This window comes from Corynebacterium sp. LK10, from assembly GCF_008042455.1.
In the GTDB taxonomy this organism is placed as follows: Bacteria; Actinomycetota; Actinomycetes; order Mycobacteriales; family Mycobacteriaceae; genus Corynebacterium; species Corynebacterium jeikeium_D.
Window position 1 is genome coordinate 1 of record NZ_NOVT01000002.1, and the last position, 115,343, is coordinate 115,343.

Here is a 115,343-nt window from a genome sequence, read left to right on the forward strand (position 1 = left end):
CACATCACCGTTTTTCACCGTTTTTTTTGGGGGGGGTAAGTCGTTGGGTAGCCGTTGGGTCTGACGAACTCGCGCACTGCACAACCGGGCATTAAAGGGGCGGTCATCAGAAATGCAGTGTGAGGCGCTGCTCGATTAGTCGGCATGAAGGTACTTAGCTTGAGGGGGTCCTGGGTTGATTCCGGTCGATTCACCTCAACTCATGTACGCGCTGCTGGCTTTCAGTTTCACATATCGATGAGTTATTCACTTATGGCCATGCTGGAGCGCATCGATAGGTGAATCATGCATCGATAAGTGAGCGCAGCGCTAGAAAATAGCTGGCAGACGGGCCTGGTCAGTCCACTGTGGGGTCGCAACAGTAGAGGGCGGGAGAAAACTTTTCCTGTCCCCGCCCTCTATAAAGAACTCTACGAAGCCCTGGCTTTCGATTTCTTCAGCATGATCATCGGCAGAATCAACAGGACTAGCCCACCGATAAGCGCTACTCCACCGAATAGCCACACCAGTCCGGCGTGTTGAACAGTGGGGCAAAAATTATCACGCCGAGTAGCGCGAAGAATCCCCACTGCGCCAGGTACATGCCTACGGAATAGGACCACATCGTTCGCGCGCGCTGGCGCACCTTGGCATCGAAATCCATTGTGAATGGCAGGGCACCGAAGACTGCCGCGATGAGAATGGTCGCGTAGTCGCCGAAATGCTCGCTGAACTGGATTATTCCCAAAGCGTTGGGGCCTAGCAGCAAGCCGAGCAAGCCCGCAGTAATCGGTGCGGGGATGAGAAGCTTTTGGAACCAGGGGATGAACCGTCGCATCAAAAAACCACCTACCCAGTTCATTCTGGGAGGTGGTTTTGGTTGAGGTCAGACGGTTTTACTGTCGGCCATTCTTAATGCGCGACCAAGCCGCTGCGATAACCACGCCAGCGCATGCGATGGCGAGGTAGGCCCACACGTGATCACCGCTGGTCTGAATGGTCTTTGGCGGAGCAGGAGTGTTCTCCGCAGTCAGCACACTTTCTGTGTCACGGCCGGAGGTGATGTCATCGATCCAGTCAGCAGTGCCAGCGAGGGTAGTGATAGCTGCGCTGGGGGAGGGCAGGTCAGGGTCGCCATTGGAGGTTCCGGCGGTAGCGAGACCAGCGAGCTTTCCGTCGACGAAGAATGGGCCACCGGAGTCGCCTCCCTGCATACCCGCGCCGGAAACGGAATGTGCGTCCAGGATGGCGCTTTGAATCATTGGCATCATGGCAGCGTCGGCTGGGATACTTTCTATCCCTGCCGGGATCGACTCGGTTTTGGAGTCATCTGGCATGGCAGCTCCTGGTTGCATCTCCATTGATTCCATAGCGTCACCCGGAACAGCGCCGCCCGGAATAGCCTCACCCGGAACAGCTTCGCCTGGAGTAGCGTCACCCGGAACAGCACCACCAGGCGCAGCCTCACCTGGGGTTCCTTCAGTGGGGCCTCCTCCCAGCAGCTCATTGACGACCATCTTGGTCATCGGAAGCTGCCCGGATCGTGCCATGGACGAGCTGCTGCTCCAGCCGTAGAGAGTTCCCGTCTGTCCAGGTGTGGGGATATCGCGGGAGACCTTCGCCGGGGTTGCGTCGGTGACCTTTTCGGTCAGGTGAAGCAATCCCGCATCAGACATTGGAGAAAGCGCCCAAGAATCGGCATCGTAGACCTTTCCACCGATGCGGGCCTGGGTCCCTTCGTTGTTCACAGACTCCAGGCAGTGGCGTGCGGTGAGCACCCACTGGTCGGCAACCAGCGTGCCGGTGCAGTCACCGAAATTACCGATTTTGCCAATCTTTAGCGCGGCCACAGAACTGCTTTCAGCATTGGCGGGTGCGGGTTCGCCGTTTTCCAATGCAAGAGCTGGAGTCGCAGATAGAAGCAGGGTGCTGCTAACAATTGCTGCGATGGAAAAAGATGTTTTCTTCACGGTTATTTCCCTTTCCCAGAAGGAACAATGCCCTTGATTGCGGTGGCAACGAGTTTTTCGGCAGGGCCCTGTCCGACAAATTTCTTCCAGAGGCTAGCGATGACGAGGAAGAATACGATGAAACCTGCTGCAGACAACGTGGAATGCAATGCAACATTCTGCTGCCAATAAAACGCGGTGAGAACGTGCAGGATGTAGATTGTCAGCGACATTGTTCCCATAGCCGCGAATGGGTAAACCACAGCTGGGAAGCGATCGCCTATGAAAAGGCACAAGTGCAGGACAATGGCGGCAACTGCGACGGAGAGAATGATTTCTCCGAAGACGCCAGTGTGTCCGGTAAAACGGAGCCAGCCAGCAATCTCGGGATCAAATCGGAAGTACATGCCGACGGCCGTGATGACAGCACTGACAGCGGTGACAATCCAGCTCAACCGAGCATTGGCGCTGTTCTCAGAGGTGGAAGTGTCTTGCAGGCGACGGCGTAGGTAGACGTCGTAAAGCAGCATGCCGCCGATGAAATATGCGATCCACGCGAGTAGCGGATAGATCTGCGGCAGCGTCATAGGCGCGTACTTAATTGTGGCGGCGATGGTGGCGGCGATGAAGAAGCCGACTCGCCACCAGGTTCCGAGCGCTGGCATCCAGGAAACCAGCATCATTACCAGGCCCATGATGACGAGGACCACCTGAATTTCTCCACCCACCGGCAATAGTGCCAGGCCGATGAGAATGATTAGGGCGCCGCGAGTGATCAAGCGCAAGAAGGTAGTGCTGCTGTAATTGCGGCCGATGATCATCATTGTGGCGCCGGCGATAATGGCGAACAGTGATGAGGGTAGGCCAGAGAGCACAACCTTTGTGCTCCAAAGTAGTGAGGCCATATGGACAATGATCATGCCGATGATGGCGAGTGAGCGCGCTATATCGAGCCCCACAATTCGGGTAGGTTTATTCACCCCGGATTTCTCCTTTACTACAACTTATAGGGAGGTGCTCTTTGGTAAAAAGCACTCTCTACAAACGGCGTATTGAAAACGACTTTCTAGTTGTAGCAACCGAACCTGACAATACATTAAGTGACTATGTGTAAATCATGGTGTTTCGTCTGTGTTTTTACTGGGAAACTAGCGCGCTCAAAAAGCTAAGAGGCAGGCGTAACCTGGTGGCATGACATCGATGCTGACGAGTTTCACCTGGGCAGAGGTGCCAGGCGTCTTCCTCGCGTACCTATTAATCATTGCCATCCCCACCGCTCTCGCATGGGTGGGTGCCGCATGGTTGGCCAAAAAATACGGCGAGCGTATCGCATTTGGGCACACGATTTTCGTCTTTGTCGCAGCATTCCTAATCTGCTTTTGTACGCTCGCGTGGACGCTCGAGGGCGAATACGACTACTCGCCATGGCAGGTTTTCTGCAGTGGCTTCGCGATGGTCATCCTTACTGCCTCTGCCATGATGCGCGTGCCCGCCCCAACTCTGAACCTTCTGCCCACGTGGTGGGCAGCGGTCGCCGGCTATGCCCTGTGCTGGAGCATCATCGCCGGCACTGACGACACCACCGGGCTCTGGGCAGTCGGCCTGATGTTCCTGCTCCTCGGTCTCATCGCAGGCGTCGGCGCAGTCGTGTGGCTTACGCTGGCGATAAGGCGGCTTTTGTTGGATTCTGCCGCTTAGGGATTCTTAGTGGAACGGAGTTCGACAGCTAACTCGTCGATACGGCGCTCGAGGTCATCGCGAATCAGGTCCATGCGTTCTTTTCCGTCGATGCCTCGTTTTGAGGGCTCGTCAGTAAGCCAACGCTCGAGTGAGCCTTGAGCGTCCGAGGGGAGCTCTACATGAGCGGCATCGCCGATGATGACAACACGATCTGCAGTCCGGAGAATCGTGGGGGCAATGGGCTTTGGTGATGCACTGTCCATAGAGGCGCCGATTTCTGCAACTGATTTGGCTGCAAGCGCATTGGTAGTAGTTTTGGGGTTCGTTCCTGCTGAAAGGGCGATGAACTGCGTGGCATATTTTGCACGCGCAATGGCCTCGGCCATCTGGGATTTACCGGCATTTGCCACGCAGATGAAAAGTACCTTCGGGATTTCCTTCATTTCAGAATCCTTTTTCTATAGTTTGTCCGGTACGGAAAGGTCATTAGGGAAAAGGCGCGGCCCGAGCCAGCGGGTGACGTAGACAAGTGCAACGAGTACGGGTACTTCAATAAGTGGTCCAATCGTTCCCGCAAGTGCTTGCTGGGACAATGGGCCGAAGGTGCCAATCGCAACCGCAATTGCCAACTCGAAGTTATTTCCGGCGGCCGTAAAGGCAATCGATGCGGAGGTTGCGTAGTTCATGCCCGCGGCCTTGGCCGAAGTGAGAGCGATCGCGAACATGGCGAGGAAGTAGATCACTAGTGGTAGTGCCACTTTCGCAACGGTCCAGGGATTCTCAAGAATCTGCTGTGACTGAAGCGCAAAGAGCAACACGATTGTGTATAGAAGGCCGGCAAGTGCCAATGGTGAGATTTTGGGCAAGTACTCATTTTCATACCAGTCGCGACCACGGGTGCGTTCACCAATTATGCGTGATGCCGCGCCAGCCAGAAGCGGAATACCGAGGAATACCACTACAGATAGTGCGATTGCCCAAAAAGAAAAGGTGGCGGAAGTGGTTTCCAGTCCCAACCAGGAGGGCAGAATCTGCAGGTAGAACCACCCTAGAGCGCCGAACATGAAAATTTGAAATAGCGAGTTGACGGCCACCAATACGGCAGCGACTTCAGTATCGCCGCAAGATAGGTCGTTCCAGACCAAAACCATTGCAATGCAGCGGGCGAGACCGACGATGATCACGCCAGTGCGCAGTTCTGGACTATCACTGAGGAATATCCAGGCAAGGGTGAACATCAGTGCGGGGCCGAGAATCCAATTGAGGAAGACTGTGATGCCCATCAGCTTCCTTGATGTCAAAATTTTGCCCGTTTTGTCGTATCGAACCTTTGCGAGCGGTGGGTACATCATGACCAGCAATCCGATGGCGATTGGTACGGAAATTGTCGTAATTTTTGCCTCTGCCAGCCAGTTCACAAGTGACGGTGCAATTTTGCCCAGAATGAGGCCAATTGCCATTGCAGCTGCAATCCATAGCGGCAAGAAGCGGTCTAGGAAGCTGAGTGACTTTGTAGTCTGTGTCATAGTTTCCGGTGTAATCAATATATCGATGATTGTCAATATATTTAGAGGGGAGGCCGTGTAGCCTCAACGGGTATGGACGAAATCTCAGAATGCTGTGCACTTGGCGGTCGGCCTCTCGACGCGGCGGAAGCGCAGGCTGCGGCAACGCTCTTCAAAGCGCTGGCGCAACCGGCGCGCCTGCAAATTTTGTCTCAGCTCGCTGCCGCTGGCTGTAGTCCGATGACCGTAGGGGAGCTGGCCGCTGTTTCTGGGCTTAGTCAGCCGACGGTGTCGCATCATTTAAAGACCATGGCGGATGCCGGGCTGCTAACTAGGTCTAAGAGTGGACGGGTGGTAACCCATGAGGTACGCCCTGAGGTATTTGCTGAGCTGCGACGTATCCTGGATATCGGTCACGCGGACGGGAGATAGTGAGCCGCTCGTCGCAAATTGCGATAGGTTGGAAAACCCTGTTTACCCGCCCAGGCGCTTGACGACGGCGTCGTGAAGCACCCCATTCGTCGCAACTGCGTCCCCGCCGTGCGGCCCGTCGACTCCCACTAGGGAAGTGAAGTGGCCGCCAGCTTCCTCCACCAGGATCGCAAGCGCTGCCAGGTCCCACAGGGAAACCTCCGGCTCTGCGGCGACATCGACCGCACCCTCGGCTACCAGGCAGTAGGAGAAGAAGTCGCCATAGCCACGCAGGCGCCAGGCATCATCGGTGAGACCGATGAAGTTGTCGCGCAGGTCGCGCTCGGCCCAGCCGGTGAGCGAAGAGTTGGAAATTGAGCAGTCCGCGATGTCTGCCACCTTCGAGACCTCAATGCGGCGCTGAGCGGCTTCCCGGCCACCGACGTGGGTGCGCTTGAATGCGCCGTCGCCCTTGGATGCCCACCAGCGACGGCCCAGTGCTGGGGCAGAGACTACGCCGACAACCGGCTTGCCGTCCTCCAGCAGGGCAATCAAGGTGGCCCAGACCGGGACATTGCGCACGAAGTTCTTAGTGCCGTCGATGGGGTCGATGACCCACTGGCGCCCCTCAAACACAGCTTCGCCGCCGAATTCTTCGCCGAGAACTTCATCGCTCGGGCGCTTGTCCGACAGAATCTCGCGGAGCAGCTTCTCGCACGCGATATCGGCATCGGAGACCGGAGTCAGGTCGGGCTTGGACTCGACGATTAGATTGGCCGCCTCGAAGCGGGACATCGTGAGGTCGTCGGCTGCGTCGGCAAGCGAGAGTGCGAGGGCGAGATCTTCGGAGTAAGAGGTGGTCATGGCCGAAATTCTAGCGCAGAACCTCACTCAGCTCTGCGACCTGGCCACTCGAGCCCGCAAGCTTCCAGCGCCCCACCGACGTACATTCGCCGCCTGCGCCCGAGATAAGCGCATACCCAGGCAGCCAGTCCCAGGCTGCGACGTCGCGCTGGAACCATACGCCGATGCGGCCGTCGGCAACGCCTGCCATATCCACCGACGCTGAGCCCAGCATGCGCCAGGTAGCGCTGCGGGACACCGCATCCAGCCAGGACTTTGTAGCCGTGGCCTCGGATTCCTCGCTCGAGCTCACCACCGTGGTGTGGAGGTAGGTCGCTGCGCAGACTTCCGAGAGGGGGCGGTCAGTGACCCGGAGGTCATCAACAGTGCCATCGAGGTTGATGCGAGTGGTCGGGAGATTGGGGCCACCAATCCAGCTCTCGCCCGTTGCCGGGCGGTGCACCGCGCCGAGGACGACCTCATCCGGATTGTTCGCATCGCCCATAACCAGCGCCAATGCGCTGCACCAGTAGTCCGAACCAGTGGTGAAGTTGTAGGTGCCATCGACAGGATCGATCACCCACGTGCGACCAGACTGGGACTCCTTCGCTGACCCTTCCTCGCCAAGAATGCCGTCCTCCGGGCGGAGCGCGGCCAAAGCCTCGACGACGAATTTCTCCGCTGCGCGGTCGGCCGCGGTGACGACGTCGGAAATCGATGTCTTGTACTCCGTGACCAGGCCTTCGTCGCGCGTACGAGCGGCAATGGTAGCGGCACGCTTCACGATGGCAACCGCAACACTGGTATCCGATGCCACAATCGACTCGGATACTTGGGAGAGGAAGAGTTCTAGGTCTTGACTGGAATCTTGGCTGGCGGTGGATTCAGACATACGTCCTATTGTGCACCGAAACAGGCGGTATAGCTAAGGTAGTACCCGTGAACCCGGATCTGAATGCTGACCTCAAAGAACTCGACGCGACGCTGACCACCATTGAGAAGGTGGTTGATGTCGACGAGCTTTCCGACCGGATCAGGGAGTTGGAAGCCCAGGCCGCCGACCCGTCGCTGTGGGACGACCCCGACCACGCGCAGCAGGTCACCAGCGCACTATCGCAGGCACAGGCGAAGAAGAAAAAGATCGACTCGCTGCGCGGGCGCCTCGACGATCTCTCCGTGATGTACGAACTCGCGGAAGAGGAGGGCGACCCCGACGCCGTCGAGATGGCCGATGCCGAACGCGCTGAGCTGCGTGCCGACATCGAATCCCTCGAGGTCACGACTATGCTTTCGGGGCCTTACGACGAGCGTGAGGCGGTCATCAACATCCGCTCTGGTGCCGGTGGCGTGGATGCCGCTGACTGGGCCGAGATGCTCATGCGCATGTACCTGCGCTGGGCCGACAAGCACGGGCATAAGGTCGAGGTTTACGACACATCCTACGCCGAAGAGGCCGGTATTAAGTCCGCTACTTTCGTCGTCCATGGCGAGTACATGTACGGCACCCTCTCGGTCGAACAGGGCGCGCACCGTCTGGTTCGTATTAGTCCTTTCGACAACCAGGGGCGCCGCCAAACTTCCTTCGCTGAGGTCGAGGTGCTGCCGGTTGTGGAGGAAACGGATCACATCGACATCCCCGAGTCAGATTTGCGTATCGACGTCTACCGCTCCTCCGGCCCAGGTGGGCAGTCGGTGAACACCACGGACTCCGCGGTCCGGCTTACGCACGTCCCGACCGGCATCGTGGTGACTTGCCAGAACGAGAAGTCCCAGCACCAGAACAAGGCATCTGCCATGCGAGTTCTGCAGGCGAAGTTGCTGGAGAAGAAGCGCCAGGAAGAGCGCGCGGAGCTGGATGCTCTCGGCGCAGGCGGCAATGCCTCGTGGGGTAACCAGATGCGCTCCTATGTGCTGCACCCGTACCAGATGGTCAAGGATCTGCGTACCGAATACGAAGTCAACAACCCACAGTCGGTCCTCGACGGTGACCTAGACGGTTTCATCGAGGCCGGTATTCGCTGGCGCATGGCTCAGCAGTCCGAAGGCGAGTAGCGCTAGAAGGGCGGTTCGTCTTCGGGCGCTTCCGGTGCCTCGGGTGTTTCCGGTGTGGTGGGTTCGTCGGCTTCTCCGTTTCTCTCGTTTTTGTTCATTCCCAGTTCTTCGCGAGCCTGATTTGTCAGCTCCTGTGATTCGCGGAGGTTTTCCAACCTCTGCTCGTTGTACTCCTTGAGTGTCTGTGCTTTCTTTGTCTTGCGCAGGTCGAAAGAGTAGCGACCGTGGCCGGCGAGCGGCCCCGACTCTGTGCTGATAAGGGCAGCTCTTTCGGTGCTTTGATCAGTGGCGGAGGTCCAGTACTCCACGCCGTCGATATCGCGCACGACATTCCAAAGACCGGCCGTTTTTAGATTGTGGTGGCGGCGGCATAGGCAATGGAGGTTGGGCGTTTCGGTTTGGCCACCTTCTTCGGGATTCTCGTGGTTATACGGCTGAATGTGGTCGATGTCGCACTTCGTCGCATCGACATCGCATCCGGGAAAGCGGCAGGTGCCGTCTCTACCTTGGACGTAAGTACGCTGTCGCTCTGTTGGCGAGTACTTTTCCGTTTTCTCATCCGCTAGTAGCCGGATGCTAGTGACTCGATCGAGCCAGGATTCAGTGGCGATTTTGTTGATCCACCCCAGACCGCCGATCCATGCCTCCTGCGGCTTGTCTTGAGTAAGTGGGCAGTACAGATTCAATGTGGCGGTGACCTGAGCAGTCCCGTGCAGAAGGTGTGAAAAAGCCTCGACGAAGTCGCAGTCCTGATCAGCGGCAATTTCTTCCAAGACTTTCTGAAACTCAATTGCCCGCTCAGGCATCAGTTCCATGGTGACTTCAGTGAGGTTGTCCTTTAACTCGAACTTTATAGATTCGCCAGCTTTTTGCTCGATGCCTTTTTGAAACGAAGTAATCGGCGGGTCGTACTCATTTTTAGGGCGCAATAGCGGGCTGACTTCATTAATAAATCGCTGAATATTCTGTTGAAGACTCCGAACTCCGCGAAGAACTTCACCATTGACTCTCGGCGTGATCAGTTCGAGGAGATGGTCTTCGAAATATTTCACAGTAGAGGCGTCATCCAAGGGGAGGATGGCTGTGGCAATGACCCGCATGTGGGGAAGCGGTAGCTGTGCGCGTTTGAGCAGAAGCTCTTTCAACCGCGGGAGCCGCTCTAGCTGCATCCCGATATCGATGTACTGGAGTGTTCTCCCGCGCGACATGCCAAGAGCTGGAGCGATTTTGGCGATGTAATCTTCGACATCTTTTGTTGAAGAAGACGGAACACAAGCAAGGGCAAGCTGCAGATCAGCTCGATTACGGTCAATTCCAAGACGTGCTGGTGCTGTTTGAGAAATCTCATGGTGAAAGCGTGGCGCTGTTGCTTCCATCGCCGCAGCGTAAGTGCGTTTCCGTGGTATATGTTCCCCGCTGGCCATTGATGAATCCCCCTGAAAGATAAGGCCTGGACGTTGAAATGTTGAAATAAGGAAGAGGTAGTGAAAATATTTTCGACTAACTCTGAGCGTCAATTTTCCGAGCTTTAAGCAGCTCGGCGACGTTATTTGGTGTTTTTAATCCTCGCGTTTAATCTTTCATCGCTCATTTTAATCGAACAGGTAAGCGAAGTAAAGGGTGATTGAAAGATTTTGGGGAAAATAGTTTCGAATACTGTCGTAGTGTGCACTTCCGTGTGGTCGCGCGCTCTGGGGGGGGGCAACGCCTCCCGGTCCCGCAGCCTCGCTACTCCAGCGCCCAATTCAACGCATTCCAGAGTGACTTGAGTGGCTTAAGTGATTAGAGTGTCTACTTATGATCACTTTCGACGGGGTTACCAAGTCCTATTCGACTTCTAGCCGACCAGCTCTCGACGACGTTTCAGTCCACATAGATAAAGGTGAGTTTGTCTTTCTCATTGGACCGTCGGGCTCTGGTAAGTCGACCTTCCTGCGCCTTATGGTGCGTGAAGAGAAAGTGGATTCAGGAAAACTGACAGTTGCAGACCAGGATCTAACCAAGATTTCTCGTCGCAACATCCCGAAATTGCGTCAAAAGGTGGGGTACGTCTTCCAGGACTTCCGCCTGCTGCCAAAGAAGACGGTGTACGAAAATGTCGCGTTCGCATTGCAGGTAATTGGCAAGCCGAAGGCGAAAATCGACAAGGCAGTTCCGGAAACGCTCGAAATGGTCGGGCTCTCGGGCAAGGAAAACCGCTACCCGCATGAGTTGTCGGGTGGTGAGCAGCAGCGCGTCGCCATCGCTCGCGCCTTCGTCAACCGCCCGCTCATCTTGCTTGCCGACGAGCCCACCGGCAACCTGGACCCAAGCACCTCCGGTGACATCATGCTCTTGCTTGACCGCATCAATCGCATGGGCACGACCGTTATTGTGTCGACTCACGACAACGATGCCGTGGACTCCATGCGTCGCCGCGTGCTGGAGCTGGAGCTTGGGCGTCTCGTGCGTGACGACGCCACGGGTGTTTACGGCCTGAACAATTAGCAGACAGTCCATCGGTAGAAGAACTCATTCGAAAGGTATTACTGACCTATGAAGACTCGCTTTGTCCTCGGTGAGGCTTTCTCCTCCTTGGGCCGAAACATCACGATGACCATCGCGATGATTATTACGACTGCGGTGTCGTTGGCGCTGCTTGCGACGGGCATCCTGGTTACTGAGCAGACCAGCCGCACGAAGGATCTCTATCTCGATCGAGTAGAAGTGCAGATTGAGCTGAATGAACAAATCTCAGCCGAAGACCAAACTTGCTCCTCGCCGGAGTGCGCTGACGTCGTCGGCAAGCTTGAAGAGGCTGACGGCATTGATTCGGTGACCTTCCGAAATCGTCAGCAAAACTTTGACCACTTCGTGGAGATGTTCAAGGACAGTGACCCCGTGCTCGTGGAAAATGCGACGCCGGAGTCGCTGCCGGCTGTCGTGATGGTGCGTTTGAGCGATCCGACCGATGTCAGCCCGCTCGATCCGATTCGGGAGCTGCCACAGGTCGACCACGTTACTGACCAGCATGAAGAGATCGGTACTGCAGCTCAGAACTTGGATTCGGTGCGAAATGCGACCTTCCTGCTGGCTGCGGTGCAGGCCGTTGCCGCTGTGTTCCTGATTGCGAACATGGTGCAGATTGCGGCGTTCTCGCGTCGTAAGGAAGTTGAGATTATGCGCATGGTCGGTGCCAGCCGTTGGTTCACGCAGGCGCCGTTCGTCCTCGAGGCTGTGATTGCGTCGCTGATTGGTGGTGTGCTGGCCATTGGTGCGCTGTTCCTGGGCAAGGCGACGGTCATCGATCCGGCGCTGAGTAACCTGTACAAGGCACAGCTCCTGGCGCCGCTGACCAACGGCGATATCGGTGTGGTGGCGCCGATCGTGGTCGTTATTGGCATGGTCTTCGCTGGGCTTGTTGCGCAGGTCACGCTGCGTCTTTACTCACGCGACTAGGGTTGCAAAAAGGTTAGCTATTAGGCCCCGCGGTTAAACCCGGCGAATAGGGTCGTCGCGCCCTGCCGGGTAAACTGTGGACTATGAATAATGACGACGTCCAGCGCCCACCGAAGCTCGACAAGAAGGCTTATGAGGCCGAGCTTAAAAAGCTCCAGGCAGAGCTCGTCGAAATGCAGCAGTGGGTAGTAGAAACCGGTGCCCGAATTGTCATCGTGATGGAGGGGCGTGACGCTGCCGGCAAGGGGTCGGCCATTAAGCGCATCACGCAGTACCTGAACCCCCGTACCTGCCGTGTTGAGGCTCTGCCGGCCCCAACTAGCCGTGAGCAGGGTCAGTGGTACTTCCAGCGGTACGTCGAAAAGCTGCCGACTGCTGGTGAAATCGTGATTTTCGACCGCTCCTGGTACAACCGTGCCGGCGTTGAGCGGGTCATGGGCTTCTGCACCTCCCAGGAGTACCGTCGCTTCTTGCATCAGGCGCCGATTTTTGAGCGTCTGCTGGTCGAAGATGGCATTATCCTGCGTAAGTACTGGTTCTCTGTGTCGGACGAGGAGCAGGTTGCCCGCTTCAAGTCCCGCCGTGAGGATCCGCTGCGCCGCTGGAAGCTCTCGCCGATGGATTTGGAGTCCATCACCCGCTGGGAGGATTACTCCCGTGCAAAGGATGAGATGTTCATCCACACCGATATCCCGTCCGCACCGTGGTTCACGGTTGAGTCTGAGGATAAGAAGCGTTCGCGTATCAATGTCATCAACCACCTGTTGACGACCATTCCGTACGAGCGCATTCACCGCGATGTTCCGGAAATCCCGGAGCGTCCGGAGTCGGAGGGAAGCTACGAGCGTCCGCCGCGCACGGAGTTCCGCTATGTGCCGGACGTTGCCGCCAATCTCGAGGCTGACCGCGTAAAGGGCGCAGGCAAGTCCGATAAGAAGGGCAAGAAGCACAAGAAGGGCAAAAAGGACAAGAAGAGCAAGAAGAAGTAGCTCCTTAGTCTCAGTGAGGTTCTGGTCGTCAGAACCTTCGCAGCAGAACCTTCCCGTCAGAACCTTTCCCTGGTTAGTTATCTGTGTCACACTGGGTGACATGACTGCTACTGATAACGGTTCTGGCACTGCACGCACCGAGGTCGATGAGCCGAAGGTGCTGCGAGAAGTCCACGGGCGATCTGGTCACCTTCGGCTGAATAGGCCGAAGGCACTTAATTCGCTCGATTTGGATATGGTCACCGAGGTCGTCGAGGGGCTCCGCGCATGGCGTGACGACGACTCGGTGGACCACATTGTTGTTTCATCCGGTCACCCCAAGGCGTTTTGTGCCGGTGGTGATGTGCGCGCAGTTCGGCAGGCTGTGCTCGATGGCGTTCCGGAGCAGGGGGAGGAGTTTTTCCGGGATGAGTACGAGATGAACGCGATGATTGCGGAATTCGCGCAGTCCAAGCCATATATCGCGATTATTGATGGCATCGCTATGGGCGGTGGCCTTGGTGTTTCCATGCACGGCTCCCACCGAATCGTGACCGAGCGTGCCAGCGCTTCCATGCCAGAAATGGCAATCGGCTTTATTCCCGACGTTGGCATTACCCACTTTTCGCAGCATGTGAACACGCGGTTAGGAGGGCCCTCGTCGGCAATCGCGAGGTTTACCGGGCTGACCGGTTACCGCCTAACTGCGGCGGACATGCTGTGGTCTGGATGGGCGACACATGCGGTGCCATCCGCGCAGCTGGACGAGTTTGTTGCGGCTCTGGACCGCGATGGAATTGATTCGGCGCTCGCGGAGTATGCGCTCGATGTGGACTCAGCTGAGGCTCGTGATCTGCTCGGGGATCCGCAGTTGGCCGAGTGGAGCGACTGCATTGAGGCTTGCTTTGGGGCTGATACCTGGGCGGAGATTGAGCGAGCTCTCAACGAAGCCGCTGAGGCGGGCTCTTGTGCATCGTCAACAGTGGAGACTTTTCGCGACCTGCTGGCACCCGCCAACCCGGAAAGTCTCGTAGCGGCCGTGGAACTCTATGCGGCTAACTCGGCCCACGAGGTCACCTTGCAGGAGGCGCTAGACCGGGAGATGAAGCTTGGCGCTTACATGCGTCAGCACCCCAATTTTGCCGAGGGCGTGCGGGCAGTGTTGGTGGATAAGGACCGCGACGCCGCCTTTAAGCCCGCTACCGTGCAGGAAGTTGATGTCGAAGAGATTCGACAGCACCTTCGTTAGCTGGCTATGCGTTAGACAAAGCTGTGGCGGCCAGTCGTCGGCGCGAAATCATCGGCAATCATGGCCGCCAATTCGAGATAACTCTGGGTGGTGGCGGGCTGGAGATTGTCCAGCTCGATATTGGCACCATTCGCGATATGCGGATCGTAGGGGATGACCTGTACTGCGCGGCAGCGCTGGGCAAATAACTCGTGCACGGTCTCTGTGGACAGTCCCTGTTTATTTAGCTCGTTGACCACCACGACAGTGGTAGAGACCAGCCGTTCGAAGCCGTGCGCTGAAAGCCAGTCCAATGTCGTCCAGGCGCTTTTCACGCCGTCCAGTGCAGGCGTGGTGACCAGCACCAGGCAATTGGCCGCAGAAAGAATCGAAGCGGCGATGGGCTGCGTCAGGCCGGTACCGCAATCAGTCAGGCTCACATTGTAATGACGCCGAAGGATGTCGAGGGCTGCGCAGTATTCACCGTCGGAAAGCGCGATCGTCGATGTCGGGTTTTGGTCGCTGCCGACAACCTCCAGGCGCGATGGAGTGTGAGATGTGTATGCGCGGACCTGCGCATATTTGTCCGTATCCGGGGCTCGGAGCAGATCGCGAATTGATGCGGGATTGGCCGCGGTGACGCGTGCGCCGAGGGTGCCAAAGTCCGGATTCGCGTCGATTGCGACGATTCGGTCACTGCGCAGGCTTGCAAGCGTGGCGCCCAGGCACATGGTTGTCGACGTCTTGCCAACGCCGCCCTTCACGCTGACAACAGCGATGTTGTAGTCACCGTAGATAGGCTGTCGCACCCGCTCTATCAGCTCGCGTTGCTTGCGTGCCGACGATGATTCCCGCGGTGAAATTGCGCCCCAGGTGGCCTTATGAACCCAGCTGCGCCAGCCCGACTGTGGTGCCTGCCGCGAGTTCAGGCTAGCGGCCAAGTCTGAGACGGAAACTGCGTGATTGACTGCGTGTTTGGTGGAAGCCATAGACTTCATCCCCTCCCCAAAAATCCCCAAAGTATGTCCCCGCCGTCGTTTTTACCACGCAGCCAGGACGACGGCGACTCCAAAGAAGGCATCGAGAATTCCGACCTGTTTCGGAGTCCACGGCCGAGCGCGGCGAGCGCCGGAGATTGGCATGGTAAAAGACCTGATGAGAAGCCCAATTGCGACGATGGGCACACCGATGCTGATGAGGTTCCGGTCGTGGAGGAGGAGCCACCCGATGATGGCCACGGCGGTAATGAGAACGTGATACGTGACCGAGCCAATGAGCCACTGGCGGTTGCCGCGCTTGCGAATCATAGTTTTTACATAGGGCACGGTGCCGACGAAATATCCAGCGTAGATAGCCGCAATTGCCCAAGCTTTCGGGGTTGGTCCGGCGATGATAGGCACCATGAGGCTAGCGGCCAGAACGGTGGAGACACCAGAGAGAAGTGAGCGCGGTCGGCGGCGGTAGGTCTCCCAAATAGCGATAGCGGCAAGAGGGGCAATGAGGGCGACCCAGGTGAGGAGGGAAACGTCGGCAAGCAGTGTGATGCAGCCGGCGACGGCAGTGAGCGCGGTGTACGTGGCGGCGGGTGCGAGGTGGCGGCGTTGGCGACGAGAGCGGAGCCAGACGCTCACGGCGAAGAATGCGAAGTAGCCGAGCAGCCAGGTCGCGGTGACGGCAAGGCCTGTCCATGTGGGGGTGAGGGCGAGAGCGGTCAGCGGGGGAATGGTGACCATGAACCAGGCGCCGTGCTGGTCCGGAACCCAGCCAGCGGAGCGCTTGTGATGGGAGCGGCGGGCGGGGCGGGGAGGACGTGGTTGGCGGGGCTTTTGGCTCATACTACGCATTGTAGATGCGTAATTATGTCGAGGCTGTATTAGAACCTCATATTGAAACCTCATTGAATAAAATGCACATGCGCGCAAGGCGACAGTGCTAACGTTGAACTCGCATTCTCAGGGCGAGGTGAAATTCCTCACCGGTGGTGATGCTGCGGCTGACGCAGACAAGTCCACGAGCGCCCTACCTGTGGCCAGAAGGGTCGTCAGGTAGGGGACAAGCAGATTTCGGTTGGAATCCGAAACCGACGGTCATAGTCCGGATGAAAGAGAAGGAGTTGAATAATTCGTGGAATACGTGTCGGATTTTTTGGTGGGTTTCCTCACTGCACAGCTCAGTGTGGCGGGAGCACCAATCTTGATTCGAGAAATTGTCGGTAACCTCTTTGGCCTGGCGTGTGCCTTCCTAGGTATGAAACGGAAGGTATGGGCTTGGCCGGTCGGCATTATCGGAAATGCCTTGCTGTTTACCGTCTTCCTCGGCGGAGTTTTCCACACGCCGCAAAATCTTGATCTCTATGGCCAGGCGGGGCGTCAGGTCATGTTTATCGTCGTCAGTCTCTACGGATGGTTCAGCTGGGTCAAGAGCCGCAATCAGAGCGGTGACGAGGTCGCAATTGAGCCTCGGTGGGCGACGGCATCGGAACGCATTGGGATGATTACCGTGGCTATCTTCGCCACTGTGATTTGTGCCAATATCTTTGAGATGCTGGGCTCGTGGGGGCCATGGGCCGATGCCTGGATTTTCGTCGGTTCGATGTTGGCGACCTGGGGTATGGCCCGCGGGTGGAACGAATTCTGGCTAATTTGGATTGCCGTTGATGCCGTGGGAGTGCCGTTGCTGCTCAAGGGTGGCTACTACCCGTCGGCGGCGCTGTACCTCTTCTACGGATGCTTCGTTATTTGGGGCTTTGTCTCCTGGGTTCGCCTCGAGCACCAGAGCGACAATGACCAGCAGAAGAGCTCCGCGACCGACCAAGTACCGGCTTTGGCAGCAGCCGAGCGGTAGGATAGTCCAGGTGAGCTTCCGACCAGATAACTCCCGTACCAACCGCGCCCATCAAGCCGAAGAGCGTGCCCGCAGTCTCGTGCAGGACGTCCTCGACCGCGAGGAGCGGGTACGCAACAATCTGGCCAGCGTTGATGTCGACCCGTGGACGATGCGTTTCGTCGTCGATGAGTCGATTTCTGAGGGCGCAATCATCACCTGGCGCAATGAGGCCACTCGTGCCCGCCGCATCATGCGCCGCTACGACATTCAACGGGGCTACCGCGAGAAGTTGCGCGAAGTTGAAAAGCGCATCGATGCCATGTTGCACCTCGCGGAGTCGCTGGAGGAGTCGTGGGACGCCGCGGCACACGCTTCAAAGAGGCTTTCCGACGCGGAGGCCCGCGATGTCGCCGCCTTTGAGCGTGAGCGCGAGCGGCAAAATGACGCGGCAGAAACTAAGCGTCAGCGCGAGGAGAAGGTCCGCAAGTTCCGTCGGAAAGCGGAAAATATCGCTACCGATGCGTGGGATGCGGGCCGTGACGCGCTAGAGAAGCTGCCGCCGCTGTCGTCTTCGTTGAAAGACATTGCGTCCAAGTTCCGTTCCCGGGGCTCGGAGGAGCAACCGCGCGAGGTACGGCGGGCAACCGCCCGCGACCTACGCAAGGAGCCCCCGCTGCCGGAGGACTAGCGCTCCTTGGACTTAGCTGCCTGAACCACTTCGGCGAGCTTGGAAATCTCCTCGCGAGAAGGCCTAATATCCGGATGCGTACGGCAGTAGTCCAGCAACAAATAGCCAGCTGTGCGAATGCGACGATGGCCGTCCCAGTGCGGAGCGGCGATTTCGGGGTCGTTGGTGGCCAGAGACGAGATGGCCTGGCGCTCACTGAGCAGCTCGTACTGGAGATCGCGACGAATATCGAGCGCCTGATTCGGAGTGCCGGTTAGCAGCGCGCCGAGAAGAGCACCCATCTGTCGATAGCAGCGCGGAATATGACGCAGGTAGTGCTTCTCAATGCTCTCGGTCGGCCAGAAGTGCAGGACAGCGAGAGCCAACGCGCAGGCGATACCGACTTCCAAAACACGATCGGTCACAATCGGTGTGAGCTCGCCAGCGACATTTCCGCCCAGCAGCAGCGCCAGCGGAGTGGTGACGATCGTCGTCAGCGCATAGTTCTTCACCACGAGAATCTCCGCGCCGAATTGGCAGGCTGCAAGCGCGATAAGTAGCGTCCAGCTGTCCAGGCCAAAGGAAAAGAGCAGCGCATAGAGGAAAATGCCGATAATCGAGCCCACCATGCGGTGAATCCCTCGAATCGAACCGGCGGTGCGGTCGGGGCCCCACTGTAGAGTCATCAATGCGCTGACCACCGCCCAGTCAGGCCGGTCAAGACCGACTAGCACGCTGATGAGACCAGCTAAGCCGCCAGTAATAGCCACCTTTGCCGCAGTCATTGACGCATGGGAATAGCGATCGAAAGAGCGGAAGATTCGGTAACTCACGCTTGGTCGTGCGAGTGGAATGGTTGTCTGTGTCTCGTCGAAGAGGTTAGGCGTGTCCACGATGTCCACAGCGCTGCCGTGCACGCCCAAGCGGCCGCGGATAGCAATCAGCCGCTGATGAGCAGCAATGACACGGTTGACCAGTTCCGTATGGGAGGGCTTGACGATTTTGCTGCCACGGATGATGCCTGCGTCGGCAAGCGATTCCCATGCGTCGGTGAGTGCAGTTTGCGCCTGGTGATGAACGGCGAACGATGTCGAGTCTGACTTTTCCATCGCCTCGATGGCTGATTCAAGGGATTGGACGGCCGCCATCTCGGGGCCGTGCGGATTCCACAACCGCGGTGCCATGCCGATGACTATCGCCGAAAGCACACCAACGGTAGCCCACATGGCGGTTTCAACCGGGTTGAAGCCAAGGCGGGCGACCATTGTGGTACCGCCTGAGACCATCACAATGAAGAATGAACCTGGTGGTGGCAGGCGCAGTGCGTTTTGGATAAAGGCCCCGACTGTAGCCAACGCCGTGGTAAAAAGTGCGATGAGCAGCAGCCATAGATTACTGCCGCCGGAAGCGATCTCACCGTGGACCACTGATCCGACAAAACTGCCGGACATAACTCCGGCGATCAGGCATAGCCCGGCGATGGCCATCACGCGCAGACGACTGCGGTAGGGGTGGCCTTCGCCATAGATGACCACGCAACCACCAGCGGCGATAAGGAGCATCTCCGAGCCATGTCCGGTGAGAAGTGCTACGGCACCCGGCAGGAATAGCGCGAGTGCTGCGCGGAGGGCACCTGGCCATCGCTGTGCACGGGAGTGGAAGGCAGTAAAAAGCTGCCATGCACTTGGTTGTGGAGGAAGCTCAACCGGTTGGCTCAATGTTGGTGAAATCTCCTTAAAACTCTAGTCTGCGACCAGCGTCTCGAGCGTGAACTCCGGGTGCTCCTTCTCAATGAAGGACAGCTTCCACTTGTCCCCGAAGAGCGCGATGAGGGCGCCGTCGGAACGCGTGAAGATCTCCACGCCGCGCTGCTTTGCCAGCTCAGGCGCGGTCTCTTCGTCCGTGCGGCGGGCGACGGAGTAGGGGATCGGCTCGGCGATGGTCTCGACGTTGTACTCGTTTTCCATGCGTGCCATCATGACCTCGAACTGCATCGGGCCGACCGCGGCCATCACCGGGGCGGCATCGCCGCGGGTATCGTTGCGCAGAATCTGCACCACGCCCTCGGCATCGAGCTGATCGACAGCTTTGCGGAACTGCTTGTACTTGCCCAGGCTCTTGGCGCGCAGGGTGCGGAAGTGCTCGGGCGCGAACTGCGGCATCGGCTTGAATTGAACCTTGCGGCCCTCGTAGATCGTGTCACCCGGCGCCAGTGAACCCGCATTGACCAGGCCGACAATGTCGCCCGGGTAAGCCGTCTCCACAGTCGAACGTGTCCGGCCGAAAACGGTCAAAGCATACTTTGTGGAGAAACTACGTCCCGACTGCGCATGCGTGACCTGCATGCCGCGGTCAAACTCGCCAGAGACAACGCGCATGAACGCCAGCTTGTCGCGGTGGTGCGTATCCATACCCGCCTGCACCTTGAACACGACGCCCGAAAAATCATCCGTCGGTTCGCGCTTTTCGACGATAGCCCCCTGGCCGCCAGCCGCTGCAGCGGCAACGGCAGCCGGGTCGGACTCGCGGGCACCAGGTGCCGGAGCCAGCTCGCAGAGAGTGTCCAGGATCTGGTGGACACCCCAGTTCAGCATGGCGGAGGCGAAAATCACCGGAGAGGTGTCGCCAGCGAGGTACATCTCCTGGTCGTGGTCAGCGCTATCGGCGGAAAGTAGCTCGGACTCCTCGGCTGCCGTCTCCCAGGCGTCGCCCTGCTCTGCGGAGGCCTCATCTGGGGTGAGGTGACGCTCAGCGGCGATAGTGGCGCCACCGGCAGTGCGCTCGAAGCCAATGAACTGCTTGGCCTGGCCGTCCTCACCACGCTCCAACAGGCCGCGGAAGTCGCCGGCCTCACCAACTGGCCAGTACAGCGGAGTCGGTTGCAGACCAATCTCCGCGACAATCTCATCCATCAACTCCAGGGGAGCCTTACCCGGGCGGTCCCACTTGTTGATGACGGTGACGATGGGAATTCCGTTGGACTTACAAACCCGGAACAGTTTCAACGTCTGAGGCTCGAGACCCTTGGCACCGTCGACAAGCATGACAGCGGCGTCGACAGCGGTGAGCACACGGTAGGTGTCCTCGGAGAAGTCAGCGTGACCAGGCGTATCGACGAGATTGATCATGTACGGCTCGCCGTCGTGCCCCTCTGGCTGGTACTCGAACTGCAGCGCGGAAGAGGCAATCGAGATGCCGCGATCCTTCTCCATGTCCATCCAGTCGGACACAGTCGACTTACGGCCGGCCTTGCCGTGGACAGCACCGGCTTCGTTAATGACATGAGCATGCAGCGCCAGCGCCTCGGTGAGCGTGGACTTACCGGCATCCGGGTGTGCGATGACGGCGAATGTGCGGCGGCGTGCGGCTTCTTCGGCGAGAGTGGTCACAGGGAAACTACGCTTTCCTTAAAAAGAAAATCGGAATAAGGGAATCGGGTTCAACCTTTCTAACTTACCGCTCCAGTGGGGTAAGGGGTCAATTGCAGTTAGAGGTTGAACAGCTCGCGCAGCGTCGTGATGACGCCTTCCTCCGCGTTCGACGGTGAGATGTCGGTGGCGCGGCGTTTGATTTCCGGGTGACCGTTGGACATGGCAAACGAACGGCCTGCGTGGTCGATGAGCTCGAGATCATTCAGGTAGTCAACGAAGCAGACAGTTTCGGCAGGAGAGACACCTAGGGCCTCCTGCAGGGCGGCGAGTGCCGTGCCCTTGTTGGTGTTGGCATCGATGAGGTCGACCCAGTGGGCACCGGAGACTACCGCGCGCAAGTGCGAGCTTTGGGAACGCAGGTAATCGGCCGATTCCTCTTCGACGGAGTAAGGATCAAAGGCGGCAATTTTGACGATGCCGTCCTCGGCGGCAGCGGCGATGACATCATCGACCTTCTGCAGCTTCAGGTAGTACTTGGCGGCCTCGTTGAACTGCAGCTGCTGAACTTCCTCCGGAATATTGAAATGCGGCGGGAAAAACTCCACGTATGCGCTGGCAGCGCCGCAGATAATAACCGACAGGGGAGTACGGCCCGCCGCCACACGGTTGTCGTTGAACTGGCGGATCGCGTGTACCAACTGAGTGACGATGTCGTGGTCGATACTGGTAACCGAAACCACCTCGCCCGCATCCGCGACATAGTTGCCGTTTTCCGCAATGATTGGGATGCGGTGTGCAATGGGGGCGAACTGGTCGGCCAGAGTTGCGTACTGGCGGCCCGACGCGGGAGCGAAGTGGACACCGCGGTCGAGCAGCTCGGTGACTACCGGCCAGAAGGACTCCGGGATTTCCTTGTCTTCATTTAGTAGAGTCCCGTCCATATCCGTGACTACAAGGCGGTATGGCGGCTGGGCGGGAGATTGCTGCTGGATATCCAGGGGTTCCGTCATGGCTCTTATTCTAACGGGTAAGTAGGGTTCAATTTTCTTCCTTGGGGTGTCTCCCAGTGTCTCCCCCGATTGGGTGAAAGCTGGACCACAATACGGGGTACCCAGTTGAGGGCGATAGCCGGTGAATAGCATGTGCGGGGTATTTTGAGGGGGAACTCATATTCATTTAAGCCAGGAGGATTTATGTCGGATTCGGCCCCCATCAAGCGCAATGACTGGAATGAGCGCATCAGCCTTGCAGAGCAGATGATCCCCCTCCTGGGGCAACTGCGCCGCAACAATGATGTCGTGACTTCAATCTTCGGCCGCCGACTGGAAAACGTTACCGAGACCGGCATCATTAAGTCGCACCGCTACGCCCGTCGCATCACCTCGCAGGAGCTGCCCCTGAGTCAGACCCTGCCGATTCTGCAGGAACTGGTGAAGATGGATCTCGGCACCGCCTCCATTGACCTGGGCGCCCTGGCTACCAGCTTCGAAGAGGAAGGCGGCGATCTGCGCGCATTCCTCGAGCGTGAGCTTGCCGACGTCATCGGTGCCGGGACACAGACCCCGAAGACCGACATTGTCCTCTACGGTTTCGGCCGCATCGGCCGCCTGCTGGCTCGCATTCTGCTGGCTCGGGAGGCACTGTTCAACGGCCCGCGCCTGCGCGCAATTGTGGTTCGCCAGAATGGTGAGGACGACATCGTCAAGCGTGCTTCGCTGCTGCGCCGTGACTCCGTCCACGGAGCATTCGACGGCACCATCTCGGTTGACCGCGAAAACAACATTATTTGGGCAAATGGCACCCCGATTCAGGTCATTTACTCCAATGACCCGGCAACTGTTGACTACACCGCCTACGACATTAACGATGCGATTGTCATTGACAACACCGGTCGTTGGCGTGACCGCGAGGGACTGTCGCAGCACCTTCAGTCCAAGGGCGTTTCCAAGGTTCTACTTACCGCGCCAGGCAAGGGCGATGTGAAGAACATCGTCTACGGAATCAACCACAACATCATTGAGGAATCTGACAACATTTTGTCGGCAGCTTCCTGTACTACCAACGGCATCACCCCGGTGCTGAAGGTCGTCAATGACAAGTGGGGTGTCGAGTTCGGTCACGTCGAGACTGTTCACTCCTTCACCAACGACCAGAACTTGATCGACAACTTCCACAAGGGTTCTCGCCGTGGCCGCGCAGCCACCCTGAACATGGTTCTCACCGAGACCGGTGCCGCAAAGGCCGTCGCCAAGGCTCTGCCGGAGTTCGAGGGCAAGCTGACCGGTAACGCCATCCGCGTTCCCACCCCGGACGTTTCCATGGCGGTGCTGAACCTGACCCTGGACACTGAGGTCGACCGCGACGAGGTCAACAACTACCTGCGCGAAGTTTCCCTGAAGTCCGTTCTGCGCCAGCAGATTGACTACATCCACTCCCCAGAAGTGGTTTCCACCGACTTCGTCGGCTCCACCCATGCTGGCATCGTTGATGGTCTGGCTACCATTGCCAACAGTAAGCACCTGGTGCTCTACGTCTGGTACGACAACGAGTTCGGTTACTCCAACCAGGTCATCCGCATTGCTGAGGAGATCGCAGGCGCTCGTCCGCGGGTCTACCCGAAGCGCAAGCACATCGACGAGCTGTAAGTCGGCGGTCCTGGGCTTGAGCTGCTGAGCCCTCGAAGGCCCTCTTCCCCCTCCTAAACCACGGGGGTTGAGGCGATGGGGAGGGCAGGGGAGGGGGGGACGGAGCTTTCGGTGCGGGAGGCCGCTATCGCCTACCGCTGGTGGACGTGGTTCTGCGCGGCTTCGGCGCGGATGCATGGGCCGGGGCGGTAGGGGATAGATGACGTTGCAGTGGCTCCGGGCAAGCCACATCACCGCGGCATTGTGCTTCTGTCCTTCACCCCGTTTACGCAGGTAGTAGTCGCGCGATGCGGGATGGCAGTTCGACGCGATCCACGCCGATCGAAACATCGCGTTTTTCAACTGTTTATTGCCGGTCCTGGTGGGAAACTCGCCGCGGACCGACGTACCCGACTGCCGGGTGGTCGGCGCGATGCCGGCGTAAGCGGCCAAGTGCGCGGCATCGGCGAAGTCCTGGCAATCGCCGATGGACAACAAGATGTTAGAGGCAGTCGTGATGCCTACGCCGGGCATCGACATCAAGACCTGGGCAAGAGGGAACGATTCAAGCATCTCCTCGACTTGTCCGGCAATCGTGTCGCGCTGTGCTTGAAGCGCTTTGATGTTCGCCGCCAGCTGGGGAATGACCAATTCTGCTGCCGCAGTGTCGGGTACCGTGACGATTCGCTCGGCAAGGGCGGCGAAAATTGCGTCAACCAGGGCAGCAGGGTCCTTCTTGGCGCGGTTGCGCATCCACTTCAGGACCCGGCCTCGACCTGCGGCGGCCAGTTTTGTCGGACCTTCGTAGTGGATGAGCGAGTCCAGCACCAGCGTGCGGGAGAGAATCTCGCCTGCAAAGACGCGCTCGAGTACGGGGCGAATCTGTGTGAGCACGCTGGGAAGGCGGTTTTTCGTTCGGGGGGAGGCGGGGGTAATTTCAGTAAATTGAGCCTGGTGTAAGCCGATAAGCATTGCCTAACCTAATGCTGTTTCAGGTGGTGTTCCCGATCGGGAATCGGCAACGGAAGCGAGGCGGCGACGATGAACGGAAAACGTGGATCGACCGGAGAACCCCTCTCCGGAGGGGGAGTCGGGGACGCGGTGGCGTCGCAGACGGATGACGGGTGGTTGGTGCACGTCGCACCGGTCGCAGCGGGTGGCCGACCATCCACCCGCGACATGCTCGTCGCCGCCGCGATCGGCGTTGCGGGGTCTCTCATCATCGTGCCCCTGACCTACCTGCAGGTGTTCGCCGGCATCGCCCACGTTTATCTCGTCGCGGCGACGCTCGGGTTGTGGTTCCTGCAGTGCGTTGTTCCCCTCATCGTCGTCCGCAAGCTTGGCGCGAGCCTCATCGCGTGCCTTGCCATGGGCGTCGTGTCCGCGGCGACCACCCCGTTCGGCGTCGCCGCAATCGGGGCGCTGATTATGGAAGGATTGCTCATCGAGCTTCCGTTCATGGTCACCCTGTACCGGCGGTGGACGCGTCCCCAGTTCGTGGCCTCGGCGATGTTGTTCTCCGCGCTGATGGGAACGATGGCCCCGCGCGCAGTCGGCGTCGACTCGCCGACCACGCCCATGACCCTGATCAGCTTCGCCGTAGCCTTGGCATCGAGCTTGGTGTTTTTGGTCCTGGGCTTTGCCGTCGCAAAGGGGCTTCGCAGCCGCGGGGTCACCCGGTGACCGGCGGAGCACCCGCGTGCGCCGGTGCGACACGCGGGACGGCCCCGGCCCGGTTACGGGTTAGTGGTGCAGGTGTGCGGCACGCCGATGGGCGATGGGCACCCGACATGGTGGATCTCTCCTTCGATTTCGGCACGATCAACGCCATCACGGGACCCGTGGGATGCGGAAAGACGAGCCTGGCCCACCTCATCGCTGGACTGATCCCCTCGCACATCCCCATCGACCATGCCGGATTCGTGCACATCGTCGATGCCGACGGCACCGAACGCCCCGTGGACGGGGACCGGGTCACCTTCGTCGGGCAAGACCCGGCGACGCAGGTGCTCACGCTCCGAGTCGTCGATGACGTGGCCATGGCCCTCGAGTTTTCCCTCGTGGAAGCCGGTATCGTCGCCAAGCGATCAGCCGAGGCTCTATCGGAGGTCGGGCTGTCAGAGCTCGCGGAGAAGGATCCGTGGGCTTTGTCGGGCGGGCAACGCCAGCGGATGGCCATCGCCGGTGCGGTGGCCAGGGCGCCGGAGGTCATGATCTTCGACGAGCCCGCGGCCCACGTCGACGAGGACGGTCGCCGGTCGCTGTTCGCCGCCATCCGTGATTTGCGGGCCCCGGGGCGCGTTATCCTGCTCATCGAGCACGACCTCCGCCCGTTCGACGGGTGGGTCGACACGGTGACGGTCCTCGATGCGGACGGGAGCGTCGCCGCCCACGGAGCGCCGGATGGCATCGCGGTGAAGGGCATTGCGACGACGGCCGCGACCGCCGGAACGCCGGACGCCAGTACGCCGGGCGCGGGGGCGCCGGACCGTCCCGATCCGGAATCGGAGGCGGATGCCGTTCCACTGCTGGCCTTGACCGGAACCCACGTGGCCCGAGGCGGGGAGAGGATCCTGAACGGGGCCGATCTGACACTGGAACGGGGCGAGATTCATGCCCTAGTCGGTGCCAACGGAGCCGGTAAGTCCACCTTGCTGGCGGTGCTGTCGGGCCAGATGAAGGCGGGAGCGGACCTCCGGATTGACGGCGCGTCCGCCCGGCGCGTGCCCGACGCCTTCGCGTCGTTGGCGTTCCAGAACCCCGAGCACCAGTTCACCCGCGCGACCGTCGCCGCGGAAATCGACTCCGCGCTGGCCGGCACGGACCCGCACGGACCACTCGGCGCCGATGAGCTGCGGAAACTGCGGGACGCCCTGTGCCCCCGGGCACTTGACCCCGTCTCGCCGTTCGTCCTGTCGGGCGGACAGAAAAGACGGTTGGGCATCTTCCTGGCGGTGGCAGCCAATCGCCGTTTGCTGCTTCTCGACGAGCCGTTGGCGCACCTGGATTCGCCGAGCTCGCGCATCGTACTGGATGCCCTAGCGGAATACGCCGGGGCCGGCGGAACCGTTGTGTTCACGTGCCACGACCGCCGTGCCGCGCGAACGTGGGCGGATCGGGCGAGCATCGTCGCCGAAGGGAAGGTCGCCTGGTCCGGTCCCGCAGCCGACGTGCCGGCTTCCCCGGAGTCGTCCCGGCGGGATCGCGCACTGCCCGCGGCCGGCGCACGGACGTCCTTGGACGAAAGCCCCTGGACCAGTGGATCCGCCGCTCGAAGGCGCGCGGGGTTGAACGCCATCACGATTGTCGCGGCGGTGATGCTCGTCCTCGTCGCCGGGCTGCTCTCCGGCGGAGACGCCGTTCTCGCCCTGACGGTGGTCGCGTTCCTCGCACTCGCTACGATCGCGGAACGCGACGTTCGGGCGACGGCGGGGAAGGTCCTTCTCGTCCTGTTAATCGGGGTGTTCTTCGGCCTGCTCGGGTGGCGCTCCGAGTTCTACGGCGGTGGGGATGCGGCGCAGGCCGTCCGCCACGGCATCCATCACGGACTGCTGCTGACGGCCGTGTTTGCGGGGACGGTCCTGGTCTCCGCGTGCATGCGCGTCGAGGAGCTTTTCGACGCCATGGTGCAACGCCTCCGGGTGCCCTACACATGGTGCACCATAGCGATTTCCGGGGTGAGCATCGCGGCGTTCCTGCGCAGCGAAATCCCCCATCTGACATGGGCGATTAGATTGCGCTCAATGCGACCGGGGCAGTCTTTCCGCTCCGGCTTCATCCGCGCGACGACGCCCGCGCGCATCGCCTTTCCCCTGTTCGTCAGCGCCGTGCGCTGCGCCGAAAAGCTGTCCCTGACCCTGGCGATGCGCAACTTCGGCCGCCATCCGCGGCGCACCTTCCGCACCGATTACCCCTGGCGAGTGCGTGACGGGTTCGTGGCCGCAGCGTCCGCCGCGGCCTTCGTCGCCGCCCTGGTGTCCGCAGTGACTTGACGGGCACCCGGAACCGGCGGGTCCCGGGCCCGCGAGCGTTTCCGAGCTTGTGCGGAGACGCGCCCCACCCAGTTTCGTCACCCTTTCAACCCTTCAGACACATCCGCCGGGTCACGCCATGCGGCCCGGTCCGCCCGGCACCGGCATGGCGCCGACAACCGAAAGAGGTACCAATGAACACGATCCGGACCATCAGCGACGTGCTTCGGGACAAGGCCGATGAGACGAAAAAGGGGATCACCTTCGTCGAGAATCGGCGGGACGTCTTCGTCCCGTATGGCCGGGTCCATGCGGAGGCGGTGGCGGCTGCGACTCGGTTGGCCGAAGCCGGCATCGGCCCCGGCGATCGCGTGATCTTCCAGGTTTCGGAGAACCGCGGGCTCATCCGGGCGTTCTGGGGCTGCGTCTACGCCGGCGCGGTTCCGGCGCTTGCGCCGCCGGTGTCGGGCCCGGTTGACGTCGACAGGGTGCGGACGCTCTCGGACATGATGCCCGGGGCCCCGATCCTGGTCGACGAACGCAGTCACACGCTGCTCACCGGCGCAAACGGTACCGTGGTCGTGGGCGAGGACCGGCTGCTCGACGTGTCCATCGTCAATGACGCTGCCGCGGAACCGGGTGCGGCGATGCCGGGTGATGCTGAATCGGACTTCTCTCAGGCGGGTGACGTGGATTCCGGGGATGGCGCCGGGGCGGTCCCCGCGTTCCCGGTGCGAGGTGGGACGGCCGGCGAAGCCCTTATCCAGTTTTCGTCCGGCTCCACGGGATCGCCAAAGGGCGTCATCGTAACCAACGAGTCCGTGCTGAACGGTCTGCGCGCGACGATCCCACGCCACGCGCACCGGTACGAGAACAAGATGCTCACGTGGCTACCTTTGACCCACAACCTTTCGCTGATTGGCTTCCACGTCTACGCCCTTTTTCGTGGGTACGACCAGGTGTTGCTGCCGGTTTCCGAGGTGGTCGCCGATCCCCCGAGGTGGTTCGAGGCCGTGACCAGGCACCGGCCGACGGTGACAGTGTGCCCGAACTTCGCATTCAAGCATTTCCTGCGCCATCTCGAGCGCCGGCCCCTCGGGGATGACCACGGTTACGACTTCTCCAACGTCCAGAAGCTGATGAGCGGTTCTGAACCCATCGACGCTCCATTGGCCCGGAAGTTCCTCGCGGCGATGTCCGCCATGGGCCTCCGGGAGGATGCCCTGACCTCCGCCTACGGAATGTCCGAAGCTTGCCTGCTGGTCACGACCCGGGACATTTACTCGGGTCTGTCCACGGTGCGACTTGATCGGACGGGCATCGCCACGGGGCAGCGTTTCGAGGACATCGAGAGCGAGTCCGGAGCTGAGTTCGTCGCCTTGGGCAAGGCCGTCCCGGGGATCTCGTTGACCATCCGCGATGACGGGGGCAGGGTCCTCGGCGACGGCACCGTCGGTGAAATCCACATCGCCGGCGCTCCGATGACCCGCGCCGCGATCACAGCAGAGGGGATCGTGGAGCACGAGCTCACCGATGACGGGGCGTTCGCAACGGGAGACATGGGCATTCTCCGCGACGGCGAGTTGTTCGTCCTCGGCCGGAAGAAGGACATCATCTTCGTCAACGGCCGGAATTACTATTCGGCTGATTTGGAAGCCGTGCTGGAGAATGCGCTTGACCGCGATGTTGCCGTTCTCGGCCGGAGCAACCCAGCCACGGGCGAAGAGGAGATCGCCGTGTTCTTGGCCAGGCGGACCCCGACCGATCGTAAGGCCGACGATGCGACCGGTGCCGGGCAATCGGACGGGGATGAACCTCCAATCGATGAACAGGCGGTGACCCGGTCCGCGACGACCGAGCTGATGCGCGTCGCCGGGGTGCCCGTCTCCCGGGTTCTGTGGGTCGACGAACTGCCCGTCGCGTCGAACGGCAAGAAGCTCCGCCGCAAGCTCGAGGCTCTGCTCTGAGGCGATGACGATGACCAATGAAACGATCGCGCCGGCCGTCGCATCTACCGCTGTGGGAGGAGCCCGCACCGGGGCCCGAGTCGCCCCCGAAAGGCTGTCGGAGTCCATCGCCGACGCCATCGGCGTGCACCTGGATTCGGCGGACGTGAAACTCCGCGACCACATCCCGAACTCCCTGACTTTCCTCCAGATGCTGCTGGCGCTGGAGGACGAGTACGGGGTCACCATCGATTACGCGGCGATGGACCCCGGGGTCACGGTCGCTGATTTGGCGGCCGTCATCGACGCCGCCCGGGGTGGCGCTGATGCCGGATCTGCCGCAGGCGCCGCTGCCGGGGCCGACCCCGCTGTAGCGACGGGTGAGTCGGATGACGGCTGTGCCGGCAAAAATGGGGCCGGTCCCGCGGATGCAGTCCCGCTCAATCCAATCCAGACCGCCTACCTGCTCGGCGCGGACGAGGACATCGAGCTTGGCGGCCAAGCGACGTACATCTACGCGGAATCCCGGCACGACTATTCGTTGCCGCAGGTGGAGGAGGCCGTGCGGACGGTCTTCGGGCGTCACGACGTGCTGTTCCATCGGCTCGACGTCGATGCCGGGGTCTTGAGCCCGACCGGCGCGTGCCTCGCCACCGTCGAGGTAGTCGAATCCGGCGACGATGTCGACGCGGCGGTGGGGGAGATCCGTCGGGACATGCGAACCGCGGCGCGATCGTCGAACGAGGACGGTCCCATGGTCGCCGCGAGGCTGCTCGCAGATGCGGGTGGGTGCAGGATGTTCATCTACTTCAACATGATCGTCATGGATGCGGGTTCGGTGTACCTGTTCTTCGACGAGCTCGAATCCCTGCTGGCCGGGGAGCCGCCGGCTCCGGCTTCTAGATATGGGGATGCCCTGGCGGCAATCTCTGCGCGCCGGCGCGACGGGAAACGGGCCGAGGACCTCGCCTATTGGGAGAAGAAGGTCGCAGATCTGCCGCGGCGCCCGGAGTTCCCGACGGCCGTGAGGGGTGACGACGATTGGTCGACCCGGCGCTTGGGCACGGTGCTCGACGCGGAGATCACCGCCAAGCTCGGCGAACGGGCCCGCCGCATTGGAGTTACCCTGTCATCGCTGGTAATGGCCGTCAACGCCGCCGTCGTCTGCAGGTGGCTGCCCGAATCCGCGTTGACGGTCAACGTGACTGTCAGCGAACGCAGCGGCCTCGCCGCGGGCACGAGGGTGATGGGAGATTTCACTTCATCGATGCTTGTCGGCGTCGACGCCGGGAGAGCCGCGACCATCGACGGGTTGGCGGAGGCAATCGACCTGGACATCCGCGAAGGGCTGTCCCACCGCTGCGTTTCCGGTGTGGAGGTGCTACAGCGATTCCTCCGGGACGCGGCCAATCAGTCCCAGGCCACCGCTCCGGTGGTGTTCACCAGCTACCTCGGCGGCGAGCGGGGAAGCGGGCGCAGCCCGGTCATCGAACGCGTCTACACGCAAACCGCGCAGGTGTGCCTCGACATCCAGGTGATGCCGGCATCGGGCGGGATGGCGTTGTCGTGGGACGTGGTCGACGATTACTTCCCTGCGGTAGATGCGATGTTCGGAGCCGTTGCGGAGGCCCTGGACGTGGTGGCGGAGGGGGGAGAGGCTCTGCCCATCCGTCATGCGGAGACGGAGAGGGCCGTCGCCCGCTACAACGATGCTGCGGGCCCGATCCACAATGACACCCTGGTTTCGCTTGTCGAAGCCGCATGCGCGGCGACTCCGGATGCGCCGGCCGTGCGCCTAGCCGCCCGGGGCATCTCGTACACCTACGCCGAGGTCTGGGCCAGGGCCGGACGCATCGCCCGCCAACTCTCGGATTCCGGCGTCGGGGCGGGGGATGCGGTGATCGTGCGCTACACCAAGCATCCCGACGACATCGTCAACATGGTCGGCGCATTGCGTGCGGGAGCCGCATTCGTGCCTGTCGACGCGGGCATGCCGGCCCAGCGACAAGAATACGTAGTGGAAGCCTCAGGTGCGGCGGGCCCGATTCTGGACACCGGCGTGATCGATGAACTGGACCAAAGCGGAGTAGAGGGCGTCGGCAAGCCCGCAGCCGCGGAAGTCTGCGACCGCGCGGGCAGCGCGGGTGCGCACTCTTCGCCCGGCACTGCCCCTGACGACCTTGCCTATGTCATCTTCACCTCGGGGACCACGGGCCGGCCAAAGGGTGTGCGGATCAGTCATCGCAACTGTGTCAACACCATCCTCGACGTGAACCGGCGGTATGGGGTCACCTCCGCTGATTGCATCATCGGATTGTCGTCGCTGGGATTCGACCTGTCGGTCTACGACGTGTTCGGTGCGTTCGCGGCAGGCGCGACGGTGACGATGGTCGGAGACGAACGCAACGCCGATGAAATCCTCGACGTCTTGCGGGAAGAGCGGGTCACGCTGTGGAACTCCGCGCCCGCCCTGTTGGAGCTCGCCCTGGTCCGGGCGACGGACGACGACGTGTTCCCGGATGTGCGCACCGTATTGCTCAGCGGCGATCGCATCGCAGCGGGGCTTCCGGCGCGCGCCATGGACATGTTCCCGAACGCGTCGATTAATAGCCTGGGCGGTGCGACCGAAGGAAGTATTTGGTCCATCCAGTACCCGCTGCAACGCGACAGCCTGGAAAACCGCATTCCCTACGGGTACCCGCTGGCGAACCAGGGCATCCACGTGCTCGCGCCCGACGGGGTGCATTGCCCCGTCGGGGTGCCGGGGGAAATCCACATCAGCGGCCTCGGCGTCGCGCAGGGGTATGCGGCCGATCCGGAGCGGACCGCTGCCGCCTTCGGGTATGTCCCAGGCATCGGTCGCTGCTACCGGACCGGAGACGTGGGCATGTTCAACGCGGAGGGTTTTGTGGAATTTCTCGGCCGCCGCGATCGTCAGGTGAAAATCGCGGGCTTCCGCGTCGAACTCGGAGAAATCGAATCGGTCCTCGAGCGGTCCGGCCTGGTGACCGCGTCGATGGCGGCCGTCGTCGAATCGGGCGATCGGGGACTACTGGCGTGCCTCTACGTTCCGGTGGACGATATGACCGGCTCGCGGGATGCCGTCCGGGCCGAGCTTGCCCGCTGCTTGCCAGCGTACATGGTACCGACGGTCCTGCTGCCGGTGGCGCATCTGCCCGTTACCGTCAACGGGAAACTGGATCAGGAGGAAATTCGTAGGCACGTCGGCGCCGCGGGCGGCGGGGCAACGGCCGATGGCGAGGTCGCCGGGGCGGGGGCCGGAGCCGTGGGCTCGGCTGGTTCCGTCGCCGACCCCGGGGCGATCGAGTTGGTGTCCGGAGTCTTCGACGAGATTCTCGGGGAAGCCCCGTCGACGGGTGCCGCGGATCCGGCGTGCGGCGCGGGAGAGTCCTTCTTCCGCCGCGGCGGCGATTCCCTGCAATTCCAGGTTATGATGCGCGCGATCCGGCAGAAGACGGGAGTCCGGCTCCGTTTCCGCGACGTCATCGAAGACCCGACCATCGCGCACATCGCCGGCCTTGTCTCAGATGCCATGCGGGAGTCCGGGGCCGAGTCTGAAGCCGTCTCCGAGGCAGTGCCTTCCCCCGATTGTGCCGTCGGTGCCGGTTCAGCCGCAGGAGGCGCCCGAGAATGCCCCGCGAGTGCCCACGGAAAGGATCCGGTGGAACAATTCGGGGATGACCCCCACGCGCCGTTCCCCTTGACTGACATGCAGAAGGCCTACTACGTTGGCCGGAACTCTGGGTTCGAGCTGGGCGGCGTCACCGAGCACTACTACATCGAATCCGTCACCGAACCCGGTACCGACATCGATCGCCTGGAAGACGCCCTCGACAAGCTAATCCGCAGGCATCCGATGCTGCGCGTCGTGTTCACCGCACAAGCCACGCAGCGGATCCTGCCGGAGGTTCCGCGCTACCGTATTGATGTCGCCGACTACCGGACCGCCGATGAGGCGACCGTGGTCGAGGCGGTGCGGCGCAAGCGCGATGAGCTGAGCCACCAGGTATTCGATCTGGGCAGCTGGCCCTTGTTCCATCTGTCGGCGTTCGCGCTCCCGGACGGGCGGCACCGCCTGTTCTTCAGCGTGGACATGATCATCGGAGACGGGGCGAGCCAGCGGATTTTCATCGACGACCTGGACAAGCTGTACCGAGGAACGGAGCTTCCGCCCGTCACTGGCGACTACCGCACGTACGTCTTGGAGATGAAGCGTCGGGAAGCTTCGGCGGTCGGGCGGGGCGAAGAGACGTTGACTCGGACGGTGGTCGAGGAATTCCCGCCCGGCAACACCCTTCCATCAAGCGGTGCGGCCGCGGACGTGGATGTGCCGCGGATGCGTCGCCTGTCGTACACGTTCACCGCTGAGGAAACCGCACTGTTGCGGGAAAGGGCCAGCGCCGCCGACGGCAGCGTGTCCGCACTGCTTCTCGCCTGCTATGCGACGAGCCTGTCGCTGTGGTCGAAGGGGGATTCGGTCGGCATCAACATCACCACGTACAACCGTGATTCCGAAATCGCCGACGTCGCCGGCGTCTTCGGTGATTTCACCGGCGTCATTCTGATGCCTGTAAAAGCGGCCGCCGACCATGATCTCCGTTGGTGGACGGCGGAACTGCGCAACCGGCTGCTCGGGCACATGGCGGCCGGGTACTCCGGGGTGTCGTTGCTCGGCACCATCGCGCGCCACCGGGGTCTGCCCGTCGGACAGGCCATAGCGCCGTTCGTGTACACCTCGTTGCTGTTCGGCGAGGGGGCCGCGGCAGGCGATGGCTCGGGCAAGGATGCCCACGTCCTGGGAGACGTCGATTACGCCATCTCCCAGACTCCGCAGGTGCTGTTGGACAACCAGGTGATGGAGGTCGACGGGCGTATCAACGTCGCCTGGGATTTCGTCGAGCAGATCCTGAAACCGGAACTGGTGGAGGACATCTTCGACCATTACATCAGGTCGGTGTCGGGCTTCGCCGGGGGCTGCTCCGAAGCGGCGCCGCTGAGCGTCGGCCAGGTTCGGCACCTGCGCCTGGCGGTCGGGGGCACTTCTTCCGGCGGTGGGGTGATCGACGACGGCGTCGCGGGCGTGTTATCGGCAGAGCGCGACAGGGCGGGCGCGATCTCGAGGATCGCATCCGGGGACCTGATGGGCCGAGTTCGCGGATACCTGACGGTCATCACTGGGATAGTCCGGGCCGACCTCGGCGGCGCCGAAGCCGGCGCGGACGACAACCTGTTCCTCCTCGGCTACGACTCCCTGGGATTCGTGAAACTGATGCAGCGGATCCAGGACATCACCGGGGCGTCGGTGCCGCTCGCGGAAGCGCTGGCCAAGCCGACGCCACGTGGCGTGGCAGAGCTCGTCGGCCAGTCGACGGCCACGCCGACCGACCGGCGGGACGCGGATGACCCCGGCGCGTCGGCCACGGACCGTTCGCTGGTTCTATTGCGCAGCGGTGATGAGGCGCGCCCGATCTTCCTCGTCCACGGCGGATTCGGCACCGTCGACATCTACCGAGACCTGGCACTCGCGATCCCCGGTGGCGGGCAGGTGTGGGGTGTCGGCTTCGCGGAGTTCGAGAGACCATTCCCCCACGCTATCGGCATCGGCGATATCGCGGCCCACTACTCGGGCCGGGTCCGCGAGGTGCTCGTCGACGGTGCCGCCCCTGCGATCGTTGGATGGAGCCTCGGCGGCACCATCGCGGCCGAGATGGCGCTCCGTTTGGCCGATCTCGATCCTGCGCTGGTGTTTCTCGACAGCCTGGCTCCGGGGATCGCGGTCGACGTCGGGGATTTCGACGCGGAATCCGAAAAGGGGCTGCTGTCCCGGGTGATGCCCTCGATCGCCGATCTCCCGCACGGAACGCCGGTTGCCCGCCTCTGGGCGGAGTTCGGCGGGGTCGACGAGACCGATGAGGAACGAGGGGCCCGCCTGCGTGCCCTGGCCGCAGCGGTCGCACCGACGCTCCTGGAGGACCTTGGGCTTTCCGGCGACCGGGTGACAGCGACGGAGTTCAACTCGCTGCGCTCGCTCATCGATGCCCGCACTCGGTACCGGCCCGAGGGGCGGGTGAGGGAGGCGCTGTTCGTTTTCCCCGATGACGGCGAGGCTCACAACCACGACCAGTGGCGGGACCACCTCGTCGATGACCTCTGCGTCGCCGGCGTCGCGGGAAACCACTATTCGTTCGTCCTCGGAGAGGATGCCGCGCTGACTGGGGCTCTCATCGGGGAGTACATCGAACACCGGCGCCGGGCGCCGGAAACGGACGACAGGGCAGTGGACCCGTCGTCCGATGGAATCGACCGGTCGCGGGACCGGGGAAACGAGATGGAAAGTGACTGATCGACGAAACGGCGGGGAAGCACGGGACCGCGACGCGGGCGAACCTGTGAAAGTGCTGGTGGCCGGAGGTACCGGCGTCACCGGACGGCTCGTCCGGGGGATGCTCGGCGCCGTCGACGGGATCGAGCTGGCCTACACTTCCCGAAAGAAACCGGACGATGGCCCGGGGCGGCACTTCCCGCTGAGGATCGCCGCCGGCCACAACGAGATCTGCAGGGTATTCCGCAAACACGATTGGGTGGTCAACTGCACCGGCCCGTTCGAGGTGCACGCAGACTCACTCGCCCGTGCTTGCATTGACTCAGGCACCGGATACATCGACGTCAACGATTCGATCGACGCCCGCCGCGCAATCATGGCCCTCGACGGGGATGCCCGGCGGGAGGGGGTTCCCGTGCTCACCGGGTTCGGCCTGTGCCCGGGCTTGTCGACGGCACTGTTGATTCTCGGGGCCCGCGCTGCGGGGGTCGAAGAGGTCCGCGATGTGCGGGTCGATCTGAGAATCGGCGCCGACCAGGAATCCGGGGCCGCGTCGGTCGAGTCGATGTTCCGGACCATTCGCGGCGGATACCGCGCGATGCTCGGCGGCGCCATTGTCGAAGTGCGGCGCAACCCGGTGTCGTCGCAAAGCGGAATCGGCTACGAATGCCCGGACGTCGACGTCGTACGCGAGGTGTGCCCTTCGATCCGTGGATATTCCTACCACGTCGCCTTCGATGCCCTCCCCGATGCGTTGGTGGAGAAGATCTGCACGTCGAGACTGTACGCGATGCCCGTTGTCTCCGGTCTGCTCGCCCGTCTCGGGGCGGCCGTGACATCGCGGAAGGCGCGGGCGAAGGGCACTCCGCAACCCGCCGAGCTGGTCGCCGCACTGTCGTCCGCCGGCGCGGGCGATGCGGGGCCGTCGGCCGAGACGACCGTCGTCCGGGCGACTGGCCCGGGTTCCTACAAAATGACCGCGGCGATTGCTGCCGCCACCGTTGTGGCGGTCGCGGGGAAGCCGGTCGCGCCGGGGTGCCGGGATCTCGTCGGCCACCCCCGGCTCCTCGAACCGGTCCTCGCCTTCGCCCGCGATGCGGGCATTCATATCGAGGTGCCGCATGACAACCCGACCACGGGGCCGCTGCCGACAGCGGCCCACTGCGATACCAAAGAAAAGGGGAAACGATGATGGATCAAGCTGAACGAGGTGCGGCGATCGTCGTCCGCGACCTCACGAAGAGCTACCCGATTGCGGGCAAAGCGGGCACCCCGCCCGAAGGAGGGGCAGGTGCCCCGCCGGACGGCGGGCGCAAGGGAAAGCGCGGTGCCCGGATGCGCAAGCATGTGCTCGACGGCGTGAGTTTCACCGTGCCCGCCGGGGCGATTGTGTCGTTCCTCGGCCACAACGGCGCAGGCAAGACCACCCTCATCCGAATCCTGTCGACGCTCATCACCGCAGACTCCGGCGAGGTGAGCATCTTCTCGCGCGATGTGAAAGAGGATCCGGCGGGCGTGCGCGCTGACATTGCCACCACCGGCCAATTCGCGGCGATCGACGAGAACCTCACCGGCCGGGAGAACCTGGAGTTCTTCGGGCGGCTGCGCGGACTCGACCGCGCCGCCGCGGCCGCCCGCGCGACGGAACTGCTCGCGCAATTCTCGCTCGCAGACAGTGCCTCGACGTTGGCGTCGGCCTATTCGGGTGGCATGCGGCGCCGCCTCGACATCGCCGCGTCGCTGTGCGTCGTGCCCAGGCTGTTGTTCCTCGACGAACCCACGACGGGGCTGGACCCGGTCAGCCGCGAAGAGCTGTGGGGCTTCATCCGGCAGCTGCGGGACGACGGAATGACCCTGGTGCTGACCACCCAGTACCTGGAAGAGGCGGAGGCGCTGGCCGACCACGTCCATCTGCTCAAGGATCGCCGCATCGTCGCCAGCGGAACGCCGGAGGAATTGCGCCGCGACTTCGGGTCGCACGTGCTCCGCGTGTCCTTCGCCACCGCCGCCGAGGCGGAGGTGTTCGCCCGCTGCCTCGGGGGAACGTTCCTGGACGGCGTCCGCGTCGCGGGGAAGTCGGTGTCCCTCGACGTCGACCCCGGACCGCGGGTCCTCGAGGCGGTGGCGCAGGCGATGGAGGCCTCGGAAGCGTCGCCGGATTCGCTGAGCGTGTCGCCGCCCACCCTCAACGAGGTGTTCATATCGATGAACGCGGGGGGTGCGGCGCGATGAGTGCGACGTCGGTCGCGGCGTTCCTCCGCCGGGATCTGCTGCTGTTGCGGCGCAACACCGCGTCGCTGATTTCCATGTTCGTAGTTCCGCCCCTCTTCCTGCTGTGCCTGTACGCGGTGTTTGGGTACTCGGCGGGGCAATCCGGCTTCGGGTACCTGCGTTTCGTGCTCGGCGGCTGCCTGTTCCAGGCGGCGATGTTCACCGCCGCGGCGTCGGCGATGGCGGTGGGACAGGACGTCGAATCCGGGCTCGTTGACCGCGTGCGCGTGTTGCCCGGGGCCACAGGCGGCTATGTCGCCGGCAGGCTCGCCACCGATGTGCTGCGGATGTCCGCGTCGATCGCGGCGCTGCTGGTCGTCGCGTGGTCCTGCGGCCTCGACATGGCTGTCGGTGACGTCGCGTGGACTGTCCTGTGGTCGCTGCTCGCCGCGGCGTTCCTGTCCCTGGTCACGGACGGGGTGATCCTGATGGTGCCCGCCCCGGTGTCGACGGCCTCATCGATTCAGGCGCTGGAAATGCTGCTGCTCATGTTCTCCACCGCGTTCATTCCGGCGACCGCTTTGGACGGCTCCCTTCGCGACGTCGTGCGCCACATGCCTTTTTCGCCGGTGATCGAGGTGATTAGGGCGGCGTCCCCGGACGCCTTCCCGGATCGCGCCGGGGAAGAGGCCGCCCTGTGGCTCGGTGTCGCGGCGGTCGCCGGAATCGTCCTGTTCATCCGCCGGTTCACCTCGAGGAGCGAATCATGATCGGCCCCATCTTCGTGCATCTGCGGCGCATCGCCCACATTTGGCTGCGGCGCCCCGACTTCTGGTTCATGACGTTCATTGCTCCGCTCGTGTACCTGTTCATCGTCAACTGCATGTTCGGTGGCCTGGTCAGGCAGCTCACCGGAGAGTTCGAACTCCGGAACGCGGTCATCCTGGTCGTGACGGCGTGGGCGTTCATCCTGGCCATCACGGGATCGTCCACCGTGTTCGTTGAACGCAGCAATGGCTTCCACGAGCGGTTAATCACCATGCCGTCACCGTACGCGGCCGTGCCGGCCGCACGGATCATTGCCGAGTTCATCCGGATCATGGCGATGACGGCCGTCGTCGCGGCGGTGGCCGCCTTGCTTTCCGACGACCCCCCGGAGGTGTCCTGGTGGTGGAGGATCGCGGTGACCGGCGCGATGGTTGCCGCGGCGGCCGCATGCACCGGCACGTACATCGCGTTCTCCATCACCAGCCCCCAGGGTTCTGTGGCCCTCATCCCGTTAATCATCGTTGCGATGTTCGTCAACACGGTGCTCATGCCTGCCGACCACTTCCGTCCCCTCCTGCGCGGAATCGCCGGGCACACCCCCGTATCCGCGGCCGGCGAGGCCGTCAACGGCACCGGGGCTGCGGGTCTGGTGGTCTGCGCGGCCTGGTTCTTAGGCATCGCCGTGCTCGCGGCGTGGGGCATCGCCGTGAAAACGAGGCCGGGGGAGTCTGCATGACGGGCACGTCCACGGGGGCATCGCCGCCGACGACGGCCCGCGAACCCGAGCACCTAACCCGAAACGGCCGCGCGGACGCGGCCCACACACCCCGGAGACAGAACCAGATGAAGTCGATTGCCCAGATCGTCCAGAACAACCGCAGACTCCTTGCGGCCTACGAGGACAAGGTCCAGCCGAGGTTCCTCAGCCGCTATGCGCGTGAACCGATGGACGCCGCCGCCGTGTATCGGAAGCTCCGTGCGCTGGATCCCGGGCCGGATGCGCCGGCCCGGGTTCTCGACCTCGGTTGTGGAACCGGGTGGCTCGCCCGCATGCTCGCCGCCGAGCCTCGCTATCGCAGGGCGAATATCGTCGGCTACGACCTGTCGCCCAATGCGATCCGCATCGCCCGCGAACGCGCCGCCGTCGAAGGGCTCGGGGCCCGGACGGAATTCCACGTCGCCGACGTCCTCGCGCCACTCGCGGGAGAGCCCGGCAGGACCGATGAAATCTGGGTGTGCGGCGCGCTCCACCAAATGAAGGATGCGGGTGCCGCACTCGGCAGGGTTGCCGGGCTGCTCGCCGACGGCGGCATCGCTTACGTGCAGACGTTCGCCGAGGATCCCGACGTGAACGAGCGGGTCGACATGGCCGTCATGGCGAAGATGGGCCACCGGGTGTTCCGGGACAGCGAGCTCGAGGACCTCGCCGAAGCCAACGGGCTGAAGCTGGGCGGAGCCTCACACGCCGGCATGGTGTACTTCTGCACTCTCACGAAGAAAAGCGCAATCGGGGAGGCGGGCAAGTGAGCGCCGTGGACGGGACCGTAGGCCCGTGGTCGCTGCTCGCCCCGATCCGGACCCGGATGCGTGCGGTGGTCGCGTTATCCGTCCTGTCGTCGGTGGCTACCGTCGCTTCGCTGGTCGGCATCATCGACATCGCGATGACGTACCCGGAGGCCCCGGAGCATCGGACGTGGTTGGCCGTGGCTGTCATCGTCGTCGCCGCAACGGTGCGCATGGCCGCGGACGGCGCCGCCGGCATGCTCTCGCACCGGGCGGATAACGACCTGCAGCTCCACCTCCGGCGCCGGCTGGTCGCCCAAATCCGGAAGTTGCCGCTGGGCTGGCTAGACGCCCGGCGCTCGTCGGGAATCATCGGGTCGGTTGAGAAGGACGTCGCGGCTGTCCACCAGCTCATGGGCCACACCGTCGGTGAGACCGTGGTGGCGGTGCTGGTTCCCCTGCTTTCCCTCATCGCGCTCGTCGCGGTGGATTGGCGGATCGCGGCGGTGGCGGTCGTCCCGGTGCTGGTCACCTTCGCCCTGATGGGCGTAATGATGTCGCGTGGCGCCGGCCTTCAGCGCGACTACGAGCGAGCCTCCGAAGGAGTGACGGCCGCGGTCATCGAGTTGGTGCGCGGCATCCCGGTGATGAAGTCCTTCGGACGCGCCAACCAGGGCTCGGGCCGCTACGATGCCGCGGCGTCGTCGTTCGTCCGCGCGTGGTCCGCCTGGTCCCGGCAGTCGAACATCTATCTTGGGCTCATCGACGTGGTGACGTCCCCGATCACAGTCCTCGCAGTGGTGTGCGGCGCCGGCCTCGCTCTGAGGGACGCCGCGGGAGGCACACCGGAAGGTCTCGTCGCCGGGCTGGTTCTCGGCCTTGGACTCTCCGCGGCGATCGTGCGGGTGGCCATGAACTCCGAACCCATCATCGCGGGGATCGCTGCCCTGAAGTCCATCGCGGAGGTGCTGGGCACGCCGCCGATCGTCGAGCCCGCCGATCCGGTGCCCGTGCGCGGAGGCGCGCTCGAGGCCCGGAACCTGGTCTTCTCCTACGGCGATGGGCCGCGGGTCCTCGACGGGATGTCCGCGACGTTCGAACCGGGGACCCTCACTGCGCTGGTGGGGGCCTCCGGTTCCGGAAAGTCCACCGTCGCCCGGCTGTTGGCGCGTTTCTACGACCCCGTTGAAGGCTCGGTGCTGCTGGGCGGCGCCGATCTTCGCGACATTGCCGTGCGTGACGTGCACCGCTCGGTGTCGGTGGTGTTCCAAGATCCGCAGTTGCTCACGCTGCCGTTGCGGGAGAACATCCGGCTGGCCAGGAGAGACGCCACCGACGGCGAAATCATGGCGGCCGCGAAGCTCGCGAACCTCGATGCGGTCATCGCGGCGCTGCCGAAGGGCCTGGATTCGGTGGTCAACGTCGACGTGACCTTTTCCGGTGGTGAGGCGCAGCGCGTGGCCATCGCGAGGTCGATCGTCACGGACGCGCCGGTGCTCATCTTCGACGAGGCAACCGCTTACGCGGATCCGGCTTCCGAGGCCCTCATCCAGTCCGCAATCGAGCGTTTGGCCCGTTCACGGACGGTGATTGTGATCGCGCACAGGTTGAGCACGATCCGCAACGCCGACCGCATCCTCGTTCTCGACGGGGGAGCGGTTGCGGAGGCGGGTACCCACGACGAGTTGCTTGCGCGCGGTGGCCGCTACCGGGATTTGTGGCGCGCGTTCGCGCTCGACGACGAACCATCCGCCCCGCGGGGCACTGAATCAGACGATGAAAAGGCGGGGAACCGATGATTCGGGACTTGTGGTCGATGACGGATCGGCGTTCGAGAATGACGCTGGCGTGGCTCATTGCGTTGGCCGCGCTTGCCGCGCTGGCCCAGGGCGCAGCGTTCGTCGCGCTGCTGCCGCTGCTGTCGGCTCTGGCCGAGGGAGATGATGCGACGGCGTGGCGTTTCACCGGCGTCATCGCCGGCCTCGCGGCCGCCCATGCGGTGCTGTCTCTCGCCGCGGGGACGGTCGGCAGGGCGAATTCCGCAGCGGTGCTGTCGTCCCTACTGCGTTCCCTGGGCGAACGCGTGCTGACGTTGCCACTCGGGTACGTCACCAAGTCCACGGCCGGCCGCTTTTCGGAGATGGCGTCGTCGGGTATCGCGTTTGCGGCGTCCGTGCCGCACGTGATCCTGCGGCCCGTCATCGCCGCGGTGGTTGCGCCGACCGTCATCGCCTTCGGAATTCTGGCGGTGGATTGGCGCGTCGGTTTGGTTCTCGTCGCGTCGGCGCCGGTGATCTTCTTCGCCTACCGGGCCATTGGCCGGGTCGGCGGGGAGTCGGACGAAGCGCATGCTGACGCCGTCGCTGCCGTCTCCGGCAGGCTGATCGAGTTCACCCGTTGCCAGCAGGCGATTCGCGCCGCGAGCGACGGTTCGGCGGCGGACGCGATGGTGGATGAGGCGATCCGGGCCCAACACGATGCGTTCGCGAAGGCGACGTCGACGCAGGGGGCGGCCATCGGACGGTTGAGTTCGGTCGTCCATGCGGTGTTCACGGCGGCGGTGATAGTCGCCGTGGCAGTCGCCGCGACGGGCGGGATGACGCCGGCGCATTTGGCGCCAATGCTCATCGTGGTCGTCCAGTTCACCGGACCGATCACCACGGCGGGAGCGTTGTCCGGCGGTTTCGGTGCGGGCCGCAACACGTTGGCTGCGTTGCGTGACCTGCGGGCAATCCCCGCCCTTCCCGAACCTGCCGCACCGGAGCCGCCCGACGGGCATGACGTGGAGTTCCGCGACGTGAGCTTCGGGTACGGGGATAAGAAGGTTCTCGACGGCGTCAGCTTCCGTGCCCCTCAGGGAGCGCTGGTTGCCGTAGTGGGACCGTCGGGGGCGGGCAAGACGACGGTCATGCGGCTGCTGTCGCGTTTTCATGATCCGGACTCGGGGGAGATCCTCATCGGCGGGGTACCCTTGCCTCGGATTGGCACCGACGGCGTGAACTCGCTGGTGACCCCGGTGTTCCAGGAGACGTTCCTTTTCGACGCGTCCGTGCGGGACAACGTGGTCTTCGCCGATCCCGGATTCGGTTCCGAGCCCGGTGACGGGGATCGCTTGCGCGAGGCCGCCCGGCGTTCCGGGGTGGACCGCATCGTGGAGCTGCTGCCTTCCGGGTGGGATACCCCGGTGGGGGAGGAGGGGACGCTGCTGTCGGGAGGCGAGCGGCAGCGCCTCGCCATCGCCCGGGCGCTTCTGAAGGATTCCCCGGTGGTGCTTCTCGACGAGCCGACGTCCTCGCTGGATGCGGCCACTGAGCGGGCGATCGTCGGCACGATGGAGGCGTTGCGCGGCGATCGCACCGTGATCGTCGTCGCCCATCGCCTGCACACCGTTCGCGATGCCGACCTCATCGTCGTGCTTTCGGAGGACGGGACGGTCGCAGAACGGGGCACGCACGATGAATTGCTGGCGAAGGGCGGCCGCTACGCCGAGTCGTGGGCGTGCCGGACGGGGAGCTCCCCGGGCGCCTGATCCTCATCACCTGGTCGATGCCCTCACGGGCGCCCTGCCGCAGCTTCCCGAATCCCACCGCCAGGCGCTCGGTGGACAGAGCGAAAACGCCGACGAAAACGCCGAGCAGCACGAACACCGACGAGCTGTAAAGACTGAAGCTCCCGGGAACGCGAAAATAGCCCCCCCTTTTCTCATCCCAGTGAAAGTTGGGAGGGAAGGGGGCTCGTTGCTGCCATTTGCCTCTATCTGCTACCGCCCGTGCACCTGGTTCTGAGCAATTTCCAGCCCGTGGCTGGCGATTAGCTCCACCGCCTCCGCCGCAGTGGGCAGAGTGAAAGCGAGCTCCTCGCGTTCCTTAGCATTGAAGTTACGCAGCACGTAGTCCGCCGGATCTTGGCGGCCCGGAGGACGACCAATGCCAATGCGCACGCGCATGTAGTCCTTCGTGCCCAACGACTTCGAGGTCGAACGCAGCCCATTGTGGCCATTCTCGCCACCGCCACGTTTGAGGCGGACCACGCCCGGGTCCAGATCCAGCTCATCGTGGACCACCACGACGTCGGTAGGTGCGATGTTGAAGAACTTCGCCAGCGCCGCGACCGGCCCACCCGACAGATTCATGTACGTCCGGGGTTTAGCCAGAATCACCTGTCGCTCGCCACCATCGGAGGTTTTAAACCGAGTCTGCACAATCTCAGCGTTGGACTTCTTGTGCACGCTAAACGACGACGGCATCGGAGAAGTCCGGCTAGCTAGTTCATCTAGCACCAGATGTCCGACGTTATGGCGGGTGAGTTCATATTTGGGCCCAGGATTGCCGAGGCCCACGACAAGTAGAGGCGTGGTGGAGGCGTTCATGAGTTCAATCTTGGCACACGGTAAGCAATCTTTTGATTTTGGGGAGTGCAAAAAAGGGACGGACAAGAGCGTCCGTCCCTTTTTTGTTAGCTAAGCGTGAAAGCCTGTATTGGCTCAGTCAGCTAGAGCTATTCAGCGCTTACATTACTCAGCGGATTCCTCAGCTGGCTCATCCGGGGTCTCAGCCTCGCCCATGCCCTCGATGTCGGCATCGACGTCACCAGCCGGCTCCTCCTCCGGCTCGACGATGTTGAAGATGAGCAGGTCAGCGTCGTCGGTGAGGACCAGGCCCTCTGGCAGGGTAACGTCGCCGGCGTGAACCATGGTGCCGACCTCTGCACCCTCGACGGAGACCTCGATCTCTTCCGGAATAGCCAGAACCGGTGCATTGACCAGAATGGTCTCGGCATCCTGCATGAGCAGGGCACCCGGAGCGAGCTCGCCAGTCGGAACGACCGGAACCTCAACCTCAACCTTCTCGTCACGGTGAATGGCGAGCAGGTCAGCGTGGTCGATGTCGAGAGTCAGCGGGTTCTGGTCAACAGCCTTAACCATGGACAGCTGGGACTCGCCCTCGATGTTGACGTCCAGAACAGCGTTGACACCGTGGTTACGGATGACAGCGTGGAAATCCAGAGTGTCAACGAGGATGTGCTTCGGAGCATCCAGGTCAGCGCCGTAGATGACAACCGGGATGTCGCCAGCAACGCGGGCACGGCGAGCGGCACCCTTGCCGAACTCGGTGCGGTTACGAGCATCAATCTTGATGATGTTGGGCTTTGCCATGAAAATGGACTCCTAAACGATTCGATACTGAGTCGTCGAGTCGAGCACGTGCCGCATCCATGCCACCGTGGGCGCAAAAGTTGGGCTGCGAGCGTCGCGTCGATAACGGCAACCACCTACTGTGGTCGCCCTCGCCGAGACTTACCGGAAAAATTGTAGTGGACTAACAGGTCAAACAGCAAACCCCGCCACCACCAGCAAAACTAGGTTGCTGGTCGCGGCGGGGTGCCCGTCGGCAAGCGGAAAGAGCTTATGCCTGGCCCTCGAAGAGAGTGGTGACGGAACCGTTTTCGAAGATCTCGTGGATCGTCTTAGCCAGCAGCGGTGCGATTGGCAGGACGGTCAGGTTGTCCCAGCCCTCGGTGGACTGCGGCAGAGTATCGGTGGTGATGACCTCGCGGGCACCGCACTTCGACAGGCGCTCGCGAGCTGGGTCAGAGAAGACGCCGTGCGTGGTAGCGATGATGACATCGGAAGCGCCAGCCTCACGCAACACCTTGACAGCGCCGGCGATGGTGCCGCCGGTGTCAATCATGTCGTCGATGAGTAGACAGGTCTTACCGGAGACCTCGCCGACCACACGGTTGGCGACAACCTGGTTCGCGACATCGACGGAACGGGTCTTGTGAATGAAAGCCAGCGGGGCATCGCCCAGGGTGTTGGCCCACTTCTCGGAAACCTTCACACGGCCGGCGTCAGGGGAGACCACGACCAGGTTGTCCAGGGAGTAGTTCTTCTTGATGTACTCCGACAGAATCGGCATGGCGTGCATGTGATCGACCGGGCCGTCGAAGAAGCCCTGAATCTGGTCGGTGTGGAGGTCCACGGAGACGATGCGGTCAGCGCCTGCGGTCTTGAGCAGGTCAGCGACCAGGCGAGCGGAAATCGGCTCACGGCCACGGTGCTTCTTGTCCTGGCGGGCGTAGGGGAAGAACGGCAGGATAGCGGTGATGCGCTTGGCCGAACCACGCTTGAGCGCGTCAATCATAATCAGCTGCTCGATGAGCCACTTGTTCAGCGGTGCCGGGTGCGCCTGCAGTACGAAGGCATCGGAACCGCGGACGGATTCCTCGTAGCGCACGAAGATTTCGCCGTTGGCAAAATCACGAGCGGTCATCGGAGTCAGCTCTGTGCCGAGCTCCTTGGCAACTGCCTCGCCCAATTCCGGGTGTGCCCTTCCGGAGAAGAGCATGAGGTTCTTTTGGTTATCGATCCACTGGCCGGTCATCTGCCGTCTAGCCTTCCTGGTCTTCCTTGTTGTTGTCAGCGTTGTCAGCTACCTGCGCCGCCTGCGCTGCCTCAGCAGCAGCGGTACCTGGACGCTTCCGCTCGACCCATCCCTCGATGTTGCGCTGACGGCCACCACTGACCGCCAATGCTCCCGGAGGAACGTCGTCCTTAATAACAGTACCTGCACCTGAGTACGCACCATCACCCACGGTCACCGGAGCGATGAACATGGTGTCGGAGCCGGTGCGAACATGCGAGCCGATAACAGTGCGGTGCTTGTTGACGCCGTCGTAGTTCACGAACACGCTGGAGGCACCAATGTTGGAGTGCTCGCCAATCTCCGCATCGCCGACGTAGGTCAGGTGCGGAACCTTCGAACCGTTTCCGATCTGCGCGTTCTTCGCTTCTACGAAGCCGCCGAGCTTCGCGCCGACACCGAGTTTGGTGTTCGGGCGAATGTAGGTGAACGGTCCGACCGTCGCATCCTCGCCGATCTCCGAATCGGAACCGTGTGTACGTACGACGCTGGCGCGCTTGCCGACGACCATGTTGGTCAGTGTCGTGTCCGGTCCCACGGTGGCCCCGTCGCCAATCACGGTCTTGCCGTGCAGCTGCGTGCCCGGCAGAATCGTGACGTCGCGGCCGACTTCCACCTCAACGTCAATCCACGTGGTGTCCTGGTCGACGATAGTGGCGCCCCCGCGCATAGCTGCCTCGCAGGTGCGACGGTTGAGTTCGCGGCCAAGGGTAGCCAGCTGGACGCGGTCATTGACACCGGCGACGACGGTGGCATCGGCGAGGCGGTGACCGCGTACTGAGCGGTCGGCCTCACGGGCGATGCCGATGACATCGGTGAGGTAGAGCTCGCCCTGGGCATTGTTGGTGTCCAGCTGCTTGAGAGCGTTTGCCAGGGTCTCGGCATCAAATGCGTAGACACCGGAGTTGACCTCGGTGATCTCGCGTTCCTCGTCGGAGGCATCCTTTTCCTCCACGATGCGCAGAACTTCGCCGTCGGCGTTGCGAACGATGCGGCCGTAGCCGTGCGGGTTGTCAGCAGTGGAGGTCAGCACAGTCACGGCAGCGCGTGGCTTGCGGTTGTGCTCTTCGAGCAGTGCCTGGAGCGCTTCGGAATCCAGCAGCGGAACATCGGAAGTGGTCACCAGAATGGTGCCATCGAAGTTCTGCAGCTCGGGGTGCTCCAGCGCGCACTGAACAGCGTGGCCGGTACCGTTTTGCTCGTCCTGGTGGGCAATGACGACACCGTTGGAGTGCTCGGTATCCGAAGCCCAAGTCCCGATGGCGTCGATTACCTTTTCGCGCTGGTGGCCAACGACAACAGCAATCTCATCCGGATTAATGCCCTTGGCGGCATAGAGCGCGTGCTCCAACATGGTACGACCGCCGATAGCGTGCAGCATTTTCGGCGTATCGGATTTCATTCGGGTGCCTTGACCCGCGGCGAGAATGACCACAGCGGTGGCCGAACCGTTCGACATGAAACTTGCTACTCCTCGGTCAGGGTGCATCACGGTCACGGCGGGGCGAAAAGTCACTTCTTAATTAAGGGGCCGGCCCCCCGCTTGCTCTCCCACCAGGACTCGAACCTAGAATGCCGGTACCAAAAACCGGAGTGTTGCCATTACACCATGGGAGAATGGGGCAAACGCGAAAAATTGCATGGCTGATTCGACTCAGCCAACTCGCTTGCGCCTGCGATATACGATAGCAAGACTTTAGCCACTAATCTAAAAGCATGGCCTCCAATTCTCCGAGACGACGTATGACCGGTCCACAGCGCAAAGCTCAGCTGACAGAAGTCAGCCGTGGAATCTTTGCCGCCAAGGGGCTTGATGCCGCCTCAATGGAGGAGATCGCTGCCGCAGCCGGGGTATCAAAGCCGGTTGTCTACGAGCATTTCGGTACCAAAGAGCGGCTCTACCAGGCAGTCGTCGACCAGGAGATGAAGACCCTGGAGGCCACGATTAGGGAAGCGTTGTCCCTGGGACGCTCGCGTTACCGCATCGAACAGGCGGTGTTGGCACTGCTGACTTATGTGGAGGAAAACCCGGAGGGATTCTCCATTATTTCTCGGGACCCCGGCGTGGCGGGTGGCTATGAGACGCTGCTGAATAATGCCACTGAGTCGATTACGCCTATCCTTGCCGAGGCTTTCAAACGCGCCGGCTTCGACCCGGCCATGTCGGTGCTCTACGGAAACTGCATGGTCGGTATGGTTTCGCAGACCGCTCGCTGGTGGATGGAGAAGCGCAGTCCGGATAAGGAGACAGTGGCGGCGCACATCGTGAACCTGTGTTGGAACGGGCTGGCCGGCATGGAGGGGGCTCCGACTCTGCATGGTTCCGCTGATGTGCCAGCGGCCGCTGAGGGCGCGAAGTTCGGGGCAGGTGCTGCAGCGGACCCGATGCAGGTGGCGGAGAACGGCTAACCAGCACGCAGGGTGGATCCGGGGTGCATGGTTATATTGGGGCTATGCCAACTTCTGCGTCCTCCTCGGCGAAAGCCACACCCAGCATTCTGCCGAACCCGCTGTCGGGGCTGGAAAGCCTCGTTGTCACGGATCCTCAATTTGTCGGCGTGCTCGGGCGCATCGGCGAAGACGAGCTGGCGCTCACGGGTGCGGACGCGGTGCGTTCGCACCTTATTTACGCCATGTCCACGAAGGTGCCGGTGCTGGTCGTCACGGCTACCGGCCGTGAGGCGGAGGACCTGACTGCCGAGGTCAAGTCTATGATCGGCGACCGTGTAGCTATGTTTTCCTCGTGGGAGACGCTCCCGCATGAGAAGCTTTCGCCGGCCGTGGATACTGTGGCGCAGCGTCGTAAGGCGCTTTACGACGTTCGCCGGGGCAAAGTCGACGTTCTGATTGCGGCGGTGCGCTCGTTGGTGCAGCCGATTGTGGACGACCTCGAGGCTGAAACCAGTGCCCCCATTCACGTCCAACTGGACCGGGACTGCGAGAACCTGGTTGAGCGGTTGGTGCATCACGGCTATTCGCATGTGGACATGGTCGGCAGGCGTGGCCAGTTTGCCGTGCGTGGCGGCATCGTCGATGTTTTCCCTGCGACCGAAGAGCTGCCGGTACGTATCGAGCTCTGGGGTGACGAGGTCACCGACCTGCGCGCCTTTTCCGTCGCTGACCAGCGCACGATCTCTGAGGTAGAGGTCGACCAGCTGGATATCTTCCCGTGTCGTGCACTGCTTATCGACGACGATGTGAAGGCCGCCGCGGAGAAACTCGCCACCACGCGCTCTGGCCAGGTCCAAGAAATGCTCACCCGCATCGGCGATGGCCAGTGGGTGGAGGGCATGGAATCGCTGATCCCACTGATTAGTCAGCATCCGATGAAGATGCTCACTGAGGTCATGCCGGAGAAAACGCATGTGCTCATGTGCGGGCCGGAGCGCATTCGCTCTCGCGCGCAGGACCTGATTAGTGCGGGCGAGGAGTTTATGGCCGCAGCGTGGGAAACTGCTGCGATGGGTGGCTCGGCGCCAATCGCCACGGATGGGCTGGAGCCCAGCGCGTACCGCAGCTTGGCCTCTATCCCGATGCCCACTTCGTGGCATATTTCCCCGCCCGGCATGCTGGAGGCGGGAGTCACCGAAGATGATGTGCTGCCACTGACCTTCGAGCCTGGGCCCGCGCCACGCGGAGACTTAAAGGAAATTGGTCACCTGATGAAGCAGCTGCGCGATGCCACGGTCGCGGGGGAGCGAGTGGCGTACGTGGCGGCGACGCCCGCGGGGGCGCGTCGGCAAGCGGAAAAGTTTAGGGAAGCCGGAATTGCGACGCGCATGGCGGCAGGTCCGGAGTATCCCGAGTCCGGAAGAATTACCGTCTACCAGGGTGTTTTGCACGGTGGTCTGGTATTCCCGCGTATTCCCGGTGGCGCGCTGACTCTGATTACCGAGCAGGACATCACAGGTAACCGCATCGCGGAAGGTGCGCTTGGTGGGCGCCGCAAGCCGGCGAAGCGCCGTGGTCGCGTGGATCCGCTGGCGCTGAAGGCCGGTGACTATGTCGTGCACGACACGCATGGCATTGGTCGGTTTGTGAAGCTCACTGAGCGCACCATCGGCACGGGCGAGGATCAGGCACGCCGCGAGTACGTGGTGCTCGAGTACGCACCGAGCAAGCGCGGAGGTCCCTCGGACCAGCTCTACGTGCCGATGGAGAGCCTGGATTTGCTGTCGCGCTATGTCGGCGGCGAAAAGCCCACCCTGTCGAAGATGGGCGGGTCGGACTGGAAGTCCACCAAGCGCAAGGCCCGTGGCGCTGTCCGCGAGATTGCGGAAGAGCTGGTCAAGCTCTACGCCGAGCGCCAAGCCGCGCCGGGCCACGCGTTCGCGCCGGATACGCCATGGCAGCAGGAGATGGAGGATAACTTCCCCTTCACCGAGACCGAAGATCAACTGCAGGCCATCGACGAAATTAAGTCCGACATGGAAAAGCCGGTGCCGATGGATCGCGTGCTCATCGGCGATGTCGGCTACGGCAAGACCGAGGTGGCACTGCGTGCTGCCTTCAAGGCTGTTCAAGATGGCCGTCAGGTGGCAGTGTTGGTGCCGACCACACTTCTGGCGCAGCAGCACTTGACCACTTTCACCCAACGTATGGAGGGCTTCCCGGTCACCATCCGTGGACTGTCCCGCTTCACCTCGCCGAAGGACTCCAAGGAGGTCCTCGAAGGGTTGAAGAACGGGACGGTCGACATTGTTATCGGCACGCATCGTCTCCTGCAGACCGGCGTGCAGTGGAAAGAACTCGGCCTGGTCATCGTTGACGAGGAGCAGCGTTTCGGCGTCGAACACAAGGAACACATCAAGGCGCTACGGCACCACGTCGACGTACTCACCATGTCCGCAACGCCAATTCCGCGCACGCTCGAAATGTCGATTGCTGGCATCCGCGAGATGAGCCAGATTCTCACCCCGCCGCAGGATCGTCACCCGGTGCTGACATACGTCGGCGCGCAGTCCGACAAGCAGGTCGCCGCAGCTATCAGGCGAGAGCTGCTTCGCGACGGCCAGGTGTTCTACCTGCATAATAAGGTGGAAACCATTGACAAAGTCGCCCAGACTATCCGCAATTTGGTGCCCGAGGCCCGCGTGGTAGTGGCCCACGGTCAGATGGGGGAGGAGCAGCTGGAGCGCACGGTCGATGGCTTCTGGCAGCGCGAGTACGACGTGCTGGTGTGTACCACCATCGTGGAGACCGGCCTGGATATTGCCAACGCCAATACGTTGATTGTGGAAAACGCCCACCATATGGGTCTTTCCCAGCTGCACCAGCTGCGTGGTCGTGTGGGCCGTTCCCGCGAGCGCGCCTATGCCTACTTCCTCTACCCGGAAAATCAGACGCTGACGGAGACTTCCTACGACCGTCTGTCCACGATCGCGCAGAACAATGACTTGGGTGCCGGCATGGCTGTGGCCATGAAGGACCTGGAAATGCGTGGCGCCGGAAATATCCTCGGTGCGGAGCAGTCCGGTCACATTGCCGGCGTCGGCTTCGACATGTACGTCCGACTGGTTGGCGAGGCCGTGGCCGCACTGAAGGCAGTGGCCGATGGTGAAACTCCGGATGCTTCCGATAACGAACCGAAGGAAGTTCGGATCGATTTGCCGGTCGATGCGAATATTCCGGCCGAATATGTGTCGTCGGAACGCCTACGTCTAGAGGCGTACCGCAAATTTGCTGCTGCCAGTGCGCTGGACGATATCGACGTAGTGCTCGAAGAGCTCGTTGACCGTTACGGAACCCCACCCATTGAGGTGGAGAGATTGGCGGTTATTTCACGACTTCGAATTATTTGCCGGGAATTCGGCGTGCATGAAGTTCAAGCCATGGGTGCGCACATTAGAATAACCCCTATGGAGCTTGCTGACTCCAAGCAGGTGCGTCTCAAGCGCCTGTATCCACAGGCGACCTATCGTGCGGCAACGCGCACGGTTTCCGTCGGAATGCCGAAGGAAGGGCGAGGGTTGCGGGCAAAACCTGTCCGCGACATTGCATTGGTGCAGTGGGTAGCAGACTTCTTGACATCGATGGCGGGAATTCCACGTATGGATATCTCGCACATGGGAAAGGACTAGAAACCGTATGACTATCATCAAGCTCGATAGCCGCTTTCCAACAGCGATTCCGCTGGAAGCCGCTAGCCTGCTGACCGGTGAAGTCAGCTACACCGAAGAAGTCCCGATCCGTGTGCGCTGGGCAATCGCCGACGCCGGTGGGCACTCGGTGTCCCAGGCGGAGATTCTGGTCACCACCGATATGGAAAACGACGAGGTACTCGATCGCCTCGATGCGGGCGAGAAGGTCTACTCGGTCGAGCTGGATGATGCGCCGGACCCAGCAGCTCCGGCAGCTCAGGTTGCGGCGGCTCCCCAGCAGGACTCGGTGAAAGAACCTGAGCCAGAACCGGTTGCAGAGCCAGGGGCAGAGCCTGTTGCAGAACCGCTGACTCCGCAGGAACAGCTTGCCGCAGCTCGTCTGCCCCACGTCGTCGAGGCCGTGGACATCATGGCGGCAGCACGGCGCACGGGGCAGTGGGAAGCTCGCCAGACGCACAAGAGCCTGCTGCCGTATCTCATTGAAGAGGCCTACGAGTTTGTCGACGCAGTCAACGAGGGCGGTGACATTCGTAGCGAGCTGTCGGATCTGCTGCTGCAGATCCTCTTCCACGCTGAAATCGCGGAGGACTTCGACTTCGACGATGTGGCGACCGACTTTATTTTGAAGATGCGCGCTCGTCAGCCGTACCTCTTCGACGGCACTGTGGCCGAGGGAGAGATGGTGTCGGAGGAAGAACAGGAGCGACTGTGGGCTTACGGCCGCGGACGTCCGCGCTCGAACCCGGCCACACAGCTGCCAGCTCTGACTTTGGCTGAGGAAGCCATCCGCCGCGCACGTGCACTGGGACTGTCCGATGCAGACATTCCAGTGGAGATTCTGGTCCCGACCCCGGGGCTGGAGACTGAGTCCGGTGCGGAAGAACGGACCCGACAGGCTTCACGCACATTCCTGACTGAGCTGGCCCAGATGGAGAATCAGCAGGCCGGCAGTGCTGAGCAGTGGGCAGCGGGCAGCGAAGATAACGAAGAGGCTGAGGACTTCGGCCCGTCGGAAAGCGACAGCTAGTTTCCAGCAAAAGTGATTTCTGTCCTCGAGTTTGAGTGATTTTTACGGTTTACCCCGTAGAGTAATTCCCCATGCCTTCTAATTCTCCCTTTGATGAATACGCGCACCCCGCACCCCGCGGGGCGAAGCCGCGTGGCCGCAGTAAGGGGAAAAAGAAGTCCTCGAGAGGCTGTGGCTGCCTCGGTCTAACCTCCCTGGCGGTGCTGATCATCATTGGCACGGTTGGGGCGTTGGCTATGTTCACTGGACCCGTAATCCCGTCGTTGACCAAGAAGCCGATTCCGGATAATGTGCCGCCTGCTGCGGCTGAGCCACCGCCGATGATTGATGTCAACGCGCCCGGGCGCACCTCGGAACAGCTCCGACAGTGGGCGCAGCAGATTTCCCCGAAGACGGGTATTTCTGAGGACGCTCTCCGCGCCTACGGCAACGCATATGTGATTGCGGCAGAACAGTTCCCGAACTGCCACCTGGAGTGGAACACGCTTGCAGGACTGGGCAAAGTGGAGACTAATCACGGCACGTACTCGGGCAATTGGCTCAAGCCGGCTCATATCGGCGCCGATGGGGTAGTCAGTCCGACGATTATCGGTCCGCCGCTGGACGGCACGAGTGGGTTTGCTGAGGTTCTCGATACTGACAACGGCGAACTCGACGGTGACACAGAGTATGACCGCGCTGTGGGGCCGATGCAGTTTATTCCCGAGACCTGGCATCGTTTTGCGATGGATGCGTCTGGTGATGGTGTCGCCGACCCCAACAACATCGACGACGCAACTGCGACCACCGCACGGATGCTCTGCAGTGGGGAACGCGACCTCGCCACCCCGGAAGGGTGGGCATCTGCAATTCGCTCATATAACCAGTCTGAGCAGTATCTTCGCGATGTTCGGGACGCTGCGGCGAACTATGCGCTGAATCAGCCCGCATAGGGTGAAAAGGATTTAAGGCGAAGGTTGGCAAACCGTGCCACAATTGGAGTCATGTGCCGGAACGGTTCCGGCGGAAAGGTGACCTATGGCTGCAATCATCGAGTTGAACGCACGCGAAATTCTGGACTCCCGTGGTAACCCGACCGTTGAGGTTGAGGTGCTGTTGGAAGACGGCGCTGTGGGCCGCGCTGCGGTTCCGTCCGGTGCCTCCACCGGCGTTCATGAGGCACACGAGCTCCGCGATGGCGGAGACCGTTACCTGGGCAAGGGTGTCGAGAAGGCTGTCCGCGCTGTGCTCGAGGAGATTGAGGACGCAATTATTGGCCTCGAGGCTGAGGACCAGCGTCTGGTTGACAAGACCATGATTGAGCTGGACGGCACCGACAACAAGTCCCGCCTGGGTGCTAACGCAATCCTGGGTGTTTCCATGGCTGTTGCCAAGGCTGCTGCTGAGTCCGCTGGCCTGGATCTGTTCCGCTACGTCGGCGGCCCGAACGGTCACGTTCTGCCGGTTCCGATGATGAACATCCTCAACGGTGGCGCACACGCTGACTCCGGCGTTGACGTCCAGGAGTTCATGATTGCTCCGATTGGCGCCCCGACCTTCAAGGAAGCACTGCGCGTCGGTGCTGAGGTCTACCACGCACTCAAGAAGGTCATTAAGGACAAGGGCCTGTCCACTGGCCTCGGTGATGAGGGCGGCTTCGCTCCGTCGGTTGACTCCACCAAGGCTGCACTGGACCTGATTGTTGAGGCAATTGAGGCCGCAGGCTACAAGTTGGGCGACGATGTCGCTCTGGCTCTCGACGTCGCTTCTTCCGAGTTCTTCAAGGACGGCAAGTACCACTTCGAGGGCGGCGAGCACACCGCTGAGGAGATGGCAGCTGTCTACGCTGACCTGGTTGAGAACTACGCCATCGTCTCCATCGAGGATCCGCTGCAGGAGGATGACTGGGAGGGCTACACCACCCTGACTGCTCAGCTTGGTGACAAGGTCCAGATCGTCGGCGACGACTTCTTCGTCACCAACCCGAAGCGTCTGGCAGAGGGCATTGAGAAGAAGGCCGCTAACGCTCTGCTGGTCAAGGTCAACCAGATTGGTACCCTGTCCGAGACCTTCGAGGCCGTCGCAATGGCTCACAACGCCGGCTACAAGTCCATGATGTCCCACCGCTCCGGTGAGACTGAGGACACCACCATCGCTGACCTGGCTGTCGGCCTGAACTGTGGCCAGATCAAGACCGGTGCTCCGGCTCGCTCCGAGCGCGTTGCTAAGTACAACCAGCTGCTGCGCATCGAGGAGTACCTGGGTGACGCTGCTGTCTACGCTGGTCGCAGCGCATTCCCGCGTTTCAAGTAAAGAGCTGAGGCGCTGCGAAAGCTGCGTCTAGCACTGCCCGTCCGCACCACGCACGTGGTTGTGGGCGGGTTTTTGTTATTTCATCGGCTGGCGGTCGGGTAGAGTGTGGGGCATGAGTGCATCGGACCGATCTCGCCGCGGAACACAGTCGCGCCCTGCAGGGGCGGGGCAGCGTTCGGCAGCGGCAATCGCATCGGGAATGCGCTCGCTGAGCACGGTACAGAAGATCGGTATTGGTCTGCTGGTGCTTTTCTTAGTATCTGTTCTCGCAATTCCGCTGCGGACTTTTGCACAACAGCAGGCGGATGTAGCCGCAACGCAGGACAATATTGCTCGCATGGAACAGCGAATTAAGCAGTTAGAGGATGAAAAGGAGCTGTACTCCAACCCCGCCTATGTTAAGGAGCAGGCACGTCTGCGCCTGGGGCTGGTAGAGCCGGGGGAGACCCCATTCCGTATCCTCGATCCGGCCGTGGGCGAACAGCCTGTGACGCAGCCGGAGGAAATTCCGCAGCACCAGGCCAAGAAGTGGTACGAGACGCTGTGGGATTCCATTTCCATCCCGCCCGAACCCGAAGAGACTCGCCCTAATCCGGGGCGCGATCAGGCAACGAGGCCAGAGAGCTTGCCGACGGTACCGGAGTCCTAAACCTCCGTAGGGCTACCTGGGGCCTCTCGGTGAGGTTGCATGCGCGGCGGAGTGTGCCGTCGTAAAGCGAAGCAACGCGCTTGTAAGGCGACTGTGAGATTATGTGTCAGTAAAACGGAAGCAAAAGGAGTGTGACCGATGTCTGTGGATACCGCAGATTTGGAAGTGATAGCGGAGCAGCTCGGACGTGAACCGCGCGGTGTAGTGGACATCTCTTACCGCAGCCCCGACGGCACTCCTGGTGTGGTCAAGACGAAGCCGCGCTTGGACGATGGCACTCCGTTTCCCACGCTCTTTTACCTAACTGATCCGCGACTCACCGCGGAGGCCTCCCGGTTGGAGACGACTGGCGTGATGAAGGAAATGACCGCGCGTCTGGAAAGCGACGAGGAGCTCGCCGCCGATTACCAGCGCGCGCACGAGGCGTTTCTGGCAGAGCGCAATGAGATGGAAGACCTGGGCACGGACTTCTCCGGTGGCGGCATGCCGACGCGCGTGAAGTGCCTCCACGTTCTTATTGCCTACGCGCTGGCCAAGGGGCCGAATCACTTCCGACTGGGTACTGAGTCGGTGGCGCTGGCGGCGGAGAACGAGAAGCTGCGCGGCACCGCGATTCCCGCAGATTGGCCCACGATTGCCGAGCTCGGTATTGCGTATCCGGGGGTGGAGGGATAAATGACGACCCTCGCTGCCGTCGACTGCGGCACTAATTCGCTTCGCCTGCTTATCAGCCGGGTCGAGGTTGTCGATGGAGTTCTCGAAATCACAGAACTGCACCGACTGATGGAAATCGTCCGCCTTGGCCAGGGCGTGGATGCCACTGGCATGCTGGCTCCAGAGGCGCTGGAGCGCGTGCGGGAGGCTCTGACGAAGTATGCGGAGCTTATGCAGGTCGAAAAAGTGCAAGCAGTCCGAATGGTGGCGACATCGGCGACACGCGACGCAAGCAACCGCGACGATTTCTTCGCCATGACCCGCGAGATTCTCGCTCCGTGGGGTGCAGAGGCCGAGGTTATTTCCGGCGACGAGGAAGCCGCGCTGTCCTTCCGCGGGGCGGTAGATGACTTGGAGCCCGAGCTCGGTCCGTATTGCGTCATTGACGTCGGCGGTGGCTCCACCGAGGTTATTGTCGGTGACCACGATGGTACGGTAGCCGGTTCTGATTCCGTGGCTATGGGCAGTGTGCGCTTGACCGAACGGTTCCTGCAGGCCTCGCCACCGACGGCGGAACAGGTCCAGGAGGCGCGTTCGTATGTTGCGGAGCTGGCCGACGAGATTGTTGCGAAGGTGCCTGTCGACAAGGCTCGCACCATCGTCGGCTGCGCCGGGACCTTCACCACGCTGTCGGCGCTGGCACAGGGGCTAGAAACCTACGACCCGGAGGCAATCCACCTGTCGCAGCTGCGCTTTGCGGCGTTGCGTGCGCTGACCGCGTCCGTGATTGAGACCGACGCGGAGTCCCTCGCTGCCAATCCCGTGATGCATCCGAAGCGCGCGGATGTCTTCGCCGGCGGTTCCATCATTGTGGACGGTCTGATGGACATGTTTGAGGCGCTGCCGCTTTCCGAGGCAGCGAAGGAAGAGCAGCGCTTTTTCTACATCAGCGAGAAGGATATCCTCGACGGAATTGTGGCGAGTTTGGTAGACACCCATATCGCCCATTAATCTTTCTTAGGGGCCCCTATAGCCCAATTGGCAGAGGCAGAGGACTTAAAATCCTTTCAGTGTGGGTTCGAGTCCCACTGGGGGCACCAAAAGGCCAGGTAGAAGCGCTTTTCTATCTGGTCTTTTTTGACGTAAACACCAAAAGTCAACACTTAATCCACAAGTAACTGCAGATGCCTACGATCCGTCTGGCTGACATCGTTGCCTTTACGTTTTTGGGCTCGTTAACTCTACGGTACGCCCCACTGAAAAAGGTGCCACTACCTGCGGAAAGCAAGGAAAACCTAACCTTCCTCCGGCCTTCTTTTTGACACCGTTGTGGCACCGAGAGACTGGGGGAGGTATCGCAGCTATGCAGTGCCCTTTTTGCTTCCGTGGTCTGGTTAGGGTTCCCTCCCCTGGGGTCGGCGGCGGTGGGGTGCTAGAGGGGTTAAGGCTTTACCTATTGGGGTCTATAAACCGTAGAAAGTTTAAAGAAAATACGTGTTCCCCGTGTTCCCTGTGTTCCCGCTGGTAGTGGGGTTGCGGGGCGTGTTCCCTTTGTGTTCCCTGTGTTCCCTTGAGGTGTTTTTGCGTTCCCTGGTTGTGTTCCTGTTTTTTGGTGTTGTGTCAACAGTTTCGTTGATAGGTTTTGTGCATGAAAAAAGTGGCCGTCACGAACATCTGGGTTGATGCGGTGGCGGCCACTAGGCGGCGAGATGAAGGGGCTAGTAGAAGGTAGCCCGCTGTTCTGCTGCGCGCTGGTGTGCTCCTGGGGTGAGGTTCACGCGAGCGCCTGCATCTTCACGTACTTCGGTTTTGCCCCAGCTGTCCAGCGCCTTGATGCGCTGCTTGATGGTTTCTTCGTCGGTTGAGATGTCGAGCTTCAGTCCGTCGTATTCGCCTTGCGCGAGCTTTACGAGGAAGTCAGGAAAGTACTCTCTTGCTTCGGCTGCGATCTTCGTGCGGCTGCTGTGCTCGTTGATGTCGTGTTGGGTTGATTCCCATCCGGTCATGATGCCGTTGTTGACCTGCTGTAGCGGTTCAAGTGGTGTGATGTTGGCGAACAGACAGATGTTAGGCACGCGCTGCGCTTCGGTTCCTCCTCGCTGCGCAAAGTAGATTTGGAGCGCCTGCAGCTTAGCTCCGTTGGTAATGAAGGCTGTGTAGTCGTTGCCGCGTGCTGCCAGTGCCTTGTGATCTGTGCTCCATGCGAGTTCTCCGAGCGCGCACGCCGCTTCTTGGAAGTTGCGCTGCACTGTGTCGGTGTCGAGCTGTGCTGCGATCTTCAGGCGTGTGGCGCGGTTGTTGGCTACCCCTCGGGCTGCGCTGCGGAGGGCGGCGGTGGTGGCGCGTTCGAGTGGGGAGACCCCACCCCCGTCTGCGAGGTAGGTGGGGGTAGCTGCTTTTTCCACGTGGGCGGTGATGGTCTTGTCCCACTGGTCAACGTTGGTTGATACCAATGCGTCAACGAGGGCGTCACGGCTTGCCTGCTGCGCTTGGCGTGCGAGGTCGTGGAAGAACTTCGGCGCTTGCATGGCGCGTTGGTGTAGGTCGGTCCACTGCTTCGGTGCCTTGATCTTGGTCTCCCAGGTCTGCGCGAGCCAGGTCATTTCGGCGGCGCCGGTGTCGGCGCTAACCGGTGGTGTGTCGATGAAGTTGATGTGCTGCTGGCGGGTGTTAGTGGTGGCCATGTTGCCGATGCCAGGGATTGTCATGGGGTGTGCCTCCTTATGGCGTTGATTGTGTGTAGGTGTGTTGATGTTGGTGGTTGGTGCGGTGGTGCTCGTTGTAGTGGGGTGGGGGTCATGCTGCTTCTTGGTGGTCTATTGGGTGTCCGTTGTCTCCGTAGAGCTCTCCTGCCCAGATGCCGCGGCGTTGTTCTGGGGGAGTGCTGGCGGCTACTTTGCGGCACTCTCTGCGGGCGTCACAGATGCGGCAGAGGGTGCGGGCGTGATGGTGGCGGGCTTCGCGCTGCTCCTTCGTTTCGCCGTCGATGGTGTGGTCGAACAGTGGTGCTCGGCCACGGCACGCGGCTTGAGTGAAGATCAGGCTGTATGCCGGTGTTAGCAGTGGTGCGAGGTAGGCGGGTACTTCCTTGATGTTCGGCCAGGGGTATTTGGCTTTAGGCATTTGTGATTTGCTCCATGAGGTCGATGAGGTTGTTGGTCAATCGCTTCACCTCACTGGGGCTAATTAGGTAAGGCTCACGTCCGATGATGAGGAAGATTTGATGCCCTCCGTGTTTGAGGTCTCGGCGGGCGCGGACTGCGATTTCTTCTCCGCGTGGTTTGTTTAGTGTTGCGATGCGTCGGTCGGGTGCCATGATGTTTTCTCCTATGAGGTTCCTGCGATGATCCAGCTGTCGGCGGTGTCGGTGTCGATGAGCTTGATGCCGCGGTACTCACGCCAGCGCTTGACCTTGGACGTGCCGTCAGCGCGAGTGGTTTTTTCCTTCGGCATGATGTGTTCAACGGTGGGGTAAGCGGCGGTGATGGTGTTGGCCAGGGTTACTGAGTTCATGCGCGCGCGGCCTTGACTGTCACACCATTGGCGGTAGATGCGGTTAACGTCCTTGGCGTCAGCGGCATCGTTTTTGTCTCCGGTGATGATGAGCTTGTCGTTTTCGTCAGCCCAGTCGATGAACTCATCGAGCGGGCGGGCAAGGTCGGCCAGAGTGTCTACGAGTCCGCGAGCGCCGGAGGGGGTTGTGAACCGCCCGTTTTGCTTGTCGAGCTGGTCTAGCCCTTCGAGTGCCCACACAAAAATTCCGGGGAGCTCGGCTAGTAGTTTGTCGGCTAGGTCGGGGTCTGGGTTATTCGTGAAGCTCTTTTCCAGGCGGATGATGGAAAACCTGCGCAGGATAGCTCCAGATGAGTCCTTAAACCGCGGCAGCTCGTTTGAGACGAACAGCAGGCGAGTACCTAGGCGGCCAAACCACGGGTCTTTGTATTTGCGGTCAATGCCCATTGGGTCATCTGCGATGAGGGACAGCAGGCGCTCTACAGCTCGTTTTCCGGCGTGTTCAGTGTCGCGTGCGTCCTCCATGACGGCCAGTGGCTTACCGATGCAACCGGATAGCATCGAGTCATTGCGCGCGATGCCGTCGAGGGTGATTGTTGCAGTGTTGCCGTCTCCCATCAGCGCGCGGATTACAGTTGCGATGACTCCCTTGCCTGCGCCGGATGCTCCGATGAGCATGAGGGACTTTTGGAGATCAGTGCGGCCACTGAGCAGGTAGCCCATGAATTCTCTGAGTAGGTGAGCGCCTTCGGGGTCGTGTTCAAAAACTTCGTTAAGGAACTTTGCCCATCGTGGGCACTTGGCGTTGGGGTCATAGTTAAATGGCAGGCTCCAGGTGTTGAAGATTGCGGGCGTGTGGTCAGTGAGCTTGCGGGTGTCCAGATTGAACAGTCCGTTAGCCATCGAGATGATGTTTCCGGCTGGGGTGCCGGTGCCGGTGGCGTAAGGTGGGGTAGCGTCATAGTCCTGCATCGTGAGGATCTTGAGAGGTTCCAGGATGTCGGAGACACGACGGGTGGTTGGTGCCCAGGGCTTAACCTCACCATCGGTGCCAGCGGGGTAAGCCTGCTTCTCTAGGTGCTCCCAAATATCGCCCTTGGACTCAATGGCATCTTTCGGGGCGTACCATTCGGCGCCTGCGTAGTGCCAGAGTTGCCCCTTCCAGTACGCGAGTAGAGGAAGGTTTTCGGGGTTGGTGTAGAGGTCACGAACAAGGTGGCGGGCTACCGCCATTGGCTGTGTTGGTGCCGGGTAGATACCCCAGTCGCTTGGTGGTTCGATGAGTCCGGCGTTTACGCGGTCTGCGAGGTTCATACGAGCGTTGATGGTCACGCTGCCACCTCCTGTGCTGCGCGTCGTGCGCTAGCGAGTGTGCGCATAATCTCCGGCTCGGATAGCCCGGTGCAGGCGGCTGCGCAGGCCAGTTCTTCGTCGATACGCAACCCGGCCTTGTATGCGATGAAGGCGGCGCGGTTCAGTGTCTCGTTGCGCGAGCCAGACTGCGCGCCGGCAACGTCGTTGATAAGCCGGCCGGCAAGGTTGCCGCTAGAGGAAACTGCGCGGGGGATAACCGGTTGGATCTTCGCGGGTGGCCGGTACACGTAGCGCTGTAGATGCTTCGGCAGTTCTGGGAGCTGATTGGGGTCATGCCAGGACTGAAGCACGTAAGGGCGGCCAGTGTCCGGGTGGATACTGCCAGGCATCACCAAATAACCACGGTTGGTTTTGAGGTCGATGCCGTCCCCGGCTGTCTTGTTCACGGGAGCCGAGTAGGGGAGCCTGAACCAGATGTGAAGGCCAACGGAGCCGGTACGAGTGACCAGCGTGGAGGGGAGGTATTTTCCCTTGTTGATTCGGCGCCAGGTGTTGTTGCCACCATTGCGCGGGTCGATGTCGAACACAATCACGTTCGCGGCGGGGCGGGCTCCGATGTTGGCATGTGGCCAGCGTGTCCACCATGATTCAATCTGTGCTTGGTCGGTGGTTGCGTCCTTATGGCCGTGGCGGGTTAGAGGTGCTTTTCCTTTGAGTGGAAAAACTTCCAGCCCCCACCCTGCGAGGGTGGCTGCATCCGCGTATTGCTGAGAATTAGTCATGAAGGAACCTCCAATAGGTCAACGGGTAGTGAGGTTCGCTAAGGTCAGCTCCTGGCTGCGCCTAAGCCACTGTCTAGCGGGGCGGCTTATGTGGCTCCTGGCCTGCGCCCGTGGCTGCCCACGCGGTTTGTGGGACTTCGTGCCCTGCGCGGGAATTGCACCCGCGTTCGCTATCCAGGGCTCCTATTCAGTTTGGTTTCGTCACTCTATTTCGTCACGCCCTTGTTTTTGCCCCTTATAGTTGGGCGGCGGGGGTTGTAAAACCGCTTAAATCAAGGGTGTTGAGCAGGGTGTTTGCCCAGTTGATTAGTTCTTGGTCTGCCGCATTGAGTAGGGCGGTTGCATCCATCGAGATCACTTCTTGACCTCCCAATGGTCGGCAATGTCGAGTGCCAGATCTGCAGGGACGAGGAACTTCGGCCAGCTGGCGGCCATATCCCTTTCCAGGTCTCGGAGATGCCTACAGGCCGGGCATGGGTAGTACTCGACGGACAGCGGCACGCCGTTGCTATCAACCTTTACGGGGGTTGCGTCCTGCCGGTTGATGAACTTTCCACACATGGTGTGGTCTCCTGCTTCGGTGCTGCGGATGATGCTGTGAGCAGCGCGGCGGCGCCGCTTATGCCTGCTGCTCGTTGATTCAGTTGTGGTAATCTTTGGATTGGTAGTCATTGTGATGGCCTTCCACTTTGGGGATGTAGACGCTCTAGTTTTTGAACCCTCGGCTAGAGCGTCTTTTCCTATTCCTGGTTTTCTTGCTTTTCGATGTAGCTGAAGATTGCCGACATGACGGCCTCACCCTTGGCGGTAAGTTCCTGCATTGTGTAGTCAAAAACCGCTTCAGCTACAGCGTTGATGATCTCGTTAAATTCTTCGATGCCTGCCAGCCCGTCGAGGAACTTCTTCGTCTTTTCGGTCGCCATATCCTCATCGGAGATCGTGACGCCTGCCGAACGTTCGATGAGTAGCGCGGCGGCTACCCTGCGGTAGTCCTGGTTGTCTGCAATTTCAGCGGCCAGGCGGGCTTTAACCACTTGTTCCCAGGGGGCGCCTTCGTTCGCGCGGTCTGGCATCTCCTGGTTGATGAAGTGCTCTGCCAGATCGCACAAGTTGGTCATGTGCTCGTTAACGGTCTGTGTAGTCATGAGTGCAGCCTTCCTTCCTTGGAGTCACGCGCAATCCAGGGACATGCCCAAAGCAGGGCTGGAATAGCTCCCGGATGGGTGAAGCGTGCTGGTCATTTCGCCTTCCTTATCGGTGTACGAGATGTTCACCGGAACCTCGTTTGAGTAGCGCTGCAGGTCGGCCACGTTGTGCGCGCTGGCTTCGGCCTGGATGAGTTTTTCCATCGTGCGGATGACCTGAATTGAGGTTGATACCTGGACGGATGGGTTGTTGTCGTTGAGCTCTTCCAGTAGCTCGATTGCGATGTCGAGCATTGTGGTGTTTGCGAGGTAGGTCAGGGAGTCGGCGGCGCTGTAGTTGGTAGTCATTGGGGTAGTTCCTTCCTTGGGGTTACGCGGCCTGCTGGTGGGGAATGGCGAACACGATAACGACACAATTCGTTTCCTCTGTTTCGCCGTCGGTCGGCGCCAAAGTGCCTTCGATGGTGACAGTGGTGCCGTTGTCGTTCTCGGCGGAGCCGTAGATGGTGAAGTCTCGGCATGACTGTGGGTGTGTGTTCCAGAAGTCGAGCAGGTCTGCGGCGGTGTCCTTGAGGTTGGTGGCGTCGGCTGGGGTGGTGTCCTGCTTCACGCCGTTGAAGTAGCACTCTGAATAGATGCTGTGCGTCTCTGTGGTGATTGCCTGCAGCTCGGCGGGGGTGTGTGCCAGGTCGTTAGTGGTCATTGGTTTTTCTCCTTAAGCGGCTTGAGGGGTATCTGTGCTGGTTACTTCGGTCGGCAGTTCGTCGAGCCCGAGTAGGGCAAGTAGTGGTTGCGTGGGAATTACGTAGCGGCCACCGATCTTGATGACCTGTGTGGGGAAATTCCCACTTTTGACTGCTGCATATCCAGTTGATGGGGCAATCCCAAGAAGCTGTGAGGCCACTTGAACCGAGATGGTTGGCGGCAGCTCCCTACTAGACATTCACGTACCTCCTAAAAAGTGTGATGTTCAGAAACAGGGCAATTTCTGCTTCTAGAATGAACGATACTACACGTACATAAAGAGCACAAGAATTGAAAGGTTAGTGAACTCTGCATTTCTTGGTTAAAGTGCGATATATGGGTGATTGGCAAAAAGAAATGACCGCCAAAATCGGCTCGGAAGTGCAGCGCTTACGCGGCGACCGGTCTCTACTCTGGCTGGAAACACGAACGGCTGAACTAGGGCACAAGGTCGCAAGAAGCGGGCTATCCCAGCTTGAAAATGGCAACCGGAAGTCAATCAGTGTTGCTGAATGGCTAGTATTGGCTGCTGCTCTCAACACTGCGCCCATCCTGCTCTTGTTCCCTGCCTATCCGGACGGCATCGTTGAGTACCTACCAGGGCTGGAAGATCGGGCAATCCGAGCGGGCTCATGGGTAGAAGGAACTTCAACCTTCGTGGCTGCGTCAGGGGAGATTAACTACTTTGAGAACGAGCTAGTTAGGGCTGCGCAGGAACGGGAAAACACTCAATACAAAGCGTTAAAAATGATGGAAGAGCGCGGAGACCTTAAGGAATCGATAACTTGGTTCAAAAGGACTGTCCAGCGACTTGAGCAAACAATTAAGTCGCTTGGCGGCAGCATTGCCGAAAAGGAATAGCCGTGTCCAGGGGTCAGCCACCGACGCCGCCAGGCACGCACGGCAACATCTCATACAGCACCGCACCGAGCGGAAAAATCAGAGCACTAACAAACCTGCGGCTCTACACCGGCAAACGAGTGCAAGTCACAGCCACCGGCAAAAGCAAAGCTGAAGCCACCCGAAAACTAGAAGCGCGCTGCACAGAACGGCTAGGCACCCCATATGCCGAGGTCATAACCCCAAACACCCAACTATCCAAGCTCATCGAAACGTGGATTGACCAACACGACGTAACCGACCACTCAAAGCAGATCTACAAACAAGTCATCGATGCGCACATTCAAGAAGGGATAGGCCAGCTGCGGCTAAACGAGCTAACGCCCGTAACCCTGCAGGCGTTTATCAACGAGCTAACCCCAGGTACAGCCAAAACCACAGCCACCGTCCTATCGGCGGCACTCAACTACGCCGTGCGCGTCGGCGGACTAGCAACATCACCTTGGCAATCAATCAAACTGCCTAAAGCGGACAGAAAACCAGTTGCCAACATCACCAAAGAGCAGCAGGACGCATACATTGCGGCCATTGAACGATGGTGTACTGGGCTAGATCCCAACCAGGGCGATGATGAAGAACCAGCAGGGCATCAGCGCGGCCACGGGCTCCCCCAGATAGTGCGAGTAATAGCCGGTAGCGGCCTGCGGAGCTCTGAGGTGCTAGGACTGCGGATTACGGACGTAGACCCGGCTAACAGGCGTGTTATCGTGACCGGCCAGTCTGACGCGAGCGGCGGGCGAACCGAGCGGATAAAAAACCATGCGTCACAGTTCGCGCGGCGAAACATCACCATCACGGCAGACGCGGCAGCAGCGATACAGGAACAACTAGACAGCGATGCCGTTCAATTCTGGGGCGAACCACTTTTCCCCAGCAGGAACGGGACGTACATCACTGTTCGGAATCTGAACCGCTGGCTACGTCTCGCCACCGCTGGAATGAACTTCGGTGTGAAGATAACGCCGAAACAGTTTAGGTCTACGATCTCTAGCCGTATCTCCGAGAAATACGGTATTGACGCGGCACAACGTCAGCTGGGGCACTCTAAGCGGACTACCACCGAGGCTTATTACACCGCGCCACCTCCGTTGATTGAGGATTATCTGGGAGACCTGGAAAACGACTAGCCCTAGGACGCTCTGTAAGCGATTGGAGGGTGTTAGGGTACGTGCTCCCGTCGTTCAACGCCTTAGAATGCGTTTGTGAACAGGGGTTTTAGGTCGGAATTCCGACTTAAACCCCACGCACACACGGGAGATATTCCCGGCTCCGGGAACCTTCCCTGTCAAGATGACCGTGCAGAAAGAAGTCATCTGTTACGAACCTCGTAACGGTTGAATCGTGAGCAGCGGCGGGCGTTGATTGCGGAGTCGTTGCGGTCTGATCCGCAGTTGTCGAACCGTGAACACGCACGCAGGACAGGAGCGGATCACAAGACTGTGCAATCCATCCGAGAGCAGTCAGAAGAAAGTGGGGAAATTCCCCACTTTGAGAAGCGCCAAGACCCTCGCACCGGAAACATGTCGCAGCCCGCGTCTCAGCCACCTCGCCCTGAGCCTGAACAGGAGTTGCCGACCGCGACCGCACTACCACAGTCCGACCTCGACGAACTCAACGCGGAACTGGCGGCCGATTGAGGTAGGCGTTCCCCTAATTCAGCAACAGGGGAGCGGGCATCACGTTAAGGGGATCGTGAACCACTACACCCCTCGGCTCCCCAGAATCAGCCACCCGCGGCAACAGGGGAAACCAGTAGGCACAACGGGGCGATAAGCGTGAAGGAAAAACGTAAATTCCTTGAGACCACTGGGAACATGTTCCCTACCTGGGGGAACATAAAGGGAACACGTTGGGAACATGGTAAAAACGTGCTTTGACCTTGGGGAACATAGGGAACACGTTTTTTTAACTAAACTTTCCTATAGGGTTTAGAAATACCGTGAGAATGGTCAACACTTAATCAACAAGTAATAAACACATCTAGTGAGAATTAACGACACTAGGCAAACTCGTAGCCGTAATTGACCTGGAAGAACGGTATCTAGTGAGAATCAGCGACACTAGGCAAAACACCTGGTAACACCCTTTCAGTGTGGGTTCGAGTCCCACTGGGGGCACCAAAAGGCCAGGTCAGAGAGTTTTCTGACCTGGCTTTTTGCTATTTGTGTGCGCTACACACGTATTACGGCAGGACGTTGAACTTCTTGCCGAGAACAAGTGCCGTGTTGAACACCTTCGAGTACAGCTCACGCGGCATCTGTGGCATCGACACCGGGGAAAGACGCTGCACGGTCACCGTCTGCGCATCGGTGTACTTCAGCAAGCCGCCCGCTGCTTGACGACGGCCCACACCCGAATCCTTGAAACCACCCATCGGGGCATCGACAGACGCGAAGGCCGCAGCAAAACCATCGTTGACATTCACGGTGCCGGCCTCAAGCTGTGGAGCCAGCTCCTTTGCACGACGCGGGGAGGTCCACAGCGAAGCGTTGAGACCATAACGGGAATCGTTGGACTTGGCGATAGCCTCATGGACATCCGAGACACGCTGGAGGACTACCACTGGGCCGAATACCTCTTCGGTCAGCAGGGCGACGCCCTCCGGGACGTCGGTAAGCACGGTCGGCTCGTAGAACAGCGGTCCTAGATCCGGGCGAGGACGACCACCGGCCAGTACAGTGGCGCCGGCCTCGATGGCCTCGTCGACCATGGACTTGACGATGTCGAACTGGCCCTGAGACTGCAGGCAGCCCATTTCGGTTTCCCACTCGTAGCCAGCGCCGATGGACATTGCCTTCACGCGGTCGGTGAATGCCGGGACGAATTCGTCCCAGACGGAGTCCACGACATAGATTCGCTCAATGGACACGCACAGGTGACCGGAGTTGGTGAAGCAGCCGATGCGCGCGCCCTCGACCGCGCGGTTGATGTTGGCATCCTCAGCGACAATCAGCGGGTTCTTGCCGCCGAGCTCCGCGGAGAAACTAATCAGGCGCTCGCCGCACTGCTGTGCCAGTGAGCGGCCGGTCTCGGAGGAGCCGGTGAACATCAGGAAGTCGCACTGGCCGACAATGCCCTGGCCGACAACGCGACCTGGGCCTGGAATGACCTGGAAGAGATCCTCCGGAAGACCAGCGCGGTAGAGCAAATCGACAGCGAAGAGAGCGGTAAACGGAGTGGTGCTGTCCGGCTTGAGCACGATGGCGTTACCAGCCATCAGTGCAGCCAGCGCGTCGGAAACCGCGAGAGTCAGTGGGTAATTCCACGGAGCAATAACACCGACGACGCCCTTTGGGTGGTGGTAGACGGTGGTCTTGGAAAGTACTGGGACAGCACCGTGTGCTCGCTTCGGCTCAAGCAGTTTCGGGCCCTGATTGCCGTAGTAGCGGGCGGTGATAGCGGTGTGTACGAGCTCCTCGTGGGCACTGGCGCGGTTCTTGCCGGTCTCGGCCTGCAGCAGGTCCAGCACCTGGTCGCAGTGGGTAAACAGCAGGTCGTGGAAGTGGTGCAGCACTTCGCCGCGCTTTTCCGGTGCCATGCGGGCCCACTTCTTCTGCGCCGCACGGGCACGCTTGAAGGCCTCGTCGACATCGGCCTGGGTACCGACAGGAATCTGCGCCAGCTCCTGGCCGGTAAATGGCGCCGAGATAGTGGCGGTCTTCGACTTATCAGCTACCGTGACGCGCTGAAGAAGGCGGGCAACGAGCTCGTCGTTAAGCGGATTGCGGATGGTAGTTCGGTTTGTCGTGGCAGTAGATGCTGTCATGGCACAGATACTACTGTTGCGCGACGCTCCGAGATAGTAAATTTGGCAAAACTACTAAAATTTAGAAAACTCTAGTAAGTAGTCCAGCCCATCCGACGGTTGCGGTCCGGGTCTCGCGGGCCATCGTTGCCGAACTCGAACGGTTCGTGACCGTCGACATCGCCGTAGCGCATCTCCGGGTCATCATCCAGATCGTCATCGATGTCGATGTCCGGCTTTTCCTCTGCCAACCGCTTGCCGAGAGTGTCATGCGGAGAAGCGCCTCGCCAGCGGTCTGGAGGATCCATTACATAATTCTCGCCGTCACCGGTGAGGAAGTCGCCATCGAGCCCCTCTGAGCCATCGAGCGTGGTCTCGTCGAAATCACCAGTGGTATCCGGATCGTAGTCAAGGCCATCAGACATCTTGACCAACCTCCTGTTTCGTAATCACTCAAGTGGTGCCCACGCCTGGCGACTGTGAGTGTTTCCGCGATTACAAAATCGCCGCCAGCAGGCGAGGAATTACCTTGATACTAACTGTTTTTCAGGGTTGGGAACAATACCTTTACGTCGCCCGTTGTAGACAGTGTAGGCAGACGTATGCACGTGTGCCTAAGTTCAAAACTTGTAAGAAAAACTGAGAAAAAGAAAGAAGGACGACGTGCGCGAAAGCAGCAATCCTGCATTCAGTTCACTTACTAAGACCGTCGCCCGCGGACAGGCGGGCGCACAACACTACGGCCAAGGTCAGATGGGCGCTGACTACGGGGATAACCCGTACCAGTCGCAGGTTGCCGCCGACTACCGTCCGATGACGGTCGACGATGTCGTTTCCAAGACCGGCATCACGCTGGCAACCATCATCGTTTTGGCTGCAGTCAACTTCTTCATTGCCGTTAGCGTCTCCACCAGCCTGGCCATGATTCTGACCATCGTCGGCGCCATCGGTGGTCTGATTACTGTTTTGGTTTCCACCTTCGGCAAGAAGTACGGCTCCGCGCCGGTTACCCTCACCTACGCGGCCTTCGAGGGGCTCTTTGTCGGCGGCATCAGCTTCATGTTCACCGCCCCGATTCAGGGCGTTGCTGCTGGTGCGCTGATTATGCAGGCCGTGCTGGCCACCCTGGGTGTCTTCATCGGTATGCTCTTCGTCTACAAGTCGGGCGCTATCCGTGTGACCCCGAAGTTCACCCGATTCATGAGTGCGGCTCTGATTGGTGTCCTGGTCCTCATGCTGGGCAACCTGGTGCTCTCCCTGTTCGGCCTGGGCTTCCCGCTGCGTGACGGTGGCATGCTGTCGATCATCTTCTCGCTGGTCTGCATCGGCCTGGCAGCCTTTAGCTTCCTGATTGACTTTGATCAGGCTGACCGACTGGTCCGCGCAGGTGCTCCGGCTCAGTACGCCTGGGGTGTCGCCCTCGGCCTGGCTGTGACCTTGGTCTGGCTCTACACCGAGATTCTGCGTCTGCTGTCCTACTTCAGGGACTAAACGCTAGAAAACTAACTAACGCACAAGCGCCGGTTAGCCCGTTTTACGGGTTGGCCGGCGCTTTGTTGTTGGCAGTCGACGTATTGACCGATAGGGCTGTGCAGTGTGACATCGTAAAGCGCGATATTGAAGCGGGAGAGGGTACAAAAAATGGACCGATAGGCCATATGGGCTTCTATCGGTCCAAGAATCGGGCGCTGTGGCCCGAGATCGCCGCCTGGGTTGAGGCGGTCTAGCGCCGGGGGTAAGTAACCTCAACGCTTAGGCATCCATCTCCGGGTTGTACGGCTCAGCCTTAACTACGGTGACAGACACTTCGTCGCCGCTCGGGGAAGCGTAAGTGCGGGTCTCGCCCTCCTTAGCGCCGACCAGAGCCTTACCCAGCGGGGAATCGGTGGAGTAGGTCTCCAGGTTCGGGTTGGAGGAGTCAGCGCCACGGGTACCGATGAGGAAGGTCTCGGTGTCGTCCTCGTCGCCGTCGTAGTAGACGTGGACCACGGTGCCGACCAGAGCCACACCGGACTCCTGCGGGATCTCGCCGACAGTGGCGCGCTGGAGCAGGTCTTCGAGGTAGCGGATGCGTGCCTCTTCCTGTCCCTGCTGCTCGCGGGCGGCATCGTAGCCGGCGTTTTCCTTCAAGTCGCCCTCTTCGCGGCGCTCGTTAATCTCGGCGGCGATGACCGGGCGGTTTTCATATAGCGCCTCAAGCTCGGCCTTGAGCTTGTCGTAGGACTCCTGGGTGAGCCATGGGCTATTGTTCTTTGCCTCAGTCATGGTTCCTCCTGTGTTTTTGGCTATTTAATACAAAAGCGGCCCCGCGTGGGGCCGTCGGCTGCGTCACAGGATAGCACTGTCACGCCACATGGCAATAACAGGCGCGTCGGAGTGTTGTCGCGCACGCTTTACGACGTGCCCCCGCAGCGCATGATCCTCAGTCGCGAAGGGAGATTACTTCGCAGGTGCGAGGAACTCCGGAATGTCGGTGGAGCAGCCATAGACATCGCCTGCGACGGCCAGCTCGCGGGTGGCAATGGGGACGTCCATCCGCACGGTAGCGGGGCCGCCGCCCGGGATGAATACGTCGCGACGCCCGACCTCTGCCACGTCATAGTTCAGCGCATAGATAATGCAGTAGCTATCCAGCTCCGGCTTTTCGCGGGTGACGTCCAGCGTGAAGATGAACTGCTCATCTTCCTTACCTGGAGTGCGGCTCCAGCCCGCTTGCGTTGCAGAGACATCCGGGGCGGAGACGCGGTTCATCTGAACGAAGATGTATGCGCCGGCGATGACGAGCATGCCAACAATAGCGATGACAACCAATTTTGCGGGGAGAGTGCGACTGTTGTCCCCATAGCGCTCGCGCTCTCGCTTCGGCGCTGCGGTATTTCGGGTGTTTCGCTCCGAACTTTCAGCCATGCTTTTTAGCCTATCGGAGTTCTCGGTCGACGTGGTAAAATGTTGACAGTTAAACAATCTTTCTGGTGTGGCGCGGTGTCCTGCTGCTATGTCGTTCCACCGAGTAGCGATGCTGCGTGGTCATATGATGGTGCAGCGCTATAGTGGGGCGGTATTGAAACGGTGCTGGAGTAGCATCGTTGCGGTCGAAGGGCTCCGGCCTTGGCCAGAAAACATGGACTGAGATAGTAGCGGGAGTGACTTCAATTGACACTTCGTCTGATGGCAATTCACGCTCATCCTGATGACGAATCGAGCAAGGGCGCCGCAACGATGGCCCGATATGCGGCGGAAGGGCATCGCGTCAAAGTGGTGACCTGCACCGGCGGTGAGGCCGGCAGCATTCTCAACCCTGCGATGGATCGGCCGGAGGTGCGGGAGAATATCGCCGCAGTGCGCGTTCACGAAATGGCTGCAGCCGCTGAGACTCTCGGCGTTGAACATGAGTGGCTCGGCTTTACCGACTCCGGTCTGCCTGCGGGCAACCCGGTGCCGGTGCTGTCGCACGGAGTGTTTGCTCGCCAATCGGTCGAGGATGCGACCAAGCCTCTCATTCGGGCAATTCGCGAGTTTCGTCCGCACGTCGTCATTACTTACGACGAAAACGGTGGCTACCCGCACCCGGACCACATCATGACCCATATCGTGTCCATGCGCGCTTGGCTGGAGTCTGGAACGGATAAGTACCCCGAGCTCGGTGAACCATGGGAAATTTCCAAGCTCTACTACACCCACGGTTTCATCAAGGCGCGTCTCATCGCGCTGGACAACTACTATCGCGACAACGGTTTGGAAAGCCCGCTGGCCGAGTCCTTCCGCCGTTGGACTAAGACTCCCGGCGACATCATGACCCGCGTGACCACGCAGGTTGAGTGCGGCGATTACTTCCAGCAGCGGGATCAGGCGCTGCTGGCGCACGCTACGCAGATCGATCCGAACGGGCCATTCTTCGCCGTGCCGGTAGACATTCAGCAGCGCGTTTGGCCGACCGAAGAGTTTGAGCTTGCCCGCACTCGAGTGCAGACCGAGCTGCCAGAGACCGATCTCTTCGCCGGTATCGACCCCGACGCGGAATAGTCCGGAATTAACGCTAAGCTGGAACTCATGATTGAAAGCTTCGATGCCTTGGCGGCTCGCACGACAATTTTCCTGGCGCAGAACCCCACTGGTCCGCGGGGTGCTGACTTCGGAAAGGCCTCTCCTGTTGGCCTGCTCATCATTGTCGTTTTGCTCATCGTCATCCTGGCTCTCGGCTGGGATCTCTCGCGGCGCGCGAAGCGCATGGCCGCTCGCCGGAAGTTCGCCGAGGCGCACGACATGGATCCCTTCGATTCCGAGGCTGTGGATAAGGCGATGGCTGCAGCAGAGCAGCGTCGTGAAGCGGAGTAGTCAGCGTCAAGGTGTGTGCGCGTCGCTTGACGACGGGCAGTTGCGCGCACCCCTGATTGTTTCCCGTGTGGCGGGATTTGGAGTTCGAATTGCGGGATTCTAGGCAGTGCGCTACAGTCAAGCGCATGCGTATGTGGCGATTTTATTTTTCGAAGGCTCCGGAGGCAGTGACGACATAGTCACAGCCGGCGGCTATTCGTCACGTCGCCACCAACCGGAGCCAAAGGCAGCAGCCCCACCAATAGGGGCGCTGCCTTTTGTCGTATCTACAGCCAAATACATGCGTAACGCCCCAGAGAAAAGAGACCTCAGATGACCCCTCCAACTTCCCTCGAAGCCCCCGCCTCTACCGCGAACCGCCGTGTCGTAGCCTTCCACGACCTGCCCTCCCCAGAAGAGGTCATGGCCAAACAGCCACTGACCCCGAACCTAGTTAACGAAGTGGAGCAGTCGCGACTCGACATCGCCCGCGTCATCGCTCGCGAGGACGACCGCCTGCTGGTCGTTGTCGGCCCGTGCTCCATTCACGACCCCGAGGCCGCCATCGACTACGCCCGCCGCCTGAAGGCCACCGCCGATGAGCTCGACGAGGACCTGCTGGTCGTCATGCGCGTCTACTTCGAAAAGCCGCGCACCACCGTCGGCTGGAAGGGACTCATCAACGACCCCGACCTGGATAGCTCCTTCAAAATCAACAAGGGCCTGCACATGGCCCGCGAAGTGCTCATCGGGGTCCTGCGCACCGGCCTGCCCGCCGGTGCTGAATTCCTCGAGCCCAACAGCCCGCAGTACATCGCCGACGCCGTCTCCTGGGGTGCGATTGGTGCGCGCACCACGGAGTCGCAGGTCCACCGCCAGCTCGCTTCCGGACTTTCCATGCCCATCGGCTTCAAAAACGGCACCGACGGCAACGTCCAGGTCGCCGTGGACTCGCTGGTCTCTGCAGCAAACCCGCACTTCTTCTTCGGCATGAACGACCAGGGCCGCGCCGCCGTCGTCGAAACCGCCGGCAACCACAATTGCCACCTCATTCTCCGCGGCGGCACCTCCGGCCCGAACTGGGACGAGGCATCGCTTAACGACGCCGAAGCCCGCCTGAACAAGGCCGAGCAAACCGTCAGCATCATGGTGGACGCCTCCCACGCCAATTCCGGAAAATCCGAGGTACGCCAGGCCGAGGTCGTTGAGGAGCTCGGCAAGCTCATCGGTGCCGGCGACGAGCGCATCACCGGCATCATGATGGAGTCCTTCCTCGAAGCCGGCGCGCAAAAAATTACCGATGGGCGTAATGGCCTCGTATATGGCAAGTCCGTCACCGATGCCTGCATGGATTGGGAAACCACCGACCGGCTGCTGCGTACGCTTGCGGCAGAAGTCCGGAAGCGTCGGCAGGCACGTGACTAAGCACAAAGCGGCCGTGCCCATTGGGTAGAGTTACATATGTGAAAGAAAACCAGCCGTCCTCACTCCGGCGGATTGCGTATCCGCTCTACGAGCGCAAACTAGCCCAAGAGCTAGAAGGAAAACCTCGCCCCAAGCACGTTGCCATCATGGCCGATGGCAACCGCCGCTGGGCGAGGGAGGCTGGCTTCACCGACGTAAGCCACGGCCACCGCGTCGGCTCCCGCAAAATCGCAGAATTCGTCGGCTGGTGCGCCGAGCAGGAAATCGAGCTGGTGACCATCTACCTGCTCTCCACCGAAAACCTCGGGCGCGACCCCGAAGAGCTGGAGTTACTGTTCGACATCATCGCCGACGTCGTCGATGAATTGGCGCAATCGCCTAACGACGTGCGCCTGCGCATGGTCGGCCACCTCGAGCTCCTTCCGGAAAGAATGACCGCCCGGCTGCGCCACGACGAAGAAGTCACCGCGAACAACACCGGCATCCAGGTCAACATCGCCGTTGGCTACGGTGGTCGGCAGGAAATCGTCGACGCAGTACGCAGAATCATCCGGGAATCAGTCGCCGAAGGAATTGATGCTTCCGAGCTCGAGGAGAGCATCACCACCGACGCCATTTCTCGCCGCCTCTATACATCCGGACAACCGGACCCCGATCTAGTCATCCGCACTTCCGGAGAACAGCGGCTCAGCGGCTTCCTCCTCTGGCAAACCGCCTACTCCGAGATTTGGTTCACCGATACCTACTGGCCCGAATTCCGCCGCATCGACTTCCTCCGCGCACTTCGAGACTTTTCGCAGCGCTCACGCCGCTTCGGCAAATAACCTCCCTAAATCCGGAAAAATTTCCGGATGTTAGAGTTTGCGCATCCGGACCCTCGAAACCTTGTGGTCCCGAGACTTCGTAAGAACTAATGACGCCCGCACTCGAGTGGGCAAAATATTTTCCGTCAGGTTCGGCAAGTTCACCTGCTGCCAAATGCGTCGGGCCACCTCGGCCGCAGCTTCGTCGTCAAGCGTGGCGTAATCCGCGAAGTGCGCGCCCGGAGCGCGAAACGCCGTCTGGCGGAGACTGAGGAAACGATTAATGTACCAACGCTCGATGTCCGCGCGCGGGGCATCGACGTAGACACTGAAATCGAAAAGATCGGAAATCATCAGCGTCGGGCCCGTCTGCAAAACGTTGAGCCCCTCGAGAATGAGAATGTCCGGACGGTCAACATCGACGAACTCATCCGGCACCCGGTCATAGAGCGTGTGCGAATACACCGGGGCCTTCACATGCCGCGCCCCCGACTTCACCGCCGTGACAAACCGCATCAACGCACGCTGATCATACGACTCCGGATACCCCTTGCGCTGCATAATCCCACGGCGATTCAATTCCTCAGAAGGGTAGAGGAAGCCATCAGTAGTAACCAAGTCCACCCGCGGATTAGTCTCCCAGCGCTCGAGCAGCACCTGCAGCAAACGCGCCGTCGTTGACTTGCCGACCGCCACCGAACCCGCGACGCCGATAATAAACGGCACCGACGCCCCCTTCGAAGGATTTTCCCCAAGGAAGTTTGACGTTACGGCGTTCAGCTCCCGATGCGCCGCCACACGCATGTGAATCAGACGAGAAAGCGGAAGATAGACCTCGGCGACTTCGTCCAGGTCGATGTTTTCACCGATACCGGAAAGTCGTTCAGCTTCCTCTTCCGTCAGCACCAGAGGCATATTCTTGCGCATTTCGCGCCACTGCTCGCGTTTGAACTCGACGTACGGGCTGGGGGATGTTGCGCGCGTCATACTTCCAATTGTGCCAAGGGGGTGCCGAAAACCGGAAAACGAGTCAATAAAGGGGGCATACCTGAATGGTGCTGCTTTCGTGGTTTGCCCCATAAAGGGCTAGCATGGCCTGTGGCATTGAAGTTTCATTGAAAGGTCGAAAACCTACTCATGACCGGGTCTAACAATAACGATGTCCGCTACCAATCGCTGCGTGAACTCGATCCCGACCTCGCAGAGGCAATGGCAGGGGAGCTCTCTCGTCAGCGTGACATGCTCGAAATGATTGCCAGTGAGAACTTTGTTCCACGTGCAGTGCTGCAAGCTCAGGGCTCGGTTCTGACCAACAAGTACGCCGAAGGCTACCCGGGCCGTCGTTACTACGGTGGCTGCGAATACGTCGACGTCGTCGAGGACATGGCACGCAACCGCGCCAAGGAGCTCTTCGGCGCTGAGTTCGCCAACGTTCAGCCACACGCAGGTGCGCAGGCCAACGCTGCCGTTCTGCATGCGCTAATCAACGCCGGTGACAAGATTATGGGCCTCGACCTGGCACACGGCGGTCACCTGACCCACGGCATGAAGCTGAACTTCTCCGGCAAGCTCTACCACGTCGCCGCATACGGTGTGGACAAGGACACTATGCGGATCGATATGGACAAGGTGCGTGAGCAGGCGCTCGCAGAAAAGCCGGATGTTCTCATCGCAGGTTGGTCGGCGTACCCGCGCCACCTCGACTTCGAAGCTTTCCGTTCCATCGCCGATGAGGTCGGTGCGAAGTTGTGGACGGACATGGCGCACTTCGCAGGCCTGGTTGCCGCCGGTCTGCACCCGTCGCCGGTTCCGCATTCTGACGTTGTGTCGACTACCGTTCACAAGACCCTCGGTGGTCCTCGTTCGGGCATGATTTTGGCTAAGCAGGAGTACGCCAAGAAGCTGAACTCCGCTGTTTTCCCGGGGCAGCAGGGGGGTCCGCTGATGCACGCCATCGCCGGCAAGGCCGTGGCGCTGAAGATTGCTGGTACCGAGGAGTTCAAGGAGCGCCAGGAGCGCACTCTGGCTGGTGCCCGCATTCTGGCTGAGCGTCTCACCGCTTCCGACTGCGCCGAGGCTGGCGTCGATGTTCTCACTGGCGGCACCGATGTCCACCTGGTTCTGGCGGATCTGCGCAATTCTGAGATGAACGGCCAGGAGGCCGAGGATCTGCTCCACGCTGTTGGCATTACCGTCAACCGCAATGCTGTTCCGTTTGACCCGCGTCCTCCGATGGTTACATCCGGACTTCGTATCGGTACTCCGGCGCTGGCCACCCGTGGTCTCGACGAGAAGGCCTTCACCGAGGTCGCCGATGTCATCGGTACTGCTCTCGCCGCCGGCAAGAATGCGGATGTTGACTCCCTGCGTGCTCGTGTTTCGAAGATTGCTCAGGAATTCCCGCTTTACGACGGCATCGAGGACTGGAACCTCATCTAATTCTGCGTTTTTGCAGCGCAAGTACCCGTTCTAGCAGTGCGCTAAGACGGGTTTTCCCGTACATCCGGGTTTTGGTCCGGAGGTGGTGGCTCCGGCCCGAGCTGTTTCGTCGTGCCTGCCCGGTATCCGGCGTAGGACCTCCCGGACATTGATGTCACGAATGAGTTGCTAAACAGCGGCGGCCGAGTCTTGTCAGGTGGGCGCCATCGAATATGTCCGGATGTGGGGATGCGTTCGAGGTGGCCGTTGCGTCCTTCCCGGTCGTCGTCGTTAAGCCCGTTGTGTTCGCGGCAGACCATGGTGAGGTTGTCCAGCGTGGTTGTGCCGCCGTGTTTGTGGGCGACTAGGTGGTGCGCTTGTCCGCTATAGGCGGGGCGTTCACAGCCGGGCCAGGCGCAGATGGGGTTGTCGATGAGCATCGCGATGCGCTGCTCTTCAGTCGCCAGGCGGGGGTTGCCGATGGGAAATAAGTCCGTAATGGCGCTGTGTTCGTCGTAAAGCACGGCCCACCCGGTGTCGGCGAGTAGGGCGTTGAGGAAGACGTCGGGGGCGAGCGCAGAGCCGTTGGTGGTGGCGGCGAATCGCGGGCTGTAGTCGATGAGGTCTTGTGCGGTGATGATGATGGCGGGTTGGTAGCGCATTTCATCGAGCTTGTCGACGGGCGTTGCGGCATCGGCATGCTCGAGGCGCTCGGCAAGCGCTTGGCCGACGCAGCGGTCGTGGGAAAACTCCGGATGGGACTTCCGGATTTCTGCGGCACGGATGGTAAGCGGCGACAGGAGATTGTCGAGCATATCCGAGGGGCCGGAGATGTGGAAGTGCTTCATTCCCCGGATGTCTACCTTCCGGGAAAATCGGGCGCGCAGATGCTGGGGTGGCTCGTCTTCGGTGTTGAGCTCGGTGAGAGTTTCCCGCATGTAGAGATCGAGTTCTTCGAAGCCGAGGCGTTCGGCGGCAGCGACGAAGGTGAGCCGCAGGTTGTCGTGGAGTTCGGCGTTGTTGGCTTGGCGGCTGCGCTTGTCGATAAGCACGCAGGTGTCTAGGCTGAGCCCGAGTCGGCGGGCCAGAGCGGTGGCATCTTCGCGGGCTTTGGTGTTTTCTTCGGTGTCAGCGGGTTGGAGATAGTGGGCGGCGACGCGTAGCAAAAGCCGGAGGCGCGCCGGGTCAAGGCCGAGGGTTGCCGCCAGGTGGGAGGTGGCGTCGTGGCCGTCGGGACGCGCGGCGTGGAGTTCCGCTAGCGTGTCCATTCCGCGCGAGGCCAGTGCGGCGAGCGTCCCAAGAACTGTCATGCCTTTGAAGGTAAAAGTCCGGATGTAGGGGGACAACGCCTATGGGGGCAGGCTGTGGATAAGTCAGCCGGTTTAGCAGTTATCCACATCCGGACTTTTCACCGCGCAAACGCACCGCAGCTGCACCGCCGTACCGCCGCACCACGCGCTGCCGTCTGTTACGCCCCGAAGTCACGCAGGGCGCTGCCGGTGAGGCGGAAGGTGTCCCATTCGTCCATGGGGAAGGCGCCGAGGGAGCGGTAGAAATCGATGGAGGGTTGATTCCACTTCAGGACGCACCACTCGACACGTGAGTAGCCTCGCTCCACGGCAATTCGCGCGAGGTTCTGCAGCAGTGCTTTGCCCTTGCCGGTGCCGCGTGCCTCGGGGCGGACGTAGAGGTCTTCGAGGTAGATGCCGTGGGTGCCTTCCCAGGTGGAGTAGTTGAGGAACCACAGTGCAATGCCGTCGAGGCGCGGGCTGCCTTCAACACCGCCACCAACGCCATCGCCACCATCACCGCCACCGGCGCCGTCGTCCAAATTTCCGGATGTGGAGTCGACGACGTGGCAGAAAATCGCAGGGTTGTCCCCGAAGAGCTGTTCGCGCAGGCGCTCGGGGGTCAGTCGGACGGCATCGGGTTCTTTTTCGTAGGCCGCCAGGTCTTTGATGAGGTCGACGATCTCGTGGACGTCGTCAGGCGTGGCGGGGCGTGGAAGTGTCATGTGTCCCTTGTTACTCGCGGCGAGTGATTTGGTGCAAAAGTGCGTCCGAGGCGGGGGAGATTGCGATAACCTGCGAGGTTATGAGCAACGTTACTCAAGACTTTTCCGACGGCATTCTAGCCATCACCATCGACCGCCCGGATGCCTATAACTCCCTGGATAAGAATCTCCGCTTGGAGCTGAAAGCCGCTTTTGAGCGTGCGCAGGAGCCGGATGTGCGCGCTGTTATCCTGCTCGGCGGGCCGAAGGCGTTTTGTACGGGCCAGGATTTGAAGGAGCACATTTCTGACCTGCAGTCCGGCGCCGGCATGGGCAAGGTTGTCGAGGAGTACAACCCGATGGTCGCGGAGCTGACCGCGATTAACGTTCCGGTTATTGCAGCTATCGAAGGTGCTGCGGCGGGTGCCGGCTGGTCGTTGGCGCTGCACTGTGATTTCCGTATCGCGGGCCCGAAGGCGTCGTTCAAGGCGGCGTTCCCGTCGATTGGCCTGGCCACGGACTGTGGCATGTCGGCGCTGCTGCCGCGCATGGTCAGTGACGCGAAGGCGCGTGAGCTGTTGTTCTTCGATAAGAAGGTGCTTGCCGACGAAGCCCTGAGCCTCGGCCTGGTCACTGAAGTGGTGGATAATCCAGCGACTCGGGCACGTGAGTTGGCTGCCCAGTTTGCGGCGGGGCCGACGGCCGCGCTGAAGGAGATTAAGGCTCTGCTGCGCCGGGATACCTTGTCTGCCGCTGCGGCGGAGGCGGACGCGCAGGCTCGTTTGGCGGTCTCGGCCGACCATAAGGAAGCGGTGGCCGCGTTCTTGGAGAAGCGACCACCGCATTTCGTAGGTGAGTAAGGCAGATACCTGGAGTGGCAGGGGAGAGGTAGTAGTGAAGAACTACTGCTCTTCCTGTGCTCCTAGTACTTCACTGGTGAGTTCTGGGTGATCTCCCAGCTCACCGGAAACCTCGTCAGGGTGCTTGGATAGGCTGACCAGCGAGACCGCCAGACCGCCCCAGATGACGATGATGAACAGTGCCATCATGACAATTGCGATACCGGACATTTGGCTTAAACCTCCTCGGTTTCCGGAGTGTGCTTGCGTGGCAGGTGTGAGGACCGCTTGAAATCTGGCGTCACACCGAAGTCCGAGCCCGGAGGGCCATCGAGACGGTGTTGGCCGCGCCAAGGCAGGATGGCCATAATCAGAGCGCCGATGAGAATCACGCCGATGACACCCCAGCCAAAGATGTCGATTTGGGTGTCGGAGTAGCCTTCGTAGTTTTCCTGGAAAAGTCCAATGAGCTCCTGGAACAGGATGACGGCGAGAATGACCGGCGTGATGTTTCCGACGAAGATCTGCCACATGGTGCCGACCTTGAACGAGGACACGGCGTTGAGGTGCATGGCGAACTCGTTGGTGCGGCGCAGGATCCAGTCGATTGCGATGATGGTCAGCAGTGCAACCAGGACGATACCGACGTTGTTGGTGAACTTATCTACGATGTCGAGGGTTACCAGACCTGAGGTGGTCGGGAAGGCCAGCAGCGAGATGACGGCCATGGCGCCACCGACGGTGAGGGTGGCCTGGACGCGGCCGAGGTTCAGCTTGTCCTTGACTGCGGAGACGACGACCTCGAGCAGCGACATCAGGGAGGTCACACCGGCGATTGCCAGGGAGAGGAAGAACAGCAGCCCGAAGACCGAACCGATGACCTTGGGCATCTCAGAGATGACCGTCGGGAATGCGATGAAGGCAAGACCAATACCGGAGGTTGCGACCTCGTCAACGGCCTGACCCGACTGCGCTGCCATGAAGCCCAGGGTGGCGAAGACACCGATACCGGCGAGAACCTCGAAGGAGGAGTTTGCGAACGCGGTGACCAGGCCGGAACCGGTGAGGTTCGTGCGTGGCTTCAGGTAGGAGGCGTAGGTCAGCATAATGCCGAAGGCCACGGACAGGGAGAAGAAGATCTGGCCGTAGGCGGCAATCCATACGCTGGAGTCAGTCAGTGCGGACCAGTCTGGGGTGAAGAATGCATCCAGGCCCTGTGCAGCGCCGTCGAGCGTCAGGGAGTAGATGACCACTGCGACGAAGAGGATGGTCAACAGCGGGATGAAGATAATCGAGACCTTGCCGATGCCCTTGTCCACACCAGCGGCCAGAATGCCGATGACGAGTACCCAGACAATGAGCAGGACGATGGAAATCGAGGGGACGAAGTCCAGAGAGAAGACGCTCTCGGTGTCTACTTGGAGGAAGTCCTTCATGAAGTGGGTCTCGGCATCTGGGCCCCAGCTCTTGCGGATGGACTTCCAGGCGTAGATGAAGGACCACGCGATAATAACGGCGTAGTAGACGGTAATGAAGAAGGCGATACCGACCTGAATCCAGCCGATTGGCTCAGCCCAGGTCTTGATGCGACGCATCGACTTCGGTGCGGACCCGCGGAAGCGGTGGCCGATGGCGAAGTCGAGGAAGAGCAGTGGGATACCCGCGGTCAGAAGTGCGACCAGGTAGGGGATAAGGAAGGCGCCACCGCCGGAGTCGTATGCGACATAGGGGAAACGCCAGATGTTTCCAAGCCCGACTGCCGAGCCGATGGCGGCGAAAATGAAGGCTGCTCGGGTGGAAAACACCTCCCTTCGCTGAGGGGTAGCGGTCGAGTTAGTTGTGCTCATACCTCTGGAACTCCAATCCTTCATCTTCGGTCACGCGCCCGCGTGGCCGAGGGGAAAATTGGTGAAGTGCATCACCATTACCTAATGGAATCTTAGTATATGAGATAGGTATCTCATTGTATAGTTTCAGTTTTGTAGGGGGTAATGGTTTTGGTGAGGGGTGTGGCACAGGGGGAGGGCAGCTCCAATCAAGCCTCGTAAATAATCACCAGCCATGAACTTTGAGGTATGCAAAAACCCCGCCAGGAAAACCTGACGGGGTTTGTGTCGAATCAGCTAGGCCGACGTGCGCTATTTACTCTGCGCCGCCCTTGGCGATGCGACGGAAGATGATTTCCTTCATGATCTCGTTGGTGCCACCGTAAATGGTCTGGACCTTGGAGTCGAGGTAGTGAGTGGAGATCGGGTACTCGAGCATGAAGCCGTAGCCACCGAACATCTGCAGGCAGCGGGTAACGATGTCCTGCTGCTCCTCGGTGGTCCAGTACTTGGCCATGGAAGCGCCGGTCTCGTCCAGCTGGCCTGCGTTGTGAGCCATAACGGCCTGGTCAACGAAAGCCTGCAGGGCGGTGACGCGGGTAGCGATGTCGGCCAGGTAGTGGCCGTGAACCTGGTGCTGGATGATCGGACGACCGAATGCCTCGCGCTCCTGAGCGTACTTGTAAGCCAGGGTCCAGGCGCGGCGGGAAGTTGCGACAGAGCCGCAAGCCAGGGTCAGGCGCTCGTGAGCGAGGTTGGTGCGGAGGTAGCCGAAGGCAGCGCCCTCTTCGCCGAGCAGGTTCTCAGCCGGAACGCGGACGTTGTCGAAGTTGAGCTCAGCGGTGTCCTGAGCCTTCAGGCCGACCTTCTGTAGCGGGCCAGCCTTGGTGAAGCCCTCGAGGTCGGCGTCGACGATGAACATGGAGACACCAGCGCGGCCCTTGGATGGGTCGGTGATAGCTGCGACGAGAGCGAAGTCGGCCATCATGCCGTTGGAGATGAAGATCTTGGTGCCGTTGAGGACGTAGTGGTCGCCGTCCTTCTTGGCGAAGGTGCGCATACCTGCCAGGTCGGAACCTGCGCCCGGTTCGGTCATGGCGAGGCAGCCGATGGTGTCGCCGGCGTTCATGGAAGCCAGGTACTTCTGCTTCTGCTCTTCGTTGCCGAACTTAGCCAGGTACGGAGCGACCAGGTCGTTGAGAACGCCGAAGGAAACGACGATGGAGCCACAGTCAGCGTTGGAGAGCTCCTCGTTCAGGACCTGGTTGTAGCGGAAGTCCATCTCTCCGCCACCGCCGTATGCCTCCGGAGTGGACATACCAATCAGACCGAGCTCGCCGGCCTTCTTGAAGACCTCGCGATCCGGCTGGCCTTCCTTGTGCCAGCGCTCTACGTTTGGGGTGATTTCCTTCTCGACGAAGCCGCGAACCATGTCGCGGAACATGTTGTGCTCTTCTTCGAAGTGAGTACGGGGCAGAAAGTCCTTCATGACATGCTCCTAGAAATATTGTCGTGGAATTTTTGTCTTAAGGCCTTTTCGTACGTCGCAGATAAACGCTGCAGATAAACGCGATGGCCTCGGTTCATCGTCATAGTGACTATGACTGTTGTACCCCATTATGCATGAGTGTGATGAGAGACACTTGTTTTTTTAAAAGTTTTTTCCCGATTGGTGATGTGGAATCGCTTGACGACGGATATTGCGCCCAGCCTTCCCGGAAAACTACCCCCGTTGCGGTTGGGGGTTGCTATTGAATTCGGGCTATCGCCGACGGTCGGCAATATTAGGTAATGCTAACCTACAAAGCCAGGTGGATGGCTATTTTTGTCATGTCTGCCAGTCGGGTCGCTGGGACTTTGGGGTGGAGAGTGTAAGCGTTTGAGATGGCCGTCATGGGGGTGATTAACGAAACATTCTCGTTTTCTTATTCCCATTAGTGCTGGTGGTCGTTAGTATGAGCATCAGGTGGAGACCGGTTCCCTTGATTATCCGAGCTTCTTCCACTGCAGTCATAGCAACCTCCAATTGCACTCGAAAAAATGACGCGACCCGTGCGCCGTCCCTGTGGAATGGACAGCGAGCAGGTCGCGTCATTTTTTATTTTTTATTGCTGCGATTAGGCGCTAGTCGGCAATCCCATCAATGTGCGCCAGCAGGGCAGAGTTGTAGTACTCCGGGGTCTCCTGGTTAAGCAGGTGCTTGGCCGGCGAAATGACGACCATGGTCGAGCCCGCGATGCCGTCGTGAAGCGAAGTGACGACGTCGAGAGACGTCGAGGTGTCCTGCTTGCCGGCGATGACCAGCGTCGGAGCGGTGATCTCGGCGAGGCGCTCGCGGGTGTCGAAGCGGGACAGTGCTCCGCAGGCGCCGATGTAGCCGTCATCGGGGCAATCTGCGATCATGTCGCGGAAGCGGGCTGGGAGCTCAGGGGTGGTGTCGAAGCACTCGTCGGTAAACCAGTTGCGGACGACAGTATCGGCGAGCGCGACCGTGCCCTTGTCGCGCACGAGCTCGGCCTTTTCCTGCCAGGCCTCGGGTGTGCCGAATTTCGGCGCCGTCGACGACAGCGTCAGGCTGACCACGCGATCGGCATGTTCTAGTGCGATGGTCTGGGCGATAGCGCCGCCGAGGGATAGTCCCACAAAATGTGCGCGGTCAACATCCTCCTCGTCGAGGACCTCGATGATGTCGGCGGCCAAGTGGCTCATGTCCCACTCACCCTCGGGGATAGGGGATTCGCCATGGCCACGGACATCTGGCGTGATGACCTGGTACTTTTCACTCAAAGTGGCTACCTGTGGCTCCCACATCCCCTGTGTGGTGCCCAGCGAGCCAATCAGGACAACCGTACCGTTGCCCTTGTGGTTGATTGCATGTGCGGTGTAGTCGATGGCCACGAGGATCCTCCTTGAAGACGTCGGCTGTGTCTGCTGTGTCTGCTATTTCTCGGCGTTGCGAGCAGCTTCGGCGGCAGCCCGACCAGGGCCGTCGTCCTTCTTGGACTCTGCCTCAGCGGCTTCCGCGCGCTGCTTCGCCATGGACTCACGAGCGGCCTCCAGCCACCCCGGCATCTGCTCGAGCAAATCCTTAATCTCCGCCGTTGTCAGCGGCTTGTCCATGTCATTCTTCTTCAACGCCGTGATAGTAATGCCCAGCTTGCGGGCAACTTCCGGGCGCGGGTGCGGTCCGTTGCGGCGTAGCTCAGCGAGCCACTCCGGCGGATTGGACTGCAGTTCCGCAAACTGCGCGTGCGAAATCTCACCAGTGCGAAATTCCTCGGGTGTGGCCGGGAGGAAAATTCCAAGTTTCTTGGCTGCGGTTAGGGGTTTCATGGGTTCAACGCTAGCACCCATTCGAGTAACCTTGCGGAGTATGTCGACTCCTGAACCCGCCGTCCTGCGCATCGTGTTCGCCACCGGCACCAGTCCCGAGAAGTGGTTTCGCCGCTTTAGAGATCGGATTCCGGCAACACTGCACACCCACGCCGCCGACGATCCGATGTCCGACCTGGTCGGCGGTGCCGCTGACATGGCGCTGGTTCGGTTAGAGTCCGAAGGCTCGCTGCCCGAGTCGCTCCATCGCATCCGGCTTTACGACGAAGCCTGGGGCGTGGCCTACGAAAAAGAACACGTATTCTCCCTCACAGAGTCCGTGCCGGAGGAGCTGTTGGCGGACGAAACTGTGCTGCTGACCTCCGTGGATGCGGACGAGCTGCGACAGATGCTGCCTGTCGCAGCCACTGGTGCAGGTGTCGTAGTGGGGCCTCGCACGATTTTGAAGGCGCTATCGAAGAAGGCGGTGGCCTCATCGAACTTGGTGGCTGAGGAAGGTGCCACAGATCCGCTGTCCCGAACAGCTATTTGGTTGGTGTGGCCGAAAGCAGAGGACGACGAGCTCCGGCAGGAGTTCGTCGGCATTGTCCAGGGGCGTCGGGAGGGATCGACACGCACGCAGCTGGGGCGCAGGAAGGCTGACGAAGCTCCAAAGAAGTTGTCGGCCCGAGAAAAGACGCTTGCTAAGCAAGCCCGTCGGCAGCGCGCTGGGGCCGTCGTAAAGCATGCGCGCAGTGGCCGTGGCGGACGTCGAAGCGGTGGCGGAAGCGGGCGACCACGCAGGAGAAAGTAATCTTTTTACAATATTTTTGGCGTTTCGTTCGACGTGCGCGAAAAAATTAGCCACACTTGTAGCTATGGCTGAAAAGAAGCGCGATTTCACGATCCGAATGATGCGTGAAGAGGACTATCCACAGATCCAAGAAATCTATGAGATTGGCCTTGATACAGGACATGCATCGTGGGAACATTCGGCACCCGAATGGGACGAATTTATCGCTCTAAAGCGCGTTGACCTGTGTTATGTCGCAGTCGATGCGGAGAATCCAGACAAGATTTTGGCATGGGCATCAGCCGCGCCAGTGTCCAAGCGCCCGATTTTCAATGGCGTCATCGAAGACTCCATCTACGTCCATCCTGACGGGCAGGGCATGGGGCTGGCGGCGACGCTGCTGCAGAAGCTTATCGACGATGCCACGGAGCTCGACTGCTGGTCGATTCACTCGTGGGTCTTCCCGGAGAATGTGGGATCGCTAAAGCTGCATCGAAAGCTCGGCTTCCGTGAAGTGGGGATTTACCACCACATGGCAAAGATGACCTACGGCCCAATGGCGGGGCAGTGGCGCGATGTCATTATTTTGGAAAAGCTCCTGGAAAAGCCAGAGGAGCGCGCACTGAAGCGCGTCCAGGAAGAAGCAGAAGCCGCCGGTGAGCCGAACCGTCCGATTCTGGACAAGCTCGACCGCGCCGACGGCCAGGTGGGGGCATAGCTGCCGGGAGCTGTGGCTCCCTCGAATTAATTACTCGACGGTTTCCTTCAAAGGATCCTCGCGAACGAAGAACACAATGATTGCCGCCAGAATAATCACTGGCGTTAGTACCAAGAAAATCGGCGTCAAACCATCGTTGTAGCTGGAGATCAGCGCTTCATGGATTGGCGCCGGCATGCTATCTAGGACGTGCGGCGTCAGTGAACCAATCGACTTAGAGGAAAAGCCCTCCGGGCCCATCTGCTTTGCGAACTCTGCTGCAGCCTCCGGTGATGCAGCCTTGATTTGTTCGACAGCCGCCGGAACGCGTTCGCCTGCCAGGTCCTTCATGCGGTGGATGAAAATCGAACCCACAATGGAGGAACCGACCGCACCACCAATCTGGCGGAAGAAGTTATTCGCAGCGGTAGCGGTACCGACCATCGCGACCGGGAAGGAGTTCTGCACGATGAGAACTAGAACCTGCATGCCGGTGCCCAGGCCGAAGCCCATGATGAACAGGTACACACCAACCTGCCACAGCGGGGTGGTGGTCTCCAGCGTGGACAGCAAGTAGAGGGAGACAGCCATAATCATCAGGCCGACGAAGGGGTAGAAGCGATACTTACCAGTCCGCGAAATAATCTGGCCAACGCCAATTGAGGTGAGCAGCATGCCGACCATCATCGGCGTCATCATCAAACCTGCAGCGGTCGGTGACATTGAGTGCACCATCTGCAGGTAGGTCGGAATATAGGCCATAGTGCCGAACATCGCGATACCCAGAATGAGACCCGACACAGTCGTGAGCACGAAGTTCCGGTTATTAAACAAGTGCGTCGGAATCAGTGGGTTGGAAACGCGAGTCTCGGTGAGGAAGAACAGCACCCAGGAAACGACAGAGGCAACGATAAGCGAGATGATGACCCCGGAGTTCCAGTCGTACTGTGTACCGCCCCACGTGGTGGTGAGAATTAGCGTCGAGGCAGCGGCAGTCAAGAACATCGTGCCGATGTAGTCGAAGTTTCCTTCACTCTGGCGTCGGGGCAGCTTCAGGAAGGCCGCAGCTGCCGATAGTGCAACCACGCCCATCGGGACGTTGATCCACAGGCCCCAGCGCCAGCCCGGGCCGTCGGTGAACCAGCCTCCCAGCACTGGTCCCAGCACGGAACTCAGACCGAACACAGCACCCATGATGCCCATGTACTTACCGCGCTGGCGTGCGGGAATAACCTCGGCCAGGATGGCCTGTGAGGAAACCATCAATGTACCGCCAGCAAATCCCTGAAAAGCGCGGGCGGCGATGAGCAGGCTCATGGAGTTGGTGATTGCACCCATGACGGAACCGACCATGAACAGCGCGATGCCCATCATGAACAGGCCCTTGCGCCCAATCATGTCACCGAGCTTGCCGACAATCGGCATTGCCACAGTCTGTGCCAACAGGAATGCAGAAATAACCCACGACATGTGGTCAACTCCGCCGAGCTCGCCGACGATGGTCGGCAGGGCAGTGGCGAAAATCATCTGCCCCAGCGAGCTCATCAGCATAGTGAGAATGAGCGCGAAGAAAATGATTCCCAAGTGGGACTTGTTGTCAGAAACCGTGGTGTCGGTTTGATCTTGAGCAGTGGTGTTGCTAGCTGTCACTATTCCTCCTCCAGAAATTTTTAACGACGTCGGCGGCGTCGTGAAGCGGTGTATCTGTTGTGAATTCGTCCCGATGAGCCGATGAGTACAGCACGCATTCGCGGACGAAACCGACCGACAGTGCTACCTCGTGCCCGACGGGCAGCTCGGGGTGCGTGCGCGACTGTGGATTCATCTCGAAATAGCGCTCAAAGGCAGAACGGACGCGGCGCATTGAGTTGCCAAAATTCGAAATGACAACCGTCGATAGCTTTGGCTCATTGCGCAAAATCTCGCGGATACGCTCCTTGAGCAGACGGTGAAACTCTTCGGTTGCCCCCAGCTCTTTATATCGGAGTAGCTGGGATTGCTGCTTTTTCTCGATGAAATCGAGCATGTCCGCGATGGGGTCTTGGTGAATTTGGGCGAGGAATACCTCTTCATCGTCAGCATCGAATGACATGATGCCGTTGCCGAAGATGGCTTGATCCTTGGAGTCGAAGTAATTGAAGAATGTGCGTCGACTGATATTGACCCGCTGACAGATGTCTTCGATGTTGACTTGGTCGTATCCGCGATCCAATACAAGGGCGGTCGCGGCATCGGCCAAAGCGCAGTGTGTTTGAAACCTTTTGAGCTCCCGGAGACCGCACTCGGGGTGTTGGCCCGGATCCAATCTGTGATAGGTATTCTCATCAATTTGCACGAGGTGCAAAGTTACACCGAGTGCAATGTGATGGCAAGTTGATGAGTCAACAGGTGTTTAAGTACCTATGCAGAGAGCATCTTTGGGTTGTTCAGGATGCCGTGGACTCAGGCGCAGGGGTCGGGTTGTTGATAGTCGCAACGCGCCATTCAATTACACAACCTTCGTGTTTTGTGTAGGCACGGTGGAAGGCTACCTCTCCTTCAATAGCTCGTGGCGCAGGGCGTCGTTAAGCGAAGTGAAGCGGAACCTGTGCCCCGCCTTTTGCAGCGCTGCTGCCTCTACTCTCTGATTCGCGAGAGCCAACTCCGCAGCACCGCGTTTGCCCAGCAGTACTGCAGGCCCCAGTGAAGGAATCGGAACCGCCGTCGGGCGGTGCAAGACCTCTCCCAATACCCTCGTGAACTCCGCATTATTCACTCCGAAAGCCAGTGGCACCACCGCATTGACAGGTCCGGCAAGGCCGGAATCTGCCAACGACCGGTGATAGATGTCCAACAGGTCGTCCAAAGCAATCCACGGGAACCACTGCTCGCCCGACCCCAATCTGCCTCCAAGCCCGGTGAACACCACGCCCGCTAGTAGCGGCAAGAGACCGCCGCCACCAGCAAGCACGAGACCAGTGCGGACGTTTACGACCCGCTTGCCTGCATCGCGAGCGGGATCCCATGCATTTTCCCAATCGCGCACAATAGCCGAGAGACTGTCCGCGGCGGCGCTGCCGTCGTAACGCTGCGCTTCCGCGCCAGGGCCAGCGTCCTCGGTGAGCACCTCTGGGCCACGATCCGCACCGTAGAACCCCACCGCCGACGCTCCAACCGCGACCTTCACGCTGTCAGTAGATGCAACGAGCTTTGCCAGAGCTCGCGTTGGTTCGACACGGGAATGGCGAACCTTTCGAAGATGCGCCTCCGTGAAGCGCCCCGCAATCGGTGCGCCGGCCAGATGGATGACCGCGTCGACTCCCTCCAGCAAGTCAGCTGCGGGTGCCGCAGTATCCCAATATCGCTTGTCCACACCCGTCTGTTCACGTGAGCGCACCAGCAAAATCACCTCATGTCCGGCCGTGGTCAGTAGCGCGCGCAGCTGCGTTCCGACGGTCCCCGTAGCTCCACTGATCGCCACTGTCAGCGGCTCCGGCACATGCCCCAAATACTCCGAAAGCCTATCGACGGCCGCAAGGTCGCCAGCAACCTTCGTAGCACGGTAGGCGAACATCGAATCCAACCCGGGTACCGGAACCTTGGTGTCAACGGTGTCCTCTAAAACCGTGCCAGCGCTGCCGTCGCCAAGCGGAGTATCGGAGAGAACGTGGGTGTGCTTCCACCCCGTGATGCGGCGAAAGGGCTCGCTGGTGACTTCGTCAATGAATCTCTGGCCGGGGAGGAAACCGGCCGGGTCGTGACGTGCAATCCATTTGAGGCCAGCCGGCATGGAGAATACGGTCGTGCCGTCGGCGAGGTTGGCGGATTCGGATTTCGGTGACATCGGGAGAAGCCCCGGTGTTAGGCGGGTGACAGCGCCTGGGCGGGAGAACCACTCGGCGACGCAACGGCGAGGAAATGCGATGGTGTGGCGATAGGTGGGAATAGTTAGTCACTCTCTGAAACTTGTCCGACGTTAAGGAAAAATAGTAGACCCCGAAGTCTTTCAGCGAAGTGAGACTACGGGGTCTTATGCGTAAGGTGCTCTCACACCTTCGAGTTCAGAAAGAACTAGTCACGATCAGTGTTGGCCATTGCCAGCACGTCGAGGCGCTTGTCCAGCTCTTCCTCGGTCAGCTTCTCGCCGTCGACGAAGCCCATGTCGATAACAGTCTGACGGATGGTCTTACCTTCCTTCAGAGCAGTCTTAGCGACCTTAGCTGCGTTCTCGTAGCCGATGGCGGAGTTCAGCGGGGTCACAATCGACGGGGAGGACTCAGCCAGAGTCTTCATACGCTCAACGTTCGGCTCGATGCCGTCCACCAGCTTCTCGGCGAAGACGCGTGCGGTGTTCGCCAGCAGCTTAGCGGACTCCAGCACGTTACGTGCCATGACCGGGATGAAGACGTTCAGCTCGAATGCGCCGTTAGCGCCAGCAAACTCAACAGCGGTGTCGTTGCCCAGAACCTGCGCTGCGACCTGGGTGGCAGTCTCGCACAGAACCGGGTTGACCTTACCCGGCATGATGGAGGAACCCGGCTGCAGATCCGGCAGGTGAATCTCAGCAAGGCCGGTCAGCGGGCCGGAGCCCATCCAGCGAATGTCGTTAGCGATCTTGTTCAGGGAGACTGCGACGGTGCGCATAGCGCCGGAGAATTCGACCAGGGCATCGCGGTTAGCCTGAGCCTCGAAGTGGTTCTGAGCCTCGCGCAGCTCCTTGATGCCGGTCAGTTCGACGAGCTCAGCGGTGACCTTGGCACCGAAGTCCGCCGGGGTGTTCAGGCCGGTGCCAACAGCGGTACCACCGATTGGCAGCTCGCCCAGACGCGGCAGGGTGGCCTCGATGCGCTCAATGCCAGCCTCAATCTGGCGAGCGTAACCCGAGAACTCCTGACCCAGGGTCACCGGGACAGCGTCCATCAGGTGAGTGCGGCCGGACTTAACAACGGTCTCCCATTCCTTGGCCTTCTTAGCCAGGGACTCCTGCAGAACCTTCAGTCCCGGGACGAGGTCCTTGACAGCTGCCTCGGTTGCTGCGACGTGAGTGGCAGTCGGGAAGGTGTCGTTGGAAGACTGACCCATGTTGACGTGGTCATTCGGGTGAACCTCAACGCCGTTGGCCTTTGCGATGGACGTAATGACTTCGTTGGTGTTCATGTTGGAAGAAGTGCCCGAACCGGTCTGGAAGACGTCAATCGGGAACTCAGCATCGTGCTTGCCTTCGGCAATTTCCTTGGCAGCGGCGACGATGGCATCTGCCTGCTCAGCAGACAGCAGGCCGCGCTCCTTGTTGACGATGGCGCAAGCTGCCTTCAGCAGACCCATAGCGCGAATCTGTGCAGACTCCAGCGGACGGCCGGAAATCGGGAAGTTCTCAACTGCACGCTGAGTCTGTGCGCGCCACAGGGCGTTAACCGGAACCTTAACCTCGCCCATGGTGTCGTGCTCGATGCGGAACTGCTGCTCTGTCATTCGTTGCCTCTTTCAGTTAGGGGAACTTGAGTGCGCGCAGAACGACCCCTCATTGCGCATGCAATTTTCATGCGATGCAGAACCGTTAGCGCATTCGTCTTCAAGTATGAATCAGTTTGTTAAAAAAGTGGTGCCCTGAGGGCACCACTAAAGGGGTAGTTACTTACAGATCGATGTCAGGCATCTCGCCCTTGCCGTAGTCGATGCTGGCGTACTTGCGCAGCTTCTCCAGGGAGTGGAAAGCCTCGATGCGACGAATGGTGCCGGACTTGGAGCGCATAACCAGCGAGCGGGTCCACGCGCCGTTACCGCGGTAAGCGACACCGCGCAGCATGTCACCGTTGGTGACACCAGTGGCAACGAAGTAGCAGTTGTCGGATGCGACCAGGTCATCGGTGGTCAGAACACGAGAAAGATCGTGCCCAGCGTCGAGAGCCTTCTTAATTTCGGCCTCATCGCGCGGGTGCAGTTTGCCCTGGATTTCGCCGCCCATACACTTCATGGCGCATGCGGTGATGACACCTTCTGGGGTGCCGCCGACGCCCATCATGATATCGACCGAGTTCGTGTTCTGAGCTGCGGCAACAGCGCCAGCAACGTCACCATCGCCAATCAGTCGAACCTTGGCGCCAGCTTCGCGGATGTCACGAATCATGTCAGCGTGGCGCGGGCGATCCAGCACGACAACAGTGACATCTTCCGGACGCAGCCCCTTGGCCTTAGCAACGACCTTGATGTTGTGCTCAACTGGAGCCTCGATGTCAATCTTGCCGGCAGCCTCCGGGCCAACAGCAATCTTATCCATGTAGAACACAGCCGACGGGTCGTACATGGAGCCGCGGTCTGCAGCAGCAAGAACAGCGATAGAGTTCGGGCGGCCCTCTGCCATCAGAGTCGTGCCGTCAATCGGGTCAACCGCGATGTCAACGGCCGGGCCTTGGCCGTTGCCGACCTTTTCGCCGTTGAACAGCATCGGGGCTTCGTCCTTTTCGCCCTCGCCAATAACAACGACACCGTTCATAGCCACGGTGTTGATGAGCTGACGCATGGCATCGACGGCAGCGCCGTCGCCCTTTTCCTTCTGACCACGACCGACCCACTGACCAGCTGCCAGTGCAGCGGACTCAGTAACTCGGACGAGCTCCATCGCAAGGTTGCGATCTGGTGCTTCAGGATTCGAGGCGTTCATTGACTTCTGGCCCTTCCGTGGTTTTTGAGAACTCTTTTGAGGTTTGAGAATGTGCTGGGAGACGCCACGCCAGGAAACTGGGGTTTAGCGTTGCAACAATTTCTATTGATTGATGTTTGGCGCATCAGTTTTAGCGCCTTTGCATCTGTTACTAGTGTTCCACCTTTTTGGTGTTCGGGGGTGGACGCAGCGCCAAAGTGGGGGGAGTTTCAGGGCTAAACCCCCACATCACGCGGTTATCAAAAGTTTGTTCCGGCGTCAGTTCGCTTGACGACGTCGACAGCGTCCGTCATCAAGTATTGCTAGCTGCAGCTGTGCGGGTGCGAATGATGACTAGGTTCGTTGCGGGGCCTTTGGCATACTTGAGCGCGTGGCGAATGAGAAACCTAGGATTTTGCAGGACAGTCGAGACATGATTCTCACCCTCGTGGTGATGTTTCTTGCGGTGGCTGTCACCATTGGCTTTACCGGCCTGTGCAGTTTTAACCCCGGGAAGCCGGAAAACGGTCCGGTGCACGAAGTCGATGCTGCCCCATTCGTGAACGTGGAGGCTCGGCGCGTGGACTATCCAGTTCGCCTGCCGAAGGTGCCTGAGGGCTGGACTTCAAACTCGACCCGCGCGGGTATGGCGGCGGGGAAGCAGACGACCATTATTGGCTATGTCACCGCTAGCGGAGCATTCATTCAGGTCACGCAAACAGATGCGGAAGCAGGTCAGCTGCCGGATGATGGTAAGAACCGTCTCCGGGACGGTACTACTGACGTGGAAGGTACAACCTGGACTAAGTATGAGCCGGCTGAGGACAACGTGCGTCGCGTATGGGTTGGGGACCTCGGTGACTCCCGCGCAATTATCGAGGGCACTGCCAACGACGAGGAGTTCACACAGTTGGCGGCGGCTATGCAGAAGGCCGAGCCAATCGATCCGGACGCGACAATGCCGGATTCGTCACAGCCGCAGCCGACTGCGTCCGAGATGCCGTCGGCACCAGCAAAGTAGGCCGAGTCGAGCACTCACCTGGAGTGGTAATCCCGACTAGAGCCATAAAATAGCTGAACTCAGCTATCAGCGAAGAGACGAGAAACGATATGAACCGACGATCGTTTCTCGTCTCTTTTTAGTCCTCATCGCCCACATTCTCGGCAGAAGCCGAGACATCCTGATTCTTGCTGGCCAAGGCGGCTTCAACCTTTGCCCGGGCGCCAGCCAAATGCTCCTCGCAGCGGCGGGCCAGCGCCTCGCCTCGCTCCCACAGCGCCAGGGATTCATCCAGGCTCATCTGTCCGAGTTCTAGGAGCTTGACGGTCTCGACCAGCGCATCTCGAGCCTGCTCGTAGCTCAGGTTCTCCACCGGTACCTGTTCCTCCGAAGAGGGAGCCTGACCCGCGCCGAAAACATTGTCATTCATTAGCGAATACGTCCTTCACATTTAGTAGTTAAAGCTTCAAGGTTGGAAAAGTCATTGCTTACTAATTCGCCGGCTTCGTAGCTAGCGTCGCTGCAGAGATGGAGCCGTCACTGACGCGAATTCGCAGTTGGGAACCCATCGGAGCATCTGCAATAGAGGTCACAATCTGTGGTTCCGGCTGAGTAGCCGATTGTGCCTGCACGATGGCATAGCCGCGAGCGAGTGTGGCAGAGGGGCCAAGTGCTGAAACCTTGCCGCGCAATCCCGATACCACTGCCTCCTCGCGTTCCAGACTGCGGTGGATGAGAAAACGCAGCCGATCCACTTGCGCCGTGACAAACTCTTCACGCACGCGGATGGGAGTGAGCGGATCGCGCAGTACCGGCCGCGACGTTAAATCCCTCAGAGTAGCTACTTCACGGTCAACCCATCGCCGCAGGGATGCCGAGGAGCGCTCACGCAGCTGTGCAATTAGGCGTCGTTCCTCAGCAGCATCGGGCACTGTTTTCTTTGCTGCATCCGTCGGTGTGGCAGCACGTAAATCAGCGACGTAATCCAACAGCGGAGTATCCGGCTCGTGTCCAATCGCAGAAACCACCGGTGTTGTCGCCTTACTCACCGCACGAATCAGCGCCTCATCTGAAAAGGGCAGCAAATCTTCGACGCTGCCACCGCCACGGGCGACGATGATGACATCGACCTCCGGGTCGGCGTCGAGCTGTGCCAGCGCCTCAATAATCTCCGGAACAGCCTTGGCTCCCTGCACAATTGTGTTGATTATCCGGAAATCCGCCTCAGGCCAGCGGGCACCCGCGACCGAAAGCACATCGCGTTCAGCTGCCGAACCGCGACCGGTAATCAACCCGATCTTGTTGGGGAGGTAGGGCAGAGGGCGTTTCAGCCGTGGATCAAAAAGGGCTTCCGCCGCTAGCGCTTGGCGCAGCTGTTCCAGCCGTGCCAATAGTTGCCCCAACCCCACGGGCCTCCACTCCGTAGCCCACAGGGAAAACTGCCCCCGCCCGGCATAAAACGCAGGCTTGCCCAAAACCACTACGCGGTCGCCGTTGCGCAACGGATTATTACGCAGTGCCGCAGTAGAACAAGTCACCGACACCGAAAACTCCGCGGAGGTGTCACGCAGAGTGATGTAGGAGAGCTTCCAACTCGGCTTGGAGTTGACCTGGGCGATTTCCCCCTCGACCCAAATCTGTCCAAGGCGCTCAATATAGTCCTTGACTAACTGGTTCAGGCGCCGAACCTGAACCGGTTTCTCGGCCGACGTTTCCAATTTCGACATACATCAACACTTACACGATGGGGCGGATCGCCCTGCTAATAAACGCAGGTTGCCCACAGGCTAAATTTGCCTGTGGGCAACTGTGACGGTAAAAGTGCAAGCCCGAGTTACTTGCGGTAACGAGACCTGCTATCGCGGCCGGTTATCCGCTCCTGGCGAGGGCGCTGCTGTCGCGGTGGCCACTCCTCGGTGCGGCGGTGGTTGCCCACTTGGCGTGCGGGGCTCTGTTGAGACTTTTCGGACGGAGACTCCGGCGAGGACTGTTCTCCCCACATCCGTGCCGTTCCTTCAGTTTGACGACGGGGAAACTCTGGCGTTGGCCGCTGCGGTGCGTTTGGCCTTTCAATCGGACGACGAGGCTGCTGTCTAGTCGAGTTCGGCGAAGTGGAATCCTGAGTGAACTGCGCCTGCCCCGGATGCGAGCGAGACTGCCAACGGGAGGTTGGCTGCTGAGCCCGCTGTGCGAAATTCGAGCGCTGCTGGGCACGCTCCCCAGAACGGTCAACTGGTCGCTTACGCAGTTGCTCGGCGTTGCGCGATGCCGAGTTGGCGTTCGCTGCAGGTCGGGCACCAGAACGAGAAGTCTCCTGCCGAGAGCGTGCAGCTTGCTGGCGCGCCTGGCGGCGAGCTTCGGCATCTCGGATAATGTCCGCAGCGGGACGTCGTGAAGCAGGACGTTCCTGGGTGCGAGAGGCGACCCGGCGATCAGATTCGGCGAGACGACGGCGAACCTGAGAGCTGGATTCGACAGCGGCTTCGTCACGGTGCTGGCGTTGTTTAGCGACCTTGCGCTGGGTGTTGAGGGATTTCTCCTGGGTGCGGGTGATTTCGAGGTAACGCCACACTGCGATGATGACACAGATAATCATCAAGACCAGCAGCCACGGGAACTGCTGGATGATGGGATATGCCGAGGTCACCAGGCGAGCGCGTTTAGAGGTTGTCGCGGTCGCGCCACCATTTTCAGGATCGGCGAGAGAACCGGTAAACCACGCTGTGAAAAAGGTGACAAGCGCGAACAAAATGGGGATTTGAGCGACGGTAACTACCAGACCGCGAGGAACCACCAACAGTGTTCCGGCCACAGCAGCCACGGCAAAAGCAATGAAGTAGGGCTTGCCAATCGAACCGTTGGGAACAGAAAAGAGCAAACCAATAACGCCAGCTAGAAGCATCAGCAACGGCGGCACAAACATTGGCACGCGTGGAAGCAGGGGTTTGTTTCCACTGCCTTTACGGGTTATTGCTGATCTGTTCGACACGAATGCGTATCCTACCGGTTATTAGTGATAATACGGGCAAGCCCGGTATGTGGGCTCGCCCGTGTCTTAAAATTTCGCCTTACTTCTTTTTCTTAGAGAAAGACCCGGAGACCACTTCAGAGACTTTATGGAAGGCCTTGGTCATCGTTCCCTCTTCCTGCTTGGTCGGACCAGCATCGGGGGAAACCTTACCGGCGGTGCGAGCATCTGCCTTCACGGCGCTCTCTGCAGAGCTGTCGGAGTCGTCACTGCCCAGGCGGAACGAAGCCAGTCGGTCGCGCATCGCACGGCCGGCAGCTTCAATTTGAATACCCGAGATCGATCCGGCGTCCGTGGCGAACTCGATGTCCTTTGCGGTCTTGTCGCCCGTACGCAAATCTGTGAGGTCGCCGAGGTAGCGGAACCAGACCGCGACGACTGCGGTGACTGGCACCGCCAGGAAGGCGCCGATGATGCCGAAGATACCGCCACCGAGCAGAACGACCAGCAGGACGATTGCGGCGTGCAAGTCCATAGCCTTGGCCTGCAGGATTGGGGAGAGGATGTTGCCCTCGATTTGCTGGACAGCAATGATGATGAGCAATACGAGGATTGCTGTAGTCAGGCCGTTGGCGACGAGTGCGACTACCACTGCAATGAAGCCGGCGGTGAACGCACCGACAATAGGAATGAAGCCAGCGAAGAAAGTCACCACGGCCAGAACCATTGCCAGCGGCACATTCAAAATTGCAAGACCGGCACCGATGAAGACCGCGTCGATAAGCGAAACGATAGCCTGCGTGCGGATGTAGCCCGACAGCGTGTTCCAGGAGCGGGTGAGCACCTCGGTGAGGTGCCAGCCGAGACGACGTCCGGTCAGGCGGCGGAGCCATGGCAGGAAGTCCTGGCCGTCCTTGATGAAGAAGAACGTCAGAACCAACATTGCCATCAAGGTTACGGCGGCCGAGGAGACCACCGAGATGCCTTGGAAGACTGTGTTGGCGATATCGCCGGAGCGCTCCTGAAGCCATGTGGACCCCTGGTCCAGAGCATCGAGAATCTGCTCATCCTTGACGTTAAATGGCGGGGCCTGAATGATGTTCTGGACTTCCTGAATGCCGTCGGTGAACTGGCGACGCAATTCTGGGAACTGCGACTGCACAGTCGGGGCGAGGAACGCGACAACGCCGCCAAGCACCGCCACCGCGCCTAGGATGACCGTCAGTGCGGCGAGTGCGCGGGGCCAGCGGTGTTTCATCAGGAACACGGCGGGCGGGGCCAGCACCGTGGAGACAATCAGGGCCAACAAAATCGGCAGAACGCCAGCCCAAATCTTTCCCAGAATCATAGCGCTGACGTACAGCGCCGCTGCTGTGATGAGGAAGCGCAGACACCAACCTGCGAACCACCGGGCGCCCTCGCCGATGACGTCGGCGCGGTCGATGGACTCGGAGTCGTTTTCGCTCATAAGCTCATCGAGGTTTTCAGCATCTTCCGGCAAATCCGGTTGCGTTGCCGCTGACTTATGGGCGTCGGAGGGTATAGACAGAGACTGTTCTATACGCAGAGGCTCCGATCCCATTACGTGATCGATAGCGTCTTTTTCGGACTGCGCAGTCCGCTCTTCGCCTTCATTGGGTTTATTGCTCACATATTCATTATGGGGGTTCGCAGGGGATAGGGGGCAACTTCACGAAGCTAGGGCGAGTTCAAATCTGTCTCCCCAAGCCCGTAAGATGGGCAATGTGAGTCTTACACTTGGAATCGTCGGTCTGCCCAATGTCGGAAAGTCAACCCTGTTTAACGCCTTGACACGCAACGATGTGCTGGCTGCGAATTATCCGTTCGCCACCATCGAGCCGAACGTCGGCGTTGTGGAGCTTCCCGATCCACGTTTGAATAAGCTCGCCGAAATTTACGGCTCCGAGCGTATTCTTCCGGCTACGGTGTCGTTTGTGGACATCGCCGGCATCGTCAAGGGTGCATCGGAGGGCGAAGGTCTTGGTAACAAGTTCCTCGCCAACATCCGCGAGGCTGACGCTATCTGTCAGGTCGTCCGTGTCTTCAATGATGATGACGTTGTGCATGTCGACGGCAAGGTTGACCCGGCCTCTGACATCGGTGTGATTGAAACCGAGCTTATCCTGGCTGATATCCAGACTATTGAGAAGGCGCTGCCGCGTCTGGAAAAGGAAGCCAAGAAGGATAAGGAAAAGGCCGGTGAGGTTGAAGCCGTCAAGCAGGCTCTCGCTGTGCTGGAAGAGGGACGCACTCTCTTCGCAGCTTCCGATGACGTGAAGCTCTCCGCTCTGCGCGAGCTGCACTTGCTCACCGCAAAGCCGTTCCTCTACGTCTTCAACGCTGATGAGGAAGTGCTTGCCGACGAGAACCGCCGCGCGGATCTGGCCGCTGCTGTGGAACCGGCGGACTGTGTGTTCCTCGACGCCAAGGCTGAGTCGGACCTTCTGGAGCTGGATGAGGAATCCCGCAATGAGCTCCTGGCTGAAATTGGCCAGACCGAGCCGGGTCTGCATTCGCTTGCTCGCGCTGGTTTCCGCACTCTTGGTCTGCAGACTTACCTGACCGCTGGCCCGAAGGAGTCTCGCGCCTGGACCATTCCGAAGGGTGCTACGGCTCCGCAGGCTGCCGGCGTGATTCACACTGATTTTGAGCGCGGTTTCATTAAGGCTGAAATTGTGTCCTTCAACGACTTGGTCGAGGCCGGTTCGATTGCCGAGGCGAAGGCCAAGGGCAAGGTCCGCCAGGAGGGCAAGGACTACATCATGCACGACGGTGACGTGGTCGAGTTCAAGTTCAACGTGTAGGTTAGCCGAATAAGAAGCTCTGACAGATGGTGGGGTAATCCTGCTCTGACATCTTATTCCAGCTTCGATGCGCTGGGATTAGGACTGGTCACGTGTGAGAAGGTTTCGTGTACAACTAGTGACATGAACTTTTTATTGCTCGGTGGTACCGGTTTCCTTGGAGGACACATTGCGGCGGCAGCAATCGACCGAGGACATCAAGTTACTTGCCTCGCGCGGGGTAACGGGAAGGTTCCCAACGGAGCCGAATTTGTGAGTTCAGACCGTGACCGTGACGGTGCGTACGATGAGGTTGCGGGGAAAACTTGGGACACCATTGTGGATCTGACGAGTCAGCCGAAGCATGCGCGGGATGCGGCGACGAAACTCCAGGCCAAGCATCGTATATTTGTGTCTTCGAGCAGCGTATATGAGGACCAAGGAAGTATTTCTTCCGAGTCTGATTCCGTAGTCACTCCGCTTGAAATTGACTACATGGAGAACATGGGGCAGTACCCGGCCGCAAAGTCTGCTTGCGAAACGATTTATCGCAACATAAATAGGTCGGTAATGGTAGTTCGACCCGGTCTGATCGCCGGCTACGGCGACGAAACAGGGCGCAGTGGTTACTATCCGTGGCGCTTCGCGCATCCCACGGGTGAGAACGTGATCGTCCCAGACCCGGCGTTTCCCGTCGCTATGATTGATGTGAAAGACCTTGCAGACTGGATAGTTGAGTCTGCAGAAGTTGGAACTTTCGGAACCTTTAACGCCACGGGGTTTGCTACTTCCTTGTCCGATGTGTTCAAGATTTCGCGTGAGTTAACCGCATCGGAGGCTACGGAGCGACCTTGCTCTGATGAACTGCTTCTCGCTAATGATGTAACCCCGTGGATGGGCCCAAAATCGTTGCCGTTGTGGGTACCAGGTGAACAGTTTCGCAACATCGCGCTACTCGATTGCGCCACAGCCTACGAAGCTGGCCTGCAGATTCGCCCGTTGAAAGAAACATTGGCGGATGCGCTGCGATTCGAAGAAGAACAGCAGGGGGAAAGACTCGCTGGGCTCAGCGATGAAGAGGAAGTCGTGCTTCGCCAGCGGTTAGAAGATGGTATTTAGTTTCGGCAGGAACAGTTTTAGTTGCAGTCGGGACCGTACTAAGTTGGTTTTCGTTCCGCGACTGACTGTGAGAATGAGTCCGAATCTGACTTGAGGGGAACTTCGGCGGTGCTAGCTCTTCATGACGCGGAACGATCTAGCCTGCGGAGGCTGCCTTTCCGAGCAGGAAACGCCTTGCGGCACACTTTTCGGCTTCTCGAATCGCTTGCAACTGAGTGAGGTAGCCTTCTTTCGCCACTCCGTGGAGTTCCGTTTCAATAACTAGTGAGATTCGTTGATGATTCTCGTCGAGTGTTGAGTCAGGACTAGTGCCCGGCGCTTTTGCCAGGGACCTACCCGCGTAGTTGTACATCGTCCGTCGTGCGCCGCTCCGCGGTGGGGAGGAGCCCGATGGGGCGCGGGACTATGCCCATGGAGACGTAGGTCGTGTCCGCCTCGGGGTGATGCGCCGCTAGTTCGGCTCGCTTCCACGACAGAACGAGGAGCCGGCGCAACGATCGACGTGGACGACGGCTCCGCCCAAGGGGACTGCTGCACGATCAGGCAACAACTTCAAATTCGTGCCACTAGGCGCCCCCGAACTGTATAGAGTGACGCCTACCGGGAGGGAGATTCGAGTGTCGGAAAGCGGACCAGAGAAGAGACTGAAGTTCTTCGGCCTCAGCGACTACGGAACCTTCTGGCAGGCCGACCGCCTCCTAGAGCTCGTCCGTGAATTCGATGCTACTCGTGGCGATCAAGGCATAAACGACATCGTTGAGTTGCATCATCTCGCGTTGTTCCTAGAACACAAAGTTCTCCCGAAGGACCTGGCCGAAGCAGAGCGAGACGCGCCTCTGGCGCACGTCTCCGAGATCCGGGAAGTCATCGGCAGGTTTTTCGGCAAAGTGACTGACGCCACCTTCTCAACGCTCGTTCAGGACGTTGACTTTCAGTACCGCACAGACGTCCTCGATCTCCTCGGAAAGAACAAGGTCTTCGAGCGCTGCACTGACTCGATCGTGCTTGCTGCACTTCAAGAGCAGAGTTTCCACCCGCACGATCTGCTCTCATGCCAGACACTCGTGCGTGCCTACGACCAGGAGATTCGGGCCCTGCTACTCGATGAGCCGCGCAATGCTGAGCTGCTTGCGCGGAAGTTCCTCCAGTCCGAGGGGCGGGATCCAATCCATCTTCCGAAGAGCTTTACTCCCGCGGATCAGCGTGGCCTGTTTGACCGATATCTCGATGAGGAAGAGCCCAACCTCAACTTCGTCAAGCTGATCGCATCCGCACGAGCTGACAAGAACACCGGCGTCGATGCACGACTGAAGCTAAAGGCTCGTCGCAAGGCAGATGCGCTCACGAAGAAGATGTTCGAGTCCACGGAGGGGATCAAGACCGGCTGCGAAGTGGGCATCTCGGCCGATCAGGTCGAAGAGGTCGTCCAGTCTTTGGACGGCATGGTTGGCAAGTACTCCTACAGTCGAACCTGGCTCACGGAGAACCTCGACTACCCGACTATCCTGAATAACTTTGTTCACCTGTTCCAGTTCGCCAACGACCACATGCTCCTGGAACTTCCTTCCTACGGAGCGCAACTTGGCGTCTTCGAGCGGTTCATGGGTACGCCGGGCAAGGGCGACTACCGGACGGGGGCGGTGTTCAGGCTCAAGGATCAGGCGTCCTTGCTCCAGACCTTGATGTACGAGCGCTTCCTCAGCTCCGAAGGTATAGAGCTCGAGTCGGTCATCGCTTGGTTCTTCACGGACTACCTTGAGCAGGAGTTCGGTGCCAAGGGGCTGAAGTACCGCGCCTCCAGCCCGACCGCTACCTACCTTGAGAAGAGCCGCCATCTGTTCTCAGAGATGGAGAGCGTCCTCAAGCAGTTCACGCTGCATGTCGACTACGGCGAGGTTGACCCGGAGCTGCTGACAATCACATCGGAGCAGCTTTCCTACGGCGACATCCCGAGTCAGGTTGTGGATAAGTACGCCTACGTTGCCAACAACGCGGACATCCAAGGAATTCAGCACCTGCTCTTCTCGGACCAATCCGGATTGGTGCACATCAGCAGCGATCTGGAGGCAGAGAGCTTCCTCCACTTGGTCATCGCCAATGACATCGCCTACGACCAGTTCCACGAGTACCAACAGCGCAACATCGACTTCCTGGTCGAGAAGGGCATCCTGACCGGAGATCGTGACCGAATTGCGTTTGCAAGCGCGCCACAATTGCATGTGCTCAAGGAACTCTGGGAGTACGAGGTGACGAGCTGTCTCCATCATTCGGCGGCCGGCCAGAAAGCCATTGACGAGATGGTGAGCGCCGGATGGCTGGTGCATCGATCAACGCTGCTCAGCGCCGCGGAGGTCAGCTACTTCAACTACTTCCTTAACGATAAGGAGTTCAGCAACGGACCTAGCCTGCGCAACCGCTACCTCCATGGATCACAGGCAGACGGTGACGACGACCGCGTTCACCGCCACACGTATCTAACAGCGCTCCGCCTACTCGTTGCGCTGGTCATCAAGATCAACGATGACTTCTGCCTGACGGATAACGCCGTGCTCGCGAAGGAATAGGGGCCGACCGCTGGCATGGTCGAGCCCTCTTCAGATCCCTAGTATGTGGCGTCTCAGCCGGGTTCCCTGCCGGCGTGATGGCGCGGTACCTCCTTCGTGGCGTCCTGCAGGCTGACCCACGTCGAAGGTGAGCCTGTGTCCCCTGATCAGTAGCGAGCACTGACCGTGGGGAGGGGGAGCACGTGAACCCCGTGTTCAGATGTACCTATGTGCCGGAACTCGGTGGAGTTTAGATTCAACGTGTGATCGACGGCCGATTATCGGGCACGCTGGACTTCAGTTCATCTGTGGTCGAGCGGCCCAGGCGTTGACATTGCATTGCTGCTCGGTGTGGTCGCCCGCAGCCACGACTGTTCCGTCGGCGCGCAGCCCGAGCGAGTGTCTCGCTCCGGCTGCGATCGCTGTGATGCCGGTCCATGACTGGACATCGCACTGGCCGAACTGGTTGTCGCCCGTTCCGAAGACCCTTCCGGTCTGGCTCAGCGCGAGCGTATGGACGGAGCCGGCCGCTACTGAGGTGATGCTTCTCCACGATGACACCTCGCACTGGCCTCTGCTGTCGTCGCTGACGGCGACGACGGTGCCGTCTTCGTGTAAGCCGACGGTGTGCAGGGTAGCCGGCAGAGACCCCGGACAGGTGTGTCCACCGGGCGACGTCGGTCTGCCCTCGCTGATTGTTGCCAGTTGCGAGGGCTGTGCCGTCGCGTCGAACTGCGATTGTGTGCCAGTCGCCGCATCCGATCTCAGTTGACCATGATCTCGCTGTAGATTGTCCTACGTGGGGGCATGTGGTGGAGTAAAGATTTTCGACCTGACATCTGGTCGCAAGACAGGAAGGAGCCCGGACCGGGAGCACGATGCCTAATGATCCTCTCAACCTCGACAAGGCCGGCGAGTGGGCTGGCGTGTGGTGGCTGCCGGAAGCCCCTAGCGAGAAGGTCCCGGGTGTCCTACGGTACGACCCGGAAGATGGTCTCTCTCTGTCGCTGATCGGCACCTTCGAGGATCGGATCTTGACGACGGACTCGTCTGGATGGACTGCTGTTCACGAAGGAACCCGCACCTGGGAAGTCATGCACGGTGTGGCCGAGCTCAGGGAGATCACACTGCTCGGCTGTGTTCCTAGGAGCACCAGAAGGACCATGGGTGCGCGAGTGGCGAGCCCTGATAAGCAGACCGTGACCGCGACGGTCGCCATCATCGGCGCGCATGTCAGCGGTGACGCGGATCCGGCGTTCGCTGGGGCAGAAGTCTCAGTCGAGGATCTGAGTCTCTGGGCGGCGTCTTCTGTGTTCGAAGGATCCCTCGGGGCTCCCGACGGCAAGATCGACGGGACCGGGCGTATCTCGGTGAAGCCGGTCGAGGCGCAATCGGTCGTGGTCGACGACACTGAGTATCGCCTTCAGCACACGCACACGCTTCCATTCTTCGACCAGCGCAAGGGAGGAAGCGTCGGACGTATGCGGGACACGGTGTCCATCTGCGTCGTGCCAGCCGAACCATTCTCTCTGAGTGTTGCTCTGCAGGAGGCGAGCCTGGTGCAGGACCTGATCTCCCTGGCGACGCATCGCGCGGCCGGAGTGATCTGGCTCCGACTGGAAGTTGCCGGGACCGAGTCGCACTTCCCTGATGGCCGCCCGCTGCCGCGCCGACGTGCCGATGTGCTCTACTCACCGGCCGCGCTTGGAAAACACGACGCGAAAGCCGTCGATCACCACCGAATGTTCTTCACCTGCGGCTCGATCCCATTTGAGGAGGTCATGCCCCGATGGTGCGAGGCCCATGGCCGCCTGGAGGCAGCGACAAACATGATCTTGGGCTTGTGCTACGCACCGGCCCGTTTTGTTGAGAACAATCTTCTGACGGCAGTCGGTGCTGCCGAGGTGTTGCACCGCAACCTCCGCATCGACGAGAAACCGTTCCCCAACGTGGAGTTCAGGGCGATGCGAGAGGCGATGCTGGCGCAGGTACCCGATGAGCACCGAAACAGGTTCAAGGGGGCGATCCGCAACGACCCGACCCTCCGTGATCGGCTCCATGCCCTCGCCGCGCGACCCGATCAGGAAGCGATCGCACAGCTCTTACCGGATGTCGACCCTTGGGCGAAGTGGACGACGCGCGCCCGCAATGACCTCGCGCACGAGGGCAGAACGTCCAACCATTCCATCGAGGAGCTGATCGCCGTCGTCGAGGTGACGACCGCGGTCGTAATCCTCAACCTCTTGCACGAGCTCGGGTTGCCGGCGGAGCGGCAGCGAGAGATCGTGCGGGAGCACCCGCAACTGAGGGCTACGTTCCGTACCGCTGCCGAATGGCTGGTTCCCTCACCAACCCCTTAGGTGCACTGCGATAGCCGTTACTTCGGAACCTCCGTGACGCTGCTGCCCGGTCGTTTAGTGCGAGACGCGTGTAAGCCTGCTCTATCGCTCGTTCGTTGAGTGCGTCATGGCGGGCGGGCGAGACGACCGGCTGTAAGTGGTGGCAGCGCGTCAGTGCCGCCTGGTGCGGCGGTGAGACGGGAGAATGTCGTCGGCCCTTAAGAACGCGGTGGAGTTCCGCTTCAATGTCAAAGCTCCATGTCGACGTGCTGCCGAGCCCGTTACCCCCGGAAGCATGTCTGAGACCGTCGTGACGCCCGAGACGCTTGCCCTACGCAAGATTCTCGTTGCGCGTCTTGACAAGTTCCAGGTGCTCCTCGATCGGTACGGCGCGACCAACCCGAAGTTGTTCGGGTCCGTCGCGCGCGGCACCGCGTCTGCAGGATCGGACATCGACATCCTCGTCGGGATGGACCCTGCGGAGGGACGTCTCCTGATGCGTGCGTCTGGTCTGCTCGAGGAGAGTCGCGCTCTGTTCGGGCGCGATGGCATCGACGTGTTTCCTGCCCAGTTGCTCAGGCACCCGGTATCCGCTTCGACGCTCGCCGAGGCGGTGCCGCTGTGAGTCGCAGTCCGGCGAAGCCGTGAACCATCTTCCCGATGAGATCACCGGCGCGCACCCTGAGATCGTCTGGCCTCAGATTCGGGATTTCCGCAACATCCTGGTGCACCAGTATTTCGGCGTCGACATCGACGTGGTCCGCGATATCGTCGATACTCATCTGCCTCCTCTTGCCTAGGCGCTGCGGTGCCACATCTCTGCTAACTGACGGCGCGGCTCCAAAGGTTATTCGGCTACGGAACGTGGTCGAGTTTAAGTTCAATGTTAGCTAAGGGCCTTATTAAAAGCGTTTGGCAACACGCGCTCCTATTTACCTTCGTATCTCGCGAGACGCTGACGTGGATGGCCTCACCATCGACCGGCAGCGTCAGGACTGTGAAGCCATTGCAAAGCAGCGTGGCTTGGACGTTGGACATAGGACATAACTACGTCGATCAGTCCATTTCCGCGTCAAAGAAGAATGTGGCTCGCCCCGACTACGACGCCATGGTGGCATCCTTTGAACGCGGCGAAATCGACGCGATCATCTGCTGGGACCTCGAACTACCCGCCCCACGTCGGTGGGTAGTCCGATCAGTCGGACAAAACTACTCCCGCACCACAGCGTAATAAGGGGTGCACCTTAAAAACATCCGGAGGTGGGGGTAACTCCCCCTCGTTGCCCAGAGACAAAATACGCCAGTGGCGTCTGTACGACGAGCCGAAGGTAGGACAAATTCCAATCCAGAGAGGTCTTGCACTGTTGCGGTGCGGTTGTCTTCTTTCTCACCGTATTGGACCCTGCGAAATTAATTGGATACGATAGGCCCATGTTGATTTCAGGTTCCGTTTTCATGCGGCCGCTCACCAGCCGCTAAGGCGGTTTTCTCCCTCCCGCAGGTTAGAAACCGCTCCGGTCCTTTAGCCGGGCGGCTATTTGTCATGCCCGGCTCCGTTTCAACTCCAAGGAGCACACCTGATGTCTGCATACGGATACGGCCGTCACGAGCATGGCCAGAATTTTCTCACAGACCACAAGATCATCAACTCCATCGTCGATCTTGTGAAACAAACCTCCGGCCCCATCATTGAGATCGGGCCAGGAAGCGGTGCCCTCACTCACCCGATGGCCCACTTGGGGAGGGCGATAACGGCAGTTGAGGTAGACGCAAAACTAGCTGCCAAACTCACAAAAAAGACCGCCTCGGCGGCGGTCGAAGTGGTCCATGATGATTTCCTTAACTTCCGGTTACCCGCCACTCCCTGCGTCATTGTGGGAAACATTCCCTTTCACCTCACCACTGCCATTCTTCGAAAGTTGTTGCATGCGCCGGCATGGACTGACGCTGTACTCCTCATGCAGTGGGAAGTCGCTCGCCGCCGGGCCGGGGTAGGTGCAAGCACGATGATGACGGCTCAGTGGTCCCCATGGTTCACGTTTCACCTTGGTTCCCGAGTACCAAGGTCTGCTTTCCGGCCACAGCCAAACGTTGACGGGGGGATCTTAGTGATCCGCCGGGTGGGTGACCCGAAGATTCCGATAGAGCAGCGCAAAGCCTTTCAGGCGATGGTGCACACCGTTTTCACTGCCCGGGGACGCGGGATAGGGGAAATTCTCCGAAGGGCAGGGTTGTTTTCATCACGTTCAGAGACACAATCATGGTTGCGCTCGCGAGGAATCGACCCCGCGACCCTACCTCCCAGATTGCACACCAGCGACTGGATCGATCTCTTCCAGGTGACTGGTTCCTCTCTACCTCACCATCGGCCCATTTCACCATCGGGAAGTAGTCAACGACCTCCTCAACGGAAAAATCGAGGCCGGCGGCGGTAATCCCCCCACCACCAAAACCGAAATCCACCAGTAGTAGTGAACGACCCATGTTCGTCTACCGTGAGCCGCGTTATGGCAGTGACGTGTTCTCGTCGGGCACAGTCATAGTTCCCGGCGTTGCCAGCGACAGGGTTCTACACCCAGCAGCGGGACCGATCAAAATCACCCGCACGGGGAACGACCCTGCTGGTGGTTTCGATTTTGATGAAAGCGAGGAGACATAGCCCCTCGCCAACTCCCCGTAGCTGGCGAACAGTAGCTCCTGGCGCTGGCGCTCGTTGGTGAGTTTGCGTGCCACATCGAAAGCCTTATCGACTTCCCGGTCCAAGTTGTTGTGAGCCTTGAGCAGAATTGGGTCCATCGATAACGGGTTGTAGTGCTCCGCGAGTGACCGCTGGGGGTGCCGCTCGCGTGCCCGCAGCACCAACTGTCCAGCGTCGATGATTCGCTGCTGCGCCTTCTCATCTAGTTCACACAGAGCTGGTCCGCAGTTGTAGCTCCCGATGTACTCCGAAAAACGGAAAAAAATAAATAGTGGGGATACATCAACCTTCCACTTTCCATTCTTCCGGCTCAGAGTATTGAGGGGTCTGGGACCGGGTCCGTAAACCCTTTATGTTTTTCGCGCACAGCGGTTTTTAGCGACGCACCCTATAGGTTTTCCGCAGAACTTATATGTGTTTCTGTGCACCCCATATGTTGTCTGTTTTAGCGGTATTTCGTTGTTAATTCCGCACGCGCGCATCAAATGGTTATTTATCGACGACACTCCGTCGAGTTCAAGTTCAACGTGTAACGCGAGGCGTTAATGACGTTTCGCGTTATTGGGGGTAGGTTGAAGAGCGCTGTCTCTAACTCGGGTTTTCGTTCGGCCTCGGTCCATTCCGCTACCTCGTGTGAAGAATCTGCAAGCGGTATCGAACCGTTGAACTATTAGGTTCCCCCACAGTTCCCGTGCCTGCACGCATCGAGAAGGACCAGGTGGTGAACTCGAATGACTCGCCTGGTCCAACGTGTGTGCGCTCGGCGCGTGGTTTAACCCTTATAAGACTTGCCGGTCACAGCCTCAGCGTTTCGCTCGTGCAGCCCGCAGGCCGTTCAAGATCACGATGACTTCGGCGACTTCGTGTACCAACACGACGGCAGCCAAGCCCAGTACACCGCTGATCGCCAGTGGCATCAACACGATGATGATGGCCAGAGACAGCACGATGTTTTGGTTGATGATCCTGCTGCCTCGGCGGGCGTGCTGCAGCGCCTGCGGGATCAGCCGGAGGTCGTGGCCAGTGAAGGCGACGTCAGCGGACTCGATCGCGGCGTCAGAGCCGGTTGCTCCCATCGCAATGCCCACCGTTGCGCCCGCCAGTGCCGGCGCGTCGTTGATGCCGTCGCCGATCATCGCCGTCGGCGTCTTGGAGGAGAGTTCGGCGACGATGCTTGCCTTGTCCTCCGGTCGCAGCTCGGCGCGCACGTCGTCGATTCCGGCGATTTCAGCCAGCGCCCGGGCGGTGCGAGTGTTATCGCCGGTGAGCATGCTCACTTCCACGTCGTTGTCGTGCAGGGACTGCACGGCATCGGGCACCTCGGGCCGCAACTCGTCGCGCACCCCGATCGCCCCGGCGAGAGCGTCATCGACGGTGACTAGGACGCAGGTCTGGCCTTCGGACTCCATGCGCTCAACGTCCGCCTTCAGTGGCCCGGCGTCGATCCATCGGGGGCTGCCGACCAGCACCCGTCGGCCTTCGACGGTGCCGCCGATGCCATGACCGGCTTCCTCGCTGATATCCAAGGCGGTGGGCGCTTCGGGCTCCGCTGCCACGATCGCCGCGGCGAGGGGGTGCGTCGATTGCTGCTCAACCGCCGCCGCGAAGGAAAGCACCTGCGCCCGATCGAATCCGTCTGCCGGGACCACTCCGGTAACCTCGGGCTGGTTGCGGGTAAGGGTTCCGGTCTTGTCTACCGCTAGGTGACGGATGCCGCCGAGTCGCTCGAACGCCGCGCCGGACTTGATGACTACTCCGAACTGGCTGGCCGCGCCGATCGCGGCCACGACCGTCAGCGGCACGGAGATTGCCAGCGCGCACGGCGACGCTGCGACCAGGACCACCAGCGCACGGGTGATCCAAGTCTCGGGGTCGCCCAACAGCGAGCCGATCACGCCGACCAGCACCGCCAGGATCATCACCCCGGGCACTAGGGGTTGGGCAATTCGGTCGGCGATCCGGGCGCGGTCACCCTTCTCCGCCTGCGCCTGCTCGACGAGGTCGACGAGTGTGGTCAGCGAGTTGTCCGTTCCAGCTGCGGTCGTCTCGACCTCCAGCACACCGGCGGAGTTGATCGCTCCCGCGGGTACCTCGTCGCCGGGCGCAACCTCCTCCGGAATGGATTCTCCGGTGATCGCTGAGGTGTCAAGGCTGGAGCGTCCGGACCGAATGATGCCGTCCGTGGCGATCCGCTCCCCGGGGCGTACGACCATTAGCTCGCCAACCTCAAGGTCCTTCGCAGCGACCTCGGCCGTCGTACCGTCGCGCAGCACGGTCGCGGTTTGCGGTACCAGCTTCAACAGTGCCCGCAGTCCGCCTTGGGCCCGGTCCATCGCCTTGTCTTCAAGCGCCTCGGCGATCGAGTACAGGAACGCCAGCGCCGCGGCCTCTCCGACGAAACCAAGGATCACCGCGCCGACCGCGCTGATCGTCATAAGCAAGCCAATGCCGAGCTTGCGCTTCGTGACAAGGTTCCGGATCGCTCCAGGTGCGAACGTGTAAGCGCCCAACAGCAGGCCAAGCCAATACAGTACCGTTGCGGGCGTCTCCAAGTCGGACCAGTCCAGCGCCAGTCCTGTAATGAGGGCTACGCCGGAGAAGATCGGTAGCAGTAGCTCGGGGTCCTTCCACCATGGCCGATCGAGCTCTTCGATCTCCGTGGCGGGTTCGTGTTCGCATCCACATGCTGAACTCATGCGTCCGTTCCTTTCTCGCCGCAGCCGGGCACCGAGCACTCGGTGTCGATGCAGGGGGCATTCTCGTCGACGGCCAGCGTCGCGTTGACCAGCGCTTCGAGCGCCGCCGCGAGGTGCGGATCGGCAATTTCGTAGCGGGTCTTACGGCCCTCCGGCTCAGCGACGACGATGCCACAATCGCGTAGGCAGGACAGGTGGTTCGAGACGTTCGAGCGGGTCAGATCCAAGCTTTGCGAAATCTCGGCCGGGTAGCCCGGACCGTCGAGTAGGGTCATCAGGATTCGGGAACGCGTCGGATCAGCCATGGCCCGGCCGAGCCGGTTCATGACGTCGAGGCGCGAAGCAATAGTCAGCATGTGCTGAACAATACAACGTGTGTTGAACTATTCAAAATGCACTGAACTGACGGTTCCGCGAAGGTCCTGCGACCTGCAGGAATTAGTCGATGGGATAGCCGGTAACTGGGCCTTCGTGATTCGGCTGCCAACCCAACGCGGGGGCGACATGCGTGGCGAAGTTGTCCAAGATCTTCACGTTGACGTCGACGCCCATCCCAGTGGGGATGGTGATGAGCAGGGTGTCGGCGGACATGACGGCGGCGTCGGCTTTGAGTTGCTCAATGAGTTTGTCCGGCTCGGCGGCGTAGGTGCGGCCGAAGGTGGAGGCGCCGACGTCGGGAAGCATGCCCACCTGATCGGAGCCGGAGGCCTGCATGCCGAACAACTGCATGTCCGCGCCGTCGACGATGGGGAAGACGGAGCGGGACACCGACACACGCGGCGTCCAATCGTGGCCCGCCTTCTTCCACGCGGCGCGGTAGCGGCTGATCTGATCCGCCTGGATTTCGCCCAGAGTCTCGGCGGTGGTCTCGGAGACCAGGGTGGAGGACATCAGGTTGAGCCCGTCCTTGGCGGTTTGCTCGGCAGAAGCGTGGGTGCCGGAGCCGTAGAAAATGTGCTTACGCAGCTCGGGCACCATGGGGAAGACCGGCAGGGCGGAGCCGGGTTGGAACATGTTGGGGTACTGCCGGTCTAGCGGTGCGGCGGTGGCGAATCCGTTGCCGTCCACTGCAGCCATGAACGCCTCGAGGTGGGCTCGCGCCACGTCCGCGCCGTTGGGCGCTTTACCCTTGTAGCCGAAGGCCTCCCAGCCGCGGTCAGCCACCTCTGGGGCGCCGCGCGAGACGCCCAGGGCCACGCGGCCACCGGAAATTTGGTACAGCGACGCGGCCTCTTCGGCGAGGTAGAGCGGGTTTTCATAGCGCATGTCGATGACACCGGTGCCCATCTCGATGTGTTTGGTGGTGGCCGCGACAGCACCCAGCAGCGGCATCGGGGCGGAGGCCTGCGGCACGAAGTGGTGGACTCGGAAGGACGCGTTGTTCACGCCGATTTCGTCCGCAGCCTGGGTGATCTCCAGATGAGTCTTGGCGATCTTTTCCGCAGATGGCCCGCGCTGGCCACCGAAGGCGTAATGCCCGAAGCTTAAGAATCCGAACGCTTTCATTGGATACCACTCCTTTTCATGGTGCTAACGAGAAAGTAACTTTGCAACGAGATACCGTGGACTTTAAGCTCGATGTCTAGGTCCGTGGCAAGACGGTAGATCGATTTTTCGATTCGGCGCTTTGGGGCGCTACCGGAGTCCCCGGTGGTCTTCTTAGATTGAGCGGTTCAGATTTCCTAACCTAAAGCTCGTTTGAGCGTGCTATCCGCTGGTGCGCCTCCGATACTGCTGCTCATAAGGTGGCGGGCGCTCCATGAATACAAAGCGTAGGTCAGGTCGAGGAGGATGCAGCCCCCTGGGCTCTGGTGTATGTGCTAGCCCCGCTCGGGGTAGCGCACGAGGAGATCGTTGCCGATGACTGCGCCGTCGTTGAGCGTTGCCTCGCTCACCTTCGCCCCGGCTGCACCCAGGCCCATAATGTGGCCAACCTCGTCACCGTGGGCGATGAGGTGGTCGGCGATGATACGCCGGTGGCAGCGCCACCACACCGCCTCGGAGCACATGATCGCGGTGGGAGTTTCGGCTGCGTTCGCCCGTAGCTGCGAGATCGCGTCGGAGAACTCCTCGCCCAGCGCATGGTCGGCGTAATTGTGGAAACTGCGGTTACGCCAGTTGCCGTTAACCTCAAACGGCACCGAGTGGGACACGTTGCGCCGTCCGGTTAGGCCCTCGCTTCTGCTGTAAGTGATGCCACATGTGGGAAGGTGTTCGGCAAGGTGGTCGCCGTTGAACCACGGGTACTTCCTGGACCCGGGCAGCTTGCGCACATCCACGATGGATGCCACACCGGCCGCCTTGATCATTTCAGCGAAGTCCTCGAACTCGAGGTTGGAGTGGCCCACGGTGAAAATGCGCATGTCACCAATGCTACGCGCCAAGCGATTACACTCACATCGGCTTCACGAATGAGAAGGTGACTTTGCAACGACACGTCGTGGAGTTTAAGTGCAACGTGTAAAGGTTTTTCAAGCGTCGCGCGATGGGGATGTGGACCCACGATTGCAGGGTCGACTGCGACGGAGTGACCATTGTCTGGCTCAGCCAAGCTATTGACTCTGCG

General features: G+C 60.4%; 104 protein-coding genes, 2 tRNA genes, 3 pseudogenes and 1 riboswitch (1 of these 110 running past the window's edge). Of the genes and pseudogenes, 51 read left to right on the forward strand and 58 right to left on the reverse strand.

The window, feature by feature from the left end:
- Positions 1-499: 499 nt before the first annotated feature.
- The 3 genes and pseudogenes from CHU70_RS00015 to CHU70_RS00025 all read right to left on the reverse strand — a co-directional run.
- Positions 500-841: pseudogene (locus CHU70_RS00015) on the reverse strand (sodium:glutamate symporter); the annotation flags it as partial.
- A gap of 34 nt (positions 842-875) precedes the next feature.
- Positions 876-1,949, reverse strand: a complete 1,074-nt coding sequence (locus CHU70_RS00020; RefSeq protein ID WP_070595375.1) for a trypsin-like serine protease — start codon at positions 1,947-1,949, stop codon at positions 876-878.
- Between the two features lie 2 nt (positions 1,950-1,951).
- Positions 1,952-2,908: a DUF418 domain-containing protein gene (locus CHU70_RS00025; protein WP_069359292.1), complete on the reverse strand. Its 957-nt coding sequence runs from the start codon at positions 2,906-2,908 to the stop codon at positions 1,952-1,954.
- A 211-nt stretch (positions 2,909-3,119) separates the two neighbouring features.
- Here CHU70_RS00025 and CHU70_RS00030 point away from each other — a divergent pair, with 211 nt between their 5' ends.
- The gene (locus CHU70_RS00030; protein WP_048733884.1) at positions 3,120-3,626 is read left to right on the forward strand and encodes a hypothetical protein; all 507 of its coding nucleotides are present in this window, start codon (positions 3,120-3,122) and stop codon (positions 3,624-3,626) included.
- Here the strand turns inward: CHU70_RS00030 and CHU70_RS00035 are convergent.
- Both CHU70_RS00035 and arsB read right to left on the reverse strand, forming a co-directional pair.
- Positions 3,623-4,051, reverse strand: a complete 429-nt coding sequence (locus tag CHU70_RS00035) for a low molecular weight phosphatase family protein (protein WP_048733886.1) — start codon at positions 4,049-4,051, stop codon at positions 3,623-3,625. The genes CHU70_RS00030 and CHU70_RS00035 overlap by 4 nt on opposite strands.
- 15 nt (positions 4,052-4,066) lie before the next feature.
- Complete coding sequence (gene arsB, locus CHU70_RS00040; RefSeq protein ID WP_049172185.1) at positions 4,067-5,134, reverse strand: ACR3 family arsenite efflux transporter; 1,068 nt, start codon at positions 5,132-5,134, stop codon at positions 4,067-4,069.
- 72 nt (positions 5,135-5,206) lie between these two features.
- Here arsB and CHU70_RS00045 point away from each other — a divergent pair, with 72 nt between their 5' ends.
- Positions 5,207-5,545 carry a helix-turn-helix transcriptional regulator gene (locus CHU70_RS00045; RefSeq protein WP_016423238.1) on the forward strand — a complete coding sequence of 113 codons (339 nt, stop codon included), beginning with the start codon at positions 5,207-5,209 and terminating at the stop codon, positions 5,543-5,545.
- Between the two features lie 42 nt (positions 5,546-5,587).
- On the opposite strand, the gene hisN is transcribed toward CHU70_RS00045, so the two are convergent.
- Both hisN and CHU70_RS00055 read right to left on the reverse strand, forming a co-directional pair.
- Positions 5,588-6,388, reverse strand: coding sequence for a histidinol-phosphatase (gene hisN / locus CHU70_RS00050; RefSeq protein ID WP_049172187.1), 801 nt, complete (start codon positions 6,386-6,388; stop codon positions 5,588-5,590).
- Positions 6,389-6,398: 10 nt separating this feature from the next.
- A complete protein-coding gene (locus tag CHU70_RS00055) occupies positions 6,399-7,259 on the reverse strand; it encodes an inositol monophosphatase (protein ID WP_070595377.1) in 861 nt (286 codons plus the stop codon).
- 47 nt (positions 7,260-7,306) lie between these two features.
- Between CHU70_RS00055 and prfB the strand changes: the two genes are divergently transcribed.
- Entirely contained in the window at positions 7,307-8,419 is a 1,113-nt protein-coding gene (gene prfB / locus CHU70_RS00060; RefSeq protein ID WP_038626269.1) for a peptide chain release factor 2, read from the forward strand.
- 2 nt (positions 8,420-8,421) lie between these two features.
- Here prfB and CHU70_RS00065 read toward each other — a convergent pair whose 3' ends face one another.
- Positions 8,422-9,795: an HNH endonuclease signature motif containing protein gene (locus tag CHU70_RS00065; RefSeq protein WP_242451333.1), complete on the reverse strand. Its 1,374-nt coding sequence runs from the start codon at positions 9,793-9,795 to the stop codon at positions 8,422-8,424.
- 421 nt (positions 9,796-10,216) lie between these two features.
- On the opposite strand from CHU70_RS00065, the gene ftsE reads away from it, so the two are divergent.
- The 4 genes from ftsE (at position 10,217) to CHU70_RS00085 (ending at position 14,074) form a co-directional block, all read left to right on the forward strand.
- On the forward strand, positions 10,217-10,906 hold the full coding sequence (ftsE, locus tag CHU70_RS00070; RefSeq protein ID WP_016423233.1) for a cell division ATP-binding protein FtsE: 690 nt from the start codon (positions 10,217-10,219) through the stop codon (positions 10,904-10,906).
- A gap of 48 nt (positions 10,907-10,954) precedes the next feature.
- Positions 10,955-11,857, forward strand: coding sequence for a permease-like cell division protein FtsX (gene ftsX / locus CHU70_RS00075; RefSeq protein ID WP_016423232.1), 903 nt, complete (start codon positions 10,955-10,957; stop codon positions 11,855-11,857).
- Between the two features lie 83 nt (positions 11,858-11,940).
- A complete protein-coding gene (gene ppk2 / locus CHU70_RS00080; RefSeq protein ID WP_049172194.1) occupies positions 11,941-12,846 on the forward strand; it encodes a polyphosphate kinase 2 in 906 nt (301 codons plus the stop codon).
- A gap of 100 nt (positions 12,847-12,946) precedes the next feature.
- Positions 12,947-14,074, forward strand: coding sequence for a 3-hydroxyisobutyryl-CoA hydrolase (locus CHU70_RS00085; RefSeq protein ID WP_070595379.1), 1,128 nt, complete (start codon positions 12,947-12,949; stop codon positions 14,072-14,074).
- Between the two features lie 11 nt (positions 14,075-14,085).
- Here the strand turns inward: CHU70_RS00085 and CHU70_RS00090 are convergent, their stop codons facing one another.
- Together CHU70_RS00090 and CHU70_RS00095 are read right to left on the reverse strand one after the other, a co-directional pair.
- On the reverse strand, positions 14,086-15,042 hold the full coding sequence (locus CHU70_RS00090; protein WP_242451334.1) for a MinD/ParA family protein: 957 nt from the start codon (positions 15,040-15,042) through the stop codon (positions 14,086-14,088).
- Between the two features lie 51 nt (positions 15,043-15,093).
- A complete protein-coding gene (locus CHU70_RS00095; RefSeq protein WP_065419938.1) occupies positions 15,094-15,888 on the reverse strand; it encodes a YwiC-like family protein in 795 nt (264 codons plus the stop codon).
- A 109-nt stretch (positions 15,889-15,997) separates the two neighbouring features.
- Positions 15,998-16,167, forward strand: a riboswitch (FMN riboswitch).
- A gap of 10 nt (positions 16,168-16,177) precedes the next feature.
- Between CHU70_RS00095 and pnuC the strand changes: the two genes are divergently transcribed.
- Both pnuC and CHU70_RS00105 read left to right on the forward strand, forming a co-directional pair.
- Positions 16,178-16,897, forward strand: a complete 720-nt coding sequence (gene pnuC / locus CHU70_RS00100) for a nicotinamide riboside transporter PnuC (protein WP_049192843.1) — start codon at positions 16,178-16,180, stop codon at positions 16,895-16,897.
- A gap of 10 nt (positions 16,898-16,907) precedes the next feature.
- Entirely contained in the window at positions 16,908-17,567 is a 660-nt protein-coding gene (locus tag CHU70_RS00105; protein ID WP_070595382.1) for a hypothetical protein, read from the forward strand.
- Here the strand turns inward: CHU70_RS00105 and CHU70_RS00110 are convergent.
- The 3 genes from CHU70_RS00110 to CHU70_RS00120 all read right to left on the reverse strand — a co-directional run bounded on the left by CHU70_RS00110 (position 17,564) and on the right by CHU70_RS00120 (position 21,927).
- Complete coding sequence (locus tag CHU70_RS00110; RefSeq protein ID WP_147719307.1) at positions 17,564-19,264, reverse strand: FUSC family protein; 1,701 nt, start codon at positions 19,262-19,264, stop codon at positions 17,564-17,566. The two genes, CHU70_RS00105 and CHU70_RS00110, sit on opposite strands and share 4 nt — an antisense overlap.
- A 24-nt stretch (positions 19,265-19,288) precedes the next feature.
- A complete protein-coding gene (locus CHU70_RS00115) occupies positions 19,289-20,935 on the reverse strand; it encodes a peptide chain release factor 3 (RefSeq protein ID WP_147719308.1) in 1,647 nt (548 codons plus the stop codon).
- Positions 20,936-21,033: 98 nt separating this feature from the next.
- Positions 21,034-21,927, reverse strand: coding sequence for a Cof-type HAD-IIB family hydrolase (locus CHU70_RS00120; protein WP_049172207.1), 894 nt, complete (start codon positions 21,925-21,927; stop codon positions 21,034-21,036).
- Between the two features lie 183 nt (positions 21,928-22,110).
- On the opposite strand from CHU70_RS00120, the gene CHU70_RS00125 reads away from it, so the two are divergent.
- Positions 22,111-23,562 carry a glyceraldehyde-3-phosphate dehydrogenase gene (locus tag CHU70_RS00125; RefSeq protein ID WP_070866487.1) on the forward strand — a complete coding sequence of 484 codons (1,452 nt, stop codon included), beginning with the start codon at positions 22,111-22,113 and terminating at the stop codon, positions 23,560-23,562.
- 333 nt (positions 23,563-23,895) lie between these two features.
- Here CHU70_RS00125 and CHU70_RS00130 read toward each other — a convergent pair.
- Positions 23,896-24,513, reverse strand: a pseudogene (locus CHU70_RS00130) (transposase); the annotation flags it as partial.
- A 129-nt stretch (positions 24,514-24,642) separates the two neighbouring features.
- Between CHU70_RS00130 and CHU70_RS00135 the strand changes: the two are divergent.
- The 11 genes from CHU70_RS00135 (at position 24,643) to CHU70_RS00185 (ending at position 43,812) form a co-directional block, all read left to right on the forward strand.
- On the forward strand, positions 24,643-25,224 hold the full coding sequence (locus tag CHU70_RS00135; protein WP_242451335.1) for an ECF transporter S component: 582 nt from the start codon (positions 24,643-24,645) through the stop codon (positions 25,222-25,224).
- A 107-nt stretch (positions 25,225-25,331) separates the two neighbouring features.
- Positions 25,332-27,533 (forward strand): ATP-binding cassette domain-containing protein, encoded by a 2,202-nt coding sequence (locus tag CHU70_RS00140; RefSeq protein ID WP_242451336.1) that lies wholly within the window; start codon positions 25,332-25,334, stop codon positions 27,531-27,533.
- Between the two features lie 173 nt (positions 27,534-27,706).
- Positions 27,707-29,479 (forward strand): AMP-binding protein, encoded by a 1,773-nt coding sequence (locus tag CHU70_RS00145; protein ID WP_070855983.1) that lies wholly within the window; start codon positions 27,707-27,709, stop codon positions 29,477-29,479.
- A gap of 10 nt (positions 29,480-29,489) precedes the next feature.
- A complete protein-coding gene (locus CHU70_RS00150; RefSeq protein ID WP_147739736.1) occupies positions 29,490-35,822 on the forward strand; it encodes a non-ribosomal peptide synthetase in 6,333 nt (2,110 codons plus the stop codon).
- Complete coding sequence (locus tag CHU70_RS00155; protein ID WP_242451337.1) at positions 35,815-36,993, forward strand: saccharopine dehydrogenase; 1,179 nt, start codon at positions 35,815-35,817, stop codon at positions 36,991-36,993. The genes CHU70_RS00150 and CHU70_RS00155 overlap by 8 nt, the downstream gene beginning before the upstream one ends.
- Positions 36,990-38,033, forward strand: coding sequence for an ATP-binding cassette domain-containing protein (locus CHU70_RS00160; RefSeq protein ID WP_147719313.1), 1,044 nt, complete (start codon positions 36,990-36,992; stop codon positions 38,031-38,033). The genes CHU70_RS00155 and CHU70_RS00160 overlap by 4 nt, the downstream gene beginning before the upstream one ends.
- Positions 38,030-38,782, forward strand: a complete 753-nt coding sequence (locus CHU70_RS00165) for an ABC transporter permease (RefSeq protein ID WP_147719314.1) — start codon at positions 38,030-38,032, stop codon at positions 38,780-38,782. Before CHU70_RS00160 ends, CHU70_RS00165 begins: the two co-directional genes overlap by 4 nt.
- Complete coding sequence (locus CHU70_RS00170) at positions 38,779-39,516, forward strand: ABC transporter permease (RefSeq protein ID WP_070767194.1); 738 nt, start codon at positions 38,779-38,781, stop codon at positions 39,514-39,516. Before CHU70_RS00165 ends, CHU70_RS00170 begins: the two co-directional genes overlap by 4 nt.
- Before the next feature lie 107 nt (positions 39,517-39,623).
- Positions 39,624-40,307, forward strand: coding sequence for a cyclopropane-fatty-acyl-phospholipid synthase family protein (locus CHU70_RS00175; protein ID WP_147719315.1), 684 nt, complete (start codon positions 39,624-39,626; stop codon positions 40,305-40,307).
- Positions 40,304-42,082: an ABC transporter ATP-binding protein gene (locus CHU70_RS00180; RefSeq protein WP_147719316.1), complete on the forward strand. Its 1,779-nt coding sequence runs from the start codon at positions 40,304-40,306 to the stop codon at positions 42,080-42,082. Before CHU70_RS00175 ends, CHU70_RS00180 begins: the two co-directional genes overlap by 4 nt.
- A complete protein-coding gene (locus CHU70_RS00185) occupies positions 42,079-43,812 on the forward strand; it encodes an ABC transporter ATP-binding protein (protein WP_147719317.1) in 1,734 nt (577 codons plus the stop codon). Before CHU70_RS00180 ends, CHU70_RS00185 begins: the two co-directional genes overlap by 4 nt.
- 231 nt (positions 43,813-44,043) lie before the next feature.
- On the opposite strand, the gene pth is transcribed toward CHU70_RS00185, so the two are convergent.
- From pth to CHU70_RS00210, 5 genes are all read right to left on the reverse strand, one after another.
- Positions 44,044-44,652 (reverse strand): aminoacyl-tRNA hydrolase, encoded by a 609-nt coding sequence (pth, locus tag CHU70_RS00190; RefSeq protein ID WP_049189754.1) that lies wholly within the window; start codon positions 44,650-44,652, stop codon positions 44,044-44,046.
- Between the two features lie 144 nt (positions 44,653-44,796).
- Positions 44,797-45,438 carry a 50S ribosomal protein L25/general stress protein Ctc gene (locus CHU70_RS00195; RefSeq protein ID WP_038626221.1) on the reverse strand — a complete coding sequence of 214 codons (642 nt, stop codon included), beginning with the start codon at positions 45,436-45,438 and terminating at the stop codon, positions 44,797-44,799.
- 250 nt (positions 45,439-45,688) lie between these two features.
- On the reverse strand, positions 45,689-46,666 hold the full coding sequence (locus CHU70_RS00200) for a ribose-phosphate diphosphokinase (RefSeq protein WP_070653330.1): 978 nt from the start codon (positions 46,664-46,666) through the stop codon (positions 45,689-45,691).
- 7 nt (positions 46,667-46,673) lie between these two features.
- A complete protein-coding gene (gene glmU, locus CHU70_RS00205) occupies positions 46,674-48,164 on the reverse strand; it encodes a bifunctional UDP-N-acetylglucosamine diphosphorylase/glucosamine-1-phosphate N-acetyltransferase GlmU (protein WP_147719318.1) in 1,491 nt (496 codons plus the stop codon).
- An 87-nt stretch (positions 48,165-48,251) separates the two neighbouring features.
- Positions 48,252-48,322 (reverse strand) — tRNA-Gln (locus CHU70_RS00210).
- Between the two features lie 99 nt (positions 48,323-48,421).
- Here CHU70_RS00210 and CHU70_RS00215 point away from each other — a divergent pair.
- The 9 genes from CHU70_RS00215 to CHU70_RS00255 all read left to right on the forward strand — a co-directional run bounded on the left by CHU70_RS00215 (position 48,422) and on the right by CHU70_RS00255 (position 58,528).
- Positions 48,422-49,114, forward strand: a complete 693-nt coding sequence (locus CHU70_RS00215) for a TetR/AcrR family transcriptional regulator (protein WP_147719319.1) — start codon at positions 48,422-48,424, stop codon at positions 49,112-49,114.
- 44 nt (positions 49,115-49,158) lie between these two features.
- Complete coding sequence (gene mfd, locus CHU70_RS00220) at positions 49,159-52,785, forward strand: transcription-repair coupling factor (protein ID WP_147719320.1); 3,627 nt, start codon at positions 49,159-49,161, stop codon at positions 52,783-52,785.
- A gap of 7 nt (positions 52,786-52,792) precedes the next feature.
- Complete coding sequence (locus CHU70_RS00225) at positions 52,793-53,833, forward strand: MazG nucleotide pyrophosphohydrolase domain-containing protein (protein WP_049172244.1); 1,041 nt, start codon at positions 52,793-52,795, stop codon at positions 53,831-53,833.
- A gap of 71 nt (positions 53,834-53,904) precedes the next feature.
- On the forward strand, positions 53,905-54,765 hold the full coding sequence (locus CHU70_RS00230) for a lytic transglycosylase domain-containing protein (protein WP_049172246.1): 861 nt from the start codon (positions 53,905-53,907) through the stop codon (positions 54,763-54,765).
- Positions 54,766-54,850: 85 nt separating this feature from the next.
- Positions 54,851-56,125, forward strand: a complete 1,275-nt coding sequence (gene eno, locus CHU70_RS00235) for a phosphopyruvate hydratase (RefSeq protein ID WP_048733955.1) — start codon at positions 54,851-54,853, stop codon at positions 56,123-56,125.
- 112 nt (positions 56,126-56,237) lie between these two features.
- Positions 56,238-56,774 (forward strand): septum formation initiator family protein, encoded by a 537-nt coding sequence (locus CHU70_RS00240; protein WP_147719321.1) that lies wholly within the window; start codon positions 56,238-56,240, stop codon positions 56,772-56,774.
- Positions 56,775-56,912: 138 nt separating this feature from the next.
- Positions 56,913-57,449 carry a DUF501 domain-containing protein gene (locus CHU70_RS00245; protein ID WP_048733959.1) on the forward strand — a complete coding sequence of 179 codons (537 nt, stop codon included), beginning with the start codon at positions 56,913-56,915 and terminating at the stop codon, positions 57,447-57,449.
- A complete protein-coding gene (locus tag CHU70_RS00250) occupies positions 57,450-58,439 on the forward strand; it encodes a Ppx/GppA phosphatase family protein (protein WP_049172251.1) in 990 nt (329 codons plus the stop codon).
- A gap of 12 nt (positions 58,440-58,451) precedes the next feature.
- Positions 58,452-58,528 (forward strand) — tRNA-Leu (locus CHU70_RS00255).
- 618 nt (positions 58,529-59,146) lie between these two features.
- Here CHU70_RS00255 and CHU70_RS00260 read toward each other — a convergent pair.
- The 10 genes from CHU70_RS00260 to CHU70_RS00305 form a co-directional block, all read right to left on the reverse strand.
- Entirely contained in the window at positions 59,147-60,136 is a 990-nt protein-coding gene (locus CHU70_RS00260) for a hypothetical protein (RefSeq protein WP_147719322.1), read from the reverse strand.
- An 88-nt stretch (positions 60,137-60,224) separates the two neighbouring features.
- Positions 60,225-60,551: a WhiB family transcriptional regulator gene (locus CHU70_RS00265; RefSeq protein WP_147719323.1), complete on the reverse strand. Its 327-nt coding sequence runs from the start codon at positions 60,549-60,551 to the stop codon at positions 60,225-60,227.
- Positions 60,544-60,744: a hypothetical protein gene (locus CHU70_RS00270; RefSeq protein WP_147719324.1), complete on the reverse strand. Its 201-nt coding sequence runs from the start codon at positions 60,742-60,744 to the stop codon at positions 60,544-60,546. The genes CHU70_RS00265 and CHU70_RS00270 overlap by 8 nt, the downstream gene beginning before the upstream one ends.
- An 11-nt stretch (positions 60,745-60,755) precedes the next feature.
- Complete coding sequence (locus CHU70_RS00275; protein WP_147719325.1) at positions 60,756-62,273, reverse strand: phage/plasmid primase, P4 family; 1,518 nt, start codon at positions 62,271-62,273, stop codon at positions 60,756-60,758.
- Positions 62,270-63,037, reverse strand: coding sequence for a bifunctional DNA primase/polymerase (locus CHU70_RS00280; protein ID WP_147719326.1), 768 nt, complete (start codon positions 63,035-63,037; stop codon positions 62,270-62,272). Before CHU70_RS00280 ends, CHU70_RS00275 begins: the two co-directional genes overlap by 4 nt.
- Before the next feature lie 354 nt (positions 63,038-63,391).
- Positions 63,392-63,709 carry a hypothetical protein gene (locus tag CHU70_RS00285; protein WP_147719327.1) on the reverse strand — a complete coding sequence of 106 codons (318 nt, stop codon included), beginning with the start codon at positions 63,707-63,709 and terminating at the stop codon, positions 63,392-63,394.
- Between the two features lie 68 nt (positions 63,710-63,777).
- Positions 63,778-64,182: a hypothetical protein gene (locus tag CHU70_RS00290; RefSeq protein WP_147719328.1), complete on the reverse strand. Its 405-nt coding sequence runs from the start codon at positions 64,180-64,182 to the stop codon at positions 63,778-63,780.
- Between the two features lie 24 nt (positions 64,183-64,206).
- Complete coding sequence (locus CHU70_RS00295) at positions 64,207-64,530, reverse strand: hypothetical protein (RefSeq protein ID WP_147719329.1); 324 nt, start codon at positions 64,528-64,530, stop codon at positions 64,207-64,209.
- A 22-nt stretch (positions 64,531-64,552) separates the two neighbouring features.
- Positions 64,553-64,885 carry a hypothetical protein gene (locus CHU70_RS00300; protein ID WP_147719330.1) on the reverse strand — a complete coding sequence of 111 codons (333 nt, stop codon included), beginning with the start codon at positions 64,883-64,885 and terminating at the stop codon, positions 64,553-64,555.
- A gap of 12 nt (positions 64,886-64,897) precedes the next feature.
- On the reverse strand, positions 64,898-65,125 hold the full coding sequence (locus tag CHU70_RS00305; protein ID WP_147719331.1) for an AlpA family transcriptional regulator: 228 nt from the start codon (positions 65,123-65,125) through the stop codon (positions 64,898-64,900).
- A 137-nt stretch (positions 65,126-65,262) separates the two neighbouring features.
- Here CHU70_RS00305 and CHU70_RS00310 point away from each other — a divergent pair, with 137 nt between their 5' ends.
- The 3 genes from CHU70_RS00310 (at position 65,263) to CHU70_RS00320 (ending at position 67,463) form a co-directional block, all read left to right on the forward strand.
- Positions 65,263-65,787, forward strand: a complete 525-nt coding sequence (locus tag CHU70_RS00310; protein ID WP_147719332.1) for a hypothetical protein — start codon at positions 65,263-65,265, stop codon at positions 65,785-65,787.
- 2 nt (positions 65,788-65,789) lie between these two features.
- On the forward strand, positions 65,790-66,953 hold the full coding sequence (gene xerC, locus CHU70_RS00315) for a tyrosine recombinase XerC (RefSeq protein ID WP_147719333.1): 1,164 nt from the start codon (positions 65,790-65,792) through the stop codon (positions 66,951-66,953).
- 207 nt (positions 66,954-67,160) lie between these two features.
- Entirely contained in the window at positions 67,161-67,463 is a 303-nt protein-coding gene (locus CHU70_RS00320; RefSeq protein WP_147719334.1) for a hypothetical protein, read from the forward strand.
- 545 nt (positions 67,464-68,008) lie between these two features.
- Here CHU70_RS00320 and CHU70_RS00325 read toward each other — a convergent pair.
- Together CHU70_RS00325 and CHU70_RS00330 are read right to left on the reverse strand one after the other, a co-directional pair.
- A complete protein-coding gene (locus CHU70_RS00325; RefSeq protein ID WP_038626196.1) occupies positions 68,009-69,592 on the reverse strand; it encodes a succinic semialdehyde dehydrogenase in 1,584 nt (527 codons plus the stop codon).
- Between the two features lie 71 nt (positions 69,593-69,663).
- Entirely contained in the window at positions 69,664-69,996 is a 333-nt protein-coding gene (locus CHU70_RS00330; protein WP_016423195.1) for a hypothetical protein, read from the reverse strand.
- A gap of 238 nt (positions 69,997-70,234) precedes the next feature.
- Between CHU70_RS00330 and CHU70_RS00335 the strand changes: the two genes are divergently transcribed.
- Positions 70,235-71,062 carry a Bax inhibitor-1/YccA family protein gene (locus tag CHU70_RS00335; protein ID WP_016423194.1) on the forward strand — a complete coding sequence of 276 codons (828 nt, stop codon included), beginning with the start codon at positions 70,235-70,237 and terminating at the stop codon, positions 71,060-71,062.
- Positions 71,063-71,323: 261 nt separating this feature from the next.
- Here the strand turns inward: CHU70_RS00335 and greA are convergent, their stop codons facing one another.
- Together greA and CHU70_RS00350 are read right to left on the reverse strand one after the other, a co-directional pair.
- The gene (gene greA, locus CHU70_RS00345) at positions 71,324-71,836 is read right to left on the reverse strand and encodes a transcription elongation factor GreA (protein WP_016423193.1); all 513 of its coding nucleotides are present in this window, start codon (positions 71,834-71,836) and stop codon (positions 71,324-71,326) included.
- A gap of 174 nt (positions 71,837-72,010) precedes the next feature.
- Entirely contained in the window at positions 72,011-72,478 is a 468-nt protein-coding gene (locus CHU70_RS00350; protein WP_070566587.1) for a DUF4307 domain-containing protein, read from the reverse strand.
- 261 nt (positions 72,479-72,739) lie between these two features.
- Between CHU70_RS00350 and mca the strand changes: the two genes are divergently transcribed.
- The 4 genes from mca to CHU70_RS00370 all read left to right on the forward strand — a co-directional run bounded on the left by mca (position 72,740) and on the right by CHU70_RS00370 (position 76,134).
- Complete coding sequence (gene mca / locus CHU70_RS00355) at positions 72,740-73,594, forward strand: mycothiol conjugate amidase Mca (protein WP_070546065.1); 855 nt, start codon at positions 72,740-72,742, stop codon at positions 73,592-73,594.
- Positions 73,595-73,621: 27 nt separating this feature from the next.
- Entirely contained in the window at positions 73,622-73,906 is a 285-nt protein-coding gene (locus CHU70_RS00360) for a hypothetical protein (protein ID WP_016423190.1), read from the forward strand.
- A gap of 312 nt (positions 73,907-74,218) precedes the next feature.
- Positions 74,219-75,310 carry a 3-deoxy-7-phosphoheptulonate synthase gene (locus CHU70_RS00365; protein ID WP_147719335.1) on the forward strand — a complete coding sequence of 364 codons (1,092 nt, stop codon included), beginning with the start codon at positions 74,219-74,221 and terminating at the stop codon, positions 75,308-75,310.
- A 38-nt stretch (positions 75,311-75,348) separates the two neighbouring features.
- Positions 75,349-76,134 carry an isoprenyl transferase gene (locus tag CHU70_RS00370; protein ID WP_038626180.1) on the forward strand — a complete coding sequence of 262 codons (786 nt, stop codon included), beginning with the start codon at positions 75,349-75,351 and terminating at the stop codon, positions 76,132-76,134.
- Positions 76,135-76,164: 30 nt separating this feature from the next.
- Here the strand turns inward: CHU70_RS00370 and coaA are convergent, their stop codons facing one another.
- Positions 76,165-77,100 carry a type I pantothenate kinase gene (coaA, locus tag CHU70_RS00375; protein ID WP_038626177.1) on the reverse strand — a complete coding sequence of 312 codons (936 nt, stop codon included), beginning with the start codon at positions 77,098-77,100 and terminating at the stop codon, positions 76,165-76,167.
- A gap of 150 nt (positions 77,101-77,250) precedes the next feature.
- Here coaA and glyA point away from each other — a divergent pair, with 150 nt between their 5' ends.
- Positions 77,251-78,552, forward strand: a complete 1,302-nt coding sequence (gene glyA / locus CHU70_RS00380; protein ID WP_005510713.1) for a serine hydroxymethyltransferase — start codon at positions 77,251-77,253, stop codon at positions 78,550-78,552.
- A 41-nt stretch (positions 78,553-78,593) separates the two neighbouring features.
- On the opposite strand, the gene CHU70_RS00385 is transcribed toward glyA, so the two are convergent.
- On the reverse strand, positions 78,594-79,841 hold the full coding sequence (locus tag CHU70_RS00385) for an HNH endonuclease signature motif containing protein (RefSeq protein ID WP_242451338.1): 1,248 nt from the start codon (positions 79,839-79,841) through the stop codon (positions 78,594-78,596).
- Positions 79,842-79,999: 158 nt separating this feature from the next.
- On the reverse strand, positions 80,000-80,545 hold the full coding sequence (locus CHU70_RS00390; protein WP_049192850.1) for a GNAT family N-acetyltransferase: 546 nt from the start codon (positions 80,543-80,545) through the stop codon (positions 80,000-80,002).
- Positions 80,546-80,625: 80 nt separating this feature from the next.
- Between CHU70_RS00390 and CHU70_RS00395 the strand changes: the two genes are divergently transcribed.
- The gene (locus CHU70_RS00395; protein WP_048733985.1) at positions 80,626-81,384 is read left to right on the forward strand and encodes an enoyl-CoA hydratase-related protein; all 759 of its coding nucleotides are present in this window, start codon (positions 80,626-80,628) and stop codon (positions 81,382-81,384) included.
- 42 nt (positions 81,385-81,426) lie between these two features.
- On the opposite strand, the gene metS is transcribed toward CHU70_RS00395, so the two are convergent.
- The 5 genes from metS to CHU70_RS00420 all read right to left on the reverse strand — a co-directional run bounded on the left by metS (position 81,427) and on the right by CHU70_RS00420 (position 86,522).
- Entirely contained in the window at positions 81,427-81,594 is a 168-nt protein-coding gene (metS, locus tag CHU70_RS00400) for a methionine/alanine import NSS transporter subunit MetS (protein ID WP_048733989.1), read from the reverse strand.
- 5 nt (positions 81,595-81,599) lie between these two features.
- Positions 81,600-83,210: a sodium-dependent transporter gene (locus CHU70_RS00405; RefSeq protein WP_147719336.1), complete on the reverse strand. Its 1,611-nt coding sequence runs from the start codon at positions 83,208-83,210 to the stop codon at positions 81,600-81,602.
- Positions 83,211-83,505: 295 nt separating this feature from the next.
- The gene (locus CHU70_RS00410) at positions 83,506-84,678 is read right to left on the reverse strand and encodes an acyl-CoA dehydrogenase family protein (protein ID WP_048759734.1); all 1,173 of its coding nucleotides are present in this window, start codon (positions 84,676-84,678) and stop codon (positions 83,506-83,508) included.
- 635 nt (positions 84,679-85,313) lie between these two features.
- Entirely contained in the window at positions 85,314-86,087 is a 774-nt protein-coding gene (locus CHU70_RS00415; RefSeq protein ID WP_147719337.1) for an alpha/beta fold hydrolase, read from the reverse strand.
- Positions 86,088-86,129: 42 nt separating this feature from the next.
- A complete protein-coding gene (locus CHU70_RS00420) occupies positions 86,130-86,522 on the reverse strand; it encodes a DUF5997 family protein (RefSeq protein ID WP_070628935.1) in 393 nt (130 codons plus the stop codon).
- A gap of 40 nt (positions 86,523-86,562) precedes the next feature.
- Between CHU70_RS00420 and CHU70_RS00425 the strand changes: the two genes are divergently transcribed.
- A complete protein-coding gene (locus CHU70_RS00425; RefSeq protein WP_049181647.1) occupies positions 86,563-87,315 on the forward strand; it encodes a LysR family transcriptional regulator in 753 nt (250 codons plus the stop codon).
- A gap of 64 nt (positions 87,316-87,379) precedes the next feature.
- Positions 87,380-88,012, forward strand: a complete 633-nt coding sequence (locus tag CHU70_RS00430; RefSeq protein WP_016423177.1) for a GNAT family N-acetyltransferase — start codon at positions 87,380-87,382, stop codon at positions 88,010-88,012.
- A 30-nt stretch (positions 88,013-88,042) separates the two neighbouring features.
- Here CHU70_RS00430 and CHU70_RS00435 read toward each other — a convergent pair whose 3' ends face one another.
- From CHU70_RS00435 to glpX, 5 genes are all read right to left on the reverse strand, one after another.
- On the reverse strand, positions 88,043-89,641 hold the full coding sequence (locus CHU70_RS00435) for an MDR family MFS transporter (protein WP_147719338.1): 1,599 nt from the start codon (positions 89,639-89,641) through the stop codon (positions 88,043-88,045).
- Positions 89,631-90,326, reverse strand: coding sequence for a TetR/AcrR family transcriptional regulator (locus CHU70_RS00440; protein WP_049172273.1), 696 nt, complete (start codon positions 90,324-90,326; stop codon positions 89,631-89,633). Before CHU70_RS00440 ends, CHU70_RS00435 begins: the two co-directional genes overlap by 11 nt.
- Before the next feature lie 192 nt (positions 90,327-90,518).
- A complete protein-coding gene (locus tag CHU70_RS00445) occupies positions 90,519-91,814 on the reverse strand; it encodes a TIGR01777 family oxidoreductase (protein WP_224783732.1) in 1,296 nt (431 codons plus the stop codon).
- Between the two features lie 227 nt (positions 91,815-92,041).
- Positions 92,042-93,442 (reverse strand): class II fumarate hydratase, encoded by a 1,401-nt coding sequence (locus CHU70_RS00450; RefSeq protein ID WP_147719339.1) that lies wholly within the window; start codon positions 93,440-93,442, stop codon positions 92,042-92,044.
- A 163-nt stretch (positions 93,443-93,605) separates the two neighbouring features.
- A complete protein-coding gene (glpX, locus tag CHU70_RS00455) occupies positions 93,606-94,631 on the reverse strand; it encodes a class II fructose-bisphosphatase (protein ID WP_005510610.1) in 1,026 nt (341 codons plus the stop codon).
- 370 nt (positions 94,632-95,001) lie between these two features.
- Between glpX and CHU70_RS00460 the strand changes: the two genes are divergently transcribed.
- Entirely contained in the window at positions 95,002-95,631 is a 630-nt protein-coding gene (locus tag CHU70_RS00460; protein ID WP_005510716.1) for a DUF4245 domain-containing protein, read from the forward strand.
- Positions 95,632-95,749: 118 nt separating this feature from the next.
- On the opposite strand, the gene CHU70_RS00465 is transcribed toward CHU70_RS00460, so the two are convergent.
- From CHU70_RS00465 to CHU70_RS00480, 4 genes are all read right to left on the reverse strand, one after another.
- Positions 95,750-96,040 carry an exodeoxyribonuclease VII small subunit gene (locus tag CHU70_RS00465; RefSeq protein WP_005510689.1) on the reverse strand — a complete coding sequence of 97 codons (291 nt, stop codon included), beginning with the start codon at positions 96,038-96,040 and terminating at the stop codon, positions 95,750-95,752.
- Positions 96,041-96,101: 61 nt separating this feature from the next.
- Complete coding sequence (gene xseA / locus CHU70_RS00470; RefSeq protein ID WP_070862745.1) at positions 96,102-97,337, reverse strand: exodeoxyribonuclease VII large subunit; 1,236 nt, start codon at positions 97,335-97,337, stop codon at positions 96,102-96,104.
- 107 nt (positions 97,338-97,444) lie between these two features.
- Complete coding sequence (locus CHU70_RS00475) at positions 97,445-98,599, reverse strand: DUF6542 domain-containing protein (protein ID WP_049181634.1); 1,155 nt, start codon at positions 98,597-98,599, stop codon at positions 97,445-97,447.
- Positions 98,600-98,678: 79 nt separating this feature from the next.
- Positions 98,679-100,229, reverse strand: a complete 1,551-nt coding sequence (locus CHU70_RS00480; protein WP_070605729.1) for an AI-2E family transporter — start codon at positions 100,227-100,229, stop codon at positions 98,679-98,681.
- Positions 100,230-100,323: 94 nt separating this feature from the next.
- On the opposite strand from CHU70_RS00480, the gene ychF reads away from it, so the two are divergent.
- The 3 genes from ychF (at position 100,324) to CHU70_RS00495 (ending at position 105,065) form a co-directional block, all read left to right on the forward strand.
- Positions 100,324-101,403, forward strand: a complete 1,080-nt coding sequence (ychF, locus tag CHU70_RS00485) for a redox-regulated ATPase YchF (protein ID WP_147719340.1) — start codon at positions 100,324-100,326, stop codon at positions 101,401-101,403.
- Between the two features lie 123 nt (positions 101,404-101,526).
- Positions 101,527-102,501 (forward strand): NAD-dependent epimerase/dehydratase family protein, encoded by a 975-nt coding sequence (locus tag CHU70_RS00490; RefSeq protein WP_070605728.1) that lies wholly within the window; start codon positions 101,527-101,529, stop codon positions 102,499-102,501.
- 617 nt (positions 102,502-103,118) lie between these two features.
- On the forward strand, positions 103,119-105,065 hold the full coding sequence (locus CHU70_RS00495; protein ID WP_016423165.1) for a hypothetical protein: 1,947 nt from the start codon (positions 103,119-103,121) through the stop codon (positions 105,063-105,065).
- Between the two features lie 276 nt (positions 105,066-105,341).
- On the opposite strand, the gene CHU70_RS11475 is transcribed toward CHU70_RS00495, so the two are convergent.
- Together CHU70_RS11475 and CHU70_RS11480 are read right to left on the reverse strand one after the other, a co-directional pair.
- Complete coding sequence (locus CHU70_RS11475; RefSeq protein ID WP_197737674.1) at positions 105,342-105,605, reverse strand: hypothetical protein; 264 nt, start codon at positions 105,603-105,605, stop codon at positions 105,342-105,344.
- 160 nt (positions 105,606-105,765) lie between these two features.
- A pseudogene (locus CHU70_RS11480) lies at positions 105,766-105,921 on the reverse strand (hypothetical protein); the annotation flags it as partial.
- A 1-nt stretch (position 105,922) separates the two neighbouring features.
- Between CHU70_RS11480 and CHU70_RS00505 the strand changes: the two are divergent.
- The 5 genes from CHU70_RS00505 to erm all read left to right on the forward strand — a co-directional run bounded on the left by CHU70_RS00505 (position 105,923) and on the right by erm (position 109,818).
- The gene (locus tag CHU70_RS00505) at positions 105,923-107,404 is read left to right on the forward strand and encodes a HEPN domain-containing protein (RefSeq protein ID WP_016423163.1); all 1,482 of its coding nucleotides are present in this window, start codon (positions 105,923-105,925) and stop codon (positions 107,402-107,404) included.
- Between the two features lie 274 nt (positions 107,405-107,678).
- On the forward strand, positions 107,679-108,008 hold the full coding sequence (locus tag CHU70_RS00510) for a nucleotidyltransferase family protein (RefSeq protein ID WP_042389445.1): 330 nt from the start codon (positions 107,679-107,681) through the stop codon (positions 108,006-108,008).
- The gene (locus CHU70_RS11435; protein WP_081636726.1) at positions 107,929-108,183 is read left to right on the forward strand and encodes a DUF86 domain-containing protein; all 255 of its coding nucleotides are present in this window, start codon (positions 107,929-107,931) and stop codon (positions 108,181-108,183) included. The genes CHU70_RS00510 and CHU70_RS11435 overlap by 80 nt, the downstream gene beginning before the upstream one ends.
- 197 nt (positions 108,184-108,380) lie before the next feature.
- Positions 108,381-108,614, forward strand: a complete 234-nt coding sequence (locus CHU70_RS00520; protein WP_224784272.1) for a recombinase family protein — start codon at positions 108,381-108,383, stop codon at positions 108,612-108,614.
- Between the two features lie 349 nt (positions 108,615-108,963).
- Positions 108,964-109,818 carry a 23S ribosomal RNA methyltransferase Erm gene (gene erm / locus CHU70_RS00525; protein WP_070517629.1) on the forward strand — a complete coding sequence of 285 codons (855 nt, stop codon included), beginning with the start codon at positions 108,964-108,966 and terminating at the stop codon, positions 109,816-109,818.
- A gap of 70 nt (positions 109,819-109,888) precedes the next feature.
- On the opposite strand, the gene CHU70_RS11305 is transcribed toward erm, so the two are convergent.
- The 6 genes from CHU70_RS11305 to CHU70_RS00555 form a co-directional block, all read right to left on the reverse strand.
- Entirely contained in the window at positions 109,889-110,242 is a 354-nt protein-coding gene (locus CHU70_RS11305; protein ID WP_016423158.1) for a type IIL restriction-modification enzyme MmeI, read from the reverse strand.
- A gap of 642 nt (positions 110,243-110,884) precedes the next feature.
- On the reverse strand, positions 110,885-112,777 hold the full coding sequence (locus CHU70_RS00535; protein ID WP_016423157.1) for a cation-translocating P-type ATPase: 1,893 nt from the start codon (positions 112,775-112,777) through the stop codon (positions 110,885-110,887).
- Complete coding sequence (locus tag CHU70_RS00540) at positions 112,774-113,133, reverse strand: helix-turn-helix transcriptional regulator (protein WP_005530797.1); 360 nt, start codon at positions 113,131-113,133, stop codon at positions 112,774-112,776. The genes CHU70_RS00535 and CHU70_RS00540 overlap by 4 nt, the downstream gene beginning before the upstream one ends.
- Positions 113,134-113,215: 82 nt before the next feature.
- Positions 113,216-114,283, reverse strand: a complete 1,068-nt coding sequence (locus CHU70_RS00545) for an LLM class flavin-dependent oxidoreductase (RefSeq protein ID WP_016423156.1) — start codon at positions 114,281-114,283, stop codon at positions 113,216-113,218.
- 314 nt (positions 114,284-114,597) lie between these two features.
- Positions 114,598-115,140, reverse strand: a complete 543-nt coding sequence (locus CHU70_RS00550; RefSeq protein ID WP_042389435.1) for a DUF488 family protein — start codon at positions 115,138-115,140, stop codon at positions 114,598-114,600.
- A gap of 189 nt (positions 115,141-115,329) precedes the next feature.
- Positions 115,330-115,343, reverse strand: the 3' portion of a protein-coding gene (locus CHU70_RS00555) for a SulP family inorganic anion transporter (RefSeq protein ID WP_016423154.1). It continues 1,699 nt past the right edge of the window; only the last 14 of its 1,713 coding nucleotides appear in the window; its start codon lies beyond the right edge, outside the window — the gene reads right to left on this strand; the stop codon is at positions 115,330-115,332.

Bases quoted from the DNA above. Each gene is read 5' to 3' on its own strand.
- CHU70_RS00030 (WP_048733884.1), top strand. From the start codon at position 3,120: ATGACATCGATGCTGACGAGTTTCACCTGGGCAGAGGTGCCAGGCGTC.
- CHU70_RS00035 (WP_048733886.1), bottom strand. From the start codon at position 4,051: ATGAAGGAAATCCCGAAGGTACTTTTCATCTGCGTGGCAAATGCCGGT.
- arsB (WP_049172185.1), bottom strand. From the start codon at position 5,134: ATGACACAGACTACAAAGTCACTCAGCTTCCTAGACCGCTTCTTGCCG.
- CHU70_RS00045 (WP_016423238.1), top strand. From the start codon at position 5,207: ATGGACGAAATCTCAGAATGCTGTGCACTTGGCGGTCGGCCTCTCGAC.
- hisN (WP_049172187.1), bottom strand. From the start codon at position 6,388: ATGACCACCTCTTACTCCGAAGATCTCGCCCTCGCACTCTCGCTTGCC.
- CHU70_RS00055 (WP_070595377.1), bottom strand. From the start codon at position 7,259: ATGTCTGAATCCACCGCCAGCCAAGATTCCAGTCAAGACCTAGAACTC.
- CHU70_RS00065 (WP_242451333.1), bottom strand. From the start codon at position 9,795: ATGGAAGCAACAGCGCCACGCTTTCACCATGAGATTTCTCAAACAGCA.
- ftsE (WP_016423233.1), top strand. From the start codon at position 10,217: ATGATCACTTTCGACGGGGTTACCAAGTCCTATTCGACTTCTAGCCGA.
- ftsX (WP_016423232.1), top strand. From the start codon at position 10,955: ATGAAGACTCGCTTTGTCCTCGGTGAGGCTTTCTCCTCCTTGGGCCGA.
- ppk2 (WP_049172194.1), top strand. From the start codon at position 11,941: ATGAATAATGACGACGTCCAGCGCCCACCGAAGCTCGACAAGAAGGCT.
- CHU70_RS00085 (WP_070595379.1), top strand. From the start codon at position 12,947: ATGACTGCTACTGATAACGGTTCTGGCACTGCACGCACCGAGGTCGAT.
- CHU70_RS00090 (WP_242451334.1), bottom strand. From the start codon at position 15,042: ATGGCTTCCACCAAACACGCAGTCAATCACGCAGTTTCCGTCTCAGAC.
- CHU70_RS00095 (WP_065419938.1), bottom strand. From the start codon at position 15,888: ATGAGCCAAAAGCCCCGCCAACCACGTCCTCCCCGCCCCGCCCGCCGC.
- CHU70_RS00120 (WP_049172207.1), bottom strand. From the start codon at position 21,927: ATGACGGAACCCCTGGATATCCAGCAGCAATCTCCCGCCCAGCCGCCA.
- CHU70_RS00125 (WP_070866487.1), top strand. From the start codon at position 22,111: ATGTCGGATTCGGCCCCCATCAAGCGCAATGACTGGAATGAGCGCATC.
- CHU70_RS00140 (WP_242451336.1), top strand. From the start codon at position 25,332: ATGGTGGATCTCTCCTTCGATTTCGGCACGATCAACGCCATCACGGGA.
- CHU70_RS00145 (WP_070855983.1), top strand. From the start codon at position 27,707: ATGAACACGATCCGGACCATCAGCGACGTGCTTCGGGACAAGGCCGAT.
- CHU70_RS00150 (WP_147739736.1), top strand. From the start codon at position 29,490: ATGACCAATGAAACGATCGCGCCGGCCGTCGCATCTACCGCTGTGGGA.
- CHU70_RS00160 (WP_147719313.1), top strand. From the start codon at position 36,990: ATGATGGATCAAGCTGAACGAGGTGCGGCGATCGTCGTCCGCGACCTC.
- CHU70_RS00165 (WP_147719314.1), top strand. From the start codon at position 38,030: ATGAGTGCGACGTCGGTCGCGGCGTTCCTCCGCCGGGATCTGCTGCTG.
- CHU70_RS00170 (WP_070767194.1), top strand. From the start codon at position 38,779: ATGATCGGCCCCATCTTCGTGCATCTGCGGCGCATCGCCCACATTTGG.
- CHU70_RS00175 (WP_147719315.1), top strand. From the start codon at position 39,624: ATGAAGTCGATTGCCCAGATCGTCCAGAACAACCGCAGACTCCTTGCG.
- CHU70_RS00185 (WP_147719317.1), top strand. From the start codon at position 42,079: ATGATTCGGGACTTGTGGTCGATGACGGATCGGCGTTCGAGAATGACG.
- pth (WP_049189754.1), bottom strand. From the start codon at position 44,652: ATGAACGCCTCCACCACGCCTCTACTTGTCGTGGGCCTCGGCAATCCT.
- CHU70_RS00195 (WP_038626221.1), bottom strand. From the start codon at position 45,438: ATGGCAAAGCCCAACATCATCAAGATTGATGCTCGTAACCGCACCGAG.
- CHU70_RS00200 (WP_070653330.1), bottom strand. From the start codon at position 46,666: ATGACCGGCCAGTGGATCGATAACCAAAAGAACCTCATGCTCTTCTCC.
- glmU (WP_147719318.1), bottom strand. From the start codon at position 48,164: ATGTCGAACGGTTCGGCCACCGCTGTGGTCATTCTCGCCGCGGGTCAA.
- CHU70_RS00215 (WP_147719319.1), top strand. From the start codon at position 48,422: ATGGCCTCCAATTCTCCGAGACGACGTATGACCGGTCCACAGCGCAAA.
- mfd (WP_147719320.1), top strand. From the start codon at position 49,159: ATGCCAACTTCTGCGTCCTCCTCGGCGAAAGCCACACCCAGCATTCTG.
- CHU70_RS00225 (WP_049172244.1), top strand. From the start codon at position 52,793: ATGACTATCATCAAGCTCGATAGCCGCTTTCCAACAGCGATTCCGCTG.
- CHU70_RS00230 (WP_049172246.1), top strand. From the start codon at position 53,905: ATGCCTTCTAATTCTCCCTTTGATGAATACGCGCACCCCGCACCCCGC.
- eno (WP_048733955.1), top strand. From the start codon at position 54,851: ATGGCTGCAATCATCGAGTTGAACGCACGCGAAATTCTGGACTCCCGT.
- CHU70_RS00240 (WP_147719321.1), top strand. From the start codon at position 56,238: ATGAGTGCATCGGACCGATCTCGCCGCGGAACACAGTCGCGCCCTGCA.
- CHU70_RS00245 (WP_048733959.1), top strand. From the start codon at position 56,913: ATGTCTGTGGATACCGCAGATTTGGAAGTGATAGCGGAGCAGCTCGGA.
- CHU70_RS00250 (WP_049172251.1), top strand. From the start codon at position 57,450: ATGACGACCCTCGCTGCCGTCGACTGCGGCACTAATTCGCTTCGCCTG.
- CHU70_RS00260 (WP_147719322.1), bottom strand. From the start codon at position 60,136: ATGACAATCCCTGGCATCGGCAACATGGCCACCACTAACACCCGCCAG.
- CHU70_RS00265 (WP_147719323.1), bottom strand. From the start codon at position 60,551: ATGCCTAAAGCCAAATACCCCTGGCCGAACATCAAGGAAGTACCCGCC.
- CHU70_RS00270 (WP_147719324.1), bottom strand. From the start codon at position 60,744: ATGGCACCCGACCGACGCATCGCAACACTAAACAAACCACGCGGAGAA.
- CHU70_RS00280 (WP_147719326.1), bottom strand. From the start codon at position 63,037: ATGACTAATTCTCAGCAATACGCGGATGCAGCCACCCTCGCAGGGTGG.
- CHU70_RS00285 (WP_147719327.1), bottom strand. From the start codon at position 63,709: ATGACTACCAATCCAAAGATTACCACAACTGAATCAACGAGCAGCAGG.
- CHU70_RS00290 (WP_147719328.1), bottom strand. From the start codon at position 64,182: ATGACTACACAGACCGTTAACGAGCACATGACCAACTTGTGCGATCTG.
- CHU70_RS00295 (WP_147719329.1), bottom strand. From the start codon at position 64,530: ATGACTACCAACTACAGCGCCGCCGACTCCCTGACCTACCTCGCAAAC.
- CHU70_RS00300 (WP_147719330.1), bottom strand. From the start codon at position 64,885: ATGACCACTAACGACCTGGCACACACCCCCGCCGAGCTGCAGGCAATC.
- CHU70_RS00305 (WP_147719331.1), bottom strand. From the start codon at position 65,125: ATGTCTAGTAGGGAGCTGCCGCCAACCATCTCGGTTCAAGTGGCCTCA.
- CHU70_RS00310 (WP_147719332.1), top strand. From the start codon at position 65,263: ATGGGTGATTGGCAAAAAGAAATGACCGCCAAAATCGGCTCGGAAGTG.
- CHU70_RS00325 (WP_038626196.1), bottom strand. From the start codon at position 69,592: ATGACAGCATCTACTGCCACGACAAACCGAACTACCATCCGCAATCCG.
- CHU70_RS00330 (WP_016423195.1), bottom strand. From the start codon at position 69,996: ATGTCTGATGGCCTTGACTACGATCCGGATACCACTGGTGATTTCGAC.
- greA (WP_016423193.1), bottom strand. From the start codon at position 71,836: ATGACTGAGGCAAAGAACAATAGCCCATGGCTCACCCAGGAGTCCTAC.
- CHU70_RS00350 (WP_070566587.1), bottom strand. From the start codon at position 72,478: ATGGCTGAAAGTTCGGAGCGAAACACCCGAAATACCGCAGCGCCGAAG.
- mca (WP_070546065.1), top strand. From the start codon at position 72,740: ATGGCAATTCACGCTCATCCTGATGACGAATCGAGCAAGGGCGCCGCA.
- CHU70_RS00360 (WP_016423190.1), top strand. From the start codon at position 73,622: ATGATTGAAAGCTTCGATGCCTTGGCGGCTCGCACGACAATTTTCCTG.
- CHU70_RS00365 (WP_147719335.1), top strand. From the start codon at position 74,219: ATGACCCCTCCAACTTCCCTCGAAGCCCCCGCCTCTACCGCGAACCGC.
- coaA (WP_038626177.1), bottom strand. From the start codon at position 77,100: ATGACGCGCGCAACATCCCCCAGCCCGTACGTCGAGTTCAAACGCGAG.
- glyA (WP_005510713.1), top strand. From the start codon at position 77,251: ATGACCGGGTCTAACAATAACGATGTCCGCTACCAATCGCTGCGTGAA.
- CHU70_RS00385 (WP_242451338.1), bottom strand. From the start codon at position 79,841: ATGACAGTTCTTGGGACGCTCGCCGCACTGGCCTCGCGCGGAATGGAC.
- CHU70_RS00390 (WP_049192850.1), bottom strand. From the start codon at position 80,545: ATGACACTTCCACGCCCCGCCACGCCTGACGACGTCCACGAGATCGTC.
- CHU70_RS00395 (WP_048733985.1), top strand. From the start codon at position 80,626: ATGAGCAACGTTACTCAAGACTTTTCCGACGGCATTCTAGCCATCACC.
- metS (WP_048733989.1), bottom strand. From the start codon at position 81,594: ATGTCCGGTATCGCAATTGTCATGATGGCACTGTTCATCATCGTCATC.
- CHU70_RS00405 (WP_147719336.1), bottom strand. From the start codon at position 83,210: ATGAGCACAACTAACTCGACCGCTACCCCTCAGCGAAGGGAGGTGTTT.
- CHU70_RS00410 (WP_048759734.1), bottom strand. From the start codon at position 84,678: ATGAAGGACTTTCTGCCCCGTACTCACTTCGAAGAAGAGCACAACATG.
- CHU70_RS00420 (WP_070628935.1), bottom strand. From the start codon at position 86,522: ATGAAACCCCTAACCGCAGCCAAGAAACTTGGAATTTTCCTCCCGGCC.
- CHU70_RS00425 (WP_049181647.1), top strand. From the start codon at position 86,563: ATGTCGACTCCTGAACCCGCCGTCCTGCGCATCGTGTTCGCCACCGGC.
- CHU70_RS00430 (WP_016423177.1), top strand. From the start codon at position 87,380: ATGGCTGAAAAGAAGCGCGATTTCACGATCCGAATGATGCGTGAAGAG.
- CHU70_RS00445 (WP_224783732.1), bottom strand. From the start codon at position 91,814: ATGTCACCGAAATCCGAATCCGCCAACCTCGCCGACGGCACGACCGTA.
- CHU70_RS00450 (WP_147719339.1), bottom strand. From the start codon at position 93,442: ATGACAGAGCAGCAGTTCCGCATCGAGCACGACACCATGGGCGAGGTT.
- glpX (WP_005510610.1), bottom strand. From the start codon at position 94,631: ATGAACGCCTCGAATCCTGAAGCACCAGATCGCAACCTTGCGATGGAG.
- CHU70_RS00465 (WP_005510689.1), bottom strand. From the start codon at position 96,040: ATGAATGACAATGTTTTCGGCGCGGGTCAGGCTCCCTCTTCGGAGGAA.
- xseA (WP_070862745.1), bottom strand. From the start codon at position 97,337: ATGTCGAAATTGGAAACGTCGGCCGAGAAACCGGTTCAGGTTCGGCGC.
- CHU70_RS00490 (WP_070605728.1), top strand. From the start codon at position 101,527: ATGAACTTTTTATTGCTCGGTGGTACCGGTTTCCTTGGAGGACACATT.
- CHU70_RS00505 (WP_016423163.1), top strand. From the start codon at position 105,923: ATGCCTAATGATCCTCTCAACCTCGACAAGGCCGGCGAGTGGGCTGGC.
- CHU70_RS00510 (WP_042389445.1), top strand. From the start codon at position 107,679: ATGTCTGAGACCGTCGTGACGCCCGAGACGCTTGCCCTACGCAAGATT.
- CHU70_RS11435 (WP_081636726.1), top strand. From the start codon at position 107,929: ATGGCATCGACGTGTTTCCTGCCCAGTTGCTCAGGCACCCGGTATCCG.
- erm (WP_070517629.1), top strand. From the start codon at position 108,964: ATGTCTGCATACGGATACGGCCGTCACGAGCATGGCCAGAATTTTCTC.
- CHU70_RS00535 (WP_016423157.1), bottom strand. From the start codon at position 112,777: ATGAGTTCAGCATGTGGATGCGAACACGAACCCGCCACGGAGATCGAA.
- CHU70_RS00540 (WP_005530797.1), bottom strand. From the start codon at position 113,133: ATGCTGACTATTGCTTCGCGCCTCGACGTCATGAACCGGCTCGGCCGG.
- CHU70_RS00545 (WP_016423156.1), bottom strand. From the start codon at position 114,283: ATGAAAGCGTTCGGATTCTTAAGCTTCGGGCATTACGCCTTCGGTGGC.
- CHU70_RS00550 (WP_042389435.1), bottom strand. From the start codon at position 115,140: ATGCGCATTTTCACCGTGGGCCACTCCAACCTCGAGTTCGAGGACTTC.